Consider the following 111525-nt stretch of genomic DNA (forward strand, 5'->3'; position numbering starts at 1 on the left):
TTGATCACGCTACTGTTCGGTATGGGTACGCAGCTGGCTGCAGTGGCAGCAGTTTTTCATGTGATTAACCACGCTACTTTTAAAGCTTCCCTGTTTATGGCCGCCGGTATCATCGATCATGAAACCGGTACCCGGGACATGCGGCGCATCAACGGCCTGTGGCGCTACATGCCACACACCGCCACCCTGGCCATGGTCGCGGCGTCATCCATGGCCGGTGTTCCGCTGCTGAACGGCTTCCTGAGCAAAGAAATGTTCTTTGCCGAATCCCTGGAACTGAACCTCCCGGGACTCATAGCCTGGTTACCCCCGATTGTTGCGACCCTGGCCGGGATTTTCGCAGTGGCGTATTCGGCGCGTTTTGTCCACGATGTGTTCTTCAATGGCAAACCAGTGGATCTTCCGATCTACCCTCCTCATGAACCACCGCGCTATATGAAATTCCCGGTGGAGATCCTGGTGTTTGCGTGCATCATGGTAGGCGTGTTCCCGGCGGTGTCTGTCGGTCCGCTACTCTATATTGCCGCCTCGGCCACGCTTGGCGGTGATGTGCCGGATTACACCCTTTCTGTCTACCATGGATTCAACCTTCCGTTGCTCATGAGTTTCGTCGCCTTCTTTGGTGGCCTGCTCATGTACAGTCAGCGTCAGCGTTTCTTCGACTTCCACGCCCGATTCAAGGAAATTGACGAAAAGGCTGTTTTCGAAGCGGTTGTTCTACGGATTGTCGATCTGGCCAACAGGCTCACTGCGCGAGTCGAGAACGGCTCGCTCCAGCGATACGCCATGTTGCTTCTGCTGAGTGCCATAGTGGTCGCAGCCATGCCGATTCTTGAACTTGGGATTTTTGTTGGCGAGAGCGGTTTGAGCCCGATCGATTTCCCAACCGCAATCGCGGCCGGCCTGCTCATCCTCTTCGCCCTGGCAACAGCCGTCCTTCATCGCCAGAGATTCTATGCGCTGGTACTGCTGAGCGTAGTTGGCCTGTTTGTGGCATTGGCCTTCGCACGATTCTCGGCACCAGACCTGGCCATGACACAGCTGTCTGTCGAAGTTGTGACCATTGTTCTTCTCATGCTGGCCATCTTCTATATGCCTTCCTGGACGCCCATCGAAACGCCGTTAAAGCGGAGAGTAAGGGACATCGCCATTGCGGCAGTAGCCGGCATTGGTATGACACTGGTGACGCTGGCCATGCTGACCCAACCGTTCAGCTCAATCTCTGATTTCTTCCTGGAGAACAGCAAAACCGGCGGTGGGGGCACCAATGTGGTGAACGTGATTCTGGTGGACTTCCGGGGCTTCGATACCCTCGGCGAAATCACCGTCCTCGCGATTGCGGCCCTGGGCATTTACGCGATGCTCAAAAACACCGCTCTGACGCCTCCGCCCAGCGATGGAGAGGGCCATGCCTGGACCCGGGATGCCCACCCGCTGATGCTGCAGTTGATCGCACGGCCCATGTTGCCGTTGGCACTGATGGTATCGGCATTTATTTTCCTGCGAGGCCATAACCTGCCAGGCGGCGGTTTCATAGCCGGTCTGGTCACCTCTGTGGCACTGATCCTTCAATACATCGCCGCTGGCATGAACTGGACTCAGGATCGAATCTCCTTCCGCTATCACAATGTCATCGGATTGGGGCTGCTGTTTGCAACCGTGGCCGGCGCAGGTAGCTTTGCCTTCGGGTATCCATTCCTGACCTCCACGTTCGACTACATAACCTGGCCCGTGGTCGGCAAGTTTGAGGTCGCGTCAGCCCTGGTATTCGATCTGGGAGTCTACCTCACGGTTATCGGCGCTACTCTGCTTGCACTGGTCAGTATCGGCCGGCTGTCTCCCCACTCCGCCATCAAGAGTAAAGAGGAGGGTGCGTAATGGAGCTTGTTTTCGCACTGGTGATCGGCGCCCTGACAGCGTCCGGCGTTTATCTGATTCTCCGGGCTCGCACTTTTCCCGTAGTGGTCGGCCTGACAATGCTGTCCTACGGCGTGAATCTTTTTCTCTTCTCCAGCGGACGCCTTACAACGGGGCAGCAGCCGGTCCTCGGTACCGCTGCGAGTTACTCCGATCCGTTGCCGCAGGCACTGGTACTGACGGCTATCGTGATTGGCTTTGCCATGACTGCGTTCGTGGTCGTGCTGTCTCTGCGTAACCTGGCAGACAACGAGGACGACCATGTGGACGGCAAACAACCTTACAAATCGCCTGCACCGGAAGAAGAGGAGGTAACCGGTAAATGAACCACTGGCTTACCGCTCCTGTTCTAATTCCTCTTTTAGGCGGCATTCTTCAGGCTTTCATGGGCTATGCGCCCATTAGTCTTCGCCGTACGCTGGCATTGGCGACTACCGTTCTGATGCTGGTGTCGGCCATTGTGCTCCTGGTACTGGCAGACGATGGCAGTTACCGCATCTATGCCTTTGGCAATTGGCAGCCACCGTTCGGGATCGTTCTGGTACTCGACCGCCTGGCCGCGTTGATGTTGATCATGACAGCCGTGCTGGCTCTGTTCTGTCACATCTACTCGATCGGGGGTGCCGACGAGGGCAATCGCCAGTTCCACGCTCTCTTCCTGTTCCAACTGATGGGACTGAACATCGCCTTCCTGACCGGCGACCTTTTCAATCTGTTCGTTGCTTTCGAGGTTCTCCTGATCGCTTCCTACGGCTTGCTGATGCATGGCGGCGGCACGGTAAGGACCGTTCCGGGCCTGCACTACGTCGTTCTTAACCTGATTGGCTCCGCTGTGTTCCTGATTAGTGTCGGAATGATTTATAGCATCACCGGCACCCTCAACATGGCAGATCTTGCGGTCAAGATTCCACAGGTCACCGGCGAGGGTCAGAGCATCATCAAAGCTGGCGGCATGATGTTACTGGTGGTTTTCGGGCTCAAGGCCGCAATCCTCCCCCTGTGTTTCTGGTTACCCCGCGCCTATTCCAAAGCGACTGCGCCGGTTGCCGCCCTGTTCGCGGTAATGACAAAGGTTGGCATTTACGCCATTTTGCGGGTGTACCTGCTGATCTTTGGCGAAGACGCAGGCGAGTTCGCCAATCTGGGCATGGACTGGCTGTTCCCGATCGCCCTGGTCACCCTAGCCATGGGGGTTATCGGCGCGCTGGGGTCCGGAAGCCTGAAAACATTGGTTGCCTGGCAGGTCATTATTTCGGTGGGTACGTTACTGGCGCCGATTTCGCTCGGCTCAGAAGCTGGCCTGTCGGCTGCCCTGTTCTATTTGTTGAGTACCACCTGGACGGTCGGTGGTCTGTTTCTGGTATCGGAGCTGGTGGCAAGCCAAAGGGGCAGCGCTCAGGATCGCATAGTTACCGCCCCCAAAATGCGGAACCGCACTTTCCTGAGCGTGCTGTTTCTGGTCGGGGCCGTTGCCGCCGCCGGTCTGCCACCACTGAGCGGATTTTTTGGCAAGGTACTCATCCTGCAATCCGTTCAGTCGGGAACTGAAATGGCATGGCTCTGGTCAGTACTGCTGATCGGCAGCTTCCTGACCGTTATTGCCTACAGCCGTGCTGGAAGCATTGTTTTCTGGCGTACAGTGGAGGGGCACCTGGAAAAACCTGATCCACTCAACGGCAGAATATCGGTTGCAGCTGGCGCTCTGACAGCCCTGGCGGTCGTCATCGTTGTGCTTGCCGGGCCGATTACTCGTTACACTGATGCCACGGCAGAGCAACTGCACAACAAAGATGCCTATATCGAGATTCTGCAAACCAAAATGGTCAGGGAGGACAGCTAATGCTTGATCGCCTCAGTTTTCCCCAGCCCTGGCTGAGCCTGACCCTTTTCATTACCTGGCAGTTTCTGAGTGACGGAGTAAGCGGTGGTAGTGTGGTACTGGGCCTGATCCTGGCGTGGGCGATACCCCAGATGACCCAGGGCTTTTGGCCGGACCCGCCCGCTTTCATAAAGGCCTGGAAAGTGCCTGCCTATCTGATGCGGGTCGTCTGGGACATTCTTGTTGCCAGTGTCGAGGTGGCGAGGCTCATTCTGAGCCCCCGACCGGCACGCCCCGCATTCGTCTGTTACCCCCTGGAGTTGGAGCACCCTTTGGCCATCACTATTCTGGCCAGCACCATCTCGTTGACGCCCGGCACGGTGAGCGCAGATGTCAGCGATGACAGGAAGCTGCTGTTGATTCATGCCCTGGACGCGGAAGACGATCAGGAGGTCATCGACACAATCCGGGCCCGTTATGAAAAGCCTCTTCTGGAGATGTTCCAATGATGGTTACCGCTCTCTACATTACCATCGCCATGGTCACGCTGGCGGTACTGTTAAACGTTTACCGTCTAATTAAAGGCCCGGATGCTCCAGACAGAGTTCTGGCGCTGGATACCCTTTATATCAACGCCATTGCCCTGATTATTCTGCTGGGCATCGCACTGGGAACGCGCATGTACCTTGAGTCAGCCCTTCTTATTGCCGTTATGGGATTTGTCGGGACGGTCGCGATGGCCAAATACCTGAAACGGGGCAGCGTCATTGAATAAATTCGCTCCAGATACAACCATGCTTTTGGAGAACCAATCAGATGAATCCGTTCGCTGAATATGCCATCGGCCTGCTGCTTTTGATCGGTGGGGCATTTACCCTGATAGGCGCCATTGGCCTCGCACGCCTCCCGGACTTTTTTACCCGCCTGCATGGGCCCACCAAGGCCACTACTGTGGGGGTGGGCGCTATCGTGATCAGTTCGGTGATCTACTTCAGTACCATAGGACAGGGCATTGGCATTGAAGAAATCCTGATTACAGCCTTCCTTTTCATGACTGCCCCCATAAGTGCCAACTTCCTGGCCAAATCAGCCATGCATCTGAAGGTTAAAACCACCGAAAACTCTCGGGGCCAAACCTGGGACCAATGAGTATTTCGATATTTTAAGAACCTTTTCTATCAACGAGTCGTATTAAATACTGGTTTTAAAAAAATCCGCCGTTAACCGCAGGACGTTTTAACTTGGGTCTTAAAGGAGCACCCTTGAATGATGTTACTGGCTGTGCTTTCGGGTTTTTTGCTGGCGGTCGCGGTACCAGCGCTCTATCGACTAACAGGCAGTTACATCGGTTGGGTTCTGTCGCTGCTGCCGGCCTTGCTCACGGCCTATTTTGCCAGTCTTGTCCCGGCGATCAGCGGTGGTGATAGCCTCCTGATACAAAACCAGTGGATGCCCGGCCTCGGCGTATCCCTGGATTTCATGGTTGATGGCCTGTCACTGGTCTTTGCTCTTCTAATCAGCGTTATCGGCACGTTCATCCTCATCTTTGCCGGATCCTACCTGAAAGGTCATCAGGACCTCGTTCGCTTCTACGTCGTCATGCTGTCTTTCATGGCTTCGATGCTGGGGCTGGTGTTGTCCGATAACCTCATTACGTTCTTCGTGTTCTGGGAACTGACCAGTATCACCTCCTACATGCTGATCGGTTTCAACCACGAAGACGCGGAAGCGCGGAAATGTGCGTTGCAAGGGCTCTTCGTTACAGCGGGGGGTGGCCTGGTATTAATGGCCGGATTGATTCTCCTGATCTTTATCACCGGCAGCTATTCGTTTTCGGAGATCCTGGCGTCCGATCTGGCTATTCACGAACACGGTTACTACACCGCAGCGGCGATTTGCATCCTTATCGGCGCCTTCACCAAGTCTGCGCAGGTTCCTTTCCATTTCTGGCTGCCCAACGCAATGGCCGCGCCCACGCCGGTTTCCGCCTATTTGCACTCGGCGACCATGGTCAAGGCAGGTGTCTACATGCTGGCGCGCCTCAATTCCTCAATGGATGGTGGTGCGCTCTGGAGTTACTCCCTGATGTTTTTCGGGGCCGCAACCATGCTGACTGGGGCTTACCTGGCATTCAGTAGCACTGGCATCAAGAAGGTGTTGGCGTACTCCACGGTTATGGCTCTGGGTACTCTCACCATGCTCATCGGAATAGGAACGGAAAAGGCTATCATCGCGTTCGTCTGCGTTCTGGTCGCGCACTCGCTTTATAAAGGTGCACTGTTTATGCTCGCGGGCGCACTGGACCACGAAACCGGGACCAAAGACATCACGAAAATGGGAGGGCTCTGGCGTAGCATGCCCCGGACCGCGGTGATTGCAGGGCTGGCGGCAATGTCGCTGGCAGGGCTTCCGCCCCTCTTCGGTTTTGTGGCCAAAGAACTGATGTTTGAATCGGTTCTCAGTTCCCCCGTGTGGTCCTGGGGGTTGCTGGCAGCGGCCGTCGCCTCGTCGATTCTGGTTGTGGCAGTGGCCGGGCTGGTTTTTGTGAAGCCGTTTTTCGGGCCCGTTCAAACTACCCCGAAGCAGCCTCATGACGCGCCCCTCGCCATGCTGTTGGGCCCCGCAGTACTGACACTGCTGGCCCTGATTTTTGGCGTGGCGCCGTTTCTACCCGCACCGTTCGTGCTCGATGCAGCGGTCTCCTCGGTCTATGGCAGCGGCGTGCAGACCGCTCTCGCCCTGTGGCACGGAGTGAATGTCCCGTTGATGCTCTCTGGCGTCAGCCTGCTGGCAGGCTCACTGCTATTCATAGCCTGGCAGCGGCTGCACCCCGCACTTTACGCCATCAACGCGGCGGGCAGCCGCGTTGGCCCCGAGGCGGGGTATTTCCGGTTCATGCTCGGGATCACCCAGGTTGCAAGCTGGCAGACCCGCGTTTTACAGAACGGCGTTCTCGGTATCTACCTCCTTATCCTCGTTCTTGTGACCTTCGGCCTGACTGGCTACACGCTCTTTACCCGTCACGGCTTTCATCTGGATTTCGATTTCAGCAATGGCTACTTCTACGAGTTTGGGATCGCTCTTCTCATCGTCGCGGCCACAGTTTTTGCCAGCGTTACCCGGTCCCGCCTTGGCTCCGTGGCCTCGGTGGGCGTGCTCGGCTTCGGAGTGGCCCTGATATTCATCCACTTCAGCGCCCCGGACCTCGGCATCACCCAGCTGCTGGTTGAGACGCTCACTGTCATATTGCTGGTGCTGGTGCTCTTCAAACTGCCCGCCTTCGTCAACCTGTCGTCGCCGTGGGAACGTTACCGGGACCTGACGGTTGCCGTCTTTGCGGGCGCAATCATGACGCTGCTGATGCTTGCTGCGCTGGACATCCAGTACTTCGACAGCATCTCCAGTTATTACATTGAAAACAGTTACGGGCTGGCCTTCGGCAAGAATATCGTCAACGTAATCCTGGTGGACTTCCGGCAACTGGACACATTGGGAGAGATCTTTGTTCTGGGCCTCGCGGCTATGGGTGTCTACTCGATGGTCAAACTGAGGGCGGAGGATCAGCACAAGCCATGAAGACCAACACACTCATACTCCACACCGCAGCCCTGGCCATCATGCCACTGCAATTGATGTTTTCGGTTTTCCTGCTTTTGCGCGGGCACGATGAACCCGGCGGAGGGTTCATTGGCGGGCTCGTGGCGGCAAGCGCTTTCGTGCTCTACGCCTTTGCCTTTGGAGCGGAATCCACCCGCAAGCTACTGCGTATCAGTCCACGGGATATCCTGGCAGCCGGATTGCTCTTCGGCCTCGCATCAACCATCCCAGCACTCTGGTCCGGCCAGGCCATGCTTACTGCCCACTGGTGGGAAGTGCCCTTGCCCGGCGAGGGCTATCTGAAACTGTCAACCGTTCTAATTTTCGACATTGGCGTTTACCTGGCTGTTCTGGGAACGCTAATGACCTTTGTGATCAGCCTGATGGAGGCTGAGGAATGACAACAGCATTCATTGACACGGTGGGGGCGCAACAATGGAAACCTTGATGGCCTATGTCGTTGGGCTGCTCTTCACGGCCAGCATCTACATGATGCTCAGGCGCTCGATCGTTAAACTGGTCATCGGCCTGATCATCCTGAGCAACGCAGCTAACCTTCTGATTTTCGTCGTCGCCGGATTGACTCGAGGCGCACCGCCACTGATTCCCGATGGCGCAAATGAAGTCATGGGCGCTGTGGCTGATCCTCTGCCCCAGGCGCTCATTCTCACCGCCATTGTGATTGCTTTCAGCGTTCTGGCGTTTGCGGTGGTTCTGATCCGGCGTGCCTATGAGGTGGTTGGAACCGATGACCTGGACAAGATGAAGGATACGGATACTTGAACCTGGAACTCGTTCTTCCGATTCTTATCCCCCTGACCGCCGGAGCTCTGTCCCTGGCGCTTTGGCGATCAATCCGGCTTCAGCGGGCCCTTGCCGTCGTTTCCACCGGACTTTTACTGGCGGCGGGTATCTGGCTGATGCGTTCAACCATTGAGCAGGGCTTTTTGGTGGTGGAAATGGGCAGTTGGCCTGCCCCGTTCAGCATCGTATTGGTATCGGATGTACTCGGCGCCATCATGATTGTGCTCACGGGCATCATCGGTCTGGCCATCGCGATCTACTCGCTGGCCTCGACCCCCAAGGGCCATGAAAAATTCGGCTATTACCCGCTGATGCATCTTCTGCTTGCCGGTGTGGCAGGTGCTTTCCTCACTGGCGATATATTCAATCTCTTTGTCTGGTTCGAGGTGATGCTGCTCGCGTCATTTGCCTTGCTGACCCTTGGCGGGGAACGCGCCCAGATGGAGGGTGCCATCAAGTACGTGACCCTGAACCTGTTTTCGTCGGCCATCTTCCTCTCCGCCGTGGGCCTGCTGTATGGCATGGTAGGAACTCTGAACATGGCGGACATCGCTCAGAAGGTGAACAGCGTTGACGATCCCGGCATGGTGACCGTCGTTTCCCTGCTATTCATGATCTCCTTCGGCATCAAGGCGGCTGCGTTCCCGCTGTTTTTTTGGCTCCCCGCTTCCTATCACACCCCGCAAGTGGCCGTTTCCGCGCTGTTCGCGGGGCTCCTGACCAAGGTCGGGGTGTACGCTCTGTACCGGGTTTTTACACTGATTTTTACGCAGGATGTCGCCTACACCCATACCATTCTGCTCTGGGCCGCCGCCTTCACGATGCTAACGGGCGTGCTAGGGGCCGCAGCGCAGTTCGAGTTCCGGCGCATCCTGTCTTTCCATATTGTCAGTCAGATTGGCTATATGCTTCTTGGACTGGCGCTCTTCACACCGCTGGCCCTGATAGGCGGAGTGTTCTACATCATGCACCACATCATCGTGAAGACGAATCTGTTCCTGGTGAGCGGTATCACCTTCCGCCTGCTAGGAAGCTATGAACTGAAAGACCTTGGCGGCGTCTATCGCCAGCGCCCTTACCTTGCGCTTCTGTTTTTGGTTCCAGCGTTGTCGCTCGCGGGCATTCCCCCTTTATCCGGCTTTTTCGCCAAATTCATTGTGGTGCGTGCAAGCCTGGAAGCCAGTGAATACCTGATCTCGGCGATCGCACTACTGGTTGGCCTGTTGACCCTGTATTCGATGATCAAGATCTGGGCGGAAGTATTCTGGAAAAAGCTTCCAGACCATGTACCGGATGTGAGCAGACTCAATGGTGAGGTAAAAGACCGGAACAATTGGGCCTTTTATCTGCCCGTGTTCGGGCTTGCAGCGTGCACGCTGATGATTGGTCTCTACGGTCAGCCTATTTACGTGCTGGCGGAAACCGCTGCAGATCAGTTGAGGAATCCGCAGCTCTATATCGAAGCGGTTCTTGGAGGACAGTCGAAATGATCGGCCTGTTCTGGAATGTGCTGCTGGCAATCGCCTGGGTGGTTCTCAGTGGCAGTGTCACTGCCATGAACCTCCTGGCCGGCTTTTGCTTCGGCTATATCGCGCTTATGGTACTGCAAAACCAGGTGCCTGCACTGAAGGGCTACTCCCGGAGGATTCCGCGATTGGTGGCTTTCCTGGCCTTTTTCCTGAAGGAACTGGTGAAATCCAACCTACGGGTTGCTTACGATGTCGCCACGCCGGTCTGGCACATGAAACCCGGTGTCATCGCCTTTCCTCTGCAGGCGAGAACCGACATGGAAATCATGTTTGTCAGTAGCGTCATCTCCCTGACGCCGGGAACGCTAAGCCTGGATGTGTCAGATGATCGACGGGTGTTATTCATCCATGCAATGTTTCTTCAGGACGAGGAGCAACTCAGAAATGACCTGAGGGAACTTGAGCGCCGAATCCTCAAGGTTATGCGCTAGGGGGCTACCATGCTTGGAATTGCAATCAACATCGTTTATCTCATGCTTTCTCTGGCGTTGCTGTTTGCTTTCATAAGGCTGACCAGGGGGCCCTCACTGGCGGATCGAGTGGTTGCACTGGAACTGATTGCTTCCGTGGTAGTTGGCTACGTGGGAGTCCACGCCATCGATACCGGGGTCGCAAGTTTTCTCGATGTAGCGATCGTGATATCCCTAACGGCGTTCCTGGCCGCGATAGGATTCGCCAGATTCCTGGAGCGGGGAGGCGTCAAGGATGAGTGAAATCCTGGTCTCCATTCTTTTGCTGGCAGGGGCTTCATTTATGGTGCTGGCCGCCATCGGCATCGTGCGACTGCCTGATCTGCCAACCCGCATGCATGCGTCCACCAAGGCAGGCGCAATGGGGGCCATACTGACGATGGCCGGGGTGGCTCTGCATTTTGCCGACAGCGCCGTGGCGGCACGGGCAATTGCCTTCATCGTGTTTATTCTTTTAACAGCACCGATAGCAGCTCATGTCATCGGCAGAGCAGGCTATTTCACCGGCATTACACTCTGGAGCGGCACCACCAAAGACGAACTGCGTGAGCGATACGATCCTGAAAGCCACAAACTATACAGCGGTTTTGAGACCAGACCAGGGCAAGCGGTCTCCGACATGGACAAGGACAGCTCAGACTGATGATTTGTCATTGGACTTCAAGAAAATTGCCGTATAGTAGGCTCCCAAACTTATTCGAGGAGCCCAGCACATGCTGAAAGTAAATGAATATTTCGATGGCAAGGCAAAATCCATCGCCTTCCAGACATCCACCCTGCCTGCCACGGTCGGCGTCATCAGCCCGGGCGAGTACGAGTTCGGCACCAGCAAGAAGGAAACCATGACCGTCATCAGTGGCGCTCTGACCGTCCTGCTGCCGGGCATGGACGAGTGGATGACCTATGGTGCGGGCGAAAGCTTCGATGTCGCGGGCCAGGCCAGTTTCAAGGCCAAGACCGATATCGATACCGCCTATCTTTGCACCTACGAGTAAGTGCGCACCTGCGCGTGATTCGACACCTCTGATTATCACGCCAACGCTGACAGACGTGTCCGCAGAGCGAAACGGGATTTGCATCTAAGCCACCGTTCGCTCTGCATTTTTTCACTGTTACCGGTTCCTGTTTCAGCCAAACTGTGTCAGATTTATTCCTGTTTCTCGCGATAACACCAACAACTGGGAAAGAGGAAACAGGTAATGGCACAGACCCGCATTCTGCCCCCGGCTGAAAACGCCTACGAGTACCCGCTGCTGATCAAACGACTCCTGCTGTCCGGCCCCAGGTATAACCCGGACCAGGAAATTGTCTACTCCAACCGCAGCAAGTACACCTACACAGATCTGGTTGAGCGCATCCACCGCCTGGCCAACGCACTGACCGATGCCGGCGTGAAGCCGGGTGATACCGTTGCAGTGATGGACTGGGATACGCCCCGGTACCTCGAGTGTTTCTTTGCCATTCCAATGATTGGGGCGATTCTGCACACGGTCAACATCCGGCTGTCTCCGGATCAGATTGTCTACACCATGAACCACGCCGAAGACGATGTGGTACTGGTACACGACGACTTCCTCCCGATCATTGACGCGGTCAAGGGCGAGATCAAAACGGTCAAGACCTGGATTCAGCTCACCGACGACGATGCCGCGAAACAGGCACCGGTTGAAACCATCGGCGAGTATGAGAGTCTGCTGGCCAAGGCGGATAACAAATTCGACTTCCCCGATTTCGACGAAAACAGTGTCGCAACCACCTTCTACACCACGGGCACTACCGGCAATCCAAAGGGTGTCTACTTCAGCCACCGACAGCTGGTACTACATACGCTCGCAATGACAGGCACCGTAGCGTCGTTCGATGAAATGCCGCTGATGCGCTCCTCGTCGGTTTACATGCCGGTCACCCCGATGTTCCACGTGCACGCCTGGGGTGTTCCCTATGCCGCCACCATGATGGGCATCAAGCAGGTTTACCCCGGTCGCTATGAGCCGGAGTTGCTGGTCGACCTAATCAAAGAGCATAAAGTCACCTTCTCCCACTGCGTGCCCACCATCATGCAGATGATGATGGCCACAGAGTCCATCAAGACCGCCGATTTGAGCAACTGGCACGTGCTGATCGGCGGCAGCGCGCTGACTAAAGGTCTGTGCGATGCCGGGGCCAAGCTTGGCATCAAGATGTTCACCGCCTACGGCATGTCCGAGACCTGCCCGCTGCTGTGCGCTTCCCACCTGAAACCGGAAGACCTGGAGTTGCCTCTTGAGGAGCAAACCGCAAAACGCGTGAAGACCGGTATTGCAACGCCAATGGTTGAATTGGAAATCGTGGATCCTGAGGGCAACCCGGTACCCCACGACGGCGAGGCGAAGGGTGAAATCGTGGCACGCGCCCCCTGGTTGACCCAGGGCTACTTCAAAGAGCCCCAGAAAGGCGAACAGCTCTGGGAAGGCGGCTGGCTACACACAGGCGACGTTGCTTCCATGGAGCCTGACAACACCATTACCATCAAGGATCGCATCAAGGATGTGATCAAGACCGGCGGTGAGTGGCTGTCGTCACTGGACCTGGAAAACCTGATCAGCCAGCATCCGGCCGTCGCCGGAGCTGCCGTGGTGGGTGTGCCCGATGAAAAATGGGGCGAGCGTCCTCACGCTCTGGTTACCCTCAAGCAAGGTGAACAGGCCAGTGTCGAGGATATCCAGAACCACCTGAAGCAGTTTGTGGAGAGTGGCGAGATCAATAAATGGGCAATCCCCGAGCATATTGATTTCGTCGAGGATATCCCGAAAACCAGTGTTGGCAAGATCAACAAGAAGCTGATTCGGGATCAGTTGCAGTAAACCGGCCGAACGCTGAAGACTGGGGCCAGATGAAGGCTTTCATCTGGCCCCTTTTCATTTCTATAGCCCGGAAAACGTAAAATCCACCTCAGGCTTACGGCCGTCAATAATGTCCGCGAGTGCCGCGGCAGAACCACAGGAATGGGTCCACCCCAGGGTGCCGTGCCCGGTGTTCAGGTAGAGGTTGGCAAAGTGGCTCTTTCCGATGTAGGGCACATTGGAGGGAGTTGCAGGCCGCAGACCGGTCCAGAATTCGGCCTGGTCCCAGTAGCCCGCCTCTGGCATAACTTCCGCAGTGCGCCGGACGATGGCGCGACAACGGGTGTAATTCAGTTTCCGGCTGTAGCCACTGAGTTCTGCCGTACCTGCCACACGCATGCGATCGCCCAGGCGTGAGAATACCAGCTTGTACTCGTCGTCGGTCAGGCTGACCTGGAACGCTGCCTCTTCGTTTTTCACCGGCACGGTAATCGAATAACCCTTGGCCGGATAGATGTTCAGGAAAATGCCCAGCTGCCGGGCCAGGGCCGCACTGAAACTCCCCATGCTCAGCACGTAGGCGTCTGCACGGAGCGTCTCATGGTGGCCGTCGTGAAGGGTCTGGACGCCAAGCACTCGTTCGCCAGCACGCTCGAACGCCAGAATTTCAGTGCCGTACCGGAACTCTACTCCGGCCTCGGCGCAGCGTTTTGCCAGGTTCTGGGTAAACATCCGGGCATCACCGGACTCATCTTCTGAGGTGTAGGTTGCACCCGCGATCCGGTTCTGGATCGGTTTGAGTGCCGGTTCCAGTTCAACTGCGCGGTCAGCGTCGATGATCTGCCGGTCACAGCCAAGATCCTGCATGATTCGGGTAGGCTCGATGGCGCCGTCAAATTCGGCCGGATTGGTGTAGAAATGCAGGATACCCTTCTCGAGGTGGTTGTACTCTATACCGGCCTCCTTGCGAAGAGCCTGCAACTGGCTACGGCTGTAGGTGCCAAGGTTCACCATCTGGCGGATATTGTGAGCAGCCCTGGCCGACGTGCATTGCCCCAGGAAGGAAAGCGCCCAGCGCCACTGATTGGGATCCAGCGTTGGCCGGAACAGCAGAGGCGCATCCGGCTTGGTGAGCCATTTCAACACCTTCAGGGGCGCTGATGGATTGGCCCAGGGTTCGGCATGGGAGACCGAGATCTGCCCCCCGTTGGCATAACTGGTCTCCACGCCGGCCTGGTTCTGGCGATCAACCACGGATACCTGGTGCCCCTGCTTCTGCAGATACCAGGCTGTGGTAATGCCCACAACGCCTGCGCCCAAAACCAGTATATGCATGCTCGCCTCCGGTCGAACGGAAACCGCCATCCCACAGGATATTCCCGGGGATTTTCGGCCAGATTCCAGTTGATGTGAAACTCGGGATTCGTTCTTCGCAGGGTCTATTGTAACGTGAGCATAAGGGAATTGCGTGTTATACCATCAGCCACCGGCGCGCTTGACGGTCCACCCTTTCTGTTCGAGAAGTGGAACCAGGAGGTCCCGCTGGTCGCCCTGAATCTCGACTACGCCGTCTTTTACCGTACCACCGGTGCCGCATTTGGCTTTCAACACCTTGGCGTAAGCCTTCAGTTCCTTGTCATCCAGTGGAATGCCGGTAATCAGGGTGACACCCTTGCCTTTGCGGCCCTTGGTTTCCCGGCTCACCCGGACAATGCCGTCGCCGGCGGGCCGCGACGCTGTCGCGCAGGTGCACTCGTTCACCGGGTTTCGGCAATCGGGGCACATGCGCCCCTGTTCTGTCGAGAAAACCAGGCCGCCCTCAGATCGCTTCTTCATTCCATCTCCGTGCCATTCCGGTCTTGCCCGGTCTTTCAATCAAGACCGGGAGGATACTTGGTAAACATTTCAGCCACGACCTCGTCGATCAGTTCCCTGCGGGTCTCGGGTGACTGGTTTTCATTGAGGTAACGGCGACTGGCTGCACGCCAGACAACTTCCTTCGACTTGCTGTCCGCCAGTTCGACCACCAGCTTGCCCTCTTCAATTTCACGCACCGGTGGCGGCGCGGACAGGGCCCAGCCGAAATTTCCGCTACCAAAGCCAAACCCGAGGCCCAGGCCAGTCTGTTCGAGCCTCTCTTCCGGCACAATCTGCCAGCTCACAAGCAAATCCGCTTCCGCCTCAGGCACCTGTCGCAACGCTTTGCGATTCAGCTCCCTCTCAACGGCACTGCGTACCCGTGTGCCGTCGAGTGAGGTGAATGACGACTCGTTCGTACCACTGGCAAACGCCCAGGATGAATAATTCCCAAAAACCACAGACGAGTTGTAGTCGGTCACCACATTACTGGCGCAACCGGTCATGGCCAGTGTGACAACCGCCAACATCAGAAAACGCATCATGATTTCTGCCCTCGATTGAGAATTCGCTTTTTCAACAGTATACGCTTAGCGGACGCGGTACGATGCCCCCGGGATCCATCACCTTTCAAAACTGTAATCCAGCTTCTGGGCATCGCAGAAAGCCCCGAACGCTGCCAGTTGGTCCTCCGGAACCAGCACCCGGGCGCGAACGGACGCGCCATAATCGACAGACTCCACCGATGCACCGTTAACGTCACACCAGTGTCGCAGGGGCTGTTCATCGGCGAAGGACAGGGAAACCAGCGCGTCCGTCATGGGTTTTTGCACCACCCGGTCAACCGCTGACAGCACGCTCTCTGCCGCCCCGGCATAGGCCCGCACCAGCCCGCCGGCACCCAGCTTGATCCCGCCGAAGTACCGGATAACCATCACCAGGACATCACCCATATCCTTGTGCTGAATCACGTTGAGAATCGGCTTCCCGGCGGTTCCGGAGGGTTCGCCATCGTCGTTCATGGCGGCCTCAGCGGCAGAACCGGGGCGGCCGATCTGGTAGGCCCAGCAGATATGGCGGGCGTCCGGGTGGTCCTGGTGTGCCTGCTCCAGCCAGTCTTTCACCTCCTCCCGGGAACCCACGGGCGCTACCCGGGCAATGAACCGGCTTTTCTTCACTTCCGTTTCACGCTCAAGGTATCCTGCCGGAACGGGGTAATCTTTTTTCATGGACACCGACCTATGGCCTCTGAAGACGAATACAACAACCCGGGCACTGCCAAACCCGCAAGAATCCGCAAAGCAGCGTGCGGAATTCGCTTTGACGAGGACGAGTTGGCGGAGGGTATCGACTTTTCCGGCGCGGAGAAACTCAAGCCCTCCGATCCGGAGCCAGAATCAGCCACCGCCGAAAAACACAGGAAGGCGAAGCGTCACCCTTAAGCCTCCATGCTCGCCCGCCGCTGCCGCGATCGTTCCATCGTGGGCAGCAACAATGTCTCTGGCGATGGCCAGGCCCAGGCCCCATCCCTTACCGCCGCGGGACTTGTCCGCACGGAAGAACGGTTCAAAAAGCTGACCAATCATCTCATCCGCTACGCCTGGCCCTTCATCATCAACCGTCAGAGTCAACAAGTCATCGGCCACCGTCACCGCCAGGTGAACAGCTCTGCCCGGTGGTGTGTGATCCAGGGCGTTTTGAAGGATGTTGTCGATCGCTCGCTGCAGAAGCCCCTCATCACCCAATACCGATGCCCGCGAGCTTTCAGGCGACACCACGAGCTTGCAGTCCACCCCCTGGTGTTCGGCATAGTCGGCTGCATCCGTAAGCACCTGATTGACTACATGTACCAGCCGGAGGGGCTCGCGCTCAATATTGCCGCCGGCCTCCGTAACCCGGTACAGCGTCAGTATCTGCCCGGTCATGGTTTCAAGCCGCTCGTTCTGGCGCAGAATACTCGCCATAAGCTCTTCGTCTGCGCCGGCTTCGTTCGCCAGTTCAATGGCAATACGCTGGCGGGTGAGCGGCGTTCGCAGATCGTGGGAAATATCCCGAAGCAAGTGTTTCTGGCGATCCAGAAGACTGCAAAGCTGCTCTGTCATTGCATTGAAGGCTGTTGCCAGTTGCCCTACCTCATCCCTGCGTTGCGCAATCTTTTCGCTGACCCGGAGTGAATTGTCCCCTCCCGCAATCGCGCGGGCGGTGGTTTCCATATGCCGCAGCGGTCTTGATACCATGCGGGCAATCCACCAGCACGCCAGGGAAATCATCAATAGAGCCAGACCCAGCTCGATAGCCCGGAAGAACCTGGGATTGAGCCAGCCGGCGCCCTGCACCCGCGGCCAGGCCACCAGGCGGTAATCACCGCCCACATCCAGAACCGCCGGTTTCTGCGGGTACCAGCCGGATTTCATTCGGTCGCGAATGAACGAAGGCAGCTTGCCATCATTTTCATCCTGCTCCAGCAGCACCAGAAACAGTTCAAGACGCTCGCCCTCGTCCCTCAGAAAACGCCAGGCAGCGCTTCGATCACCAGCCTCACGGATAGCGATTGCCTCCTCGGCCAGGTCCCTGAGCCCTGCCTGCCGCTCGATCGCTTCCCGTTCGCGATCCAGGAGCATTCTGGTTGCCAGGTTACTGGCCACCACGGTGACCGCCATGGCCAGCCAGATGGAGAGGAAGATCCGCCAGAATAGCGGGAACATGGGCCGCTGCTTCATTCCGGCACCCGATAGCTGTAACCCAGCCCCCGAACGGTCTCAATCCGGGGCGGATCGTCGTTGCCCAGCTTTTTGCGAAGGTTACTGATGTGCATATCCAGGGTTCGGTCGTAGGCCTCGAGCCGGCGTCCCAGGGCCCATTGCATAAGGTCCGTTTTGCGTACGACGCTGCCGGCGTGTGCCAGCAGGACCTGGAGAACCTCGTATTCGGTGGCGGTCAGTTCCATGGCTACATCGTTCTGATAAATCCGGCGATGGCCGGGCTCGACTCTCAGATCGCCATAGGTCCGGGCCGCATTGACTTCGGTTTTCTGGTCCCAGGCAATCCGCCGCAACAGTGCCTGCAGCCGGGCCACCAGCTCGCGAGGGTTGCAGGGCTTGGGAATGTAGTCATCAGCACCGACTTCAAAACCCACGATCCGATCGGTTTCATCGCCTCGGGCGGTCAGCAGCACAACCGGCAGATGCGTCTCTGCCCTCAACTCCCGCAGCACCTCAAGGCCACTGATGTCGGGCAACATGATGTCGAGCACGACAATATCGCAGTCCTGGCCAAGCGCCAGGGCCAGTCCGTCCCGCCCGTTTGCCGCCTCGCGAACGGTGAACCCCTGATTGGTCAGGTAACGTGCGAGCAGTTGCCGTAATTCATCATCGTCTTCGACCAGTAACACCCTGTTCTGCATCTTGCCTCTCCAACTGTCGTGCCGGCCACCATAGCTGGATGAAGTCTAACACGCTCGGGGTATAGTGCCGGGCTGGCCCTGCCCGCTTTGCAGAACCTTTACACAGTCACAGACGAGGTTCAGGAGGGCCGCCGAGGGTGATCAAAAGCCATGTTCTGACGTATGGTAACGGGTACACACAGGAGTTTTCCCGCACCATGCCAGAATCCGGACAAGCAACTCTTACCCTGGAAACCTGCGCCAGCATCAATGACATTCCCGTACGAGAGTGGGAACGACTGGCGGGCTGCACCAACCCTTTTCTTCGCTACGAGTTTTTCCAGGCTCTCGAAGCCTCCGGCTGCACGTCCGAAGCCACCGGTTGGTCTCCCAGCCACCTTGTGTTCAAGTCGGACGACAAAATCGTAGGCCTGGCACCAGCTTTCCTGAAAAGCCACTCCATGGGGGAATATGTTTTCGATTGGGCCTGGGCCGATGCCTATCAGCGACATGGCCTTGCGTACTATCCGAAATTGTTGATCGCCATCCCGTTTACGCCTTCTGCCGGGCCCCGAATGTTGCTGGCCCCGGACCTGCGGGAACAACTGACACCCGAGCAGATTCATGATCTGCTGGACACGCTGACCGACAAACTGGGCGCCCACTCCTGGCACCTTCTCTTTCCGGACAGCGAGGACCAGAAACTGCTCCAGCACGACCAGGAGCTACACCGCATTGGATGCCAGTTCCACTGGCACAACCACGGTTACGGGAACTTCGAGGATTTCCTGGCAGCTCTGACGTCCCGCAAGCGAAAATCCATACGCAAGGAGCGTCGCCAGGTTGCTGAACAGGGCATTTCCTTTGCCCGTTTCCACGGCCGGGACATTCCCGAGCATGTGCTGTCTGCCTTCTATGTGTTTTACCAGGCTACCTACCTGAAACGGGGCCAGCGGCCGTACCTCAACAAGCGCTTCTTTGAGCTGCTTCGGGAACAGTTACCCGAACATGTTCACCTCGTGATCGCCCAGCGCGAAGGCGAAATCATTGCCGGAGCGCTGTTCCTGGCAGGCAAAACCACCCTGTACGGGCGTTACTGGGGGTGCCTGGACGAATACAACCACCTGCACTTCGAAACCTGCTATTACCAGGGCATCGAGCTGGCCATGGAGCTGGGTCTCAGCCACATTGACGCCGGCGCCCAGGGCGAGCATAAACTGGTGCGCGGCTTTGAACCGGTGATCACCCATTCCTGGCACGGAATCCTTCACCCCGGCTTCCGCGAGGCGATAGAAAACTTCACCCATGAAGAAGCCGAACACGTCCTCGGGTACTTCAAAGAGGCACAATCTGTCCTACCCTTTCGACAGCAGACGCAGGATTAACTTCTATACTGAAAGACCCAGACAGGATTTGTGCAGGGGTCAGATATTATGGATGCAGACCCATTTTGGAGCACGGTATCGGCAGGTGGCCTGCCGCTCCTTCTTGCCGCCGGAGCGCTGGGCCTGGCGCTCATTGCCCTGTTTTTGGGCTCAGGGGCACGACGCCGATACCAGGAGCAACTGACAGCGCTGCGTGAGCGCTCGGACACCCTATGGCGGGAAGTGGACGATATAAGAGTCGCGCAGTTCAATCGTCCCGGGGAGGCCGGCAACGGAGCGTCAGGCTCGCCGGTTGAAGAAGCCCGTTATCACACAGAAGTGGAAGCCTACAGCAAGATATGGCCCCAGGTATGGCATCTCCATGAACGCCTGGGCATGTTCCTGAGGGCGGTTGAAGCGGGCGAGGCCGCCGGCGAACTCAGACTGGAAGCCCGCAATGCTGCCCTGGAGGCACGCAACCTGTTGAACCGGAACCGTCCGTTCTGCACCGAATCCGTTGATGAACTGGTTACCCGACTGATCGATGCGGAAATAAAGGCCCACCTGGCTGCCTGCCAGTATCTGGATCTGCTCAAGGACGTCACCAGCGCCTCATCCAACCACGACCGCCGAGTATTGCAGGAAAAATGCCACAGCCTGCATGAGGGCGAGGCCCGGGAACTGATGAACCAGTTGGTTTCGTCTATCCGGCACCGGACCATTCGGGGCGCCTGAACCCCGCCTGTGCCGGATACGGACGGGTCAGACTGAGACTTTCTTGAGCGTTTCAGCCTGCAGATCCTGCAGGTAGTCTGTGAATTCCACAGGAAAGGCCTTTGCCTGCTCCAACTCCCTGAGCGGTCCAGGCAGAGCAAACACAGACTCCCCGGCTTTCAATACCAGGTCATCGAGGGGAGCCGGAAAGCCGGGTAACAGCACCCCGTCCGCCATAACGGTCTCCAGCAACGGCAAGCCATCAACCTGCTCGTCGATTCCAGCAATGACGTCCCTCCTGGCCACACCATTGCCATCAAACTGCCGGAATACCTGTTTGGCTCCCGGCCAGGACGTTTTGCCCGAAGAGTTTTTCATCTTCGGCTCACCCGCGTATTCGGTTAATTTGTAGGCCAATTCAAGGGCAGGCGCGTCATTCGCTGCGCCGATGGCAGTGCCGACACCAAAACCGTCAATGGGAGCACCCGCCTGCAGAAGCGCGGCAATACGGTATTCGTCCAGCCCTCCGCTGGCCATGATTTTTATGTCGCTGAAGCCGGCATCGTCCAGTATTTTCCGGCAATCCCTGGCCTCTTGTTCAAGGTCGCCGGAATCGAGCCGGATTCCCCCGATGCGCACATCGGGCTCCTCCTGGAGCCAGTCAACAATGCGCCTCACCGCACGCCGGGTGTCGTAGGTGTCAACCAGGAGTGTGGTGCCCGGATACAGCCGTGCATACACCTTGAACGCTTCCATTTCGTCCGGGTACGCCTGCACAAAACTGTGCGCCATGGTGCCACTGACATCCAGGCCGTAATCGCGGCCGGCAAGTACATTGCTGGTTCCGGCCAGTCCCGCCAGCCGATACGCCCTCACGCCCCGGTGCGCAGCATCCAGGCCATGCATCCTACGCATGCCAAAATCCACTACCGGCTTGCCGCCAGAGGCAAACGCCAGGCGAACCGCCTTGGACGCCAGAACCGACTCAAGATGGACATAGTTCATGATCAGGCTTTCCAGAAGCTGCGCCTCGGCTATCGGCGCGGTCACCTCCAGAATCGGTTCCTGGGGAAACAGCGGCGTTCCCTCAGTAACAGCGCGGATACTGCCGCTGAAGCGCAGATTCCTTAGCCACTCCAAAAATTCCGGCTGAAAGCGATTCAACCGCCGCAGCCGTTCGATGTGGTCACTGGTAAACCGCAACTGCCCAATCAGCTCGGCAACGTGTTGCTGACCACAGGCAAGAACAAAATTTCTGTTCTCAGGCAAGTCTCTGAAAAACAGGCTGAAAACCGAAGTGTCGGCCATGTCTTCAGCCCAGTAGGCCTGGGCCATGGCCAACTCATACAGATCCACCATCAGAGGAAGATCTTCCTGCTTAATCAAAGCCCCTCCTCGCATAATCCTGAAAGTTCAGCCTATGGTTGCACCAGCGGCCCGCAGCTCCTCAAAGACCCCGGGGGCCCCTTCCCGATCAACTGCACGGGTTCCGTCGGCTATCAGCTCGATATCGAAGCCGCATTTCAAGCCATCCAGCACGGTAGCCCGCACACAGACGTCCAGTGCCAGCCCCGCAACCCTGAGTTTGCCGACACCGTGTCGCTGGAGAAAGCTGTCGAGCTGGGTACCGTCAAAGGCCGAATAGGCATCGGTGTCGAATCCGGTCCCCTTGCTGACCCGCACCGCGTCATCCGGCAGCTGCATGCCGGCATGGAACGCTGCTCCTTCGGAATCCTGAACGCAGTGGGGTGGCCAGGGGCCTCCTCGTGCCTCAAAACTGGCGTGATCGACGGTGTGCCAGTCACGGCTGGCAATAATCATCTGACCGGCGTCCACGGCCTCCTCAATCAGGCTGTTTACCACCGGCAGGATGTCGCTGGCGCCCGGAACGGCGAGGCTTCCGCCCTCACAGAAGTCGTTCTGGATATCCACGAGCAACAAAGCACTATTGTTATCAGGCATGTCGCACCTCCTGGACAACCATCTGTACCAGGTTCAGCTGTTAGCGATACGAAACCCTACTTTCATAACCACCTGATAATGGCCGACCTTGCCGTCGACGATATGGCCGCGGGTCTCGGTTACCTCAAACCACTCCATGTTGCGGACACTCTTCCCGCACTCCTCCAGTGCGTTCTCGATGGCGTCTTCAATGCTCTTCTTGGAAGACCCGACAATTTCCACTTTTTTGTACACATGATGGTCAGACATGGAACCCTCCTTAAAATCGCAGCTTGTAGTTTTCAGCCTAGAAGACAAGCCCAATGCCAGCAAACTACAGCCCGGCACAGTCCTCATCCGCAACAAGACGAAGGACGTATTTGTTCACTACAATGAATAACGCCATCCGGAACTTTCTGAGCCCCGACGAGTCCCGGATACCCTCACGTTCTGGATTGGATTCATGAAACGATTTCTGAAATACACCAGCTGGTTTGTCGGTGCGGTGCTCCTGCTGCTTTCCGGCCCAATCCTGCTGGCCACCAGCGGCAGCTTGCAGGGAGCGGAGAGCTGGCAGACAGCCACCCGGGAAAGCGCCCGCATTGCGCCCCTGCCCGAACAGGCCGACGAGGCCATCGTCCAGGTCTACGGGGCTCGGGCCTGGAGCTGGCGAGGCTACTTTGCAGTCCATACCTGGATAGCCACAAAGGAAAAAGGCGCCAGCCACTACCGGGTTCATGAGGTTACTGGCTGGCGCAGCTACGTGGTCAATTCCCGCCCGGGCGAACCCGACAGACACTGGTATGGTGCGAAACCGGAACTCTATGCTGATATCCGCGGAGAAGAGGCAGAAAAGCTTATTCCCGACATCTACCGGGCAGTGGAATCCTACCCCTACCCGACCGAATACGAAGCCTGGCCGGGCCCCAACAGCAATACCTTCGTGGCCTGGGTGATACGGGAGGTTCCTGGACTTGATGTCGCTTTGCCCAACCACGCAATCGGCAAGGACTACTTGGGCGATCGGGTGTTCGCAGAGGTTCCGGGTGGCACTGGTTACCAGGTTTCGCTCGGCGGGTATTTTGGCGTGCTGGCAGGTGTCCGCGAAGGGCTGGAACTGAACCTTTTGGGTCTTTCTTTCGGGATTAACCCGTTGGCGCTCGGAGTCAAGCTACCCGGCATTGGGGAACTGGCACTCAGAAATACCAACCCGATGCCAGAAGTCAGTCCTTAGGCACGGGAAACAGGCGGGCAGGGGTTCCCAAAAATGTGCGGAGCCAGGGATGGCGGAGCCAAGCGTACAGGGACGTATTTACAGCGTTTTTTGGGAACCCCTGCCCGCCTGTTTCATACTCCAGATCCGGAAGTCATAGGCTGGCAAACTCCAGATACCGGCTCGCCGCCTGCTTCTTTTCGTCCTGGCTGTTCAGCATTTCCAGCCGCATTTTATCGATGAGCTTCAGGTAATCATCAAGCGGTGATTCGGGCTTGCCCGCGTCTTTGGACTCTTCGATAAACGCTTTTTGCTTTTCGCGGATTTCGTTCAGCTTCTCCAGTGCCGAGCGGATAGCCTCCACCCGAGCCTCAACCAGGCCGTTACCGCCGCGATCTGGTGAGCCGCGGTCAGAGCTCAGTACGGTCTCCGCGGCCGGCGCGTCGGCGGTATTCTGCTCTGCAAGATCGATTTCTTCCAGGGTGCGGACTTCGCCTTCGGTCGTCAGGTAAATACCGGAACCCTTGATCTGGCCCAGGGGCACGCCCTGACTGTTCGCCAGAGTGAATCGGTCGTCCACGCTATCCACGTAGAGGGCCTGAACGCCTACCTCCTCCAGGGACCTCAGAGCCTCTGAACCATCGGCGGTCTGAACCCAGACGGACAGCGATTTGAAGATCTCATCATTGGCATCAATCCAGCGGTTGCCATCGTCATCGAATCGAGCCAGCTCACTGAAGCCGGAGCCGCTCCGGGGGCCAAACAGTTCAGTGCCGTCGTCCACCTTTCCGTTGCCGTTGCGATCCAACACCAGATAGCCGCTGCCACTGCCCAGGGTGGCGAACTGGCCGGTTTCTCCGTCGCCGTTCAGATCGAATTCGAACAGCGTGTCGGTCAGGCGCGCGGTGGCATTGCCAAAGTTAATCACCAGAGGATCGGTGAGCGGCCGCTCCTGGATCTGGACCAGCTCGGAATACTCGTAAGTGCGAGACTGCGACTGCCGTAGGGAGAGCGTGAAATCAATGGTTTCGCCATTCTCCAGGCTGATGGTGCCGGTAGAGGCAAAGCTTCTGGATTCGCTCTCCGAGTAGAACATATAGCGCCCGGCGGAAACCGAAAGGCTGCCACGACCCTCGACGCCAGCATCACCGCCCAGAGCCGCACGGCTTACGCTCAGCGCCTGCTGGCCCATCAGGAACAGCTCTGAGGTTTTCTCGGCCAGCTGTGCACTGGTGAAAACGCTCTGCTGACCATCACCCGTCACGGTGCTGCTTCCACTGAACGCGAGCTGCTCCTGGCTACTGTAACGGTAGGCAGCCTGGCGCATGAGTGTCAGTTCAGAGCCCACCGCATTCCCATTGGACTGGGGCGCTGGCGCTTGCCGGTTGATGCGCAGCTGGGTGCTGTCGAACGCCGATACCTGGCGGGAACTGTCCTGGAAAAGCGAAATCTGGCTGGAGGAAATCATGGCTTCGGGTACCTGTGGTCACTACACAGGTTTATCGGCCGGGCGGCACCAGACTTGAGCAGTTTTTGATCGCCTCAGGTTCGGGCGTTCAGTTCAGATAGCGCACAATACCGGCAGCGGCGATGCCAGCCGCTATCGCCGGCAGCGGCTTGCGCAGGGCCAGCATGATCACCGCAGTGACAATCAGGGCTGCCACTGCCCCAAGGTCTCCGCTGAAAGCCATGGGCACAATGATGGCAATCAGAACCGAGCTGGCCATGGTGTTGATAAAGCTCTCAATGCGGGGATTGATCTTTACGAACGACATGACGAAAGCACCGCCGAAACGGGTCGCCAGGGTTACAACCGTCATGATCGCGATCAGCAGGAGAATGCCCGCGGTGGTGGTTTCAATCGTCATGGTCGCTGGCTTCCCCACCTCTTACATCATTTCCATCCGTAGCAGGCTTTTGTTCCAGCCAGAAAAATCCGATAGCTCCACCTGCCAGGGCGCCGACCACAACGTGCGTATTGGGCGGCAGCCATTTCCAGGCCGCCAGTGATGCTACTGCGGCCACTGTCCAGGCCACGAGCACCCTGGGTGATTTCTTGCCGCCGAGGGCCATGGCCAGCAGGAAGCAGCCCAGCACCATATCCAGCCCGAGGGCCTTGGGATTCTGTAGCAGCCCACCAAAGCAGACGCCCAGGCCAGTACCGATAATCCAGGCCAGCCACAAAGCCAGGCCGCCTCCCAGAATGACCTCCAGGTTGCGCCGGCCGCTCTGGTATTCCTGGGCAGACACCGCCCAGTTGGCGTCTGTCAGCAGCAGCAAAAGGCCGTAGCGCTTGCCAGGCGATACATCTCGGAGCATCGGGTACAGGGAAGCGCCCATCAGCAGGTGGCGGGAGTTAATGGCGAAGACCACGGCAATCATTGGGAGGACAGAGACTTCAGCGCCCCACATATCGAGGGCGGCAAACTGGGAGGCCCCGGCAAAGACCGTGGCACTCATCAGCACGGCCTGAAGTGGTTCAAGACCTTTCTGGGTAGCGGCCAACCCAAAGGCAGCGCCGAACGCCACCACAAACAAGGAGATGGGAAGTAGCCGGAAAAACTCCACCCGTACCCGGGCCGGCTGAAGCTGATAAGAATAGGAAGCGACAGACATCAGGGGAAACTAGGCCAGTTTCCCCGAAACTCGTATAGGTAGTTCCCGCAGAAACCACCAGATCTGCGACTAATGGACCAGATCCGAGCAGAAAGCGCGAATAGATAAACCCGTGATTACGCCGAAACTTTCCAGGAAAGCCTGTAAACCGAAGAACAACCACCGCACCGAATAGTTCACTTTTACATGTTGACGTTAACGTTAAATGCGGCTAGTTTGTTTTTCGTCCAGCCCCAAAAGGGCAGTTTCAATGGGTAACCCCCAAGCGAAAAGCGGACACCTGAAATCGAAACGCCGGCCACAAGCCGGTCGACAAGAACAAGATACCCGCTCATGCCGAGATCCGGCCGGTGGGAGAGGATTTCACAATGCTATTCAGCCATCCCGAGTTCGATAACCACGAACATCTGTCCTTTTTCTGCGACCCCGAAACCGGCCTGAAGGCCATCGTTGCTATCCATAACACCTCCCGCGGCCCCGCACTGGGTGGCTGCCGAATGTTTCCCTATGCCTCCGATGAAGAGGCGGTGCGCGATGTATTGCGGCTTTCACGGGGCATGACCTACAAATCGGCCCTCGCCAACCTGGATCTGGGTGGCGGCAAGTCGGTGATTATTGGCGACCCGCGCAAACAGAAAACCGAAGCGCTGATGGAGGCCATGGGTCGTCATCTGGAAAGCCTGGGCGGCCAGTACATTGCTGCAGAGGATTCCGGCACCAGCGTACCGGACCTCAAGATCATGGGCCGACACACCGGCCACGTTGCCGGCATCGCCTCGCGCACCGGTTTCGACGGCAATCCCAGTAACGGCGACCCATCACCGGCAACTGCTTACGGGACGTTTATTGGCCTGAAGGCAGCGGTGAAACACAAACTCGGACGGGATAACCTCACCGGCTTGAAGGTGGCCATTCAAGGCATCGGCAATGTTGGTTTCCGGCTGGCCAGGCACCTCAGGGACGCTGGCGCTGATCTCTGGGTGTATGACATCCACGAGGACAACATGCAGCGGGCAGTGGATCAGCTGGGAGCCAGACCGGCCGCCGCCGAGGACATTCTTTCCCTGCCGGTCGACGTGGTTGCGCCCTGTGCCATGGGCGCGGTACTGAACGATCACAGCATTCCCCAGCTGCAGGCCCGGATTGTCGCCGGCGCCGCCAATAACCTGCTGGAGCACCCGGGGCATGATGCCATGCTGCGGGACCGGGGCATCCTCTATGCGCCGGATTTTGCCATCAACGCCGGTGGCATCATCGATGTGTTCTACGAGCGCACTGGCGCCACTCCGGAAACCGTTCGGGCCCACGTCGAGACCATCGGGGACACCCTGACCGAAATCTTCAACCGTTCCGACCGCTCAGGGCGCCCCACCGGGGAGATCGCCAACGAACTGGCGGAAGAACGGTTCAAAAAGCACACCGTCGGAGCCAGCCTGGCACCCGAGCGGTTGGCTCGCACCGGCTGAGCTGACACCGGCGCACCCCTCAGGAAGCTGCAGGCAGCTGCAGCTTCCCTCTTAAACCCTGATACAAAAACAAATACTCCGGGAGATAGTTATGTCCGTCACTTCTTCAGATTCCGCCGCCTATTCAGGGGCGCTTGAAGGTTCAAACGCCCAACGCGGGCTCTGGTCATCACGTCTGGCCTTTATTCTTGCCGCTACCGGCTCCGCCGTGGGCCTGGGCAATATCTGGAAATTTCCCTACGTGACCGGCGAAAACGGGGGCGGCGCCTTCGTGCTGGTTTATCTGCTGTGCATCGCAGTTGTGGGTATTCCCATCATGATGGCGGAAGTCATGATCGGTCGTCGCGGCGGTCGAAGCCCCGTCAAGAGCCTGAGCCTGATTGCCGAACGGGACGGCCTCAACCCGGCCTGGAAGCTGGTCGGTGCCATCGGTATTCTGGCGGGTTTCCTTATTCTCTCATTCTATTCGGTGATTGGCGGCTGGGCCATTTCCTACGTGGGCACAACCGCCAGCGGCCAGCTTACCGGCCAGACTGCTGACGCCGTCGGCGCTATCTTCTCGGGTCTGCTGAGTGATCCCACCACCCTGCTCGCCTGGCATACATTGTTCATGGCGCTGGTCATGGTTGTGGTTGTGAGGGGTGTTCGCTCGGGTCTTGAGCGGGCGGTCAGCATCCTGATGCCAGCCCTGTTCGTGCTCCTGCTGATTGTAGTGGGATATGCCATGACCACAGGGCACTTTGGCCAGGCCGCGGCGTTTCTGTTTCAGCCGGATTTCTCCAAGCTCACAACGTCCGGAATCCTGGTAGCTCTGGGCCATGCGTTCTTCACCCTGAGCCTGGGTATGGCAGTAATGATGGCCTACGGCTCCTACCTGCCCAAGAATATTTCCATCGCCAAAACCTCCATGACCGTGTCGGTCATCGACACCGGTGTCGCGCTGTTGGCCGGTCTGGCCATCTTCCCGATCGTGTTTGCCAACGGCCTTGAGCCGGGTGCAGGCCCGGGCCTGATCTTCCAGACCCTGCCGCTGGCTTTCGGCCAGATGCCAATGGGCTCCCTGTTCGGCACCCTGTTCTTTGTCCTGCTGATCTTCGCCGCCTGGACATCCGGGATCTCGCTGCTGGAGCCTATCGTGGAGTGGCTGGAGGAGCGTAAAGGCATGAACCGCACCGTCAGCACGCTGGGCGCCGGTTTTGTCTGCTGGGGACTGGGCATTGCCTCGATTCTGTCCCTGAACCTCTGGTCCGACTTCGCTCCGCTTGGCTTTGTGCCCATGCTGGAAGGCAAGACCATTTTCGACCTGCTGGACTTCTTTACCGCCAACATCATGCTGCCGCTGGGTGGTTTGCTTGTGGCCCTGTTCGCAGGCTGGGTGATGTCGCGCCAGGCCATGGAGAAGGAACTGGCACTGTCTCCAGGCATGTTCAATCTCTGGCTAATCACCGTACGCTTCGTGACGCCGGTAGCGGTGGCCGTGGTCTTTATCTACAACCTGATGTAAACAGCGTGGACTTGGGGTCAGATGAACGCTTTCATCTGACCCCTTCTTCGTCAGAGTTGCGTGAGGGCCGACGCCAGGGTCTCCCCGATACGGGCATTCAATTTCAGATCCACCAGATCCTCGGCCCGTGTCCGCCCCAGATTCAGGGTGGCAATGGGCTTGTTCCACTCATTGGCGTACCGGCAGAAACGGAAGCCGGAATACACCATCAACGACGAACCGATCACCAGAAGGCCATCACTGGCTTTCAGCGTATCCAGGGCCGAATACACCCGGTCTTTCGGAACAAAGTCACCAAAGAACACCACATCCGGCTTAAGAATCCCCTCGCATTTCGGACAGTCCGCCAGCCGGAAATCCTCGAAATCCACATCCAGATCGGCATCACCATCCGGCGCTGTCTCGGCGGTGTATTTCTGGAAGCCCGGGTTCAGATCCGCGCAGCGATCGTGCACCTCATCCCGCGGGCAACGGTAGCCGCAACTCATGCACACAACTTCATCGGCCCGCCCGTGCAAATCCGTTACCGCCCGGGTACCCGCCTTCTGGTGAAGCCGGTCGACATTCTGGGTAACCACCAGGCTGCTGTGATTAAGCAACTCCAGATCGGAGATGTAATGATGGGAGGGATTGGGCCTCGCGTTGCGCATCACCGGCCAGCCAATCAGGCTTCGGCCCCAGTAGCGCTGGCGCGTGTAGAAGTCTTCCATGAACGCCTTGTGCTGAACCGGCTGCTTGCGCTTCCAGGCGCCATCGCCGTCCCTGTAATCCGGGATGCCCGAATCGGTACTGACCCCGGCACCGGTCAGAATCAGCAAGCGGGGGTAGCGATGGATAAACTCCGCTAGCAATGCCCCGGCCTCCTCCGGCTCATGCAACACCGGCGGCTGCTCCGGCTCGGGCAGACGCTGGCTGGAACTGAAAGGTCGGCTACGGTGCGTGGTCAAAGACATACAGACTCCGGTTTTCAGCCCGGCTTGCGGGCCACATACACGGTGTTAAACGATTCCCTGTTCTGAAATGGATTGAAAAAGGATACGACATGGCAGGCCACATCGGTGAACACTTCGTTGAGAACGGCCATGAACTCGTCATCCTCACCCTCGTTCGACCACATGGCAAACACGCCCCGGGGCTTCAGTTGCCGGGCCATCAGGCGCAGATTGTTGGCGGTGTAAAAGCTGGCGCTTGAATCGTGAAGCAGCGCCCGGGGTGAATGGTCGATATCCAGGAGGATGGCATCGAATTGTTTGCCGGGGTTCTCAGGATCGAAACCACCAACCTCGGGATCGGTAACCGCAAGGTCGAAGAAGCTGCCATGAACATAGCGGTTCCTCGGGTCGGCATTCAGGTTTTTACCCAGTGGGACCAGTTCCTGCTGATGCCAGCCGATGACTGGCTCCAGGTACTCAACCACGAGCAACTCGGCAACCCGCTCATGCCTGAGCGCCGCCACGGCGGTGTAACCCAGGCCCAGGCCACCGACCACCACACTCAGGTCGTCACCCTCGGTTTCGCCCAGCCCGATATCCGAGAGGGCCACTTCGGCATCCACGAACATGCTGGACATCAGGAATTCCTCGCCCAGCTTCACCTCGTAGATATCCCGGTCACCAATAGCCGGAATCCGCCGCCTGCGAAGCGTGATCTCACCGATCACCGAAGGCTGGCTGTCAATTTGCTCGAAAAGCAGTCCCATTTGCTCTGACTCTTCTGGTTGATCTGGTTTGCAACTATGCCGTTATATCCGAGTTAACCGCCCGGGCCTTAGGATCCGTGCATTCGCCGGTGGGCAGGGCTTTCCAAAACACGCTCCTTGCGGCACATCCATGTGACGCTTGGGCTCCGCCATCCATGGCTCCGCACAGTTTTGGAAAGCCCTGCCCACCGGCTCCTGATCCTACTCCCCTGTTTCCGGCGAGTTCTCCACGCAGCTAACGAGGATTTTCCGCATCCTCTCCGCTCCCAGTTTCTCCATCAACTCGATGTTTCTTTGGGGTATAGCATCCACATCAGGATAACTATTAATCGCCGCTTCCAGGCTGGCTTCCCTTAGCAGATGCAACATCGGAAACGGTGAACGATTGGTGTAGTTCTCCGCCGCATCGGGCTCTGTGCCCTCAAACTGGTAGTCTGGATGGAAACTGGCAATCTGGTACACGCCTTCCATATCCAGGTACGACAACAAACCATCGGCGGCATCGAGAAACTCATTGTAGGGCCCGAAGTCCTGCAATACACCCGGGTGAATCAACAGTGTGGTTTCAATCTCAGGCTCCTCTTCCAAGCGCTGAAGCTCCGAGTGCAGGGCCTGTAACAGCTCGTCTTCCGTTTCGGCTTCCGACACTACAAACCGAACCCGGTTCCGGACCAGTTCCCGCTTGGCGAACGGGCACAGGTTGTAGCCGACGACAACGTCTTCGACCCATTTACGGGTTGAAGCGATAATTTCGGTCTCGCCCATATTTTTTCCTTTGTTAGTGAAGGCCGCTCAGAGGCACGCGCGGGCGGGTGGGTAGGCCTTTCCAAAACTGTGCGGAGCCATGGATGGCGGAGCCCAAGCGCCCCAGGGATGGGCCGCAAGGAGCGTGTTTTGGAAAGGCCTACCCACCCGTACGCAAACTCCCAAAGCCCGAATCAATAAGCTTAGAGGTACCCCTGGCTCCGAAGATAATCATCATAAGAGCCACTGAAGTCAGTCACCCCATCAGCCTTGAGCTCAATAATCCGGGTCGCAAGGGAAGACACAAACTCCCGATCATGGCTAACGAAAATCAGTGTACCCGGATAGTTCTCCAGCGCCAGGTTCAGCGCCTCGATGGACTCCATATCCAGGTGGTTCGTGGGCTCATCCATCAGCATCACATTCGGCTTCTGCAGAATCAGCTTGCCAAACAGCATCCTGCCCTGCTCTCCGCCCGAGATCACCTTCACCGATTTCCCGATGTCGTCCCCGGAAAACAGCATGCGCCCCAGGGTGCCGCGCACCAGCTGCTCACCACCCTTGGTCCACTGGGCCATCCAGTCGGTCAGGGTTTCATCCTCGGCAAAGTCTGCTGTGTGGTCCTGGGCGAAGTAGCCCACTTCCGCGCTGTCGGTCCATTTCACCTCGCCGCTGTCCGGGGTATAGGCGCCTGCCAGACATTGCAGCAATGTGGTTTTTCCGATGCCGTTGGGACCGATGATAGCGATGCGTTCGCCGGCCTCCACCTGCAGGTTCAGGTTCTTGAACAACGGCTTGTCGTCGAAGCCTTTGGTCATGTTTTTCAAAGTCACGGCCTGGCGGTGTAGCTTCTTGCCCTGCTCGAAACGGATAAACGGGCTCACCCGGCTTGAAGGCTTCACCTCTTCCAGCTGGATCTTGTCGATCTGGCGAGCGCGGGAGGTGGCCTGTTTGGCCTTGGAGGCGTTGGCGGAGAAGCGGCTGACAAACTGCTGCAGTTCGGCAATCTGCGCCTTCTTCTTGGCATTGTCCGCCAGCATGCGTTCACGGGCCTGGGTGGCGGCGGTCATGTATTCGTCGTAGTTGCCCGGGAACAGGCGCAGTTCGCCGTAGTCCAGATCCGCCATGTGGGTGCACACGCTGTTCAGGAAATGGCGGTCGTGGGAGATGATGATCATGGTGCTGTTACGGGCCACCAGGATGTTTTCCAGCCAGCGGATGGTGTTGATGTCCAGATGGTTAGTGGGCTCGTCCAGCAGCAGCACATCAGGATCGGAGAACAGGGCCTGGGCCAGCAGCACTCTCAGTTTCCAGCCCGGGGCGAGCGCACTCATGGGGCCGTTGTGCTGTTCCAGCGGGATATCCAGGCCCAGCAGTAGTTCACCGGCACGGGATTCAGCCGTATAGCCGTCCATTTCAGCGAACTGCACTTCCAGGTCCGCCACCGCCATGCCATCTTCTTCGCTCATTTCCGGCAGGGAATAGATCCGGTCACGCTCTTTTTTGACGTTCCAGAGTTCCTCGTGCCCCATGATCACAGTGTCGATCACCGAGCAATCCTCGTAGGCAAACTGGTCCTGTCGCAGTTTACCAAGACGGGTATTGGGCTCCAGCATGACCTGCCCGGCGGAAGGCTCCAAGTCGCCGCCGAGGATTTTCATCAGCGTGGATTTGCCACAACCGTTGGCCCCGATCAGGCCATAGCGGTTGCCGTTACCGAATTTGGCGGAGACGTTTTCAAACAGGGGTTTAGCCCCGAACTGCATGGTGATATTGGCGGTGGAGATCAAGAAACAAACCTGTCGATGTGGGGCCGGGCGAACGCCGGCGAAAAGAAAGCCGGCATTGTACAGGTTTGCCCGTTGGACTGTGAGGCCGCAGAAACACGGATAAAAAGGCTTGCCTCCGGCGAGCTGTGCGGGCAGCATTCCCGTTCTGATGTACCCATTCATCCGACACAAGGACATTGATCATGGCACAGGCAACAGCGCGCCACATTCTGGTAGACAGCGAAGCAAAATGTGAAGAACTGAAGAAGGCGATTGAAGGCGGTCAGGACTTTGCCGAAGTGGCAAAGCAGCACTCCTCATGCCCCTCCGGCCGCAATGGCGGCGACCTGGGTTCCTTCGGCCCGGGCCAGATGGTGCCGGAGTTCGACAAGGCGGTGTTCAACAGCGAACTGAACACGGTCATCGGTCCGGTCAAGACCCAATTCGGCTATCACCTGCTGGAAGTGACCAGCCGTAGCTGATGATTCCTGGTTTCATACCGGGAATACCAACCATCGGCCGGCAACTGCCGTTGCTGGCCGGTGCTGCTTCGCTACTCATTGCGCCCTTCCTGTTTATTGGCGGGCCGGATTAACCAAGCGTCCAGGGGTTATCCGTGATCGGTTCTGCACCATCTTCGGTAACCAGAATGGTTTCACTACACCCAATGCCCCACTGCCCCGGAATGCGCAAGCAGATGGGAAGATGGAAGACCATGCCGGGTCGGAACTCCATATTGCCGCCCCTGGCGATAAAGCCGGAGCCCTCTACCCAGGAGGGTGGAAATTGTGCGCCCACCGTGTAGCCGAAGACGCCGGAGAAGAACACCTTGCCCGCCAATGGCTGGAGTGCTCTCTCTGCGTCCTGGGCGGCCTGATCGAAGGTTACCCCCGGGCGGACCGATGCCAGCAGAGTGTCGACAACCCTCCGGCAGCCGTCATGCACATTTCTCATTTCAGAAGAGGGCTCTGCCCCGGCCACGACAGTCTGCATCATCGGGGCGGTATAGCGGTGCCAGGCTGATCCGAATTCCAGAAACACCGGATCGCCTTCCTGCACCACCGTACGCTTGTGATTGCAGTGGATTACGCTGCTTCGACGCCCGGTCACGACAATCGGCTGCATACTCATAAACTCACTGCCAGCCTCCAACAATGCCCGGGCACCTTCGGCGGCGATGTCATTGTCAGTGACACCCGGCTGGACCGCGGCCACGGCCGCCCTGAGACCTTCGGCGGTGATCCGCGCGCTTTCTCGCAAAAAACCGATTTCGGCATCCGACTTCACGATCCGGATCTGTTTCAACAGACCGCCGTTGTTCAGAAACCGAACGCTTGCCATTCGTGCCTTCAGGCTTTCCAGCACGCCATGGCGCAGGGACCCGTGCCAGGCATCAATGCCCACCGTTTCCACGCCGTCGTTAAGAGCCTGGACCAGTGGTTCGAGCACTTCACCGATGCCTTCCCAGCGGTAGCCGCTGACCCGGGCAACCCGGGTGGTCACCATGGCTGGCCCCATTTCAATGGAAGGCACCTGCAACAGGAGGTCCTCCTGGGTAACCACCAGGGCCACATGCACAGACACCTCAAAGGTGCTGTAACCGGTCAGGTAAAAAATGTCGGAAGGATCAGTCAGCAGCAGCGCACCAAAATCCTCCCGGGCCATCCTGTCCCGGACACGGGCCAGACGCTCTGCAAGTTCCTGCTCTGGAAACGGACATTCCACCCCCCTCAATTGTGAGGACAAGGCTTTCTGATAGGCGTTGAAATCCATAACGGCACTCCTCACTGGCATATACTAGGGAGATTGGACCCTATTCCAGCTTTGCACAAATCCCACTCACCGAATAATTCATCAATCGGGAGACCCCATGGGCCGCAAGCAACAGAGCGATGGCGCTGTCCAGGTCAGCGTCGAGTTGGGCGCCCTGACCAGCGTTACCAGCGATCCGCAAGTGGCAGTGCGTGCAGGGCCCGTGGTCGCGTCCCTCGTGAACGGTGTATGCGGTGACCCTTTGTTGCAGCTCAGGCTTCTGCATCAAGCCCGCAGTCTTCTGTTTGATCTGGGCGATACCGGGCGCATGCCACTCCGGTCTGCGCACCAGGTAACTGACGTTTTCATCAGTCATTGCCACGCCGACCATATCGGAGGATTCATGTGGTTTCTTCGCAGCCGGATCGGTCACTTCCAGCCCTGCCGGCTGTTCGGACCACCGGGGTTGGTGCGGCACATCACCGGAATGATCAACGGTATTCTGTGGGATCGCGTGGAGGATCGGGGCCCGAGATTCGTGGTTCACGAATGGCACGGCGACCACCTGAAGCGCTGGAGAATAACCGCCGGCGACAGCACGCCCACGGTGCTGGAAGACCAGCCCACCCCCGGCGATGTGCTGCTCCGGGAACCGGAATTCCAGGTTCGTGCTGCCATGCTGGACCACGGCACGCCTGTTCTGGCTTTCGCCCTGGAACCTTTTGGCAAGCTGCAGGTGCGCAATGACCGGTTGCGGGCTGAAGGCCTGACACCCGGCCCCTGGCTACATAACCTGAAAATGGCTGTTCTGCGCCAGCAGCCGGATGAACTGATCTCACCAGACGCCAGACGCACCTATCGCGCCGAGGATCTGGCCCGCAAGCTCCTGATTCAGGCGCCGGGGGAAAAAAACGCCTAGGGCACGGATTTCGCCGACACCCCCGATAACATCGGGAAAATGACGAATCTGGCCCAGGGGGCCCACACGCTGTTCTGTGAAGCCTCCTTCATGGCGGTGGACGAGGATCAGGCCCGGCGAACGCATCACCTTACCACCAGGGCGTGTGCCGACATCGCCAACGCGGCGAACGTTCGGCAACTGATTGCATTCCACTTTTCCCATCGCTATGAGCGCAAACGGGACGACGTCTACAGGGAGCTTGCAGGATTCACTGACCGCCTGGCGATTCCCGACTGAGAAACCGCGACATCTGCTTGCCGATGCTCTCCACCGGCTCGGTGATTGCCTGCTGAATGCTGTTGGTCACAACCTTCGAAAAGGCTGAACCGGCCGGGCTCTCCAGAAACTCCAGGTACAGACCCATCTCCTGTGCACCGATGTTCTGGTAGGTGTACAGATAGCTGTCGTAAACCTGCTGACCAACAACGCCCCTGAGCATGCTGCGCTGGCTTTCAATGCGCTGGCGTAGCTGTTCATAATTGGCCGAGTCACTGCTGAACGCCGCCATCGCAGTTGCCAGACCGAGCTGGACTGCGATAGTGGTATCTACCGCGCTTTCTGTCGCCCGGGCCGCCCGATCAAACCGATCGAACATGTCCGCTCTGCGGGTGCCTTTGTACTGGCTGTTCAGTTCCGCTGCGCTGGCCTGGATTTCCTGCCAGGCAGAGGGCTCGGAAGCCGCAATCTCGGCGGCGGAGATTTTTTTGGCCACGGGGGTTTCATACCAGTCATGAACGGCCTGAAGCTGCGAGTCGGTGAGGCTGGCTTGCAGATCGTTAACGATCTGCTTCTCGATGTCCACCGAGTTGAAGCCGCTGCTGACAATGTTGCCGATGGTATTGGCCATCATCGGAGGGAGCTGACCATTCTGCTTCAGCCCCTCACGGATGCCCTGGCTCATCATCGCCGGGTAGCGGGCCACAATGTCGTCAACAGGCGATACTGCCAGCACCTCCCGGGCATCCGGCGCCGCCTGGGCAGTGCCGGTCATCAGCAGGGCTGTGACTAAAAGAGGTTTAATTAGGGGAAATCGCATCATTTACCTATCATCCAGAACGTGTCGTTGATTCCCTTATGCCATGGGTGTGATGCGTGCGGCAAGCAATCCCGGGGGGCCGGAGATGACGGTTTGGTAGGAATACGGAAAACACCTCGCCGGCGAAACAGAGGCCGGCGCACAACTCTGGAGATCTGGAAAAGCCGGGCCAGATGGTATGGGCTCCCGATACTCGGTCTGTTGATGGGCACCTGGGCAACCCTTCGCTTCAGCCTGCTGGCACCGGATCCCCCGGCAAATCCCGAAGATGTCTGCGAAATTTTCCGGGAGCACCCCGTGTGGTACGACTACGCCAGCGAATCCGAGCAACGCTGGGGCACGCCCATCGCCACCCAGATGGCGTTCGTCTACTACGAATCCTCGTTCCGCAGTCATGCCCGGCCGCCACGAACCCTGCTGTGGGGATTTATCCCCTGGACCAGGCCGACAACAGCCTACGGATATGCCCAGGCCCTGGACCCTGCCTGGCAGGAATATCTCGTGGCCAACGGCGAAGGCTGGTTTACCGTGCGCACCGACATGGAATATGCGCTGGATTTCGTCGGCTGGTACAACCAGCTGAGCCACCAACAGCTGGGTATTCCCTATTCAGCCCCCAGGAAGCTGTATCTTGCCTACCATGAGGGCCGTGGAGGGTACGCTCGCCGGAGTTTCGAGCAAAAGCCGGCCGTCATGAACCTGGCGGGACGGGTGCAGAACCGGGCCTTCCGATATGACAATCAGCTCAAAACCTGCGAACAGGAGTTCCAGTGCTGGCGCTGGTACCAGTTCTGGCCATTTTGCGGCTGATGCGCGCTAGAAACTCGAAGAAATCTCCAGTTGGGACTCCAGAGCCTGAAGTCGTTCAACCAGGTATTCCATGACGATGCGAACCCGGGCCATTTGCTGGGTGTCCTGATTGACATGCAGCCACAGATCAACACTTTCACCTTCCAGCGGGTCCGACAAGCGGCGCAGTTCGCGGGTGCTCTCCCCCAGATAGCAGGGCAGAACCGCCAGCCCGGCACCAGCTTTCGCCAGAGCATGCATGGATTGCAAGCTGTTGCAGCGAATGAAAGAAGTGACATTCTTCAGGTGCTTCCTGTACCACCGGCCAGTGGCCAGATGGCTGAAGGTTTCATCCGGCAGGATCCAGAGGCAACCTTCCGGGTGATTCTCGATGTCCATGTTGCGGTGACGCCGGCAATAACGCGCAGACCCGTAAACGGCAGACTCGATGGCCGCAATCCGCTCGCCTTCGAGCGTTGCCTGGGGCTTGTTTTCCGATCGCAGTGTGAGGTCGGCTTCGCGATGACTCAGATTGGCCACATCGTTGTCGGTCAGTGTTTCCAGTTCTATGTCCGGAAACTCGCGCACCAGCTCGGCGAGGATCGGGCTGAGCAATGCATTCATCATTGCGTCTTCGGCCGCCAGCCTCACTTTGCCGACCGGCGCTGAATCCTGACCAACCAGTTTACGCTCGAGATTTTCCATCTCGATGGCCAGCCGCTCGGCCTCCCTAAACGCGGTTTCGCCCACCGGCGTCAGATGCAATCCATCCCGGCTACGTTCAAAAAACTGCACCCCCATCGACTCTTCCATCTGATCGAGTCGACGCAAAACTGTGGTTTGGTGCACACCCAGTAGTTCTCCGGCTTTGGCAAGTGTTCCACCTATTGCCAGAGCCCTTATATATCGAAGATAATCCCAGTCCATAGCTACTGCATATTTGCAACGTGAGTAGGGATTTTAACGTATTTGAGCTGCAAATAAGAACCCTTAAAATCGTCTGTAAATTAAAGGTAGATCGCTAATCAATTCACCAGAAATAAGGAGGAAGGCGCTATGACTCAGAACCATATCGCAACCGTAAACCCGCTGCCGTCCAGTATCCTCCACAACAGTGCTGAGGTCAGGCGCCAGTATACCCGTGCTGCAGCAAAGCAGGCGGTACAGTTTGTCAGTCGTAAGATGCGGAACTTTAACCGGAAAGCAGCGAACGTTGCTCCGGACATGAGCCAGATGCAGGGCGGCCACTAAACGGCAGCTGAGTCTGGCATGAGCGGGGAGATCGCTCAGGCTGAGAACAGATAGAACATAAGGATTTGAAAACGCCGGTGGTACCCTTGGGGCCACCGGCGTTTTGCGTTAGCGGATCAGAATTCCCAGACGACTTTACTCTTCTGGCTGAACCAGTCGTCCATCTTCTGGTTGTAGAAGTCCTCAATCACGTTCCGCTTGATCTTCATGGTCGGCGTTAGCATGCCATTTTCCATGGTCCAGGGCTCCCGGACCACAACCACAAAGGCGACCTTCTCGTGGGACTCGCACTCCGCGTTCACCGCGTCCAGCTCGGCCGCCAGTTCCTGCTCCAGCTCACCGCGATCAGCGCCGGTTTCCAGTTCATCCCGGGCTTCCTCGGAAAGCAGGACCATCAGGCAAGGCTGAGGCTGGTTCGCGCCAGCGACACAGACCACCTCGGCCTTGGGATGATTGAAGCGGTTCTCGATGGGCACCGGAACCACGTACTTGCCCTTGGACGTTTTGAACAGATCCTTTACCCGGCCAGTGATCCGGAGGGTACCGTCCCGGTCAATTTCGCCCATATCGCCGGTTTTCAGGAAGCCGTCGTCAGTAAGGTCCTCTTTGGTTTTCTCTTCATTCTTGTAATAACCCAGCATCTGCCCCGGGCTTTTCACCTGCACCTCGCCACCCTCGCCGATACGGTGTTCCACTCCAGGGTTAGCCATCCCCACAGAGCCAGCACGGGCCTGCCCGGGCCGGTTGGCATGGGAATACCCGAAGTTTTCCGACATTCCGTACACTTCCAACAGCTCCAGCCCGAGATTGCGATACCAGTTGACGATATCCGCTGACAGCGGCGCCGCGCCGGTAAGGGCTGCCCGGCAATAGTCCAGTCCCAGCTGTTTCAGAACCTTCTTTTTGACCAGACCGCTGATAATGGGCAGGTTGAAGAGCAGCTTCTGCTTCTTCGGTGGCAATTTGGCGTTAACACCCAGATAGAACTTCATCCACAGGCGAGGTACCGAGAAAAACAGCGTCGGCCTTGCCCGCTGCAGGTCTTCCTGGAAGGTATCCAGGGAATTCGCAAAGTAGAGATGGAATCCGTAATAGAGGGACTGCGTTTCAACCGCTGCGCGCTCCGCCACATGAGCCAGGGGCAGATAGGACAGCATGCGTTCTTCAGAGGAAACCGGGAACAACTGCTGCAGGCCATCGGCCACTGAAATCATGGTGCGGAAACTGTGCATGACGCCTTTCGGACGGCCGGTGCTGCCCGAGGTATACACAATGGTGGCCAGGTTGTCCGGATCCGGCAATTTGGGCTCTGCCGGTTGCTGGTCGGTGATGATATCCAGCCATTTCGGGGTGTCGTCCCGTGGCGACATGGGCAGCGAAATGATCGGTAGGTCGTCCGGAATGTGGTTCTTGATATCGTTCCAGCCGTCCGCAGTGCCATCCAGTTTGCCGAGGAACAATAACTTTGCCTCACTGTGCTCAAGCACGTAAGCGGCCGTGTCACCGTTGAGCGTGGGATAGAGCGGCACGGAAACGTGGCCCGCCGCCCAGATCGCCAGGTCGGCCAGGATCCAGTGCGCACTGTTCTTGCCGAGGATACTGATATTGCTGGGCTCGGGCAGTTCCAGGCTGTTCAGGTAAGCGGCCATCCTGGACACCTGGTCGGCAGCCTGTTTCCAGGTAATATCCTCGACACGGCCATCCGGGTACGGCTGGGTAAGATAAACGTTATCGGGGGTTTCCTCTGCCCAGTAGTACAGGCAATGGAGTGAGGTCTGCTTCCGGGGATCTACCGCCATAAACGGCTCCTTTTTGTTATTTTACTTTATGTTTTGGTTTGCAATTCCTGTTCATACTAGCGTCATTTCAGACCCGCTCAATAGCATTTAGTGCCCGCACGATTGGCAAATTAATCCTCGTCTGAGAGCTGTTCCTCAAAATTTTTCGTAACATTTGTCAAGTTTGAGCTACTGTGAATAGTGTGACTCCACTTTCCGAGCAAATTGGATATGGCCATGAGCAAAGCAAAACGTTCGTTTTTGATCTTTCCCGCCTGGGGCATCATTCTTCTGGGTTCGGGTGCCTTCTTCTACAGTGCCTACGCCGGAATGCTGGGGTCCTGATCGTAGCAGGCTTTTCTAGCGTCGGAACCGGGTTTCGAGGACCACGGCAGAGTTGGTCCTCTCAACTCCTTCCAGATTGCCGATGTCATCCAGCACAGCGCTCAGCTCCTCCAGGGACTGGGCCTGCACGATGGCAATCAGGTCGTACTCTCCGCTCACCGAGAACAGCTGCGAAACCTGGCTGATCCCCTCCAGTGCGGCATTGGTCCGGCTGGTCAGTTTCTGGAAAACCTTGATCGATACATGCGCCTCCACCTGGCTGGCAGAAAACTCCCCACCCAACTGCACCGAGTAGCCGCGGATCACCCCGCTGGCCTCCAACCGGGCGATGCGATTCTGTACCGTTGACCGTGACACATGCATGGCCTTCGCCAGCTCGGTAATACTGGCCCGGGCATTCTGCCTCAGCAGCATCAATAGCTTCTGATCCTGAGAACTGATCATTCTGCCAAAACTCCTTATCAATTTGCCGTTATTGTAGACCATTTCGAGCGTTATGCAGCTGCAATCTGGCAGCCTCGGCTTTCATACTGAGCCTAAACAATGCTCAGGATCCTCGCCATGATAATTCGACCAATCGCCCCCAGGGATCTCGATGCCCTGGAACAGATCGCCACTGAATCCGGCCCTGGCTTCACCTCGCTGATGCCGGATCGCGATGCCCTGAGTCGAAAGATCGATCACTCGGTGGAAAGCTTCGCCCGAACGGTAACGAAGCCAGGCGATGAACATTATCTTTTCGTGCTGGAGGACAGCACGACCGGCGATATTATGGGCACCACCGGAATTGAAGCCGCCGCTGGCGTCAACCGCCCTCTCGTCCATTTCCGTCGCAATGCCGTTATTCATCACGCAGAAGATCGACAGAAACGTCAGATTGAGGAAAGCCTGACCCGTTGCCAGCACTACACCGGTTGCACCGAGGTCTGTTCGCTGTACCTTCGGCCTGAATTTCGACGGGCCAATGCCGGCAAACTGCTCTCCAGGGTGCGTTTTCTCTTCATGGCCCTGCACCCGGAGCGGTTCGCAGACACCGTGATCGCAGAAATGCGAGGTGTTTCAGATGCTTCTGGCCAATCTCCGTTCTGGGACTGGCTCAGGCACCAGGTGGCGGATCTGGATTTCATGTCTGCAACACAGCTGGCCTGCTGCGGCCAGAGCGGCTTCATTGACCGCTTCATCCCCTCCACACCCTTGTATCTAAGGCAGATGACCAGTGAAGCCATCGCGGCTATCGGCCAGGTGCACGAGGATACCCGTGCGGCACGGCATATGCTGGAACGCGAAGGCTTTCGCCACCGGGGGTTCGTGGATCTTCTGGACGGCGGACCGACCCTGGAGTGCCGCAGGTCAGACATTGCCAGCGTGCGGGAAACCTTCCTGGCAAACACCGTGACCGGGCAACAGGATCCGGCGGACAATTCGGGAGGAACCGGTAAATCCGCTATAGTTGCCAACGCCAGTTGTTCAGAATTCAGGGCTACGGTGACCGATCAGGTCTGGCCTGCCACATACAGCAATGACCTTGTGGTGGAACCGCAAATCGCAAATCAACTGGACCTTGGCGACGGCAGTCTGGTGTGCTGCCTGCCCCTGGGCCAGACCAGCAAGCAGTCACAGAAGCGCCAACCGCCCCGTCACAAACAGGCTAATGAGGAGATTCGCTATGCATACTGATCCGGACACCCTGTTCGAGAGGCTATGGGAGTCCTATCGGCAGGTGACCCCCTCTGCCGAACGTATACATAAAACCCTGGGCGCCGAAGAGGGGCAGGCCATCGTCAACGATCATATTGCGCTTCGCACCTTCAATCTGGATCCGGTGCGCCTGGACGCCCTGGCCGAGCACTTTCTCAGCCTCGGCTACCGTCAGGGCGGTGAATACCATTTCGAGGCGAAGAAACTCTATGCCAGGCATTATGAGCACCCCTCCCTGGAGCTTCCCAAGGTGTTCATCTCCGAGCTGCTGGTGGAGCAATGTTCGCCGGAATTACAGTCTGTGGTGAAGCGGCTTGTTGAACAGGTAAGGCCGGAAGCGGTTGCCGCCGATGATTTCCTGTATTCGGGGCGCCACTGGCAAGTCGATTACAACACGTACCGCGAGTTGATGAAGGAAAGCGAATACGCCGCCTGGATGGCCGCCTGGGGCTATCGCGCCAACCATTTCACGGTCAGCATCAACCATCTGGACCAGTTCCGCTCGGTGCCGGAAATCAACCAGTTGCTGAAAGCTCACGGCTACAAGGTAAATGCATCTGGCGGGGAGGTGAAGGGCTCGCCGGAAGACCTGCTCGAGCAATCATCAACCATGGCTGACCGTGTACCAGTGGCGTTTGCCGACCAGACAGTGACCATACCCAGCTGTTTCTACGAGTTTGCCCTGCGTTATCCGAAACCGGACGGCCAGCTCTACTCGGGTTTCGTGGCAGCATCCGCCGACAAGATCTTCGAAAGCACAAACGCCGGCAGCTGATTCAGCACGTCAGATCTGAAAGTCAAGACCACCCCTGCTCGCCGAGCAGGGGGACAAACCGCACCGCGCCCAGGTTATCGGTCCGGAATTCATCCTCTGCCAGGCGGGTAACGCGCATTAGTGTCTGCACGGAATGCTCCGAGCCCACCGGAATGACCAGGTGCCCGCCAACTGCAAGCTGATGCTTTAACGAATCGGGCACAGCTGGCGCGCCCGCAGCCACGACGATACCGTCGTAAGGCTGGTGCTCCGGCCAACCCATGGTGCCGTCGCCACAGCAAACCTCGACATTGTCAAACCCCTCGGCCGCAAGCGCACGGGCAGCGCGATCGGCCAGTTCCTCTACCCGTTCAATACTGAACACTTCACCGGCAATGCACCCTAGAACCGCGGCGGCATACCCGGAGCCGGTACCTATGTCGAGAACCCTTTCCCCGCCCTCCAGGTCCAGGGCTTCTGTCATTAACGCCACGATATAAGGCTGAGAAATTGTCTGCCCGGCCCCGATAGGCAGGGGGCTGTCATCGTAGGCGCAGTCCCGCATGCGCTCGGGAACGAAGCGTTCACGCGCAACCCGGCCCATGGCCTCGAGCACCAGCGGCGATTCGATTCCCCGGGCACGAAGCTGATAATCCACCATGGAAGCTCTGCGCGATTCGAAGCCATTATCCCGATTCATTGTCTTGATCCCTTCCCGTGGTCTGGCTGATTACCGGAAGTTACAAAGCAGTAACTTTTTTACAACGGCGCACCCAACATTATCTGACTACTTTTTAGTCACCGGCAATGACAGATACAACTACCGAACGCCAAAAACAACAAACGTGCAACGGGAAGGAACACCGGGAACCCCGTTGTCGAGGAGGAGAAATGTCAACATCCGTGAACCATCTTGACGAGCGCACGCGGGATTCCTCCGATTTGCTCGAAGAGATCATGCCCTCAGCCATCACCCTTGCCATGATGCTTCGCCACCGGAAAATGGCGGCCTGGCTGCGTACCGAATTTGACGGCTACCAGGATGTTGCAGCCGCACCGCCCTACCGGCGTGGTTTGCACGGACACATTGTTGCCAAATCTCCCCAATACGGCTGGATTCCTGCACCGGTAGATGATCAGCAAAAAGAGGAATTCGGTTACATGGACCTGCCCGAGGGGGTAAAAGCCCTCGAGAAAATCTGCGTGAACTGCAAAAAGGGCAACGGCAACCGGGTGCTGCTGGAAAAAGACGAGATGGCGGTGCTGCAGAAGCAGATCAATCTGACGGCCGAACTGGCCATCAATCTGAGCCGCGACGCCTATTGCCGGCTGCTGAGAACCGTTCGCGCCGCGATCTACCTCTGGACCCAGGACCTCATGGCCGAGGGTATTGCCGGAGAACACAATCACTACAGCCCGGATGAGCGGGCTAAAGTGGCCCACCTGGATGAACCCGAGAAATTCTGGCGACGGGCCATGGAGGAAGTCGACAACCTCCCGATTCCGGACGTACGAGAGGTTGGGTTCTTCGAGAGAGTGTTCGGACGCGCGGGCTGAAGCCCGCCACTCCGCTTACCACAAGACGCTGACAATCCCGATGCTGCTCACCAGCAGCAGCACCGTACCCAACAACCGGAAGAAGACCGGAGTCTCGGCCCGGAGAATCCGGTCGTGAGCATAAAGCCCTATGACATGGCCCACCGCGGCACAGGGCAGCAGCCAGAGGTGGTGGATAAGCTGAAGATCGACGCCGGCCCACACGAAAGCGGCCATTTTGATCAGCACCAGAATAAACCACAGGGCAAACAAGGTATCCCTGAGTTTCTCTTTGGGCAAATGCTGGGCTGCCACGGCTATGATCAGGGGGGCGCCGATCAGGGATGTGCCGCTGATGTAGCCCCCCACCATCAGGAATATCGCATCCACCGTTTTGCTGCCACTGCGGAAGGGCCGGTTAACGATGTAGGAGACCGAATAAAGCGCCACGATCACGAATATGATGGCGCTGAGAATGTCGGACGGCATAGTAATCAGGCCAAACACGCCAATCAGCTTGGGCACGATCATGATGCCGAGAATTCGCCAGAGGTATTGCCAGTCGACGGTTCCCGTTCCCGCCTGACGTTGCTCACCCGACCCTCTGCGGTTGTTCATCCAGATGGTCAGGGAAGAAAACACAAGAAGATGAACCGCAATGATCGGCAAGAAGACCAACGGTTGATCCAGAACCAGCAGCAGGAATGGCAGGGACAGAACGGCACCACCAAATCCCAGCCCGGAACGGACAAAACCACTCCAGACGAAAATCAGTGCAATCAGGAGATATTGGTAAATTGCGAGATCAGACATGGATTCCCGGTTGTCGTCAAAAGGGCCGTCATTTGTCCGGAACTGGTCTAAACTCAGCTATTTGCGAAGAAAAATAACATTGTCCGGAGGATGAGAATGGCCCTGTCATGGAAGCAGAAGTTCCTGTTGTTGATTGTTGCCACACTGATTGGCCTGGCCATTGCCACACTGGCATCACTGAGCGGTCTTGGCAGAGTATCGGACGCATACGAGGCCCAAAGCGAAGCGAGAGCCTACGAATCAGCATCCCTCACCCTGCTGAACGACTGGCTGGGTCTCGAGAGAATGAGCGAAAGCCTGGAGCCAAACCAGGTTGAAACCTATCAGCAGCGGCTGGCGTCACTGGCCACCCAGTCATCGGCACTCAATGAATCAGCGCAAACCCTCCCGGGCGACGCTGTAAAGACCACGGCACAACAAATCCACAAACAGGTTGCGGAGTATACCCGACTTCGCACGCAATGGCTGGCCCTGAGCCAACAACTCGGGCTCACGCCGTCGGATGGGCTGAGAGCAACGATGTCCAATGCGATTGATGAGAGGCTCCGGCAAATCAGCATCTCGATCTTCAACGACGAAATCAACACCATCGCCTCTACCTACCGCGATTACCTGGCAACCTTCGACGGGACCTACGCCCAGACCACACGGGAAGCATTGGAGCGGATGCAGGCCACGGTCACAGAAATGGATTGGCAGGAAATCGACATTGGCAAGGCGGTACAGGCCTTCGACGATGCCTTTTCCGACGCCGAGACGCTGATCGCGAATCTATCCGCCATCGAGAACCAGCTCGCGGGCGCCGGCACTCAAATCAGGGACCTGATCTCGGAACAGAACACCCTGCTCCGCCGGGAGATCATTGTCGCAACGAGCGAACAGGCTGACGCAGCCAGGACAGCCTCAACATGGCTCATCGTTGCAACCGCCGCAGCGGTCGTCATCATCCTCGTACTCACACTCACGACGGCCTCCAGCACCCTGGTCAGGCGGCTCAATGAAACCGTAAACCTGCTGACCCGGGTTGCTGGCGGGGACCTCAGCCAACGCCTCGAGCCGGGCCGCAATCCGAATGATGAATTCAACCGCCTTGGCCAGGCGGCCAACAAAATGCTGGACGATGTCTCGGATGTTATCGGCCAGGTCGTCGAGGGTAATCGGACGCTGTCAGTGCTTCAGACCGAACTGAACGCACTGATCGATCAGATGGGAAAAAACGGCGAACAGGTCGAAGATGAGACCGAGCAAACGGCGACGGCGGTTCAGGAGATCTCCCACACCGCAGTGGATATTGCCCAGTACACCCAATCGGTCAATGACGCCGTTCAGAGTGCCAATGGGGCCGCCCATTCCGGTGCCGAGGTGGTCAGGCGCAGCGCCAAAACCATGACCGAACTTGCCGAGCGGATTCAGAAAACCCACGATCAGGTAAGCCAGCTGAGCAAAACCGGAGAGAAGGTCAATTCCATCGTCGGCGTCATTAACGGTCTCGCTGAGCAAACCAACCTGCTGGCTCTCAATGCCGCTATCGAGGCCGCAAGAGCCGGCGAGGCCGGACGAGGCTTTTCTGTTGTGGCAGACGAAGTTCGATCCCTGGCAGAAAAAACCGTGTCTGCCACTAATGGCATCGCCGACATCGTGGAGTCACTGAACCGTGAAACCCAGGCGATTTCCGGACTAATGAAAGAGGGCCTCAAGTCCGCCGGCGAGGGTGAGGAAAGTTCAAAAGAGGCGGCTCATTCGATCGAACAGATCACCAGCTCCATCCAACAACTGGCGGGGGATATGAACCAGGTGGTGTCGTCGGTTGAGGGGATATCAACCACCACCGAGGAAATCGCCCAGAAAGTTGAGCAGATTCACGGCCACACCCGAGAAACCGCGGATATCCGCCAAAAGCTCAACGCCCACATCGAGCGACTGTCGTCCCAGGTAACGGCCTTGACCCAGGCCTCCCAGGGCTTTCGGCTCTGACTCGCTGAAACAGCGGTTGCGCGGGCGGTTTACAGAGGTTAGCATACCCGATACTGTACATTTAAACAGTATCGGGTATGCCCATGAAAACTCGCGCCACCGCCCTGAATCCCCACAACCGTTTCCAGCCCATTGTTACTGACCGAGAGGTCGACCCCGACTGGTATAACGATCCCGAGGACGACCTCAATCCCGATACCCTGGCCACTGAAGTCATTCAGGAAACCGCAAGATCCATCATCAGCCGCAATTCCTCCCCGGATGTGCCTTTTGATCAGTCCATAAACCCCTATCGCGGCTGCGAGCACGCGTGTATTTACTGCTTTGCCCGCCCTACCCATGCGTACTGGGACATGTCACCAGGGCTGGATTTCGAGACCCGGCTGATCGCCAAGCCGAACGCTGCCGCGCAGCTGCGAGAAGAATTGGACAGGCCCGGCTACCGGGTTTCGCCGATTGCCCTGGGCGTCAATACCGATGCCTACCAGCCCCTTGAACGGGATCAGAAAATCACCCGCCAGGTGCTGGAAGTTCTTGCCGAGTACCGCCACCCGGTATCGATCATTACCAAGGGTGCTCTCATTCTCAGGGACCTTGATCTTCTCGCCAATATGGCCTCCGAGGGGCTCTGTTCTGTGCGTATCAGCCTCACCAGTCTCAGCAACGATCTGAAACGACGCATGGAGCCAAGGACAGCCGCTCCGGCCACTCGCCTGAAGATGATCAGGCAGCTCTCGGCGGCCGGCATTCCAACCGGGATTATCCTTGGACCGGTGATCCCCTTCATCAACGATCACGAAATCGAGTCCATTCTCGAAGCCGCTGCGGACGCGGGCGCTACCCGCGCCAGCTGGATTATGCTCCGATTGCCCCACGAACTGGACGAACTGTTCCAGGACTGGCTGCACCGGCATTTTCCGCAAAGGGCAGAGCATGTGATGAACCGGATGCGCGACCTGCGAGGCGGCAAGAGTTACGACGCCACCTTCGGCCGCAGGATGACCGGCACGGGCCCCTACCCGGATCTGATTCGCCAACGCTTCACCAAAAAGGCACGACGGCTTGGGCTCAACCTCCATGAAGAGGAACCGCTGCGGAAGGATCTTTTCCGGCGACCAGGTGGGGAACAAATGCCACTGTGGTAGCATCAAAGTATCGTCCCTCCGACCACCGCAATTTAATGCCTCTCAAGGATGAGGTGGAGAACATCCATGCATGGAATCAGACGTTGTTACCTCGCCCCGACCTTGTTTGCCCTGTTTGCCACCCTCTGGCAACCCAGCTGCCTGGCCGCAGACGAAGCCATTGTCTCCAGGATTGAAGCCATGGAGGCCGGTTTCCCGGTGCAGGTGCTCGGAAACAGGTTAATGGCCCATCAGGCACTGTCTGCCTTTTATGGCGCCAACGGATACCAGCGAGTATGGCAATCAGCCGAGCTTCGCCGGCAATTGATTGATTCGGTTGAACAAGCCAGCGATGACGGCCTGAACCCGGCTGACTATCACGCGGATATTCTTTCGGGGCTGACGCTCAGACCCATGAGCGATTTCTCTGAGGACCTGAGGGCCGATCTGGATCTGCTTTTCTCCGACGCCTTTCTGATGTTCAGCTCACACATGCTGGTCGGCAAGGTCAACCCACAAACGGTCCACGCAGAGTGGACGGCCAATCGGCGCCAACGCCAGATGGAATCCGTTCTGCGGGATGCGTTGGAGCGCTCGGACATCACCGGCACACTGGATTCGTTGCGGCCATCCGATCCCGCCTACCGAAAGTTGATGACTGCACGACAGGACCTGACCAGATTACTGGGCCAGCCCTGGCTGCCTCTGGCCTCTCGCCCGACCATTCGCCCCGGCGACAGCGATGAGCGGCTGAGTGAAATTCGCCGCAGACTCTCTCTGTTGGGAGAGCTTGCGCAGGAAACTGAAACCGGTACGGATCCTCTTGTCTACGATGCGGAACTTGAAGCCGCGGTGATGGGTTTCCAGGCCCGACATGGTCTTGAATCCGATGGTCTTATCGGGCGGGACACCGTAACGGCCCTTAACCTGATGCCGGTGGAACGACTGCGCCAGATTGACGCCACGCTCGAACGTTGGCGCTGGCTGCCGGAAACCCTGGGCGACACTTATGTACTGGTCAATATCGCCGGATTTGAGATGAAGATGGTCGAAAACGGGGAAGAAGTGCTGCGCAAACGGGTGATCGTGGGCCAGCCCTTCCGTCAAACCCCGGTGTTCAGCGACCGCATCCGGTATCTGGTATTCAATCCCACCTGGACCGTACCGCGCACAGTGATGATTCAGGATCAGTTGCCACAGATAGTCCGGGATCCGGACTATCTCTCCCGACTCAATATCAGCGTTTACCGGGGCTGGGGCGCTGACCGGGAAAAGCTGGATCCTCTGGACATTGACTGGTCATCACTGAGCCGGAATAACTTCCCGTACCAATTGGTGCAGGAACCCGGCCCCCAGAATGCCCTGGGGCAGGTTAAGTTCATGTTTCCGAATCAGTACGATGTTTACCTGCACGATACGCCGGGTCGCGGGCTGTTTTCCCGGGCCGAGCGATCGTTCAGTTCTGGCTGTATCCGGGTGGAGCAACCGTTCGATCTCGCAGAGCGGCTTCTGGCATCGGCGCCCGGCTGGTCCAGGGAAAAGATTGACCGGGTGGTTTCCGGGGCAGAACCGGAGACGGTCGTGCTCCCGAAACCCGTGCCTGTGCATATCCAGTACTGGACGTCGTGGGTGGATAACGAGGGACAACTGCAGTTCCGCAATGATTTGTACAACCGCGACGCCCGCCTGATCGACCAGCTCCGGAAAACCGCCGAGGGGGATACGCGCTACACTACACCGGTATCCGTCTCGAATCCGGAACGGGCGAAGCTCTGAAACAGGATACACCCATCAGTTGAGGAGAAATCATGAAACAGATTCTGCTCGTGGTTTTCGGGATACTGATACTCCAGGGCTGTCAGTCGCTGCCCGCCGGCCAGGACGGGATTGAGGCCGACACTGTCTTCGTCAGCGCCAGTCATTGTCTCAACGAATACCTGGATGATCTCGAGAAGGTGCATTACGGCCCCTGTCTCAAGATCATTGCTATCAATGGCGAAGAGCCGGATGTAAGAGAGGATGGCTTTGTTGAGCTACCGGTAGCCACAGCGCTGACCATCGGCGTGAGCTGTGTATATCGCCACGCCGACGGCTCGCCAATTCCGGCAACCATGGAAAATTCGGACTTCTCCGTGAGCGAAACCACATTCGCAGAACCCGGCCAGCGTTGGTATCTTCACGCCCACAAACAGGCCCGAGGCGTCGTCGGCTGCGCCCCTACCCTGTCCCGCTCGGTCTATCCAACACATGAAACGGACTAACGCCGCTGGCCAGTGGGATCGGGTTCTGACGCTCAGAGATGGCAGGATTTTGGCCTACACAGACCTTGGCGACCCTCTTGGCTACCCGATTGTCTTTGGTCACGGCATGCCGGGCAGCCGTCTCGAGGGCCGCTTCTTTCACGACAAAGCCCGGGAGCACGGATTTCGCATCCTGAGCCCGGACCGTCCCGGTATCGGCAACTCAGATTTCCAACCCGGGCGCAAACTTCTCGATTACCCGGACGATATCGAACAGCTTGCCGATTCACTGGAGCTTGCCCACTTCTGTCATATCGGCTGGTCCAGCGGCGGTTCGCGGACCCTGGCTTGCTGTTACAGACTGCCGGGTAGGGTTGATCTCGGTGTCTGCCTTTCCGGTCTCACACATTTTGCTGAATATCCGGGCTCCGGCGGACTGCTTCAGGCCACACGATGGCCAGGCCCGCAGCTGGTCCGGCTCAGCCCCCGACTGACCCGACTGGCTGTCACCTTGATGGTCTGGCTGTCCAGGCGTCACCCGGGGCTGTATCTCAAAGGTGCCGAGGAAATGACCAGCAGACGTGATCGCAAGCTCTTGCAGGCGTTAATTAACGAGGGAGAATTCCGGAGAGATCAGCTCATGTGTCTTAACAGTGGTGGACGAGCCATTACCACCGATTTGCTGACAGAGCTTGGAAACTGGGGATTCAGCCTTCGTGATGTCCGGACCCCGGTACTCATCTACCAGGGCGAAGAGGATCCTTTCGTACCCATGGACTATGCTCTCCATCTCACCAAAAACCTACCTGCCGGGGAACTGAGCACAATGCCCGGGCTCGGGCATCTTTACCCCCTATCCCGGGAATTTCAGGATCAGCTTTTTCAACGTCTCAAGCTGCAACTGGGCAGCGAGAAGAGAAAGGAGTTACACGCATCATCATGACCAACAAAATTGATATCCATTACTGCACGGGTTGCCGCTGGCTTTTGCGCTCGGCCTGGATGGCACAGGAGCTGCTGACAACCTTCGAAAGTGAAATCAATGAGCTCAGCCTGCATCCCGGCACTGGCGGGGTTTTCGAGGTATGGATCAATGACAAGCGCATCTGGTCTCGCAAGGAGGACGGTGGCTTCCCGGAAATTACCAGACTCAAACAGCTGGTTCGGGATCAGATTGCGCCGGACCGCTCGCTTGGGCATTCGGACAAAAAATCCGCTCCCTCAGAATAATCGTTCAAAAATATTGACAGGCTGTGTCGATATTCTTCGCTTTAAGAGTCCGTGGCGCGGCCCGATAGTAGGTGCCCATCAATTCACTGATATGTGAGGGTATCTATGAGCGACGTGATGCAATCCATAAAGTTCAACACCATTGAGGTACCTAACCGATTCGCCCTGGCACCGATGACGCGGACCAGCGCAGAGCCAGACGGCACTCCTAATGCCCTGATGGCCGATCACTACGAAGGCTATGCAAAAGGCGGCTTCGGACTGGTGATCACTGAAGGCACCTACACCGACGATAAGGCAAGTCAGGGCTATGCCAACCAACCCGGCATCATAAACCAGGAACAGATCGATGGCTGGAAAGCCATTGTCGATCGGGTTCACGCCGCAGGCAGCAAAATCATTGTTCAGCTCATGCACGCCGGCGCGCAGTTCCAGGCAAACCGTTTCACCGAACAGCCCCAGGGCCCCAGTGAAGTCACACCCAAAGGCGCACCGCTTGGGTTTTACGGTGACCAGACGGAATGGCAAACCCCTGCGGCCATGACCAAGGCCGACATTCAGGCGGCTGTTGATGGTTTCGCACAATCCGCCGCCAATGCGAAGGCCGCCGGGTTTGACGGTATTGAGATTCACGGTGCCAATGGCTACCTGTTGAATCAGTTCCTGAGCACGTATTTCAATCGCCGCGAGGATGAGTACGGCGGAGATCTGGAAAACCGGCTTCGCCTGGTGGTGGAAGTCGTCCGCGCAGTAAGGGAGGCTGTTGGCGAGAACTTTACCGTCGGCATTCGACTGTCCCAGGGCACCGTAACCGACCCCGACTACCAGTTGCCCGAGGGTGCAGCAGGGTTCCGCCAAATTGTGGAGGCCGTGCGTGATGCCGGTGCCGACTTCGTTCACACCACCGACGGTGACGTGAACCGGAAGCACTTTGTGGAAGGAAACGAAAGTCTGGCTAGCGTGGCGGCCAGCGTTGAAGGCATCAACCTGATCCTCAACGGCAGCATTGATGAAACCAATTGCCAGGACGTTGCCAACCAGTTCCCCCATACCCTGCTTGCGGTCGGCAAGAAAGCGCTCGCAAACCCCGACTTCGTGCAGCGACTCAAAGACGGCAAAGAGATAGCAGACATCGATTTCGCGATGCTGCAACCGAAGGCCACGATTACCAACGAACTGGCCTGGCGCAAGCAAAACGCCGCCTGATCGTCTCTCCCTCGCTATCGATGTTGCAGGAGGAACCCAGCTGGGTTCCTCCTGCGTAGCTACTTTGAACTGCTATGCTGACATCACAAGCGAAAGGGAGACTGAATGACCTCTGACATCAGTATTGTCTGGCTGGGAACCATGGCCAGTCTGTTGGCTGGCCTCGCCAGCGGCGTCGGCGCTCTGGGCGTGTTCCTTGTTCGCACCCTGACCCATAAACTGCAGGACGGAATGCTCGCGTCGGCCGCGGGTGTCATGCTCGCGGCTTCATTTTTTTCATTGTTGTTGCCGGGACTGGAGTATGGGGAGCAGATTACCGGCGAAACCTGGACTTCCGCCCTGATCGTCATTTTCGGTCTGCTATCTGGAGCTGCCGCGCTCTATTTCGTTCACCAGAGACTGCCACACCAGCACTTCGAGCTTGGCCGGGAAGGACCGGACGCCTCTTATATTCGCGGCATCTGGCTCTTCATCGTTGCCATCACCCTTCACAACTTCCCGGAAGGCATGGCCGTTGGCGTCGGTTTTGCCGGCGGTGATGTGAACAATGGCTATGTGCTGGCCACCGGCATCGGCCTTCAGAACATCCCGGAGGGACTGGCCGTGGCGTTTTCACTGCTTGCCATTGACTATTCCCGCACCAAAGCCTTCGGCATTGCCCTGATGACCGGCCTCGCCGAACCCTTGGGCGGCCTCTTCGGTGCCACCCTGGTATGGCTGGCCGAACCGCTGATGCCCTGGACTCTGGGCTTCGCAGCGGGCGCCATGCTGTTCATCATCAGTAACGAAATCATCCCGGAAACTCACCACCGGCAATGGAAGATCATGTCGACCTTCTGCCTGATGGGCGGGTTCGCTGTGATGATGTTCCTGGATGCTACGCTGGGCTAACAGCCCAGACGCCCGCAAGGGCTTCCAGCGCCTCGGCTATCAGCGGCTCGTCCTGCCGGTCCCGGTGCCATATAAAACTGAGTGCGCAAGGCAACTGTACCCCATCGACAATTTCCAGACCGGTTTCCTGGCGCTCAGCCATGGCCAGCGCATCCCTCGCGAGGCTGAGGCCCACTCCGGCCCGAACCAGGTCCAGCATGCAGGCCTCCTGATCGACCTGAGCCACGCCACGGGGCATTAAGCCCATGGGATCCAGAGTGCCTTTGAGTAGCCGGTGATGAACGGAGTCCTCGGGCGTCACAATCCAGGGCATGGTGGCCAGATCAGACCATTGCACAGACCGAATTCTCGGCCCCCAGCCCGCGGGGGCAACAACATAATAGTTGAACCGGGTCAGCTCACGATGAGTCACATCGGGTGCCAGTGACCCCGGCCCAACACCCGGCGGAGCCAGAAAAAAGCCGACGTCGAGCCGGCCATCCCGTACCTGCTCCAATACGCTGCCGCTCATGCCCTGCCTTAGTTCGGTCTCCAGTTGAGGCGCCCGTTCGACCAACCGGCGCAGAAACGCACCGAGACGGATGAATTCTGGATCCACAATGGTACCGATGCGCAATCGCCCTCGCAGCGTGCTGTGCATTGCCCGGGCGCTCTGCTCAAAGGCGGCCACGGCTGCCAGCGCTTTCTCTGCCGGCGGGAGCAGAGCCTGGCCATCCGGTGTCAGGACCAGCCCCTGGGGTTTGCGTAGAAACAGTTTCAGCCCTAACTCATCCTGTAATTGCTTAAGCTTCAGGCTAACGGCGGGCTGGGTCAGGTGAAGGCGAATTGCTGCACGGGAAACGCTACCCTCCCGCGCCACGGTAACGAATGCCCGAAGGCTCTGAAGGGGATGCATAGAAGACCTCGCTTACAGGACACGATATAAGATTAACTTATATTGTGCTTTTAAAAATCTCAATTGCTTTACCCAATAGCCACCCCTAACCTATATGGTCAGATATTAATCAACGCTCATTTTAGCCCGCAGAATCAAACATTCTGTCCCATTTTAGAGGCTGGGCACGAACAGACAGAGGCATCCATGACCGAAGCAACCATCCAGCATTATATTAATGGCCAAATATCTCCCGGCACATCCAGCCACTCCCAGGAGGTATTCAACCCGGCTACCGGCCGGGTAACCGGACGGGTGGCCCTGGCCAACCGCGAGGATGTGAACGCTGCTGTCGCTGCTGCCGATGCAGCCTTCCCCGCCTGGGCCGACACCCCGCCCATCCGCCGGGCACGGGTCATGTTCAAGTTTCTGGAGCTGTTGAACACGCACAAGGATGATCTGGCCCGCGCCATCACCGCGGAACACGGCAAGGTGTTCACAGACGCCCAGGGCGAAGTGGCCCGGGGCATCGACATTGTCGAGTTTGCCTGTGGTATTCCCCAGCTTCTGAAGGGCGATTACACCGAGCAGGTCAGCACCGGAATCGACAACTGGACCACCCGCCAGCCCCTGGGCGTGGTCGCCGGCGTAACCCCCTTCAACTTCCCGGCCATGGTGCCCATGTGGATGTTTCCGGTAGCGATCGCCGCAGGGAACACCTTCGTTTTGAAACCCAGCCCGCTGGACCCTAGCGCGTCCCTGATGATTGCCGACCTGCTGAAACAGGCTGGCCTGCCCGATGGCGTATTCAATGTGGTCCAGGGTGACAAAGAGGCTGTGAACGCCCTGATCGAGCACCCGGATGTTCAGGCCCTGAGTTTTGTCGGCTCTACACCCATTGCTAACCTGCTCTACGAGAAAGGCGCAAAACACGGCAAGCGCATTCAGGCCCTTGGCGGCGCCAAGAACCATATGGTCGTCATGCCGGATGCCGATCTGGACAAAGCCGTTGATGCCCTGATTGGTGCCGCGTACGGCAGTGCCGGCGAACGCTGCATGGCCATCAGTGTGGCCGTGCTTGTTGGCGATGTTGCCGACAAGATTATGCCCCGGCTTGCCGAAAGAGCCCGCGCCCTGAAAGTGAAAAACGGCGAACAGCTTGATGCCGAGATGGGCCCGATTGTGACTGCCGCCGCACACCAGCGCATTACCGGCTACATTGACAAGGGAGTGGCCGAAGGCGCTGAACTGGTGGTTGATGGCCGTGAGTTCGATGCGTCGAACACGGGCGAGGGCTGTGCCGATGGCTTCTGGATGGGCGGTTCACTGTTTGATCATGTCACGCCCGACATGACGATTTACAAGGAAGAAATTTTTGGCCCGGTTCTGGCCTGTGTCCGGGTACCGGATATCGCCACCGCCATCCGCCTGATCAATGATCATGAATTTGGTAACGGCGTAAGCTGCTTTACCGAGAGCGGCAGCGTGGCTCGGGAATTTGGCCGCAGGATCCAGGTCGGCATGGTCGGAATCAACGTACCCATCCCGGTACCCATGGCATGGCATGGCTTTGGTGGCTGGAAGCGCTCCATGTTCGGCGATACCCACGCCTACGGCGAAGAGGGCGTAAAGTTCTACACGCGCCAGAAATCCATCATGCAGCGCTGGTCTGATTCCATTGATGCCGGCGCCGAATTTGTGATGCCAACAGCCAAATAACGACAGACGCAGCTGCGGAGAGAGCGCCATGCCCGACAACAATAACGCGACGGGACAGCAGGAATTCGACTATATCGTGGTAGGCGCCGGTTCAGCCGGCTGCCTGCTCGCCAATCGCCTGAGCGCGAATCCCGATAATCGGGTATTGCTCATTGAGGCAGGCGGGCGGGATAACTACCACTGGATTCACATCCCGGTCGGCTATCTGTACTGCATCGACAACCCACGCACAGATTGGCGCTTCCGCACCGAGCCGGACCCCGGCCTGAATGGCCGTTCCCTGATTTACCCGCGGGGCAAGACGCTCGGGGGGTGTTCCAGCATAAACGGGATGCTTTACATTCGCGGCCAGGCCCGGGATTACAACCAATGGGCCGAGATAACCGGCGAGGACGCCTGGAACTGGGACAACTGCCTTCCCGATTTCATGCGCCACGAGGACCATTATCGCCTTGATGATGGCGGCGATGCCGACCCGGAGCATCACAAGTACCACGGCCACGGAGGCGAATGGCGTGTGGAGCACCAGCGCCTGAAGTGGAAAGTGCTGGAGGACTTCGCTACCGCCTGCGTTGAGGCTGGCATACCCCGTACGCGGGATTTCAACCGCGGCGACAACGAGGGCGTGGACTACTTTGAAGTAAACCAGCGCTCCGGCTGGCGCTGGAACACATCCAAAGCATTCCTCAGGGACGCCGAAAAGCGACCCAACCTGACCCTGTGGCACTCAACCCAGGTGCTGGGCCTGGAAACAGAGAACTCCGGCTCAGGGCCCCGCTGTGTCGGCGTCCGGGTCGAGCGCTCTGGCGGCGATGACGTCATCGCCCGGGCAAAACGAGAGGTCATCCTGTCCGCGGGCGCCATTGGCTCACCTCAGCTGCTCCAGCTTTCCGGCATTGGCCCTGCCGACCTTCTGAACGAGCACGGAATTGATGTGGTTGCCGACCTTCCTGGCGTTGGGGAGAACCTCCAGGATCACTTGCAGATCCGGTCCGTGTACAAGGTAAAAGGCGCCACAACCCTGAACACCATGGCCAACTCCCTGATCGGAAAGGCCCGTATCGGTCTGGAGTATCTCCTCACCCGTTCCGGCCCCATGAGCATGGCGCCGTCACAGCTGTGCCTGTTCACCCGCAGCTCCGAGGAGTACAAACACGCCAACATCGAATACCACGTTCAGCCCCTGAGCCTGGACGCATTCGGCCAACCACTTCACAATTTCCCGGCCATCACCGCCAGCGTTTGCAACCTGAACCCCACCAGCCGGGGCACCGTGCGCATCCGCAGTAACGATCCAAAGCAGGCGCCGGCCATTTCGCCGAATTACCTGAGTACGCCGGAAGACCGAAAAGTGGCTGCCGACTCTCTGAGGGTGACGCGCCGTATTGCCGAACAACCGGCTTTCCAGCAGTACCAGCCCGAGGAATTCAAACCAGGCCTTGAGTACCAGACCGACGAGGAACTGGCCAAGCTTGCCGGAGATATTGGCACTACGATCTTTCACCCGGTGGGAACAACCCGCATGGGGCGGGCCGATGATGACCAGGCAGTAGTCGACCCGCACCTTCGGGTCCGGGGCGTGGCCGGACTGCGCGTGGTGGATGCCGGGGTCATGCCCACCATCACCAGCGGCAACACTAACTCCCCAACCCTGATGATTGCGGAAAAGGCCGCCCGCTGGATTCTGGCCGGTGAGTGAGTATTGAACTGGTTGCAGTTTCCAGGTTTTTGACGGTGATCAGGCTGCTAGACTTGGCAGCCTGTTTCATTTGCAAAGGATTGACTCATCATGACGCTTGCCACCTGGTTGGCCGTTGTCACCATCTGCGTTCTGGGCGCCATGTCACCGGGCCCGTCATTGGCCCTGGTCCTCAAACAGACGCTTACCGGCGGTCGACGCAACGGCGTCATTACCGCCCTTTCCCACGGCATCGGTGTCGGCATCTATGCCTTCCTTAGCATTCTCGGGCTGGCCGCCATCATCACCGCCTCGCCAACGGCGTTTTCAATCCTGCAGTGGGGCGGCGCCCTGTATCTCGCCTGGCTGGGAATGAAAGGGCTGATGGCAAAACGGCAGCCGGATGACGAACTGCCCGAGCCGCCTACCACCAAGAGTGCCGCCCGCGACGGCTTTCTGATTGCCTTCTTCAACCCGAAAATCGCCGTCTTCTTTCTGGCGCTTTTCAGCCAGGTCGTGGGCACCGACACCAGCCTGATGGCCAAGTTCGGCTACGCCGCAACCGCCCTTGTCATTGATACCAGCTGGTACCTGATTGTTGCCTGGCTGTTCTCCAACCCGAAATGGCTTACCCTGCTCAGGCAGAAGGCCGTGTGGTTCGAGCGTATCTTTGGCGCCATTCTGCTTGGCCTGGCCGGCCGCCTGGTACTCGGCATTCTGAACGGCAAATAACCGGCTCAACCCGCCAACTGGACAATCTCATCGTACTCGCGAGTCTGAACCACCTGCTCGGCAGCCGGTTCTGAGGCCAGGCTGCAGGCCTCATTGACCATGGCATCGGCTACCGTCTGCGCCTCGATACCGCGGTACTTGTCCAGGGGACCAATCAGCAGTCGGTTGACCATAGGCATCGCTTTTATGCCCAGGGCCTCGGCGGTGCGCTGTTCTTTTCGGTCGCCCAACAACAGGCTCGGGTGATAGATGGAGAGATAGGGATAGCTGAGACCTCTCAGAGCGTCCTCGAGCTCGCCCTTTACCCGGTTATAGAAAATGGTCGACGAGGATGAGGCACCAATGGCGGACATCAGGATAAACGCCCGCACACCCTGGGAGCGACCGAGTTCTCCCGCTTTCAGAGGGTACCCCAGATCCACCTTCCGGAACTGGTCTTGTGAGCCCGCTTTTTTGATGGTGCTGCCCAGGCAGCAGATAATCACATCCACATCGAACAGCTCTGCGTGATTCTCCAGTTTGTCGAAATCGACCTCATGCTGGTCCAGCTTGTCATGCAGAGTTGGCAATTTGTGCCGCACCAGCGCCACCACCTGCGAAACTTCATCCCTGCCCAGCAAACCCTGCAGCACCTTGCCACCGGTCAAACCGGTGGCACCCAGCAACATTACCCTCATAAAAAAACCTTCCCCGAATTTCTCTGTTGTCATCCTACCAAAGACAGTTGGAGGAGGTCTGTCACCCTGGGGGATGATTCACGACTTTTTCGATGGCCTATAAAAAGGCACCGGGCCTGGCCCGGTGCAAAGACTGACAACAGATCGTCAGGTTGACTCAGTCGCGGCAAACCTAATCGCTGACCGGGTTTTCTTTCATGGCAGCGTTCATTCGCCGACGCAGCAGGGGACCTACCAGGTAGGGAAGAATCAGCCCCAGGCCTGCAACGATCCAGAGTCCCATTGCGAGCGGGCTGGCCCAGAGCACGCTCCAGTCCCCATCCGAGAGCACCAGGGCATGGCCAAGGTTCTTTTCCATCTCCGGCCCCAAGAGCAGGCCAAGGATGATCGGCACCAACGGTATTTCCAGCTTGCGCAGGAAGTAGCCGGCGACGCCGAAAGCCACCATGAAGTACAGATCGAAAGTGCTGTGGCTGATCGAATAGATGCCAACGAACGCCACCATGGTAACGATCGGCAGCAGATACATCGGCGGCACCGACAGCAGCTTCACGAAAAAGCCCACCAGCGGAATGTTCAGCACCAGAAGCAGGACGTTACCGATCAACAGGGCGGCGATCACGCCCCAGACGATGTCCGCGTTCTGGGTGAACATCAGCGGTCCCGGCGTGATATTCAGGGAAATCAGCATGGCCAGGAGAACCGCCGTGGTACCGCTTCCGGGAACCCCCAGGGTCAGCATCGGAACGAGGGCACCAGAAGATGCGCCGTTGTTACCGGCTTCCGGCGCAACAACACCCCGGATGTCGCCCTCTCCGAATTTGCCTTTCCTGCCAACTACCTGTTTCTCCAGGGTGTAGCTGATAAAGCTCCCCAACGAGGCCCCGGCTCCAGGCAGAACGCCAGAGATAAAACCAAGCACACCCCCACGCAGTTGGGTCGGAATGGTCATCACCAACTCTTTCATGGTCAGAGTCAGTTTGCCCACGTTCATCTTGTCGCGGCCGCGGCCCATACGGGATTCCACAAAAAACAGCAGCTCGGAGATGGCGAACAGCCCAACAATGGCCAGGATGAAGTCGATACCCTCATACAACTCCAGAACACCGAAGGTATAACGCTGGGTTCCGGTCGAGATGTCGATGCCCACGGTGGAGATCATGATCCCCAGAGTGGCGGCGACCACGGTTTTCACCGGGTTCTTGCCGGTGATTCCACCCAGCGTGGCAAAGGCCAGCAGGAACAGGGCGAAGTACTCGGCGGGTCCAAAGGTAAGGGCAAACCTGGCCAGCACCGGAGCCAGCATGATCAAACCGATAGTGCCAATCAGACCGCCAGCGAAGGAGGCAATTGCGGAAACTGCCAGGGCGTCGGCTGCCCGGCCCTTCTGAGCCATGGGATAGCCGTCCAGACAGGTCATCATCGCCGGTTCATCACCCGGAATGTTCAGCAGGATCGAGGAAATCCGACCACCATACATGGCACCAGCGTACACTGCTGTCAGCAGGATCATCGCGGTTTCCGGCGGCAGGCCAAGGGTGAAAGCCAGGGGAATAAGAATGGCGACACCATTCGCAGGCCCCAGACCGGGCAGACACCCGATCAAGGTGCCTACGAACGCACCGAATAGCGCAAACATCAGGTTGTAAGGGGTCAACGCAACGGCAAACCCCTCCATCAAGAAGCCAAGCGTTTCCATCAGTGCACCTCCAGCAAGCCGGCCGGGAGACTCAGGGACAATCCGTAATTGAACAGCACGAAGACCACCACAGCGCTCAGCAGACCGGTAAGGAACGCCGGTTTTGGCGCCGCGCCCATGCGCCAACTGAGGGTGCCCACAGCTAGGGTGGTGGCAATGACAAAGCCGAGAGGCTCCAGCAGCAGCGTGTAGACCACAAGAACCACCAGCGAAACCATAAGTTCGAAGGCGGATTTGCCCATCGGCCACTGGGCATCCGGATCTGGCTTGATCATGAGGTAGAGGCTACCTGCCACCAGAACAACCGCGAGCATGGTGGGAAAGGTTTCCGGGCCCACGGTCTCGGCACCACCGAATGGCTCGGGCCACTGCTGGGCGGCCCAGCCATAGGCAACGGCGAGAACGAGCAGACCCAGACCGAGAATACGATCACCGAGACTGGTCATTTGAGGAGCCCTATTTCACGTGAGAGGTTCTCAATGTCCTGCACCTGGTTGCGAACAAACTCGTCGAACTTGCTAGCCGGCGGGTGGAACGGAATCAGGCCATTGCTCTTCATAACCTTTTTCCACTCCTCACTGGCGTAGAGAGTATCGACAGCCTCAACCCAGTAGGACTTGGCTTCCTCGCTGGCGCCTTTTGGCATATAGAAGCCACGCCAGTTAGGACCAACCGCATCTATGCCCTGCTCCTTAGCTGTTGGAAGGTCGCTGAATTTTCCGGGCAGACGTTCCTCGGAGAGCACTGCTACCACCCTCAGGTCACCAGACTCAAGAAAGCCGGTGGCTTCCGAAATATCTCCGGTGAACGCGTCCACCTGTCCACCAACAACCTGACTCATAGCCTCGCCGCCGTTGTTGTAGGAGAGGTAGGGTATCGAGGGGAGCTTGTCGGCACCCGCTGCCTTGGCAGCAATCAGCACCTTGAGATGGTCCCAGCCGCCACGTGCGCTGCCACCGGCGAACTTCACAGACTTCGGGTTGGCCTTTACGGCATCCATCAGGGCATTGAGGGACTGGTACTCGGAGTCCTTGCCAACGGCAATGATGCCGTAATCGGCACCGAGCGCACCGACCCAGGTCACCATATCGGCGTTCATACCGGGGAACTGCCCCTGGGCGAGGCGGGTGGTGGTGGCAGTAGACGCGGCAACGAGCAGCTTATTATCGTCGGCCCGCTTGCTCACCGTGTGCGCATAGGCGACGCCGCCACCGGCGCCCGCCATGTTGACGGTCTGCACACTGCCATCCACAAGGGCAAGATCCTGCAACACGTTACCGACACTGCGGCAGGTGAAATCCCAACCGCCGCCGGGATCGGCAGGGGCAAGACATTCCACTTTCCCGGAGGGCTGCCAGGCCATGGCAGACATGGAGACGGCCGCAGCCGCCACGAAAGACAGGGTTCGTTTGATAAACATGATTGTCACCTCATCAACTTGTTTTTGTGATCACTCCTGAGGCAGGACCGCGTTGGCCGGGTCCCTGGCTGTGGCAGGCCAGAGGAGCAATTGCGGGCAGGTTAATAGGTGAAAGCCGAGATCCGGAAGCTTCTGCAAGTAACGCCTTTAAAGGGCTTAACGGGCATTTTGTTCATATTGATCACGGGCAACCCGGGCGATCATGCAGTACCCTGAGAACCAAACGACAACAAGCCATGAACGATCCGTGCTACGAAAAACCAAACTCAAAACCCGAATGATCCTCACGCTGGGTCTGCTGGGCGCGCTTCAGACCATGCTCATCGGTGGCTTTGCCGGCTATTACCTGAGCGATTCCCTGTACGACGAGATCGGCCAGCGGGCGCTGATGGTGGCAAAAACCGTAGCCGCCACTCCCGCCGTGATTGATGGCGTTCGCGCCCGTGACGTAGAGGGCCTGAACCGACTTGCCACACGATTGACCGATACCAACGAGGCTTTGTTCATCGTGATTGGCGATCACAACGCTGTACGTCTGGCCCACCCCGACCCCACCCGCATTGGCCACTCAATGGGTGATGATGATGGCGATTTTGGCCGCAAGGCCCTTGTGGAAGGCAATGCCTATGTCGCCCTTGCCAGGGGCAGCCTCGGCGAATCCATGCGAGGCAAAGCCCCCATCACCGTTCCGGAAACCGGTGAGATCGTAGGTATCGTCTCGGTCGGATACAGCCTTGAGCAGGTCGAAACCACGATTCAGCGATACAACTTTGTCCTCTATGGCGTGGTAGGGCTGATGCTGTTGGTCACTATCCTGTCAGCCATTGTCATCGCCGGCCGATTCAAGGAAGCCATCTTCGGGCTGGAGCCGGAGGAAATCGCCCGGCTGTTCCGGGAACGGGAGGCAACCCTCCAGTCCGTGCGGGAGGGAATCATTGCCGTTAACCGGGACGGCATCATCACCACAGCAAACCGTGCAGCCTATGAAACACTGGATTTGCCAACCAACAATCCTCTTGCCGGCCGCCCGATTCTGGAGGTTCTGCCGGAAAGCAGCCTGATGTCGGTACTGGAATCCGGCCACCCCGATTTCGACCGGGAGATCTGGCTGCGTGGACGCCAGATGGTAGTTAACCGATTGCCCGTGCGGCAGGGCGACGAAATCATTGGCGTCGTTGCCAGCTTCCGGCTGCGCAATGAACTGGATCAGGTAAGCCGACAACTGACGCGGATTCAGCAATATGCGGATACCCTGCGCAGCCAGACCCACGAATATTCGAACAAACTCCACACCATTGCCGGGCTTATCCAGATCGGGGCTACCGAAGAAGCCTTGAACCTGATTGGCAGTGAAGTGAGTGACCATCAGGCGCTTATTCACCTGCTGCTGGAGGCCGTGCCTGACCCGGTCATCGCCGGTTGCCTGCTCGGAAAATACAATCGCGCCCGGGAAATGGGATTAAGACTGGATATCGATCCCGACAGTCAGATGGCAGATTTGCCTGCCGCCCTGCCCCGGGATCAGCTCGTCAGCGTACTTGGTAACCTCATCGATAATGCCCTGGACGCTACACGCCTGGAGGCAGGTGCAAGTGGGCGAGTACAACTCTCGATGACCGATCTCGGCCAGGAGCTGATTTTCGAAGTCCAGGATCAGGGACCCGGTATCCCGGAGTCTGAACGACAGCGGATTTTCGAGAAAGGGGTCAGCAGCAAGGAAGGGGAAGCCCGCGGCTATGGCCTGCATCTGGTGCAACAGTTTCTTGTTTATTGGGGCGGCTCGGTAACCGTCGATAACATCCCGGAAGGCGGCAGTCGCTTTACCCTATACTTACCGAAGAGGCCCGAGCGGAGGTTCGAACATTGACCACCATTCGTCTGCTGATTGTTGAGGATGACCGGAAAATAGCCGAAATACAGCGACGCTTTGTTGAGCGGCTGGAAGACGTTGAGCTCTGCGGCATCGCCCATACGCTTGCCGATGCCCGGGACCAGATTGAAATACTGGCACCCGACCTGATTTTGCTTGACGTTTACTTTCCCGATGGCAATGGTCTTGAACTGCTTCGGGAACTGAGGGCTGAAGACAGCGGTAGCGATGTCATCCTGATTACCGCCGCCAAGGAGGTCGAAACCCTGCGCAGCGCTTTGCGAGGTGGCGTTTTCGACTATATCCTGAAGCCGCTGGTATTCGAGCGCTTGCAGGAGGCCGTGAACCGCTACCGTGAGCACATGGCGCGCTTGTCTTCACTGCATCATGTCGCGCAGAAGGAGGTAGACGCCCTGCTGCCAAGAACGTCCAACGAAACTGTCCAGAGTATGGATCAGCGATTGCCCAAGGGGATTGATGGACTGACCCTGGACAAGATCCGGGCGGTGATGGCGAGCGGTCACCACCTGAGTGCCGAGGAAGTCGGAGCAGCCATCGGCGCCTCCCGAACAACTGCGCGTCGTTACCTGGAATATCTGGTGGGTACCGAAGAGCTGTCCGCCGAAGTGACCTATGGTACTGTCGGCCGCCCGGAGCGGCGATACTGTGCCCCGCCCCCTTCTTCACGAGTAACAACGGAGTTCTGATTGAAGGCGCTGATTCTCAGTCTTGCAGCACTCATATTCCTGACCGGCTGTCAGGAATCCCCCACCGGTCGGAACCGGCTGGCCCTGGTTCCCGACGCTGTTCTGGCGGACATGGGGCAGCAGAATTTCGAGCAGATGAAACAGCAGAACGCCTTGATCACACGGCCTGATGTCAACCGGCTCGTCCAATGCATCACGGAAGCCCTGGTGGTCGCCGCCCAGACGGAGTATCCGGAAGCTCCTATGCCCCAATCCTGGGAGGTAGCCGTCTTCGAAAACCCCACGCCCAATGCTTTCGCCCTGCCCGGAGGGAAAATCGGCGTGCATTCAGGCCTTCTGGAGATCGCGGAGAATCAGGCGCAACTGGCCACGGTCGTTGGCCACGAAATTGCTCACGTTCTTGCCGATCATGGCAATGAACGGCTGACCCAGGAACTGGGTCTGCAAGCCGGCATGCTGCTGATCGGCCTGTTCACCGAGAGCGAAATTGCAGAGGACCAGATTCAGCAGGCCCTCGGCATCGGTGCCCAACTGGGCATCACCCTGCCGTTCAGCCGTGCCCATGAGGAGGAGGCGGATCTGATGGGTCTGGAAATCATGGCCCGAGCCGGCTTCGAACCGGACCAGAGTGTTCGCCTCTGGCAGAATATGGCGCGGGCTTCAGGCGCACAACCGCTGGAATTTCTTTCCACCCACCCGAATCACGATACCCGCATTGCCTCGCTGCAGAATCAATTGGCGGCTGCCCGCTCTGTTTTCGAAACCGTTCCGCCGGCCAACTGCCAGATCTGATCAGGTCGCGCTCACCGTATAATTGACTATCATCAAGTCAAGCGGCGCGTTAATACTGAGGCAGATTCCATGGTGGAACGCTTGCCACATCCGGACGGCTTCCGGCTAATTCTCACCCCCAACCGCTCCCTGAGCTGGCATGGCAATGTCAGAATCTGGGCCGCCCTGTTCGTGCTTTCAGCCCTCATAGCCACGGGATTCACGCTCATAGGCGCCTGGGTAATCATCCCGTTTGCCGGGCTGGAACTTGTCGCGCTTGCCTGCGGCATCTACCTCACATCCCGGGCATGCCAGCGGCAGGAGGTTCTCTCCATTAGCCGTGACGACATTCATCTGGAGAAGGGCAGAAAACGCAAGCAGGCAGAATGGACGCTCCCCACCCGCTATGCACGGCTTCGGATCCAATCACCGCCGCATCCGTTCACGCCGGCCAAACTGTCACTGACCCATCGGGATACAGAAGTATCAATTGGCGGCTTCCTGAACATTGAAGACACCGAGAAGCTCATCGGCCTGCTCGAACAGAAAGGCCTGATGATCGAACGTAAAGAGCCCGATCCGCAGATCGGGCTCTGGTTCTGAGAATTGAGGGCTATTTGAGCGGGGGAGTCTGTTTGCGGGCCAGAAAGTAATAGACAAGACTGGCCACACCACACACGATCATTACCCAGCCTGCTCCCTCGGCCATCTGGGTGTCTCCGCTGCCCAGCCCGATCAGCACCACAGTTCCGATGATGATGCTGTACAGAGCTGACAAAAAGAGAATGATCAGACTCTTGCGCGGCTCATACTTAATAACCGTCTTCGGATCTTCCATAGTCCATCCTCCCGTTCGGTCGATGAGCGGGCAGGCGATAGTCATACCTGCCATTTGCAACGCTCTATCCGGGAGTGTAGATCATTTTTTGCTCACCCACGGCTTTCAATCATAGCGAATACCACTTATCCGAGCTCTGATAGCGGAAGCCTTACTCGTAGCTGGACGCAATGCGGGCGATCTCTCCGGCTTCACGGGCCTGATCCAGAGCCCGTTGAAGATCTTCGATCACCGCCGGATCGGTATTGTTGCTGAATGCCAGATACATGGGCGTTTCCCGGAACACCAGCACGGGCTTCAGCCCGGTAATCCCGTGCTCCTCTTCCGCCACCAGAGGACCAACCAGACCATCGGTTACCCAGAGATCCGCCTGGCCCAGGGTGAGACGACGGGTATTCACGTCCCCGGAAATACCCATGATTACGTTGAAACCCTGATCGACCAGGTACTCGGACATCACATCGCCCTTGTAGCCAGCGATTCTCAGGTCTTTGGCATCTTCCAGGGAATCCAGTGTGATGTCGGAATCCGGTGCAGCAAAGAGTGTCCACTTGATGGATGCCAGGGGTCCCACCCATTGAAACTGGTCTTCCCGCTCGTCGGTTCGTGCGGTGCAGAAAAGTCCATGATTTTCCCTGTCCTGAACCCAGTTATAGGCGTAGCTCCAGTCCCGCATCTTCATGACATAGTCGTAGTCGACCCGGGAAAGCATGGCTTTCACCATATCCGTGCAAATGCCGGTAATGTCCTCTTCGTTATGGGCAAAGCCTTTTCCGGTTTCAGAGGCGTTATAGGGAGGGTAGTTTTCGGTAAAGATATACAGACGCTCGGCTGCAAGGAGCGGTTGACCGACGGCAGACAGCGTTAGCGCGATGATGCCGGTTTTTATGCCTTTGATTACCTTCGAGGAGAGCGATGCAGTTTCTGTGGGCATTCTCTAGTCCTTTTCGACGATTCAGCTGGAACGGGAGTCAGGCGGCCGCAACGGGTGGCCAGAAATCAGAAATATGATTGCAAAAGCGACACTCTGGCATTTAATGTCAGCCATTGTGGTTGATTATGCCAGCAAAGCCCATGATTGCGTTTCCTGCGGGAAAAGTCAGTGACAAAACGTATCTGAAAGCCCGCCACCTTTTATCAACCCTTCATGCAGTGCCGGGCATACCTAATCGGTCTTCAGTGTTGGCAGCGGTGCTGACGACCTTCGACCCGATCACACGCAGGCTGCTCTGCTTACACACTACGTTGAGAGGGGTCCGGGAGACCACATCACCATCGGCCGTCACCGTTTTCGGTTTGCCGGTATGCACCAGACAGCGCTGGCTTTTGATATGGACCAGGGTGCTGGTGCGTTGCGGAGCCTGCCTGTTGAGGCGGACCATCAGAAACGTGAACAGAAGCTGAAGAATTGGTCGTGGCCGGATGGCGATGATATCCAGCTGACCATCGCTGGCCGACGCGTCGGGAATTTCGTTGCCGCCCCCGAAAAAAGCGCCGCTGGCCACGGCAATGGAAAGCCACCGTCCCTTGACCACACCCCGGTCGCATCGGATGTTTGCCCGGAAACCTCGTTTTGCGTTTAACCGACGCAGCAATTCCACACCGTAACTGAAACGCCCGAGGATTTTTTTCTCAGCACCACGGGACTCCCTCGCAGGCAAGGTCCCCATGCCGATATGGGCTACATTCAGGAAGATGCCATCGCCATAGTCTGCAACGTCGACCGTTTGCGTGATGCCGCTGGCAATCAGCTCGCACAGGGCTTGCGGCTGGTCAGGAAGGCCGAGATTCCGCGCAAAGTCGTTGGCGGTTCCAGAGGGCAGAATGGCCAGCGTGGCACCTGTCGCCCGGCAGACGGCAGCCGCACGGTTCACTGAGCCATCACCCCCTGCAACGATAACGGTATCCCGGTCACCCAGATTCTCGGACCAGTCAGCCTCTTCAAAGTCATGGCAGTGAAGATCCCGGATACCCGCGGATGCCAGGTGTTCCAGCCAGAAGTCCCGGCCTCGCTCACCATCACCCGCTCTGGAATTGCAAATCAGCGAATAAGCCATGGCGCTTGTCTCTGCTCCCCTGCTCCAGCACAATCCTTTCGACCATTCCCTCACAATAATGAACAACAAGGCAAGCGCGATGGATTTTGTCAGAACCCCGGAGAAACGCTTTGAAAGACTGCTGGACTATCCCTTTGAGCCCCACTACCTGGAGGTGGGCGGTCTGCGAATGCACTACCTGGATGAAGGTCCCTCAGACGCAAGCCCGATTCTGATGATGCATGGGGAACCTTCCTGGTCCTACCTCTACCGTCACATGATTCCGATCTGCGCGGCGGCCGGACACCGGGTTATCGCACCGGACCTGATCGGTTTCGGCAAATCCGACAAACCGACGGCGATCGACGACTATTCCTACCAGCAACACATGGACTGGATGCAGTCGTTCCTGGACCAACTGAACCTGAACAACATCACCCTGGTCTGCCAGGACTGGGGGTCTCTGTTAGGGCTGCGGCTGGCCGCAGAGAATCCCGACCGGTTCCGGGCCATCGTGGTCGGCAACGGCATGCTGCCTACCGGCGACCAGAAAGCGCCGCCAGCGTTCAAAATATGGAAGAACTTCGCCCTGCACAGCCCGTGGTTCCCCATCGCACGGATCATAAACACCGGCTCCTTCCGCAAGCTGGGCCCCGATGAAATGCGCGCCTATGATGCCCCCTTCCCGGGCAAGAAATACAAAGCCGGCGCCCGGGCCTTTCCCCGACTGGTACCGATGCACCCCAACGACCCCGCCAGCGAGGCCAACCGCAACGCCTGGAAGGTGCTTGAGCGCTGGGAAAAGCCCTTCCTGACCACCTTCAGCAACGGCGATCCGATAACCCGGGGCGGCGATGCGTATATGCAGAAGCGGATCCCGGGCGCCAAGGACCAACCCCACGTGACCCTCAAAGGCGGCCATTTTCTCCAGGAGGATTCACCCGTGGCCTTCGCCCAGGCGATCAACGGTCTGCTCGCTACCCTGTCCTGACAAATGCAGGCCTGACGGTGGCGATGTCAGTCCTGGCCAACCGGCACCCGCGGCCGGTAATGCCAGGACGACCAGCTGTACAGGCCCAGTGCGATCCAGATCACCACGAAACTGATCAACTGAACGTCACTCAGTGGCTCGCCGAAAACCAGCAGGGCAATGAAGAACTGCAGGGTCGGGTTTATGTACATCAGAAAACCGACGGTCGCCAGCCGCAGACGTCGGGCAGCACCGGCAAACAGCAACAACGGGATGGCAGTCACAATACCGCTGGCCATCAACAGCGCGCCTATATAAGCGCTATCTCCGAAGTGGGACATGCCCTCCCTGGCAAGCCAGCCAAAGGTCAGCAGGCCAACCGGCAGCAGCAACATGGTTTCGACAAACAATCCGGATAATCCATCCAGCATCACCTGCTTTCGAACCAGGCCATAGGTGCCAAAACTGATCGCCAGAGCCAGAGAAATCCAGGGCAGCTCACCGAGTATCACCAACTGGATCAGAATTCCGACGCCGGCAAGCACAACGGCCGCCATCTGCCATGGCCCCATACGCTCACGAAGCACCAGCATACCGAGCGCCACATTCACCAGCGGCGTCAGGAAATAACCCAGACTGGCCTGGAGAACATGGCGGGTTTCCACGGAATAAATGTAGATGCCCCAGTTGGCGGCAATGAGCACGGCACAGGCCAGCACCCGCCATAGCTGGGTGGGATTCGCCAATGCGGCTTTAACCGCCGGCCAGCGACGCAGGCCACTGATAACCACGGCCAGAAAAACGCAGGACCAGATGATCCGGTGAATCAGAATCTCGAAGGCAGGCACGCCCTCGAACAGGGCAAAGAACAGAGGAAAACAGCCCCAGATGGTGTAGGCGCCCAATCCATACCAGACGCCTTTGGTCACTTCCGTCATGTGTCGATCACCCCTGGGAACATTGGCTAAGCCGGTTTTTTCTGGGTGACTACCAATGCCACGCCGACGATGGCGATCAGGCCGCCCGTCATGGCGAGCCCGCCCAGACGCTCATCGAACAGCAGATAGGCCTCAAGCGCGGTAACCGGTGGCACTAGATAGAAAAGGCTGGCGACCTGGGAAGCTGCGCCCTGGCGGATCAGCCACATCAACAGAAGAACGGCACCGGTGGACAAACCGATGACAAGCCAGGCCATGGAAAGCTGCAGCTGCAGGCTCCACTCGACTTCCCGGGTTTCGAGGGCAAAGGCTCCAATGGCAAACAGGACGGCCGCTGCCGCAAACTGGATCAGGGTGCCCGCCACCAGATCCGCATTGGTGCCATACCGCTTCTGATAGACGGTCCCCATGGATATACCGGCAAGCGCAAAAACGGCCCAAAGCAGACTCCAGGGGGAATACAACGAGTCTGAACCGTTGACGCCAAATTTTTCCAACAGCACAAGGGCAACGCCGACCAGCCCCAGGGTCAGGCCGACCCACTGCCGGACACTCACGGACTCCTTGAGAATCACGACGGCAGCCGCCGCCGTCACCAGCGGTTGCAAACCAACGATCAACGATACAATCCCGGACGCCATACCGTCCTGGATCGCGTAGTAGACCCCGCCGAGGTAGCAGCCATGCACCAGCATCCCGGTGACCGCAAGATGCCCGGCTCCCCGCCAGCCCGGCCAACGGGTTTTCATAACCCACGCCAGCGCCCCGAGTACCACCAGCGTCAGCAACATGCGGATCAGCAGAAGCGTAAACGGCTCCGCAAACGGCAGGCCGTACTTGGCGCCGATAAAACCGGTACTCCACAACCAGACAAACAGTGCGGGCACGAAAAACGAGAAGAACAGTGAGCGCATGAACCTCAACCGGATTCGATGTATTTATAGGCCTTCTACTTTATAAGTTAGCAGGCAAACAAAACAGATACAGAAATCCGGTTTCGCGACCAGTACAGTTCGTCAGTCTTTCGCGTCCGGCAGCCTTACCTCGATCTCAGGTTCCGAGTCATGCCAGCGGCCCTCCCAGGACACATCGGGCGAGGCACCGGGCCTTGACGTAATGGTGATGGATATGGTGCCGAAACTGGTTGGTGCGGGGCCAAACCGGATTGGCTTTTCCTGAGCCAGCCAGCGCGGAGGAATACCGGCCCCGAGAATGAGGCGGTCACCTTCCTCCCGGACAAAGCAGTTACGCACCATCAACACCCACTCTGCGGACGCCCAGACGTGATGGCCGTCGCCCATGCAGCCGCCGCCGGTCGCAGGATGGATCGCTTCCGGCCACTGTCCCGTTGGTGAGGCCAGCCCGGCCACCGCATCCACCAACTCCAGGAACCGCGGATCACCCGCGCGCAGCAGCACCTGCGCCACATGCAGGGTCAGGTAGGCGTTCAGGCCCGAATGAATCATGTCCTGATAGAAGGCGCCTTTCACAAAGCATTTTTCGAGCAGAAACTCGACGCAGTCGAGCAATCTGGGATCATCCGGTTCACACAATTGCGTGGGATATCCCATCGCCAGAGAGCCGATGGCGCCGGCATCCAGGCGACGATAGGGCGAGGCTGGCATTCCCGGTCGCTTGAGTCGCCGCTCGCAGGTTGCCAGGCTGCGGTCCACGGTCTGGCTGAACTCACGGGCACCGGCACCAAAATGCTCGCTGGTTTCCCGGTCAATCGGGGCAAGCATTGCTTCGGCCGCCTTGAGGCCGGCAATGCCCCAGAAATCGTCCCAGTAGTAATAATCATTGGGCCCCAGGTGCTCGGCACTGAATCCGGCGGGCAGCAGACCGGCATGGGGCTCATCAATCGTGTCGCTGAGACGTTTGTTCTCGATCCAGCGAGCGCCCTTGCGCACGGGCTCCTGCCATTCATGGTGCAGCGGCCGACCGGTCAGTTCATGGAACCGTCTGAGAATCCAGAGCACCTCACCGTTGGCGTCCCACTCCCCTTCCTGAGAGCGGAAATAGCCGCTTTTGAGTTGTCGTGCCGGAAACTGGTAAAGCGCTCGCTCGGCCCGGTCGGTCAGACCTGCGCATAGCAAGGCGTGGATGATGAAGGCGGCATCGCGAAACCAGAACCGTTTGTAGGTGTAGGGCCCGGGGTAAACATCTTCGGGAGAATGAAGCACCAGTGAGTGAAGAGCCGCCTGGTAGAGAAACTGCCAGTTCTCGTCCGGACACTCCAGCCGGGCATACTCCCCAATCGCGCTGTCCCAGCCATCCGAGCGGATGGTCGGCGCCGACTCATCCTTCAGCGGAATCCTTACCGTCAGTTCCGACTCTTCCCCGGCCTGAAGTCCGAACAGAGCCGCCGCTGTCACCATTCCGACATCGCATTCGCCCCGGCTCTGGTCTTCCTTATCCTGCAGGTGAATCCGAACATCGCCCTGGCGATAGTCTGACACGTGATGGCTTTCCGCGGGTCGACTGAAAAACACCGCCTGCCGGCCATCCACGCTCCATGCATCACGTTGCTCTGACAGGCCAATCCGATTGATGAAACTGATCCCCTCGGGGTTGGCCGGACGCAGCGAAAGCACCAGTGACCCGGATGTCTCTGACCGCGCCTTCAGGACCATCTCACACACCGGCCGGCCCTTTTCCACCACCACCCGGGAACGACTGGTCAGGCTCAGACCGTTCAATTCGGATTCGGTCACGACACAGGGGCCATCCTCGAATTCCTGGCGCTGCCGGGCCGCCTTGCTTCGAGAAGGTAAAAGACATCGGCCGTCGTCCGCCAGGACCCAGGCATCCAGTGACCAGCCGTCGTGGAACGGCGTCAGCAATCCACGGGGATCCACAACCGGCAATTCATCGACATCCGGCTGGCCGATCGCCGTCCAGTTGCGGTTACTGAGATTGATATGGGTGATCGAAAATGCGCGGGGAATGAAGGACGGATCCATAGGGTCAAACTGGCGCTCTACCCAGTAGGGCCAGACCCAGTCCAGGTTGTGCTGGATAACACGGCTGTTGATCAGCCCCCGAGCGTGGAACACCACGCCGGCTCGAAGCAGCTCGATGGGCTCACCGACTTCCGATGGCTGGGCAAAACTGTGCAGCTTACCAAGCAGCGCGATCGGATCCAGAAAACCATGACGATGGGCCACACGCTTAACCACATAACGCCAGGGCAGCCAGTTCATCCAGCTCATTCGTTTGCCTCCTGTTCCTTTGGTTCGGTTTCAACTTTGTAACGGGCCAGGGCCCGGCGCGCGAGACGATTGAGAAACACCACAGCCAATACCGTGCCTACGAAACCGGCACCGTAAATGGCCCACTCCAGGGGCGTACGGCCGGTTTCCCGCACCCCCAGCGTAGATAGGTCGGCGGCAAGCGAACCCAGGTACACGTTGTGCAAGGAAAAGGGAATCACGCCCAGAAAGGTGCCGGCAACAAACCCGCCGAAGGAGAAGTTGGTAAGACCGAACAGAAAATTGGACAGCTTGCCCGGAAAGAAGGGAATCAGACGGGTGAGCAGCACTATTTTCCACCCATGGGGCGCCATTTCATTGCTCACCACAGACAACCGGGCGCGACTGTGAATATAGACCCGGGCATGCTCGCCCAGAAAATGCCGGGCACTCAGGAAGGCGATGGCCGAGCCCAGGGTGGTGCCCACCACCACATACGCGGTGCCTTCCAGCACACCGAACACGAAACCTGCACCGGTGGTCAGCAGCACACCCGGCAATAGCAGCACCATGGCAAGCACCATGATGCCAATAAACAGGAAAGCTGCCCACGCGCCCTGGGTATCGAACCAGCGCAACAGGTCAACCACCTGCTGATGAACCCCGAACGCATAGAGCAGACCGACGATCAGTCCGACACCGGCTATGCTGCCGCCCATCCACAGGAAGGGCGATTTCTTCCAGTTCCTCATGCCCACACCCTACCCTGTGAAGACGCCCGGGCTCAAAGTGCGGGCAGGCTCATCTCCGGTTCAGCCGCTGCTGAGAATCGACTGAAGCTTCTGAGTCAGGTCTACTGCCTCTGCGCCCAGTGGGGTGAGATAACCGCCGTCTTTCTGGCTGATCAGCCCCTTGGCGTGCAGGCTTTCGGCCGCCCTCACCGTCTCCGGGGCTGCCGAATGAGCATGTACCTTGAGGCCTTCCTGGGTGGAAGTAGAGGGAAACTGGCCCAGCAGATTGAGTTCGGCAAGATGATCAACAGAGAATGGCATGGCATTTCCTCGTATTATTGTCGGGGTTACCTTCAGCATAGCCGATTCACACCATGAAGCTTTCGAGAATTCTCAGCAACCAGAATGGCGTCAGTCGTCGTCAGGCCAGGCTCCTGATCGCCTCGGGTCGGGTTGCCGTGAATGACGTTGCCTGCGGGGATCCTGCTGCCGAAGTGGACCGCTTTTCCAGTGTGAAGGTCGACGGCGAAATCGTTCAGAAGGCGGAACCCGGCCATTACCTCATGCTGCACAAGCCGGCGGGCTTCCTGAGCGCCACCCTCGATCACACGCACACAACCGTGATGGAACTGATAGCGCCGGAACTGCGCGAAGATTTACACATTGCCGGACGGCTAGACCGGGCCAGCACCGGGCTGTTGATTCTCACCAATGATGGCCGCTGGTCTCGCCAACTTACCGAACCGCGCATCAAGATCCCGAAAGTCTATCGGGTCTGCACCGCGTATCCGATTTCTCCGGACACGCCTCAACGATTCGCGGAAGGGATCTGGTTCGAGTATGAGCAACTCACCACCTCACCCGCTCAACTCGACCTGTTGAGCCCCTGCGAAGCCAGGGTGACCATCTACGAAGGCCGTTACCACCAGGTAAAGCGGATGTTTCATGCCGCCGGTAACCGCGTAACTGCGCTGCATCGGGAGCGAATGGGGAAGATCCGGTTGGACGATTCCCTGGCACCCGGCAAATACCGCCCTCTTACTCCTGAAGAAATCGACTTGATGCAGGCTTGATCTGTCTCACGAGACTTTCGCACGCATCGACTATCCTTGTATGGCGTTCCAGAGAAACAGGGATGGTTCAGAGTAATGCCAAGCCAGACGAACGATTTTTATCCGCGGCCACTTCGTCACCTCAGCAGCTACCTCTCGGGGCTGGTGCAGGGAAAGCTATGGCTGAAGGTTTTGATCGGCATGTTCCTGGGTTTGATCACGGGCATGCTCCTCGGCCCCTCCGTGGGACTGGTGGAACCGGACACCGGCACCTTGATTGGCAACTGGCTGGCTTTCCCCGGGCAATTGTTCCTCGCCACGATCCAGATGATTGTGATCCCCCTGGTGATTGCCTCGGTAGTTCGCGGGCTCGCCGCCAGCGAGGACCTGGAACAGCTGCGCAAGCTCGGCCTGAGGGTGACCGGTTTCTTCGTAGTCACCACGGCCATGGCGGCATCGATAGGGCTCTGGATCGGTGACCTGATCAACCCGGGCAGGATGATGACGGGCCTAGGCACCCCGGCGGCAACACCTCAGGACAGTGCGCCGGTTGCCAGCATGCCCGGTGTCGACGAGCTGCCCAAGACACTGATCGGCCTGTTACCGGGCAACCCCCTGGACGCGATGGTTGAGGGCCAGATGCTCCAGGTGGTGATCTTCTCGATCATTGTCGGCATCGCCCTGGTAAGCATGGCCCCGGAAAAATCCAGGCCCATGCTGGACCTGCTCGACTCCCTCCAGCAAATCTGCATGACCGTTGTCCGCTGGGCAATGCGCCTGGCGCCGGTTGCTGTGTTCGGCCTCATGGCCCAACTGACAACCACGCTAGGATTTCGGGCAATGCTGGGCATGGCTTCCTATGTCGCAACCGTTATTGTGGGTTTGCTGGTGTTGCTAGGCGTTTACATGCTGATCCTGAAGCTTCTCGCCGGCCAATCCCCCGTTCGCTTTCTGAAAGACACCCGGGATGTGCTTTTGCTGGCCTTCTCCACATCCAGCTCGGCGGCCGTCATGCCCCTGTCCATCAGAACGGCCGAAGACAAGCTGGGGGTGCGGCCCTCAGTTTCCCAGTTCGTGATTCCACTGGGTGCCACCATCAACATGAATGGCACGGCACTCTATCAGGCCGTGGCTACCATTTTTCTGGCACAGGTCTATGGTATTGATCTGAGTATGGGAAGCATGGCGCTTGTGGTTGCCATGGCCGTGGGCGCCTCCATTGGCTCGCCCGCCACGCCCGGGGTAGGCATTGTGATCCTTGCAATGGTACTCCAGACCGTAGGCATTCCGCCCAGCGGCATTGCGCTGATCATGGGTGTGGATCGAATTCTGGATATGTGCCGTACCGCGATCAACGTGACGGGAGATCTGGTGACCTGCCGGCTAATGGAGAATCTGGCGGGAAAGAGACTTCCGCCCGAGCCAGTTCCTGAGGAAACTGAATGAGCGGACGGAAGTGAAATGCTCGACGTATTTCTGGATCAGATACTTTCAGAGCGCTTTCCGGTGTCCTCATCCAGCTCCTTTTCGGTGCTGTTCCATTGCTCTGAAAGCGCTTCATAGGCCTCGGAGAAACCCTTGCGAGCGCGCTCCCAGGCAGATGCAGAACTCTCTTTCAGTTCCTGGTACCAGTTTTGCACACGCGCTCTCTGTTCGCGCAGAGACTCCAGACTCTTCTGGGACCGTTCCCGAGCGGTGTCGCTCATATCGTCCCAGTTTTCGGAAAGCTGTTGTTCCAGTTCCTGGATACGTTTGTCCAGGGCAGACAGTGTTCTATTGATCGAGTCCTCGGCCTGCTCCTTCTGGTCAGAACCATACTCCTGGAGCGCCTCGCCCAACTCCCGGGTTTCCTGTTCAAGCGATTCCACGGAAGAATCCCCCGATGAGGTTTCGGCGAGAGTCGCCGCCGAAAACATGCCGGCAAAAGCAATCGCAAGCGCGTAAATCCAGTTTTTCATCTTTCAGTCCTCCAAATTCATCTCCGGACTGTAGCAGCGAGGTAAAGCCCATTGCACCTTAACTAAACCTAATACTGAGGCTCACCGCTTGCCTGAAAGCAGGCCCTCGACGACCGCATCGCACACCTGATCCTGGTTCAGGCCTTCGCCTTGCACGGTAAGATCCGCATATCGGGAATACAATTCAAACCGCTCTTCGAACAAGGCATCCAGCGATTGATCCGGCCTACGGGAAATACCCCGCATGCTGTGATCCCCTATTCGCTCAACAACCAGCTCGAGCGGGATATCAAGAAACACAATGGTGCCGTTGGCCTTGAGATGTTCCATGGCTCGGGCACTGTAGACCGCACTGCCTCCGGTGCTGATAACCTTGTGCTCCACATCCAGCTTCAGAAGCACCTGCTCTTCAATCCGCCGGAGGGCTTCGTAGCCATCCTGGTCTACAATAGCCTGGAGGGTACGGCCGGCTTCTTCCTGGATCAGCAGATCGGTATCGACAAACCCGAGACCCAGACGCTTGGCCAGCAGAACACCCACTGTGCTCTTGCCGCTACCGGGCATACCGATGAGAACGAGGTTTCCTGTATCGGTCGGGTTAGCCATGATGCTTGTGTGTGACCTCTGCGGAGAATGAGAACTGGCTGGCAATAAAGGCAGAACGTAACATTTTTACGACAGAGCACGCGCTTTATTCCGGCCCGCAAGCCCGTATAATTCAGGCAACGGCGGTTTTCAGAGAATACCTGAAGCCGGCCACCGACGGCATCTTTCGCGAGTGAGTAATGACCACCGGCAGATCACTTCTGATCCCATCAATAGCAGCTTTGGTGCTTGCTCTGTCAGCATCCGCTCTGGCAGATGGCATCAAACGTATTGTGCATCCCGATGGCACCGTCGAATTCACCAACGTAAAAAATGCCGGCCAGCCCAGAGCCTCCAGCGGTAACGATACCGTCTACCGCTACACCGATGACAATGGCGTGATTGCTTACAGCAGCGTCCAGCCAACCGCGGCTGAGTTCGACGTTATCCGTTTTCACTGTTACGCCTGCGACCCGGAGTCCAGCGTCGACTGGCGCAAAACGCCACTGTTCACCAAACCGTACCGCTCAGAAATTCAGACCGCAGCCCAGGAATACGGAGTTGATCCGGCTCTTGTCCGCGCTGTGATCCATGCCGAATCTGCATTCAATGAAAAAGCCCTGTCCCCGGTCGGTGCCCAGGGCCTGATGCAGTTGATGCCGGGCACGGCCGAAGAGCTGGGTGTTCGGAACGCGTTGGCGGCTGCCGAGAATATCCGTGGCGGCGTCCATTACCTGGCCAAGATGCTCGACCGATTCAATGGCGACATCCGGCTGGCCACCGCCGCCTACAACGCGGGGCCCGGCGCTGTGAGCCGATACAAAGGCGTACCGCCCTATGCCGAAACAAAGGCCTACGTAGAAAGGGTTGGCATCCTTCACGAGCGCTATGCCGCGCTGTAGGCCCCTCAGAGGTCCGTTAATCAATGAACTTCAAGCGTCTGGAGACCTTCATCTGGGTTGCGACGCTGGGCAGCTTTCGCAAGGCGGCCGAGCACCAGCACACCACCCAGCCGGCCATTTCCAACCGTATTGCCGCGCTTGAGGACGAGCTTGGCGTACGGCTGTTCGAACGCGAATCCGGGCACAGCAAACTTACGAGCAAGGGGCAGGAACTCCTGCCCTATGCCGAGAAGATTGTTTTTATGGCCCAGCAGCTGCGCAAGCGCGCAGACCGTGGAGCCTCTTTATCGGGTATTCTCAGGCTCGGGGTTTCGGAAACCATTGTGCACTCCTGGCTACCGCGTTTTTTCCGGGAACTGCACGAAACGGCACCCAACCTGGATGTGGAAATCACCGTGGATGTCTCCGGCAACCTCCGGTCCGGTTTGCTGGACCGGAGCCTTGACCTTGCTTTTCTGATGGGCCCTGTATCAGAGCCAAAAGTCGAAAACCGGGCACTCTGTAGCTTCCCGCTGATCTGGGTGGCAAGCCCGGAGTTGAATCTGCCGAACAGGCTCCTGGACCTCAAAGAGCTGGCAGAGTGGCCTATCATTACCTACGCCCGAAACACCAAACCCTTCGCGGAAATCAGCCAGAAATTCAGCGAGCTGGATGAACTGCCCGCACGTTTCTACTCGTCAAGCTCGCTCGCAGCCTGTCGGCAGCTGACTCTGGACGGCATTGGCATCTCCACGCTGCCACTGAGCGTAATCAAACATGAACTGGAAAGCGGCCGCCTGATCCAGCTCAATACCTCGTGGACGCCCTCAGAACTTGCCTTCACTGCATCTTATTCCGGCACTCCTTTTAACCCGATTGCGGAGCTTGCAGCCAACCTTGGCGTGATGGTGTCCGATGAGTATGACCGGACCACACATCACAAAAAGTTATCGGAAGATGTAAAAAACGATAATTAGACTTTTTCACCAACCGGTATACCCTGAAATTTAGTTGTAATAATCAATGTCAATCAGGGGTAACCGACATGCACACCGGTGCGTATTCCGAATTCAAAAACAGCGTGCTTGATCAGGCGTCCGAGTTGCGCGCCCGTATCCGGTCCGGAGCCCATACCGGCACCACAAGCGGCACGGCCAGCAGCCTGCTCCAGGGTAATGTCGTTATCCTGCCGTCCGAATGGGCCGGCGATTTTCTCCTATACTGTCAGAATAACCCGGTTGCCTGCCCCCTGATCGGCATGTCTCAACCCGGTGATCCCAGCCTCCCCGATCTGGGGCATGATCTGGATATCAGAACCGATGTGCCCGAATACCAGGTATTCCGGAATGGCGAGCGAGCAGAGACGGCCACAGACCTCAAAAGCCTTTGGAGGGACGACCTGGTGACCTTTGTTTTGGGTTGCTCGTTCTCATTTGAAGATGCCCTGATCAGAGCCGGTCTCTCGGTGCGGAACGTGGACGAGGCACGGAACGTTTCCATGTTCCGTTCGAATATCGCTACCCGGCCTGCAGGCCCGTTCAGTGGCAACATGGTGGTCTCCATGCGTCCGTTCAACGGTACGGATGCGATTCGCGCGATACAGATTACCACACGCCTGCCCAAGGCCCACGGCGCACCGGTTCATATCGGTGATCCGGCGCTCATTGGCATCCAGGACGTAAACACACCTGATTTTGGAGATCCGGTAACGATCAGGCCGGGCGAGCTTCCGCTGTTCTGGGCCTGCGGGGTAACTCCGCAACTGGCTCTGGAGAATGCACGCCTGCCGTTCGCCATAACCCATGTACCGGGAAAGATGCTGCTTACCGAGCGGCTGAATGAAGAACTGGCGGTACTCTGAAGCCGCTGTTCAATTGAAACGATAAAAAAGCAGAAACACGGGAGATTCGTTATGTTCAAAAAACTCGCTACAGCCACCCTGGTTACCGGGGCGCTGCTGACCTCATCCGTTCAGGCCCAGCAATGGCACATGCCAACGCCCTATGGCGATGCCAACCTGCCTACCCAGATCGCCTACGGTTTTGCCGAGGACATCAAAAATGGCACCGATGGCGACATCACCATCACCGTTCATTCCGGTGCTTCCCTGGTAAAGCACCCGGAAATTCCACGTGCCGTGAGAACCGGCCAGGTGCAGTTGGGTGAAATCTTCATCGGCATCATGGGCAACACCCACCCGGTGTTCAAACACGACAACATTCCGTTCCTGGCAACCAGCTTCGAAGACGCCAAGACACTCTGGGAGGCCGCCAAGCCGCAGATCGAAAAGCAGCTGGACAAGGAAGGTATGACCCTTCTGTATACCGTGCCCTGGCCGGCCCAGAGCCTGTACACCAAAAAGCCGGTTAATACACTTGCAGACCTCGAAGGGCTGAAGATGCGGGCTTACAGCCCCTCGACCTCGCGCCTCGCCGACCTGATGAACACCACTCCGACAACGGTACAGGTTCCAGAGATTCCGCAAGCCTTCAGCACCGGCATCATCGACGCCATGATCACCTCACCGTCAACCGGTGCCAACGGCCAGGCCTGGGATTACCTCTCCCATTACACCGACATAAAGGCGTGGATTCCCAAAAACGTCGTCGTTGTTAACAAGCGCGCTTTCCGTCGCCTGAGCGATGAACAGCGCCAGGTCATCCTGGATGCAGCCGCCGCTGCCGAGGCGAAAGGCTGGGAAGGCGTTCGCAAGACCGCCGCGGAAGACACGGCCACGCTGGCTGAAAATGGCATCACCGTTTCAGAGCCCTCTGCTGAACTGATGGCCGAACTGGAGAAAATCGGCGACATCATGGTGAAAGAGTGGGAACAGGAAGCACCGGAGGAAGTCGGCGCTATTCTGTCCAACTACCGCTAAAAAGTTCACTCAACGGAAGCCTCCCGAGTACTCGGGAGGCTGTTCCGGGAGGCATCCGTTATGAACTCTCTTCGAAAGAAATTTTATCTGGCATCCGGCTACGCCGCTGGCTTCTGCATAGCTCTGATCATGGTCATTATTCTGGCCCAGATCGTCGGTCGGCTGTTCGGTTTTATCATCCCCTCAGCGGAAGACGTGTCCGGCTGGGCGCTCGCCGCATCCACTTTTTTCGGTCTGGCCTACACCTTTCATAACGGCGGCCATATTCGGGTAACCCTGGTGATCCAGAAATGGTCCGGGCGGCCACGCTTCTTTCAAGAGCTGATCGTACTGATTTTCGGTTTCGGGCTCGCCTGCTACATGACCTTCTACTGCTGGCACATGGTCTGGGAATCCTACGTTTTTGAAGAGGTCTCCCACGGCTATATCCCCATCCCCATCTGGATACCGCAGGTTCCGGTGGCACTCGGAATGACGGCACTCAACATTGCCGTCCTGGATGATCTGGTGGGTATCCTTCGCAAGCGAACGCCCTCTTACCAGCAGCATGAAGACGAACTCAATCTGGAGGAAGTGTAATGGATATTGCGTTTCTCTCCATTGTCCTGGCGGTTTCGATGATTCTGATGCTCGCTGTCGGTGTCTGGGTGTCCCTGACACTCGTTGGCATCGGCGTTCTGGGCCTGTTGCTGTCTGGCAACGATCAGATCGGGCTGCTGTTCGCAACGTCGAGCTGGGGCGCCAGTACCAGTTGGTCCCTGACGGCTCTGCCCATGTTTATCTGGATGGGCGAAGTCCTGTTCCGTACCCGACTGTCCGAGGATCTGTTCAAGGGGCTGGCCCCCTGGATGGGCGGGCTTCCGGGCAAACTTCTTCATGTGAACATTCTGAGTTGTGGCATCTTCGCGGCGGTTTCCGGTTCATCCGCGGCCACTGCCGCAACCATAGGACGAATGACCCTGCCGGAACTGAAAGCACAGGGTTACAGTGACAAGATGGCGGTGGGCACCCTGGCCGGTTCCGGTACCCTTGGCCTGTTGATTCCGCCCTCCATCATCCTGATCGTTTACGGCGTGGCCGCAGAGGTGTCTATTGGCCGCCTGTTTATCGCCGGCGCCCTGCCCGGCCTGATGCTGGTTGCCATGTTCATGGGTTACACCATGATCTGGGCCAAGCTCAACAAGGATCAACTGCCGACCACCAAGAAAGAAAACCTGGCGTTCTCGGTCAAGATCAAAGCGCTTAAGATGCTGCTTCCGATCGTTGGCCTGATCATTTTCGTGCTGGGTTCCATCTATACCGGCTTCGCCACCCCGACCGAGGCAGCCGCCCTGGGCGTTTTTGGCGCCCTTATCATCGCGGCAGCAACCGGCTCTCTGAGCGTTCAGAGTTTCCGCGACAGCCTGCTGGGCGCGGTGAAAAGCTCCTGCATGATCGGCCTGATTCTCGTCGGTGCACACTTCCTGACCCTGGCCATGGGCTTCCTGGGCATTCCACGGGAGCTGGCCTCCTGGATCGGCAGCATGTCCCTTTCACCGTTTGAACTTCTGATAGGGCTGACTGTGCTGTTCGTTCTCCTCGGCTGCTTCCTTGATGGGATCTCAGTCGTGGTCCTGACTGTCGCGGTTGTTATGCCTATGGTTCAGCAGGCCGGCATTGATTTGCTCTGGTTCGGGATCTTTATTGTACTGGTGGTAGAGATGGCACAGATCACGCCGCCAGTGGGCTTCAACCTGTTCGTCATCCAGGCCCTGACCGGAAAGGACATTCTCTATGTGGCCCGGGCAGCCCTGCCGTTCTTCCTGCTGATCATGGCCGCGCTGTTTTTGATCGGCTGGTTCCCGGAGATTGTCACTTACCTGCCCCAGACCATGAGCCAGGGATGACGCGGGCAACAACGTTTTTTGGAGGTACACAATGAAACTCAACTGCGATATGGGCGAGAGCTTTGGCACCTGGACCAAGGGTATGGATGCCGAAGTCATGCCCTACATTGACATGGCCAGTATTGCCTGCGGGTTTCATGCATCCGACCCGCTGACCATGGACCACACGGTCAAGCTGGCGCTGGCCCAGAATGTGACCATTGGCGCTCACCCGGGCTACCCGGATCTGCTCGGGTTCGGTCGCCGGGACATGGATTGCCGGCCGGACGAGCTCAAGGCCATCCTGGTTTACCAGATGGCGGCGCTGAACGGGATCTGCCAGGTGCACGGCACCTCCATCTCCTATGTGAAACCCCATGGCGCGCTGTATAACCGGATGATGGTCGATAACACCACCTTGTCCGTGGTGATGTCGGCGGTTCGTTCCTATGCCCCACAATGCCCTCTGGTGGTCATGGCGACGCCGGACTGGCAGCAGGTCAAGGACCGGGCAGACGAGTACGGTATCGAGGTCTGGTTCGAGGCTTTCTCTGATCGCGCCTACAGCGACGAGGGAAGACTGGTAAAACGGTCAGTGCGCGGTGCCGTTCACGAAACCACGGAAGCCATCGAGGCGCAGGTTACCCAGATTATCCAGGACGGAACGGTCACCTCGATTTCGGGCAAACGCATTCCGATCAAAGCGGATACCATCTGCATTCACGGCGACAGCTACCATGCCGTCGACGCTGCACGGCACATGCGACAGGTTGTGGAAGCGCTATGAGGATCGAGTCGGTCAACGAAAACACCTGCATGGTGTATTTTGGCGACCAGATTGGTGCGGAGTCTGCCGGCCTGGTGAAACAGGCCACCGATCGGCTCCGGCGCGATATGTCCGACCTTATCGTCGACCTGGTGCCATCTTACACGTCGATCCTGCTGACCTGGGATCTGGAGCAGGCCGACCGGTTTGCCATTGCCCGCAGGGTGCGCTCAGCGATCGACTCCGACGACCATGGCTCCACCGGGGAGGGTGCTGCCCGTATTGTCGAGCTTCCCGTCTACTATGATCCGGAAGTGGGTCTGGATCTGGAGGATGTCTGCGAGCATGCCGGCCTGTCACGAGACGAAGTCGTTCGCATTCACAGTGAACAGCTCTACCAGGTTTACGCCATCGGCTTCGCTCCGGGCTTTGCCTATCTGGGAAGCACCGACGAACGGATTGCCATTCCCCGGAAATCCACGCCCCGGTTGAAAGTCCCTACCGGCAGCGTTGGCATCGCGGGCACTCAAACCGCAATCTACCCGAGCTGCACGCCCGGTGGCTGGCAGATTATTGGCCGCACACCGCAGAAAATGGTTGATTGGGACAGCGACTCCCTGGCGCTGGTACAGGTCGGCGATCAGGTGCGCTTTCGCGCCATCAACCGGGACGAATTTCTCGAGCTGGGAGGGAAGGTCGATGAGCTTTGACGTCCTCGAACCCGGAATGCTGGCCCTCGTCCAGGACGCCGGCCGGTACGGCTACCAGCATATGGGCGTGACCACCGGTGGCCCCATGGACGAGTACGCGTTTTCCTGGGCAAACCGCCTGCTGAACAACGATCTCAATGCCCCCCAGATCGAAATCACTTTTGGCCGGTTCAGCCTGAAGGCAAACCATGATGCCTGCATTGCCATTACCGGCGGCGACCTGGGCGCCAGGATCAATGATCGGGCCATCGCGCCCTGGCGCACCCATCACATCAGCAAAGGCGACCGGTTGGATTTTAGCGCGCCGGTTAGCGGTCTGCGGGCCTACCTGGCGGTCAGTGGTGGGTTCAGGCCCGCGATAAAACTGGGCAGTTGCGCCACCGTGGCCCGGGAGGGCCTGGGCGGTCTCGATGGCAAAGGCGCGAAGCTGGCCAAGGGCGATAAGCTGGAGTTCGACCAGAATGCCCCCTTTGTTGAGGCGTTTCTTCCCGAGCCGGAAATTCCCGATTATCACCAGCACCTGCGCCTGGGTCTGATTCCCGGCTATCAATATCAGAGCTTTCCCGCCGTTCAACGGATGAAGTTTTTCTCGTGTGACTACGAAATCAGCCAGAACATCGACCGCATGGGCTATCGTCTGAAAGGCGATGCCATCCATTCGGATCTGGACGGGATTGTGTCGGAGGGAATTGCCTATGGCGCCATCCAAGTGCCGAAAGATGGCCAGCCAATTGTTCTGATGAAAGATCGGCAAACCATCGGCGGCTATCCGAAAATCGGCTGCCTGAGCGCACTGGATGCGGGGCATCTGTCCCAGAGGGGCCCGGGATCATCGGTCAGCTTTTATCTCTCGGACGTTGCCGAGGCCGAAGGCCGCCGAATGCTGTTTAACCAGCGGCTCAAAACAGGCGCGCCCGGCGTCAGCACTACCTGACGCCGGGCGCGTTTGGCACCGATTGTCGCCGCTTATTCGGAGGCGGCAATCAGGCTGGCGTTACCGCCCGCTGCGGTTGTGTCGACACACAGGTGACGTTCGATCACGAAACGCTGATCCAGGGTGTGCTCTGTGATCAGCGGCAGCAAGGCGCCATCGCGCTTGGCCAGTGCCTCGCGATAGGCTTTCAGCAGGGGCTGATCGCCGCAGCTGACCACCGCCTCGAAGCCATCGACGGATGCCAATGCGTCCGGCTCCAACAGCCCCTCGGCGCCCACAATCGGCAACCCGGCCTTGTTCGCCTGGTCGACCAGATCCTGAGTGCCCGGTGCGATCACCACCACCTTGTTGCCCTGTGACAACGCGGTGCCGGCTTGTTCCAGCGCGGTTTCCTTGTCCGGTCCCAGACACAGCACGACACCACGCGCATGGTTGGACAGGCGGTTGGTCTCACCCGTTGGCCCGGGCAAGGCCTCAACATGAGCGTCCAGCGGCTCTGGAACATTGCCGAAGATGGGCCGGATAGCGTCCATGCGGGCCTCAGGCCTGGACGCCTTCAGTTTGTCCAACTGGCCAATCAACTTCTGCAACTGCTTGGCGTCCACCTTCTTCGCGCTGGAATCCGCCTCGCGCTCGACCGTTTCGCCTTTCAGGAAACGACGGACGTACTGCGGTCCACCGGCCTTGGGACCCGTACCTGAAAGACCCTCACCACCGAATGGCTGGGAGCCTACGATGGCACCGATCTGGTTGCGGTTTACGTAGGTGTTGCCCACCCTGATCCGGCTGGTAATACGCTCTACGCGGCGATCAACACGGCTGTGGATGCCAAACGTCAGGCCGTAGCCCTTGGCGTTGATATCGTCCACCACCTTGTCGATGTTCTTCGCATCGAACGTGGCCACATGCAGTACCGGGCCGAAGATTTCCTCTTCCAGCTCTTCAATCCCGCTTACGCTGAGAACCGCCGGCGAAACAAACAGCCCTTTCTCGGGTACCTTCATCTTTTTCAACAGCTTGCCGTTGCGCTCGAACTTCTCGCAATGGTCGACGATCTTCTTGCGGGCGTTCTCGTCGATCACCGGGCCCACGTCCGTGGACAGCAACCAGGGGTCGCCGATGCCAAGCTCTTCCATGGCACCGTAGAGCATTTCCAGAAGACCATCGGCAATGTCTTTCTGCACGTAGAGCATGCGCAGGGCCGAACACCGCTGACCGGCACTCTGGAACGAAGACGCCAGCACGTCACGGACAACCTGCTCAGGTAATGCGGTGGAATCCACGATCATCGCGTTCAGGCCACCGGTCTCTGCCACCAGCGGCGCGTCCGGTGCCATGTTCTCGGTCATCACCTTGTTGATGCGCTGGGCGGTAGCCGTAGAACCGGTGAAGCACACGCCGCTCACCCGCGAATCGGAGGTCAGGGCCGCACCCACGGTTGCGCCAGTACCCGGCACCAGCTGAATAGCATCCTTCGGAATACCCGCCTGATGCATCAGCTCCACAGCGCGAATGGCCAGCAAGGAAGTCTGCTCAGCCGGCTTCGCCACCACGGTGTTACCCGCCGCGAGGTTGGCCAGGATCTGCCCGGTGAAGATCGCCAGCGGGAAGTTCCAGGGCGAGATACAACACATCACGCCGCGGGCGTCGCCACTGTCTTTATAGCGAATAGCTTCGTTGGCGTAGTACTGGGAGAAATCGACCGCCTCTCGGATCTCAGCAACCGCATCCAGCAGGGATTTGCCCGCTTCACGGGTAGTGAGGGCGAACAGCTCGGCGTAATTCTCTTCATAAAGGTCGCCCACCTTACGGACGCAGGCCGCACGCTCTTCAGCCGATTTGGCGGACCAGCTCTCGAACGCAGCCGCCGCTGAGGTAATCGCGGTATCCACATCGGCATCGGAAGCCTGGGTGACGTGGCCCACCAGATCGTCCGGATCGGCCGGGTTGCGCACCACCTGCACCTCGGTGCCGGCTACTTCACCGGCAATTACCGGTCCGCCCTTCCAGCGATAGTCCTTGTAGGCACCACGGCCCTTCTCGATCTCGTTGACCGTAACCGGATCGGTGATGTCCCAGCCCTTGGAGTTGCGACGCTGATCACCAAACAACTTGAACGGATGCACGATCGCCTTGCTGGAAATGTTGTTGCCCATTTCCTCAACACTGACGATCGGATCCTTGGCAATCTCTTCCGGAGTGATGCGCTTGTCGACAATCTGGTTGACGAAGGAACTGTTGGCACCATTTTCCAGCAGACGGCGCACCAGGTACGCCAGCAGATCCTTGTGGGGACCAACCGGCGCGTAAATCCGACAGGGCACACCACTGACCCTCAGAACCTCGTTGTGCAGGGACTCACCCATACCGTGGAGGCGCTGGAACTCGTAGTTGTCGACTCCCTTGGTCTTGGCCATTTCCAGAATGGCCGATACCGAATGGGCGTTGTGGGTCGCGAACTGCGGGTAGATGCGGTTCGTCATATTCAGCAGTTTGGTGGCACAGGACAGGAACGACACGTCGCTGCAGGCCTTGCGGGTAAACACAGGGAACCCGTTCAGCCCCATCACCTGGGCACGCTTGATCTCGGCATCCCAGTACGCCCCTTTCACCAGACGCACCATGAACTTCCGGTCGTACTTTTCCGCCAGGCCATACAGCCAGTCGAGCACGAACGAGGAACGTTTGCCGTAAGCCTGGACAACCACGCCAAAGCCATCCCAGCCGGCAAGCTCGGGATCGGCTACCAGCTCCTCGATCACGTCCAGGGACAGATCCAGCCGCTCCTGCTCCTCGGCGTCGATGTTAAAGCCCATGTTCGCGGCCGCCGCCTTCTTGACCAGTTCACGGGCCCGGGGCAGCAACTCGTTCATAACCCGCTCTTTGTTGCCGTACTCGTAACGGGCCAGCAGAGCGGAGAGCTTGACCGAAATGCCCGGGTTCTTGCGGACATCGCCCTTGCTTGCCTTGGCAATGCTGTCAATGGCCGTGGAATAGGCGTCGTAGTAACGCTTGGCGTCATCATCGGTGCGGGCGGCTTCACCCAGCATGTCGTAGGAGTAGGTGTAACCCTTCTCCATGTATTCCTTCGCCTCATCCTGAGCTTCATCGATATCGCGACCCAGAACGAACTGGCGGCCCATTTCCTTCATCGCCTGATTGGCCACAGTACGGATGACGGGCTCACCGAAGCGCTTTAGCAGTTTGCGCAGGGTTTCACCAACGGTGTTGCGCTCGGAATCTTTCAAGAGGTTGCTGGTCATCAACAAGGCAACGGTGGCGGTGTTGATCAGCCCAGAGGACGCCTTGCCCACGTGGGTGCCCCAGGCACCGGAGGTGATCTTGTCTTCGATCAGTTCGTGGATGGTGGTGTTGTCAGGCACGCGCAGCAGCGCCTCGGCCAGACACATCAGGGCAACGCCTTCCTTGGTGGTCAGGCCGTACTCTGCCAGAAACTTTTCCATGATGGTGGACTTGGCATTCTTGCGAACGCTGCGTACCAGTTCAGCGGCACGGGCGGAAATAGCATCGCGCTCGGCCTGGGACAACTGGGCACCGGCAATCATCTCGTGGATAACCTTGTGCTCGTCAGCGAGATAATAATCACGAATCGCCTGCCGGCTATCGACAAGCTCGGGCGTCTGTGATTGCTGCGGTCTCATAGTTGTACCCTCTTAGTTGTTTGTCTCTCCCGCATTCTACCGAGATCAACAAAGACAATTTCTCTATAAAATTCGGACAAGCACCCCATTACGGCTTTTTTAGATAATAAAAATTTAATAATTTTCTTCCAAAACCTCAAAATTAGGGCATTTTGCCTCTCTTGGCTCCCTAAGCTGCTTTCATCGCCAGCTCTCTGAGGACACCATGCGCCACCGAGAAAACGGCGCAATCCACGTCATTAGCGGCCTGCATGTCGTTCAGCATCCGCTCCCACCGGCCAAGTAACATCTGCTTGTCCCTGCGCCAGGCCTCGAGGCGTTGTTCCGGCGTTCCTTCGCCTTCGACAGGCTCGGAGAACACGCTGAACGTCAGGTTCCGCAGCTGGTGGTCCAGCTCATCCCGGAAATGGATGGTTGCCAGAACCTGCCAGTGGCCATTCGCCCGGAAGGCCCGCATCTGCCGGTCAAGCCAGGTCAGATTCAGACTCTCGCCGAGCGTGAAGTAGACCCAGGCCACTGACTCCAGATCCTCCCCCAGCTGACGGGCAATCTCGATCATATCCATCAACCAGTAGCGGCTTTCTGCGGAAGCGCACCACGCCGCCAGGTCCTCGGGAACCTTCCGCTCACAGTATTCAGCATAGCGGTCAAACCACCGACTTGCAGGGATCACCGATTCAAGACGGCTTCTGGAAGCCAAAACGTCAGCCATCGGCGCACGGTAATGATCAATGCAGGACACCGGGTCCAACGCCTGCCGACGGTTCTGCAACAGCCAGCTGGTACTGCGGGTGACCAGGCGAACCGCGTCGGCGAAAAGATCTGCCTGAACGGCTGCACTGACATTTCCATCCAGTGATTCCATGGCCTCCCAATGGGCGTCTACGTCATGGATTCGCAGGGAGATCAGGTAGGCCGCGGCGATCCGGCCGGCATCTGCCCCCGTGGCACTGCGAATACGGTCGAACCAGGTAATGCCCATCCGGTTCACCATATCGTTGGCAATCTGCGTGGCCGAGATCTCGGCCCGCAGAGGATGAGACTCGACCGCTTCCGGGAAGGCGGCCAGCAGGGAGGCGGGGAAGGCGGAATGCAGCGCCGAATTAAAACGCTTGTCTTGCACGATAGGCGACGCGACCAGCGCCTGCTTCAATTCAATCTTCGCGTAGGAAACCAGCACCGCCAGCTCCGGCCGGGTCAGGCCACCACCCTGATCGCGGCGGGCCTGAAGTTCCTCGTCAGAGGGCAGAAACTCAAGATCACGGTCCAGCTTGCCCTCGGCTTCAAGCCTGCGCATCAGGCGATCATACTGGTCAGCGGTGGCAACCGCCGGATTCTGCGCCAGGCTGAGCGCCATGGCCTGCCGGTAATTGTTACGCAGAACAAGCTCGGCCACTTCCGGCGTCATCGACCTGAGCATCCGGTTCCGCTCTGGAAGCGACATCAACTGCCGATGCACCAGATCGTTGAGCAGGATCTTGATATTTACCTCGTGGTCCGAGCAGTCAACACCACCGGCATTATCGATAAAATCGCTGTTGACCGAGCCACCGCGGCGGGCAAAGTCAATCCTGGCCTTCTGGGTAACACCCAGGTTGCCGCCCTCCCCGAGGGCTTTGCAGCGCAGTTCGGTACTGTCGATGCGCAAAGCATCATTGGTCTTGTCACCCACATCCTCATGGGACTCCGAGGGCGATTTCACGTAGGTGCCAATGCCACCATTCCAGAGCATGTCCACGGGCGCTTTCAGAAGAGCGCTGATCAGGTCCGCTGGCGACAGCGTCCGGGCCTTGATCCCCAGTACCTTGCGCATTTGCGCAGACACCGGAATGGATTTCATGGAGCGCGAAAAAACACCACCGCCGTCACTGATCAACCCGGTGTCATAATCGGCCCAGGAGGACCCTGGCAGGCCGAAAAGCCGCTGTCGCTCACGAAACGATGCCGCGGCATCCGGATTCGGATCAATAAATATGTGCTGGTGGTTGAACGCACCGACCAGGCGAATCCGGTCCGATAGCAGCATGCCATTGCCAAACACGTCGCCACCCATGTCACCGATCCCGACCACGGTGAACTCATCCGCCTGGGTGTCCGTGCCTTTTTCCAGGAAATGCCGTTTCACCGACTCCCAGGCGCCCCGGGCGGTAATACCCATTTTCTTGTGGTCATAGCCCTCACTGCCGCCGGAGGCGAAGGCATCGCCCAGCCAGAAGCGGTACTCGGCTGCCAATGTGTTAGCTATATCGGAAAAGGTGGCCGTACCTTTGTCGGCGGCGACCACCAGATAGGTATCATCGCCGTCGTATCGAACCACATTTTTCGGCGGCACCACCTGGCCGTTGTCGAGGTTGTCCGTGATGTCGAGCAGCCCCCTGATGAAAGTCTGATAGCAGGCAACGCCTTCCTCCCGCAGAGCCTCCCGTGAGCCGTCCCGTGGCGGCTGCTTCACCACAAAGCCACCTTTGGCACCGGCGGGCACAATCACCGAGTTCTTCACCTGCTGGGCTTTCACCAGACCAAGGATCTCCGTGCGGTAATCCTCTATGCGATCAGACCACCGGAGCCCGCCTCTTGCCACCGGCCCGGAGCGCAGGTGCACGCCTTCAATACGGGGCGAATAGACAAAAATCTCGAATTTCGGGGTGGGGCGCGGGATATCCGGGATGGAGGACGGATCCAGCTTGAGTGACAGGTAGGACGGAAACCCACCGTCCTCCCGGGCCTGAAAATAGTTGGTCCGGAGCGTTGCCCGGATCAGGGTAAAAAAGCGACGTAGAATTCGGTCGTCGTCCAGGCTTGCCACCGCCTCGAGGGCGTCGCGAAGCTCAGTTTCGATTCGCTCCACCTTCCCCTTGCGTCCTTTTATATCCGGCTCGAAACGGCTGAAGAAGAATGCAACAAGCCGCGAGGTGATCTCCGGATTGCGGGCCAGTGTCTCTGCAATAAAGGGCTGACTGAAACCGAATCGAATCTGCTTGATATAGCGAGCATAAGCCCTGATCAACGCGACTTCACGCCAGCTGAGACCGCACAGCATGATCAACTGGTTGAAATCATCGTTTTCAGCAAAGCCGTTCCATATCTCCCGGAATGCCGACTGGATCAATGGCCTGGCGGTGTCGAGATCGGCGGCACGGCACCGATCATGGAGCTCGACGGTAAAATCACTGACACCAAAGGTTTCGCCATCCCGTCGACGGACCCGATAGGGGTGCTCACCCAGAACACGCATTCCCAAGTTTTCCAGAATAGGGATCACGTCTGAAAGAACAACGGGCTGGCCTTCGCTGTAGAGTTTGAAGTGGAATCCGGTTTCGGCCGGGTCCCGCGGCTGGTAGAAGCGCATGGGGACATCGGTGCTCACGGCGATGGACTGGATCTGCTCGATATCAGCGAGTGCTTCCGATACCGGAAATCTTGCCCGGTAAGCCGAAGGGAAACCGCCGCTGAAAACCTGGGCATAGCGCCCGCCAATCGAGTCGCCGAAACTCCGAACCAGTTCAACATGCAAGTCATCGTCCCAGGATCGGGACTCTTCGACCATTCTGGCCACAAGCTCCCGGAGTTCGAGGGAGTCGTCGTTGTCGGCGGCCTGATTCTGGAGGACATCGGCAAGCTGTTCCAGCAGGGTTTGTTTTTGTAATGCGCGGGAATCGGTCATCGAAACTCTCCGGACTTGGTCAACGTTCTTACTGGACTGATGGAACTACCAGTATACGCAAGCCCAGAAAGTCACTTGGACCATATAGTTTCGGAATAGAGGAGTTTCGATTATATTTGCCACATGATTTAGCCGTTAATTCAACCTGGGACAGACAACATGGCCGATTTGGATCGAATAGACCAATCCATTATTCGAGAGCTGCAGAAGAACTCCCGAATTACGGTAACCGAGCTTGCCTCTCGGGTGGGTCTCTCCAAAACGCCGTGCCAGGTGCGGATGCGCCGGCTTGAAGAACACGGATACATCACCGGTTACACAGCCCTGGTGAATCAGACCAAACTCGGCCTCAGCCACATCGCCTTTGCCCAGGTAACCCTGAACGACACCAGCAGCGGTGCTCTTACCGCGTTCAACAAGGCCGTTCAAAACGTCTCGGCGGTCGAGCAATGCCACATGATTGCCGGCAACTTCGACTACCTGTTGAAAGTCAGGACCCGCAACATGCAGGAGTACCGGCAGGTTCTGGGGGAGGAAATTTCTGCCCTGCCCCATGTGCTGCAGACCAGTACCTTTGTGGTAATGGAGAACGTGAAAGACGCCGGCCTGTAGAGGATTCCTCAGACGCCGGCGCTGGCAGTCACTCAGACTGCTCGTATTTGGGTTTGTACCCGCTGGCGTCCACACGGGCCCTATCGGGCTCGGCTTCCTCCAGTGGCTGGACTTCCTGCAGACTGGCGAGGGAACGAAGCGTCAGTCGCTGGTATTCTTCGGTGCCCTTCTTCTTCCAGGCAATTTCCTTGTCGCTGAGCATCCGCATCACTTTGGCTGGAGAGCCAACGATCAGTGAGCCTGGCTCGCAGGTAAACTTTGCCTTTACGAAAGCGCAGGCGCCTACGATAGAGCGCGGCGCAATATGGGCCTCGTCCATTACCACCGCATTCATTCCCACCATGGCATCCTCGCCGACAATGCAGCCGTGGAGAATCGCCCCGTGCCCGACATGGCCATTCTTCTCGACCACCGTGTCCATGCCCGGGAAGGCATGCATCACGCAGGTATCCTGGACATTGGATCCCTGCTTCAGAACGATCCGACCGAAATCCGCGCGCAGTGATGCCGCCGGGCCCACGTAACAATCCGGGCCAATCCACACATCGCCAATCAGAACGGCTGTGGGATGCACATAGGCAGACGGGTGAACGACGGGAACAACGCCTTCTATACTGTAGCTGGGCATAGCGATCTCCTGGTTGGCAGGGCCCTGCAGCGTTCCGGGATACATCGGAGCAAAACGTGGGACCCGAAAAGTCATTGTGATTCATTTTCTGTATCACATTATCCTTTTCCTGGAGTTTTTTCATAGCCTGCAAGCTGTTTCCGGGGCACGATCCAACCATAATCTCCGGCCAACACAAAAGATCGCGAGAATTTTCACCGACTTTTCAGCAACATAGAAATCCCAGGCTGCCACACTGGACTAAAGTGATACAAAACATGGCCAGCACAATCCTTGACGAGTATCAATTCTAAGATATACTCATTTTCCACGATCGATAGCACCGTGCCGATCAAGGACACCTTTCACGCTATCCCCCTACAACAAACAACAGGACAACACCGCCATGACTCAGCCGAGCATTCTTCTTGAAATCGATCAGGGCGTGGCTCTGCTTACCCTGAACCGTCCGGACAACCTGAACAGTTTCAATGTCGAAATGCACGAACGCATGCGCGATGCCATCAGCACCGTGCGCAAGGATGAGTCTGTTCGGGTACTGGTCATCACCGGCTCCGGCCGGGGCTTTTGCGCGGGTCAGGATCTCTCCGACCGCAGCGTCTCTCCGGATCAGGAAATGCCGGACCTTGGCGCTTCCCTTGAGAACTACTACAACCCGCTGATGCGCAGCCTGCGGGATCTGCCAATGCCCGTTCTGTGTGCCGTTAACGGTGTGGCGGCTGGCGCAGGTGCCAACATTGCCCTGGCCTGCGACATCACCCTCGCCGCCCGCTCAGCCAATTTCGTTCAGGCCTTCTGCAAACTGGGGCTGGTACCTGATTCCGGCGGCACCTGGACGCTGCCCCGCGTGGCGGGCATGGCCCGTGCCAAAGGCATGGCGCTTCTGGGCGACAAGATCAGTGCAGAACAGGCCGAAAACTGGGGCATGATCTGGCGCTGTGTCGACAACGAGCAGCTCATGGACGAAACCATGAAACTGGCCCGTCATTTTGCGACCCAACCGACCAAGGGCCTCGCACTTATAAAGCGGGCACTGCATGCCAGCGCCAGCAACACGTTCGAAGAGCAGATCAACCTGGAGCGCGATCTGCAGCGCATGGCTGGACAGACCGAAGACTACCGTGAAGGCGTTGCCGCCTTCATGGAAAAACGCACTCCGAACTTCAAGGGGAAATAAGCCATGCCGGCACTGGACACCCAAACCAAAGTTGCCGTCGTCGGCGCCGGAGCCATGGGCTCTGGCATTGCCCAGGTGGCCGCACAGGCTGGCCATCAGGTTTACCTGCACGATCAGAGAGAGGGCGCAGCCGAAGCCGGACGTGACAGTATCGCCAAACAGCTCCAGCGCCGCGTCGACAAGGGCAAGATGCAGCAGCAGGAGCTGGATGATGTGATCGGCCGTATTCAACCAGTCGCGAAGCTGGATCAAGTAGCCGATGCCGGACTGGTGATCGAGGCCATCATCGAAGACCTTCAGATCAAACGCCAGTTGCTGGCCAATCTTGAAGATCTGTGTACCGGCGATGCGATCCTGGCCACCAACACCTCCTCCATTTCAGTGACCGCCCTCGGCGCTGAAATGAACAAACCCGAGCGCCTGGTGGGCATGCACTTCTTTAATCCGGCGCCACTTATGGCATTGGTTGAGGTCGTGATGGGTCTGGCCACCAGCAAAGCCGTTGCCGACACCATCCATGCCACGGCAACTGCATGGGGCAAGAAGCCGGTTTATGCGACGTCCACTCCCGGCTTTATCGTCAACCGCGTAGCCCGTCCGTTTTACGCAGAGAGCCTTCGCCTGCTTCAGGAGCAGGCCACCGATGCCGCCACGCTGGATGCCATCATCCGCGAAGCGGGCCAGTTCCGCATGGGTGCGTTTGAGCTGACCGACCTGATCGGACACGACGTCAATTACGCGGTTACCAACTCTGTGTTCAATTCCTATTACCAGGACCCGCGCTTTCTGCCTTCACTGATCCAGAAAGAACTGGTGGAAGCCGGTCGCCTGGGACGAAAGAGCGGCCATGGTTTCTATCCCTATGGCGAGAATGCGGAAAAGCCGCAGCCAAAGACCGAGCCGGCACATCAATCCGATGAATCCGTAGTCATCGCCGAAGGCAATCCCGGTGTCGCTGCACCGCTGCTTGAGCGACTGAAGGCTGCCGGCCTGACCATCATCGAGCGCGACGGCCCGGGCCAGATTCGATTCGGCGATGCCGTACTGGCGCTCACCGACGGCAGAATGGCAACCGAGCGCGCGGCCACCGATGGTATCGCCAATCTGGTGCTGTTCGACCTGGCTTTTGATTACAGCAAAGCAACCAGGCTTGCCCTGGCGCCCGCCGACCAGACGTCCGAGGCAGCGGTTTCCTGTGCCTGTGCTTTACTGCAGAAAGCGGGTATCGACGTCAGCCTGATAGCTGATCGTCCCGGTCTGGTGATCATGCGTACCGTGGCCATGCTGGCCAACGAAGCCGCCGATGCCGCCCTGCACGGTGTCGCAACGGTCGCCGATATCGACCTGGCCATGAAAGCGGGCCTGAACTATCCCGAAGGCCCCCTGAGCTGGAGTGACCGCCTCGGCGCCGGGCACGTGTTCAAGGTGCTCAACAACATCCAGAACAGCTACGCAGAGGACCGCTATCGCCCTGCCCTGCTGCTCCGTAAGAACGCATTTGCACAAAAGGGGTTTTATTCATGAGCGAGATGGACCCGCAAGTACTCGCCGAAGAATGCGCGAAAGCCATGTTCGCGCGGGACCGCGCCAGCCAGAAGCTGGGCATGAACATTGAATCTATCGGCCCCGGCAAAGCGGTTCTCACCATGACCGTGACCGGTGACATGATCCAGGGCCACGGCTCCTGCCACGGCGGCTATCTGTTTACCCTGGCTGATTCAGCATTTGCCTTTGCCTGTAACAGTTACGACCGGGCCACCGTGGCTTCCGGTTGCAGCATTGATTACATGTACGGCGCCAAAGAGGGCGACCAGCTGACCGCCACCGCCGAAGAACAGGCCCGCGGCGGCCGCACCGGCGTTTACGACATCACACTCACTAACCAGGACGGCCGCAAGGTTGCCCTGTTCCGGGGCCGCTCCTACGAGGTTCGTGGCACCGTTCGCAACTCGGAGGAAACTGCATGAGCACCGACAACACCCTGAAAGACGCTTACATCGTCGATGCCATCCGCACCCCCATCGGTCGTTATGGCGGCGCTCTCTCCGCAGTGCGCGCAGACGACCTGGGCGCCATCCCCATCAAGGCGCTGACCGAGCGTCATCCCGACCTGGACTGGTCGAAAGTTGACGACGTTCTCTACGGCTGTGCCAACCAGGCCGGCGAAGACAACCGCGACGTTGCCCGCATGTCCCTGCTGCTGGCAGGCCTGCCGGTAGACGTGCCGGGCAGCACCATCAACCGCCTCTGCGGTTCCGGCATGGATGCAGTGGGCAGCGCCGCCAGAGCCATCCGTACTGGCGAAACCCAGCTGATGATTGCCGGCGGCGTTGAATCCATGTCTCGGGCCCCCTTCGTTATGGGCAAGGCCGAGTCCGCGTTCAGCCGCAAGGCGGAGATTTTTGACACCACCATCGGCTGGCGTTTTGTAAACCCGGTCCTGAAAAAGCAATACGGCATCGATTCCATGCCCGAAACCGCCGAGAACGTGGCGGCCGATTTCGGCATTTCCCGGGAAGACCAGGACGCCTTTGCTCTGCGCAGCCAGCAGCGCACAGCGGCCGCCCAAAAGGAAGGCCGATTCGCTGCGGAGATCACACCGGTCACGATTCCCCGTCGCAAGCAGGACCCACTGGTGGTGGATACTGATGAGCACCCCCGGGAAACCAGCCTTGAAAAGCTGGCCTCGCTGCCGACCCCGTTCCGTGAAAACGGCACAGTCACCGCCGGTAACGCGTCCGGCGTGAACGACGGCGCCTGCGCACTGCTGCTGGCCGGAGCCGATGCTCTCAAGCAATACAACCTCAAACCGCGCGCACGAATCGTTGCCATGTCAACGGCCGGCGTGGAGCCCCGGATCATGGGCTTTGGCCCGGCACCCGCCACCCGCAAGGTTCTGGCCACAGCCGGCCTGGAACTGGCCGATATGGATGTGATCGAGCTGAACGAGGCGTTTGCCGCCCAGGCCCTGGCCGTTACCCGGGACCTCGGCCTGCCGGATGATGCCGAGCACGTGAACCCGAACGGTGGCGCCATTGCCCTGGGCCACCCCCTCGGCATGAGCGGAGCCCGGCTGGTAACCACCGCCCTGAACGAACTGGAACGCCGGCACGCTGCAGGCCAGAGAGCACGCTATGCCCTCTGCACCATGTGCATCGGCGTTGGTCAGGGTATCGCCCTGATCATTGAGCGCACGGATGCGGTGGCCTGAGGCCACCGCGGAGAACAGAACAAAGACCCTTGGCAGACAAGAACAACGCAGGACAGAACCATGACCTTACCACTCCAAAAACTTGGCAAACTTGACCGCATGGAAACCGCCAGCATTGATGAGCTGCGCCATGAACAGCTGCAGCGGCTGCGCTGGAGCGTTGTCCATGCCTACACCAACGTGCCCTTTTACCGTAAAGCGTTTGATGACCTTGGCTTGAAACCCATGGACATCAACTCGCTGGAAGACCTGGCCAAGGTGCCATTTACCACCAAGGCAGATCTGCGCGACAACTACCCGTTTGGTATGTTTGCCACCCCCATGTCGGATGTGGTTCGGGTTCACGCCTCCAGCGGTACCACTGGAAAACCTACGGTGGTTGGTTACACCCAGAGTGACATCAACACCTGGGCCGACATTGTGGCGCGCTCCATCCGGGCCGGTGGCGGCTCCCGGGGCGACAAAGTACATGTGGCTTATGGCTATGGCCTGTTCACCGGTGGCCTTGGTGCCCACTATGGCGCGGAGCGTCTGGGCTGCACCGTTATTCCGATGTCTGGCGGACAGACCGAGAAGCAGGTCCAGCTGATCAAGGATTTCGAACCGGACATTATCATGGTCACACCGTCCTACATGCTGAACATCGCCGACGAGATGGAACGGCAGGGCATCGATCCCCACAAGCTACCGCTGCGCCTGGGCATCTTCGGCGCGGAGCCCTGGACCAACGCCATGCGTTCCGAGATCGAAGAGCGCCTTGGCATCGAGGCACTGGATATCTACGGCCTGTCGGAAGTCATGGGCCCGGGCGTGGGCATGGAATGCATTGAAACGAAAGACGGCCCGACCATCTGGGAGGACCACTTCTATCCGGAAATCATCAACCCGGAAACCGGCGAAGTGCTTCCTGACGGTGAATACGGTGAACTGGTCTTTACATCCCTGACCAAGGTGGCACTGCCGATTCTGCGCTATCGCACCAGGGATCTCACCCGCCTGCTGCCAGGCACTGCACGTCCGATGCGCCGGATCGACAAGATCACCGGTCGCAGCGACGACATGCTGATTATTCGTGGCGTCAACGTGTTCCCGAGCCAGATCGAAGAGCAGGTTCTGAAGTGCGATGCGCTGGCACCGCACTACGAGATCGAAGTTTATAAGGATGGCAACCTGGACTGCGTGGACATCCGTGCAGAGCTGAAACCCGGCGAAACCGACACCCCCGAAAGTCGTGCCGCGGCCGCCAAGGAACTGTCACACCACATCAAGTCCTACATCGGCATCAGCACCCGTGTTGAAGTGGTGGAAACCAATCGTCTGGCCCGCTCAGAAGGCAAGGCCAAGCGGGTCTTCGACCGCCGGAACAAGTAAGTCCCCAGCCAGACAGAGAGCCAGACCGCAGCCATTGCGGCTGGCTCTCTCGCCCTTTCCTGCCTTCTCCTGCACATAATCGCCGATTTAATTTCACTTTCCGTTCGCTGATCTCAATAGCATTTTCACACGTATCATATTTTTTATTATGCAAATCAGCATTATAGGATTCTTTAAGGAAGCTTTTAGATATAACATGACACACAAAGGCAGTTCTTGATATTTATTCAGTATCATATAATATGGACACATTGACCCTCAGCCGTCACTGAGGTCTCTCTTGTTCACGGACAACAGAACAACAAGCCCGATCCGGAGGTATTTGTTTATGTACGCCCAGCTCGTTGAAACCGGCGCCAAGCGCCTGAAGACCAAAGAAGAGATGTCGCCTGAAGAGCGCGAGTTTCAGGAAAAGGTCGACGCCGAAACCAAAATCGAACCGAAGAACTGGATGCCGGAAGGCTACCGGAAGACCCTCATTCGCCAGATTTCCCAGCACGCCCACTCGGAAGTGGTTGGCATGCTGCCGGAAGGCAACTGGGTAACCCGTGCGCCGACCCTCAAGCGCAAGCTCCAGCTGATGGCCAAGATCCAGGACGAAGCGGGCCACGGCCTGTACCTGTACAGCGCCATGGAAACCCTGGGTGCTGACCGTGACGAAGAGATCGAGAAGCTGCATCAGGGCAAAGCCAAGTACTCCAGCATCTTTAACTACCCGACCCTGAACTGGGCGGATATGGGTGCCGTTGGCTGGCTGGTGGATGGCGCTGCCATCGTTAACCAGGTGGTTCTGCAGCGTACGTCCTATGGCCCGTACTCCCGCGCCATGATCCGTATCTGTAAGGAAGAGAGCTTCCACCAGCGCCAGGGTTACCAGATCCTGCTGGACATGATGCGCGAAGGCACCGAAGAGCAGAAAGCCATGGTTCAGGACGCCATCAACCGTCTGTGGTGGCCGGCCCTGATGATGTTCGGACCACACGATGACGAATCCCCGAACTCGCAGCAGTCCATGGCCTGGAAGATCAAGCGCAAGAGCAACGACGAACTGCGTCAGATGTTCATCGACCAGACCGTACCACAGCTCGAGTTCCTTGGTTGCACCGCACCGGATCCAGATCTGAAGTGGAACGAAGAAACCGGCCACTACGATTTCGGTGAAATCAACTGGCAGGAATTCTACGACGTTCTCAAGGGCAATGGTCCCTGCAACCGCGAGCGCATCAAGACTCGCAAGAACGCGATTGATGGCGGCGCATGGGTCCGCGAAGCGGCCGTCGCCTACGCCGAAAAACAAAAACAGCGCGCGCAAGCCGCTTGATACCGGAGGAATAGAACATGGCTGAATGGCGCCTTTACGAAGTTTTCGTGAGATCCAAGCACGGTCTGAACCACAAACACGTTGGCAGCGTTCACGCTGCTGACGCCGAGATGGCCATGGAGAACGCCCGTGACCTGTACACACGCCGCAACGAAGGCGTGAGCATCTGGGTTGTGCCCTCCGACACCATCACGGCGTCCGCGTCCGACGAGAAGGAAGTACTTTTCGATCCGTCGGAAGACAAGGTTTACCGGCACGCTTCCTTCTACAAGCTGCCCGATGAAGTCGGACACATGTAAGGAGCGGTACCCATGACACAAGCAGAAGCATTACAGGAATACCTGCTGCGCCTGGCAGACTCCGACATGATCCTGGGCCAGCGCCTGTGCGAACTTTGCGGGAAGGCCCCGGCACTTGAGGAAGAGATGGCTCTGATGAACGTTGCCCTCGACCTCGTCGGCCAGGCCCGCAACTGGTACGAGTACGCCGCTGAGCTGATCAATGATGGCCGCGATGCCGACAAGCTGTGCTTCCGTCGCGATGCCCACGACTACCGTAACCTGCTGCTCACCGAGCAGCCCAACGAGGATTACGCTGTCACCATGGGCCGTCAGTTCTTCTTCGACGTGTACCACTACTTCACGCTCAAGAGCCTGACCGAGTCGAGTGATGAGCGCATTGCCGGCATCGCTGCCAAGTCGCTCAAAGAGGTGACCTATCACCTGCGTCGCTCCTCGGAGTGGGTGAAGCGTCTGGGCGATGGCACCGAAGAAAGCCACCGCCGCATGCAGGATGCCGTTGATATCCTCTGGCGTTTCACCGGTGAGCTGATCACTCCGGATGACACTGATCGTTTGATGGCCGAGGCGGGCATTGGCCCGGATCCTGACCAACTGGCCAAAGACTGGCGCGGTATGGTCAATGAGGTGCTTACCCAGGCAACCCTGACACCGGGCGCAGAAGACGCCTGGATGTACATGGGCGGCAAGCACGGCGAGCACACCGAGCACCTTGGCTTCATCCTGGCAGAAATGCAGTTCCTGCAGAGGGCCTATCCCGATGCCACAACATGGTGATTCAGACAGCCGGTCAGCTGTCGACATTCTGATTGCCAGTGATCGGGTGCCGGCCAACGCCCGCCCCGATCTGCTGACAGAAGACGACATCTGGGCACTTCTTGAGGAGGTCAAAGACCCCGAAGTGCCGGCAGTCAGTGTCGTGGAGCTCGGCATTGTCCGGGCGGTTCACTGGGACGGCAAAGAGCTGTCCATCGACGTGACCCCGACCTATTCCGGGTGCCCGGCCACTGAACTGATTGAAGAACTGATCGCTGAAGCCCTGCGCGCTGCGGGCTTCCGGGATCCGAAAATCAATCAGGTGCTGACCCCTGCCTGGACCACCGACTGGATCACAGACGAAGGCAAAGAGAAGCTTCGGGCCTTTGGCATCGCACCACCCGAGGGCAGTTCCAGCAAGATGAGCCTGCTCGGGGAACCGGAGGTGATTGCCTGCCCACACTGCGGCAGCAAGGACACCGAACGGGTCAGCGAGTTCGGATCCACCGCCTGTAAAGCCCTTTACCGTTGCAAGGAATGCCTCGAGCCCTTCGACTATTTCAAATGCATCTAGAGCCGATACGATCATGAACAAATTTTACTCACTGACCCTCAAAGAGGTCAGACCTGAAACAAGAAACGCCGTATCACTAGCTTTTGACGTGCCGGAAGATCTGGCAGACAAATTTCATTACCAGCAGGGCCAGCACCTGATTGTGCGCACCAAGCTGGATGGCGAGGAAGTGCGCCGCTCCTACTCGATCTGCCGTAGCGTCAACGACCAGGAACTGCGCATTGCGGTCAAACAGGTTCCCGGCGGTCGCTTCTCCACCTTCGCCAACGAGCAGCTCAAGCCCGGCCAGACTCTCGAAGTCATGCCTCCCCAGGGCCACTTCTCCATCGATCTGGACCCGGAACGCGAAGGTAATTACCTGGCCGTTGCTGCTGGAAGTGGCATTACCCCGATCCTGTCGATCGTGAAGACCACCCTGGAGACCGAGCCCAAGAGCGAGGTCACCCTGTTCTACGGCAACAAGGCCACCAGCAGCACCATGTTCCGTGACGAACTCCAGGACCTGAAGAACGAGTACATGTCCCGCCTGAACCTGGTGTACATCTTCACCCGTGAAGAGCAGGACATTGACCTTTACAACGGCCGCATTGATCACGAGAAATGCGACAAGCTGTTCGACCACTGGATTGACGCCAAGGAACTGACCGCAGCGTTTATCTGTGGCCCGCAGATGATGACCGAAACCGTGCGTGACTCACTGCTCAAGCACGGCATGGAAAAGAGCAAGATCCACTTTGAACTGTTCACCCCCGCCGGCGGTGTACCACAGTCCCGGAAAGACCGGGATCCGGCCCACGTCGATCCCCAGTCAATCAGCGAAGTGACTGTAATTGCCGATGGCCGCTCACTGACGTTCCCGCTGGTGCGCGATACCAAGAGTATTCTTGATGCCGGAAACGAAGAAGGCGCGGATCTGCCGTACTCGTGCAAGGCCGGCGTCTGCTCCACATGCCGCGCCAAGGTCGTGGAAGGCGAGGTGGAGATGGACCAGAACTTTGCTCTGGAAGACTACGAGGTTGAAGCCGGTTACGTGCTTTCCTGCCAGTGCTACCCGATCAGCGACAAGGTGGTTCTGGACTACGACGAGATGTAGTTTCCGCCCTCAAAACAAGACACGAGCAAGGCAAGTTCCGCAGCAGCGGAGCTTGCCTTCGCGTTTCAGAAACGAATGGAGTTTCCCATGTCAGTCCTGAAAAGTTTCATTGCCGGCCAGTGGGTCGGTGAAAAGCCTGCCAAGGCTTTGCCCAGCGCGGTGAATGGCGAGATCGTCGCTCACACCCACGACGACACCCTCGATTTCAAAAACGCCGTTGAGTATGGCCGCAAAGTTGGCGGTAAAAACCTGATGGCGATGGATTTCCAGGAGCGCGCCCTGGCCCTGAAGGCCATGGCCCTGTACCTCCAGGAGCACAAGAAAGAACTCTACGCCTTGTCGATGCATACCGGTTCCACCAAGGGTGATAACGGTATCGATATTGATGGCGGTTTCGGCACCCTGTTCTCCTACGCCAGCATGGGTCGGCGCGAACTGCCGTCAGGCAACGTGGTTCACGAGGGGCCAGTAACTCCGCTGGGCAAGAACAACCACTTTGCCGGTACCCACATTCTGGTTCCCCGTGGTGGCGTGGCGGTTCACATTGACGCCTACAACTTCCCGGTGTGGGGCATGCTGGAGAAGTTCGCGCCCACCTTCCTGGCGGGCATGCCATCCATCGTGAAGCCGGCTACCTCTACCTCCTACGTGACCGAACTGGCCGTGCGCCTGATGCACGAATCCGGCGCACTTCCGGAAGGAAGCCTGCAGTTGATCATCGGCAGCACCGGCGACCTGTTTGACCACCTGGAAGAGCAGGACGTGGTGACCTTCACCGGCTCCGCCGCCACCGCGCGCAAGCTTCGTAACCACCCGAACATCATCAACCGTTCGATTCCGTTCAACGCCGAGGCGGATTCCCTGAATAGTGCAATCCTCGCCCCGGACGTGACCCCCGAGCACGAAGAGTTCGATGTCTTCGTAAAGGAAATCCGCCGCGAGATGACTGCCAAGGCCGGTCAGAAATGTACCGCCATTCGTCGTATCTTCGTACCGAAAGACCAGGTAAACGCGGTCTGCGACAAGCTGAAAGAGCAGCTCTCCAAGATCACCGTGGGTGATCCCTCTGTCGAAGGCGTCCGCATGGGCGCGCTGGCCTCCATCGACCAGCTGGAAGATGTCAAAGCCAATATCCAGGAACTGCTCAAGACCAGCGAGCTGGTTATCGGTGGTGACGGAAGCTTCAAGGCCACCGGCGAGGGCACCGAGAAGGGCGCTTTCATCGAGCCGCACCTGCTGCTGTGCCGTAACCCGGAAAACGGCTGTGGTGCTCACGACATTGAAGCCTTCGGCCCCGTGGCTACAGTGATTCCCTACGACACCATCGAAGATGCCGTTGAGCTGTGCTCCAAGGGTCGCGGCTCACTGGTTACTACGCTCACCACCCGCGATCCCGCCATTGCCGGCAAGGTTGCGCCTCTACTGGCTGCGTTCCACGGCCGTCTGCACCTGCTGGATGCCGAAGCGGCGAAAGAGTCCACTGGCCACGGCTCCCCCCTGCCGATGCTCAAGCATGGTGGCCCCGGTCGTGCCGGCGGCGGTGAGGAACTGGGCGGTATCCGTGCGGTACACCATTACCTGCAGCGCACCGCGATCCAGGGCTCCCCGACCATGCTCGCAGCGGTTACCCGTGAGTATGTGCGTGGCGCAGACGTTATCGAAACCGAAGTACACCCGTTCCGTCGCCATTTCGAGGACTTGCAGATCAACGAGTCTCTGCTTACCCATCGTCGTACGGTGACCGAAGCAGACATCGTGAACTTCGGCTGCCTCTCCGGTGACCATTTCTACATGCATTTCGATGAACTTGCCGCCCGGGAATCCCAGTTCGGCAAACGCATCGCCCACGGTTACTTCGTACTGTCGGCCGCGGCCGGCCTGTTCGTTTCCCCGGGCGAAGGCCCGGTCCTGGCGAACTACGGCCTGGATACACTGCGGTTCATTGAGCCGGTTGCGCCGGGAGATACCATCCGGGCGAGGCTGACCTGCAAGCGCAAGATCGATCAGGGTCGGACATCCCCCGACGGCCACCCCCAGGGTGTGGTGGTATGGGACGTCCAGGTGACCAACCAGAACGACGAGCTGGTTGCGAGCTATGACATCCTGACACTGGTTGCCAAGAAGCCCGAGTAACACCGGGCTTCCCTGCTTTCTCCCTGTCCTGGACCCCAGGGAGAAAGCCTCAGGCAAATAAAAGGGGGACAGGTCGCAAGACCTGTCCCCCTTTTATTGGTGCAAGGAAAATCCCTGGCGATTACATGCCCAGGTAAGCCTCCCGCACTTTCTCATTGCTGAGCAGCTCACGGCCGGTGCCTTCAATCACCACCTTACCGGTCTCAAGCACATAGCCGCGATCCGCCAGCGCCAGGGCCTGGGAGGCATTCTGCTCCACCAGGAAGATGGTAATGCCCTCTTCCTTGAGCTCCTTGACGATGTTGAAGATTTCTTCAACGATCAGCGGCGCCAGGCCCATGCTTGGTTCATCCAGAAGCAGAAGTCTTGGCTTGGCCATCAGGGCCCGGCCCATCGCCAGCATCTGCTGTTGACCACCGGACAGCTCACCCGCCAGGTTATGACGTTTCTGACGCAGAATCGGGAACTTGGTGTACATCCGCTCCAGATCGTCCATCACTTCGGGCGTTTTGCCTCGAGTGTAGGCCCCCAACAGCAGGTTGTCGTGGACGCTCAGGTCCTTGAACACCTGCCGGCCTTCGGGCACCTGAACGATACCGTTAGCCACCCGCTGATCGGCACTGATCTTCGCCAGATCCTTGCCTTCAAAGGTAATGGCACCGCGATCCGTAGGCTGCAGGCCGGAGATGGTCATCAAGAGCGTGGATTTACCCGCGCCGTTGGCACCCACCAGTGACACGATCTCGCCGCTGTTGATGTGGATGTCCACATCGTGCAGAACTTCAATCTGGCCGTAGGAGGTAACCAGTCCCTTGATCGACAGCATTTCCTGTTTGGCATGGGGCGCAGTAACCCGATCCGCATGTTTCAGGCCCAGCCCACCGAATTTCTCCGGGGTATAGCTGACAATCTGGTGCCGCAACTCGCGGAACTCTTCCCGGACGCGCTCACCGAACAGGGGATCATTTTCCACGTCCCGGGCTTCGATGATCTGCTGCCAGTCTTCCTCGGTCAGCAGTTTACGGGCCCGCGGGATAACCACGCCCTCTTCCTTGCGGATGTGCTTGCGCAGGGCTTCCGTGAAACGGGCCAGGGCATGACTGAATTCTTCGCGACCTTCCGGCCAGCCTTCTTCGCACTCGGCCAGCAACCGGCGCAGCTCCAAAAGCTTCTCATGGCCGATGACATAGCCCTTGGCCAGCTTTTCCAGAAGGGGCGCCGTCTCCGGAGACTTCTCGCTGAGCCGCTTGTAGAGCTCGATATCCGTCGGCGTACTATGGACACGCTGGGAGAAGTGCTGGATGTAATCGAAAATGGTCGTCAGCAGCCGTTCATCGGGCCGCTGATCGTTGACGTTCATGTCACTCAGCAACTGATCCAGCAGATCCAGAATCCGCCACAGCGCCTGGTGCTCATGAACAATAATCCGTACGGCCTGCTCACTGCGTGACTGGGCAGGCGCCATTTCAGTAGTTTGCTCGCTCATGTGAAATGTCTCCTTGCTCAGCCACCCAGATAGGCGGCAATAACATCCGGGTTCTGTCGGATTTCCTCGGGGGTTCCTTCAGCCAGAACACGGCCATAGTTAAGCACCAGCAACCGGTCCGAAATACCCATCACCAGCTTCATGTCGTGCTCAACCAGCATTACCGTGGTGCCCTGATCCGCAATCTTCCGGATCAGCTCCTCCAGGGCAGCGGTTTCAACCGCGTTCAAACCGGCCGCCGGCTCGTCCAGGAGTATCACCTTCGGTTCAGCCGCCAGTGCCCGGGCGATTTCAAGGCGCTTGAGGGCGCCATAGGACATGGCGGAGGCTTCCGTATCAAGGTATTCACCGCAGCCAACATATTCCATCAGCTCAGCGGCACGCTTACGGGCTGCAGCTTCATCACGGCGCAAGGACGGCAACCGGAACAGAGTCGTCAGCAGCGTGCTTTTCAGCTTGAGATGACGCCCCAACATAACGTTCTCTATGGCCGTCATGTTCATACAGATCTGCATTTGCTGGAAGGTACGGCACATGCCCCGTTCAGCGAGGTCATTCGGCTCCAGCTTGGCGGTACTCTCACCGTTCAGCAGGATCTCGCCCTTGGTTGGTGTGTAAAGCCCCGTGATCAGGTTGAACAGCGTGGTCTTGCCGGCACCATTGGGACCAATAACCGAATAGACCTGCCCTGCCTCTACGGCGAAGCTCACACCTTCCACCGCATGGACGCCACCGAAGGCTTTATCCAGCCCTTTGACTTCTACCAGCGCTGTCATGCCTCACCTCCCGCTTTCTTGCGCATTCTCTTGGAAACAAACGCGGAGAGAGTGGGCAACAGCCCCTTGGGCATAAAAATCATGGTAAGCATCAGTATCAGGCCGAACATGACGTGCTCCAGCTCCTGGAAATCCGCCAGGACCTGGGGCAACAGCTTCAACACCACGGCACCAAGAATTACACCGAAGGTGGATCCCATGCCACCCAGCACAACCATGGTGATGAACAGGATGGAAAATTCGAAACTTGCGACTGCGGGCGTAATAAAGCCCTGGAAATGGGCATAAAGACTGCCCATGAGGCTGGCGTAGATGGCAGAAATCACGAACACCAGGCTTTTGTACTTCGCGGTATTTACACCAACAACACTGGCAGCCACTTCCGAGCCGTGAACCGAACGCAGTGCCCGGCCAATAGGCGATTCAATAAGGTTCAGGGCAAACCAGACCGCCACCAGAAGTACGACACTGGCAAAGATATACCAGGCCTGGAAGCCTTCAATCTCGATGCCAAACAGTGAATAACTTCCAAACGCACTCAGCTCCCAGCCAAACACTTCGAACGCCGGCACCGGCATGCCATCCGGCCCGCCCGTCAGCGCCCGCTCGTTGTTCAGGATAATAGCGATAATGAAGCCCACGGCGAGGGTTGCCATGGAGAGATAATGGCCTTTCAGGCGCAAGATCGGACGACCAACAATCCAGGCAATGAAGCCGACAACGATTGCGCCCACCACCAGAGCCGGCACAGAAGACCAGCCATAGGTGCCGGTTGCGATACCGGTGAAATAGGCACCAAGACCAAAGAATCCGGCGTGCCCCAGGCTGATCTGCCCGGCGTAACCAACCAGAAGATTCAGGCCAACCACCGTTGCGGCAATGATCGCTATCTGGGTGACCAGCTCATAATGGAACGGGTTGCCCAGAAAAGCAGGGAGAATGATGAGAATCAGGGCTAGAATAATCAGCCCTCGGAGACGCGACTGCATAAAGGTATTCAACATCAGACGCGCTCCACTACCTTGGCACCAAACAAGCCGCGGGGCAAGAAGAACAGCACCAGCAGGATCATGGAGAAGGCCACGGCGTCTTTGTAGTCAGACGAGATATAGCCCGCCGCCATGGCTTCAACGATACCTAGCGACAGTCCGCCGACAACCGCGCCAACACCGCTACCCAGGCCGCCAATCGCAGCCGCCACAAAGCCTTTCAGCCCGAGAATGATACCGATGTCGTAGGACGTGAAGGTAATGGGAGCCACCACAATACCGGCTACCGAGCCCAGCAGTGCTGACACCATGAACGCCAGCATCAGAACCATCTGGGTCCGGATACCGACAAGGCGTGCCGCCTCCTTGTTCATTGACGTCGCCAGAATCGCTTTACCTATCAGTGTCTTGGTAAAGAAGAGCACCAGACCTACCACCAGAATGGCACCGATGCCCAGAACCCAAAGGCTCTGGCTGTTCAGCACCGCACCGAACACCTCGATGGGCTGGTCTGTGCTGAAATTCTGCATCACGTGGTATTCCTTTCCCCAGACAACCTGGGCAATACCGCGAATAAAGATCGACGCACCGATGGTGATGATAATAAGAGTCACGACATCCGCCTGCTTGGCCGGCGCAATGGCAAACCGCTGCAGGGCGATACCGAGAATACCGGCCAGAATAACGG

At 58.1% G+C, this 111525-nt stretch carries 113 protein-coding genes and 1 pseudogene (2 of these 114 only partly in view); 68 read left to right on the plus strand and 46 right to left on the minus strand.

Annotation, left to right across the window (positions count from 1 at the left end):
• From NUW46_RS14290 to NUW46_RS14360, 15 genes are all read left to right on the plus strand, one after another.
• Positions 1–1878, plus strand: the 3' portion of a protein-coding gene (locus NUW46_RS14290; RefSeq protein ID WP_418140433.1) for a monovalent cation/H+ antiporter subunit A. The gene continues 924 nt to the left of window position 1, outside the view; 1878 of the gene's 2802 nt are visible here — the last part of the coding sequence; its start codon lies beyond the left edge, outside the window; the stop codon is at positions 1876–1878.
• Positions 1878–2243 carry a Na+/H+ antiporter subunit C gene (locus NUW46_RS14295; RefSeq protein ID WP_209400752.1) on the plus strand — a complete coding sequence of 122 codons (366 nt, stop codon included), beginning with the start codon at positions 1878–1880 and terminating at the stop codon, positions 2241–2243. Before NUW46_RS14290 ends, NUW46_RS14295 begins: the two co-directional genes overlap by 1 nt.
• Positions 2240–3757 (plus strand): monovalent cation/H+ antiporter subunit D, encoded by a 1518-nt coding sequence (locus NUW46_RS14300; protein WP_418140434.1) that lies wholly within the window; start codon positions 2240–2242, stop codon positions 3755–3757. Before NUW46_RS14295 ends, NUW46_RS14300 begins: the two co-directional genes overlap by 4 nt.
• Entirely contained in the window at positions 3757–4245 is a 489-nt protein-coding gene (locus NUW46_RS14305; protein WP_418140435.1) for a Na+/H+ antiporter subunit E, read from the plus strand. Before NUW46_RS14300 ends, NUW46_RS14305 begins: the two co-directional genes overlap by 1 nt.
• Positions 4242–4511 carry a K+/H+ antiporter subunit F gene (locus NUW46_RS14310; RefSeq protein WP_209400747.1) on the plus strand — a complete coding sequence of 90 codons (270 nt, stop codon included), beginning with the start codon at positions 4242–4244 and terminating at the stop codon, positions 4509–4511. The genes NUW46_RS14305 and NUW46_RS14310 overlap by 4 nt, the downstream gene beginning before the upstream one ends.
• A gap of 41 nt (positions 4512–4552) precedes the next feature.
• Positions 4553–4885, plus strand: a complete 333-nt coding sequence (locus NUW46_RS14315; RefSeq protein WP_209400745.1) for a Na+/H+ antiporter subunit G — start codon at positions 4553–4555, stop codon at positions 4883–4885.
• A 117-nt stretch (positions 4886–5002) separates the two neighbouring features.
• Positions 5003–7312 (plus strand): putative monovalent cation/H+ antiporter subunit A, encoded by a 2310-nt coding sequence (locus tag NUW46_RS14320; RefSeq protein ID WP_418140436.1) that lies wholly within the window; start codon positions 5003–5005, stop codon positions 7310–7312.
• The gene (locus NUW46_RS14325) at positions 7309–7734 is read left to right on the plus strand and encodes a Na+/H+ antiporter subunit B (protein WP_209400741.1); all 426 of its coding nucleotides are present in this window, start codon (positions 7309–7311) and stop codon (positions 7732–7734) included. Before NUW46_RS14320 ends, NUW46_RS14325 begins: the two co-directional genes overlap by 4 nt.
• Before the next feature lie 34 nt (positions 7735–7768).
• On the plus strand, positions 7769–8116 hold the full coding sequence (locus NUW46_RS14330) for a Na+/H+ antiporter subunit C (RefSeq protein ID WP_209400739.1): 348 nt from the start codon (positions 7769–7771) through the stop codon (positions 8114–8116).
• Positions 8113–9627, plus strand: coding sequence for a Na+/H+ antiporter subunit D (locus NUW46_RS14335; protein ID WP_418140437.1), 1515 nt, complete (start codon positions 8113–8115; stop codon positions 9625–9627). Before NUW46_RS14330 ends, NUW46_RS14335 begins: the two co-directional genes overlap by 4 nt.
• The gene (locus tag NUW46_RS14340; protein WP_418140438.1) at positions 9624–10097 is read left to right on the plus strand and encodes a Na+/H+ antiporter subunit E; all 474 of its coding nucleotides are present in this window, start codon (positions 9624–9626) and stop codon (positions 10095–10097) included. Before NUW46_RS14335 ends, NUW46_RS14340 begins: the two co-directional genes overlap by 4 nt.
• Positions 10098–10106: 9 nt before the next feature.
• Entirely contained in the window at positions 10107–10379 is a 273-nt protein-coding gene (locus NUW46_RS14345; RefSeq protein ID WP_418140439.1) for a monovalent cation/H+ antiporter complex subunit F, read from the plus strand.
• Positions 10372–10779: a monovalent cation/H(+) antiporter subunit G gene (gene mnhG / locus NUW46_RS14350; protein ID WP_418140440.1), complete on the plus strand. Its 408-nt coding sequence runs from the start codon at positions 10372–10374 to the stop codon at positions 10777–10779. Before NUW46_RS14345 ends, mnhG begins: the two co-directional genes overlap by 8 nt.
• A gap of 70 nt (positions 10780–10849) precedes the next feature.
• Positions 10850–11131 (plus strand): pyrimidine/purine nucleoside phosphorylase, encoded by a 282-nt coding sequence (locus tag NUW46_RS14355; RefSeq protein ID WP_069182951.1) that lies wholly within the window; start codon positions 10850–10852, stop codon positions 11129–11131.
• Positions 11132–11335: 204 nt separating this feature from the next.
• A complete protein-coding gene (locus NUW46_RS14360) occupies positions 11336–12979 on the plus strand; it encodes a fatty acid--CoA ligase (RefSeq protein WP_418140441.1) in 1644 nt (547 codons plus the stop codon).
• Between the two features lie 60 nt (positions 12980–13039).
• Here NUW46_RS14360 and NUW46_RS14365 read toward each other — a convergent pair whose 3' ends face one another.
• The 4 genes from NUW46_RS14365 to NUW46_RS14380 all read right to left on the minus strand — a co-directional run bounded on the left by NUW46_RS14365 (position 13040) and on the right by NUW46_RS14380 (position 16044).
• Positions 13040–14293: a D-amino acid dehydrogenase gene (locus NUW46_RS14365; protein WP_418140442.1), complete on the minus strand. Its 1254-nt coding sequence runs from the start codon at positions 14291–14293 to the stop codon at positions 13040–13042.
• Between the two features lie 144 nt (positions 14294–14437).
• The gene (locus NUW46_RS14370; RefSeq protein WP_209400728.1) at positions 14438–14794 is read right to left on the minus strand and encodes a translation initiation factor Sui1; all 357 of its coding nucleotides are present in this window, start codon (positions 14792–14794) and stop codon (positions 14438–14440) included.
• A gap of 35 nt (positions 14795–14829) precedes the next feature.
• Positions 14830–15357 carry a DUF4136 domain-containing protein gene (locus NUW46_RS14375; protein ID WP_418142046.1) on the minus strand — a complete coding sequence of 176 codons (528 nt, stop codon included), beginning with the start codon at positions 15355–15357 and terminating at the stop codon, positions 14830–14832.
• Between the two features lie 81 nt (positions 15358–15438).
• The gene (locus tag NUW46_RS14380) at positions 15439–16044 is read right to left on the minus strand and encodes a YigZ family protein (RefSeq protein ID WP_418140443.1); all 606 of its coding nucleotides are present in this window, start codon (positions 16042–16044) and stop codon (positions 15439–15441) included.
• Positions 16045–16056: 12 nt separating this feature from the next.
• On the opposite strand from NUW46_RS14380, the gene NUW46_RS14385 reads away from it, so the two are divergent.
• A complete protein-coding gene (locus NUW46_RS14385; RefSeq protein WP_418140444.1) occupies positions 16057–16257 on the plus strand; it encodes a hypothetical protein in 201 nt (66 codons plus the stop codon).
• Here NUW46_RS14385 and NUW46_RS14390 read toward each other — a convergent pair.
• Both NUW46_RS14390 and NUW46_RS14395 read right to left on the minus strand, forming a co-directional pair.
• Positions 16213–17535 carry a sensor histidine kinase gene (locus tag NUW46_RS14390; RefSeq protein ID WP_418140445.1) on the minus strand — a complete coding sequence of 441 codons (1323 nt, stop codon included), beginning with the start codon at positions 17533–17535 and terminating at the stop codon, positions 16213–16215. The genes NUW46_RS14385 and NUW46_RS14390 overlap by 45 nt on opposite strands.
• On the minus strand, positions 17532–18218 hold the full coding sequence (locus tag NUW46_RS14395) for a response regulator transcription factor (RefSeq protein ID WP_069182944.1): 687 nt from the start codon (positions 18216–18218) through the stop codon (positions 17532–17534). The genes NUW46_RS14390 and NUW46_RS14395 overlap by 4 nt, the downstream gene beginning before the upstream one ends.
• Before the next feature lie 197 nt (positions 18219–18415).
• Between NUW46_RS14395 and NUW46_RS14400 the strand changes: the two genes are divergently transcribed.
• Together NUW46_RS14400 and NUW46_RS14405 are read left to right on the plus strand one after the other, a co-directional pair.
• Entirely contained in the window at positions 18416–19582 is a 1167-nt protein-coding gene (locus NUW46_RS14400) for a GNAT family N-acetyltransferase (protein WP_418140446.1), read from the plus strand.
• Positions 19583–19630: 48 nt separating this feature from the next.
• On the plus strand, positions 19631–20296 hold the full coding sequence (locus tag NUW46_RS14405; protein WP_418140447.1) for a hypothetical protein: 666 nt from the start codon (positions 19631–19633) through the stop codon (positions 20294–20296).
• 27 nt (positions 20297–20323) lie between these two features.
• Here NUW46_RS14405 and NUW46_RS14410 read toward each other — a convergent pair whose 3' ends face one another.
• The 3 genes from NUW46_RS14410 to NUW46_RS14420 are packed head-to-tail and all read right to left on the minus strand — an operon-like array spanning position 20324 to position 22486.
• Positions 20324–21661: a nicotinate phosphoribosyltransferase gene (locus tag NUW46_RS14410; RefSeq protein ID WP_418140448.1), complete on the minus strand. Its 1338-nt coding sequence runs from the start codon at positions 21659–21661 to the stop codon at positions 20324–20326.
• Between the two features lie 27 nt (positions 21662–21688).
• Complete coding sequence (locus tag NUW46_RS14415) at positions 21689–22237, minus strand: isochorismatase family protein (protein ID WP_418140449.1); 549 nt, start codon at positions 22235–22237, stop codon at positions 21689–21691.
• Between the two features lie 33 nt (positions 22238–22270).
• The gene (locus tag NUW46_RS14420) at positions 22271–22486 is read right to left on the minus strand and encodes a dodecin (protein ID WP_008173934.1); all 216 of its coding nucleotides are present in this window, start codon (positions 22484–22486) and stop codon (positions 22271–22273) included.
• 193 nt (positions 22487–22679) lie between these two features.
• On the opposite strand from NUW46_RS14420, the gene NUW46_RS14425 reads away from it, so the two are divergent.
• The gene (locus NUW46_RS14425; RefSeq protein WP_418140450.1) at positions 22680–23450 is read left to right on the plus strand and encodes a DUF3750 domain-containing protein; all 771 of its coding nucleotides are present in this window, start codon (positions 22680–22682) and stop codon (positions 23448–23450) included.
• 133 nt (positions 23451–23583) lie between these two features.
• Here NUW46_RS14425 and NUW46_RS14430 read toward each other — a convergent pair whose 3' ends face one another.
• From NUW46_RS14430 to NUW46_RS14440, 3 genes are all read right to left on the minus strand, one after another.
• Positions 23584–24897 carry a hypothetical protein gene (locus NUW46_RS14430; RefSeq protein ID WP_418140451.1) on the minus strand — a complete coding sequence of 438 codons (1314 nt, stop codon included), beginning with the start codon at positions 24895–24897 and terminating at the stop codon, positions 23584–23586.
• Positions 24898–24985: 88 nt separating this feature from the next.
• Positions 24986–25297: an AzlD family protein gene (locus tag NUW46_RS14435; protein WP_418140452.1), complete on the minus strand. Its 312-nt coding sequence runs from the start codon at positions 25295–25297 to the stop codon at positions 24986–24988.
• Positions 25287–26045, minus strand: coding sequence for an AzlC family ABC transporter permease (locus NUW46_RS14440; protein ID WP_418140453.1), 759 nt, complete (start codon positions 26043–26045; stop codon positions 25287–25289). Before NUW46_RS14440 ends, NUW46_RS14435 begins: the two co-directional genes overlap by 11 nt.
• 368 nt (positions 26046–26413) lie before the next feature.
• Here NUW46_RS14440 and NUW46_RS14445 point away from each other — a divergent pair, with 368 nt between their 5' ends.
• Together NUW46_RS14445 and NUW46_RS14450 are read left to right on the plus strand one after the other, a co-directional pair.
• Positions 26414–27511, plus strand: coding sequence for a Leu/Phe/Val dehydrogenase (locus NUW46_RS14445; protein WP_418140454.1), 1098 nt, complete (start codon positions 26414–26416; stop codon positions 27509–27511).
• Positions 27512–27602: 91 nt separating this feature from the next.
• A complete protein-coding gene (locus NUW46_RS14450) occupies positions 27603–29015 on the plus strand; it encodes a sodium-dependent transporter (RefSeq protein ID WP_069182935.1) in 1413 nt (470 codons plus the stop codon).
• Between the two features lie 50 nt (positions 29016–29065).
• Here the strand turns inward: NUW46_RS14450 and NUW46_RS14455 are convergent, their stop codons facing one another.
• The 4 genes from NUW46_RS14455 to NUW46_RS14470 all read right to left on the minus strand — a co-directional run bounded on the left by NUW46_RS14455 (position 29066) and on the right by NUW46_RS14470 (position 33248).
• Positions 29066–29968 (minus strand): NAD-dependent protein deacetylase, encoded by a 903-nt coding sequence (locus NUW46_RS14455; protein WP_069182934.1) that lies wholly within the window; start codon positions 29966–29968, stop codon positions 29066–29068.
• Positions 29969–29982: 14 nt separating this feature from the next.
• The gene (locus NUW46_RS14460; protein WP_209400719.1) at positions 29983–30714 is read right to left on the minus strand and encodes a spermidine synthase; all 732 of its coding nucleotides are present in this window, start codon (positions 30712–30714) and stop codon (positions 29983–29985) included.
• Between the two features lie 201 nt (positions 30715–30915).
• A complete protein-coding gene (locus tag NUW46_RS14465; RefSeq protein ID WP_136631061.1) occupies positions 30916–31479 on the minus strand; it encodes a DUF1415 domain-containing protein in 564 nt (187 codons plus the stop codon).
• 182 nt (positions 31480–31661) lie between these two features.
• On the minus strand, positions 31662–33248 hold the full coding sequence (locus tag NUW46_RS14470; protein ID WP_418140455.1) for an ABC-F family ATPase: 1587 nt from the start codon (positions 33246–33248) through the stop codon (positions 31662–31664).
• 182 nt (positions 33249–33430) lie between these two features.
• Here NUW46_RS14470 and NUW46_RS14475 point away from each other — a divergent pair, with 182 nt between their 5' ends.
• Positions 33431–33709, plus strand: coding sequence for a peptidylprolyl isomerase (locus tag NUW46_RS14475; RefSeq protein WP_048495872.1), 279 nt, complete (start codon positions 33431–33433; stop codon positions 33707–33709).
• Between the two features lie 109 nt (positions 33710–33818).
• Here the strand turns inward: NUW46_RS14475 and NUW46_RS14480 are convergent, their stop codons facing one another.
• Positions 33819–35000, minus strand: a complete 1182-nt coding sequence (locus tag NUW46_RS14480) for a M24 family metallopeptidase (protein ID WP_418140456.1) — start codon at positions 34998–35000, stop codon at positions 33819–33821.
• 97 nt (positions 35001–35097) lie between these two features.
• Here NUW46_RS14480 and NUW46_RS14485 point away from each other — a divergent pair, with 97 nt between their 5' ends.
• Both NUW46_RS14485 and NUW46_RS14490 read left to right on the plus strand, forming a co-directional pair.
• A complete protein-coding gene (locus tag NUW46_RS14485; RefSeq protein WP_418140457.1) occupies positions 35098–35898 on the plus strand; it encodes an MBL fold metallo-hydrolase in 801 nt (266 codons plus the stop codon).
• Positions 35899–35937: 39 nt separating this feature from the next.
• Positions 35938–36177: a hypothetical protein gene (locus NUW46_RS14490; RefSeq protein ID WP_418140458.1), complete on the plus strand. Its 240-nt coding sequence runs from the start codon at positions 35938–35940 to the stop codon at positions 36175–36177.
• Here NUW46_RS14490 and NUW46_RS14495 read toward each other — a convergent pair.
• Positions 36149–36979, minus strand: a complete 831-nt coding sequence (locus NUW46_RS14495) for a DUF2059 domain-containing protein (protein WP_418140459.1) — start codon at positions 36977–36979, stop codon at positions 36149–36151. The two genes, NUW46_RS14490 and NUW46_RS14495, sit on opposite strands and share 29 nt — an antisense overlap.
• Before the next feature lie 201 nt (positions 36980–37180).
• Here NUW46_RS14495 and NUW46_RS14500 point away from each other — a divergent pair, with 201 nt between their 5' ends.
• Positions 37181–37786 carry a hypothetical protein gene (locus NUW46_RS14500; RefSeq protein ID WP_227549345.1) on the plus strand — a complete coding sequence of 202 codons (606 nt, stop codon included), beginning with the start codon at positions 37181–37183 and terminating at the stop codon, positions 37784–37786.
• A gap of 6 nt (positions 37787–37792) precedes the next feature.
• Here NUW46_RS14500 and NUW46_RS14505 read toward each other — a convergent pair whose 3' ends face one another.
• A complete protein-coding gene (locus tag NUW46_RS14505; protein ID WP_418140460.1) occupies positions 37793–38692 on the minus strand; it encodes a LysR substrate-binding domain-containing protein in 900 nt (299 codons plus the stop codon).
• Between the two features lie 129 nt (positions 38693–38821).
• Here NUW46_RS14505 and NUW46_RS14510 point away from each other — a divergent pair, with 129 nt between their 5' ends.
• Positions 38822–39016 carry a hypothetical protein gene (locus NUW46_RS14510; protein ID WP_069182926.1) on the plus strand — a complete coding sequence of 65 codons (195 nt, stop codon included), beginning with the start codon at positions 38822–38824 and terminating at the stop codon, positions 39014–39016.
• A gap of 116 nt (positions 39017–39132) precedes the next feature.
• Here NUW46_RS14510 and NUW46_RS14515 read toward each other — a convergent pair whose 3' ends face one another.
• Both NUW46_RS14515 and NUW46_RS14520 read right to left on the minus strand, forming a co-directional pair.
• The gene (locus NUW46_RS14515) at positions 39133–40815 is read right to left on the minus strand and encodes an AMP-binding protein (RefSeq protein WP_418140461.1); all 1683 of its coding nucleotides are present in this window, start codon (positions 40813–40815) and stop codon (positions 39133–39135) included.
• A gap of 339 nt (positions 40816–41154) precedes the next feature.
• Positions 41155–41583 carry an Lrp/AsnC family transcriptional regulator gene (locus NUW46_RS14520; protein ID WP_069182924.1) on the minus strand — a complete coding sequence of 143 codons (429 nt, stop codon included), beginning with the start codon at positions 41581–41583 and terminating at the stop codon, positions 41155–41157.
• Between the two features lie 117 nt (positions 41584–41700).
• Here NUW46_RS14520 and NUW46_RS14525 point away from each other — a divergent pair, with 117 nt between their 5' ends.
• The gene (locus tag NUW46_RS14525; protein WP_418140462.1) at positions 41701–42816 is read left to right on the plus strand and encodes an arginine N-succinyltransferase; all 1116 of its coding nucleotides are present in this window, start codon (positions 41701–41703) and stop codon (positions 42814–42816) included.
• Positions 42806–43612: a DUF1338 domain-containing protein gene (locus NUW46_RS14530; protein WP_418140463.1), complete on the plus strand. Its 807-nt coding sequence runs from the start codon at positions 42806–42808 to the stop codon at positions 43610–43612. The genes NUW46_RS14525 and NUW46_RS14530 overlap by 11 nt, the downstream gene beginning before the upstream one ends.
• Before the next feature lie 22 nt (positions 43613–43634).
• Here the strand turns inward: NUW46_RS14530 and NUW46_RS14535 are convergent, their stop codons facing one another.
• Positions 43635–44291 carry a protein-L-isoaspartate(D-aspartate) O-methyltransferase gene (locus tag NUW46_RS14535; RefSeq protein WP_418140464.1) on the minus strand — a complete coding sequence of 219 codons (657 nt, stop codon included), beginning with the start codon at positions 44289–44291 and terminating at the stop codon, positions 43635–43637.
• Between the two features lie 191 nt (positions 44292–44482).
• Here NUW46_RS14535 and NUW46_RS14540 point away from each other — a divergent pair, with 191 nt between their 5' ends.
• A complete protein-coding gene (locus tag NUW46_RS14540) occupies positions 44483–45148 on the plus strand; it encodes a hypothetical protein (RefSeq protein ID WP_069182920.1) in 666 nt (221 codons plus the stop codon).
• Positions 45149–45163: 15 nt separating this feature from the next.
• On the opposite strand, the gene NUW46_RS14545 is transcribed toward NUW46_RS14540, so the two are convergent.
• Positions 45164–45940 (minus strand): TSUP family transporter, encoded by a 777-nt coding sequence (locus NUW46_RS14545; protein ID WP_136629403.1) that lies wholly within the window; start codon positions 45938–45940, stop codon positions 45164–45166.
• Between the two features lie 96 nt (positions 45941–46036).
• Here NUW46_RS14545 and NUW46_RS14550 point away from each other — a divergent pair, with 96 nt between their 5' ends.
• From NUW46_RS14550 to NUW46_RS14585, 8 genes are all read left to right on the plus strand, one after another.
• Positions 46037–47914, plus strand: a complete 1878-nt coding sequence (locus NUW46_RS14550; RefSeq protein ID WP_418140465.1) for a methyl-accepting chemotaxis protein — start codon at positions 46037–46039, stop codon at positions 47912–47914.
• An 83-nt stretch (positions 47915–47997) separates the two neighbouring features.
• Positions 47998–49059 (plus strand): PA0069 family radical SAM protein, encoded by a 1062-nt coding sequence (locus tag NUW46_RS14555; protein WP_418140466.1) that lies wholly within the window; start codon positions 47998–48000, stop codon positions 49057–49059.
• Between the two features lie 66 nt (positions 49060–49125).
• Positions 49126–50814, plus strand: a complete 1689-nt coding sequence (locus NUW46_RS14560) for a L,D-transpeptidase family protein (RefSeq protein WP_418140467.1) — start codon at positions 49126–49128, stop codon at positions 50812–50814.
• Between the two features lie 32 nt (positions 50815–50846).
• On the plus strand, positions 50847–51299 hold the full coding sequence (locus NUW46_RS14565; protein ID WP_418140468.1) for a hypothetical protein: 453 nt from the start codon (positions 50847–50849) through the stop codon (positions 51297–51299).
• Complete coding sequence (locus tag NUW46_RS14570; protein ID WP_418140469.1) at positions 51286–52221, plus strand: alpha/beta fold hydrolase; 936 nt, start codon at positions 51286–51288, stop codon at positions 52219–52221. Before NUW46_RS14565 ends, NUW46_RS14570 begins: the two co-directional genes overlap by 14 nt.
• Positions 52218–52508, plus strand: a complete 291-nt coding sequence (locus NUW46_RS14575; RefSeq protein ID WP_418140470.1) for a SelT/SelW/SelH family protein — start codon at positions 52218–52220, stop codon at positions 52506–52508. Before NUW46_RS14570 ends, NUW46_RS14575 begins: the two co-directional genes overlap by 4 nt.
• 105 nt (positions 52509–52613) lie before the next feature.
• The gene (locus tag NUW46_RS14580) at positions 52614–53714 is read left to right on the plus strand and encodes an NADH:flavin oxidoreductase (protein WP_418140471.1); all 1101 of its coding nucleotides are present in this window, start codon (positions 52614–52616) and stop codon (positions 53712–53714) included.
• Between the two features lie 105 nt (positions 53715–53819).
• The gene (locus NUW46_RS14585) at positions 53820–54605 is read left to right on the plus strand and encodes a ZIP family metal transporter (RefSeq protein WP_418140472.1); all 786 of its coding nucleotides are present in this window, start codon (positions 53820–53822) and stop codon (positions 54603–54605) included.
• Here the strand turns inward: NUW46_RS14585 and NUW46_RS14590 are convergent.
• Positions 54592–55500, minus strand: a complete 909-nt coding sequence (locus tag NUW46_RS14590) for a LysR family transcriptional regulator (RefSeq protein WP_153633801.1) — start codon at positions 55498–55500, stop codon at positions 54592–54594. The two genes, NUW46_RS14585 and NUW46_RS14590, sit on opposite strands and share 14 nt — an antisense overlap.
• A gap of 186 nt (positions 55501–55686) precedes the next feature.
• Here NUW46_RS14590 and NUW46_RS14595 point away from each other — a divergent pair, with 186 nt between their 5' ends.
• From NUW46_RS14595 to NUW46_RS14605, 3 genes are all read left to right on the plus strand, one after another.
• Positions 55687–57198, plus strand: coding sequence for a CoA-acylating methylmalonate-semialdehyde dehydrogenase (locus NUW46_RS14595; RefSeq protein WP_418140473.1), 1512 nt, complete (start codon positions 55687–55689; stop codon positions 57196–57198).
• Between the two features lie 28 nt (positions 57199–57226).
• Positions 57227–58897: a GMC family oxidoreductase gene (locus NUW46_RS14600; protein WP_418140474.1), complete on the plus strand. Its 1671-nt coding sequence runs from the start codon at positions 57227–57229 to the stop codon at positions 58895–58897.
• Between the two features lie 90 nt (positions 58898–58987).
• A complete protein-coding gene (locus NUW46_RS14605) occupies positions 58988–59608 on the plus strand; it encodes a LysE family translocator (protein ID WP_069182908.1) in 621 nt (206 codons plus the stop codon).
• Between the two features lie 5 nt (positions 59609–59613).
• Here the strand turns inward: NUW46_RS14605 and NUW46_RS14610 are convergent, their stop codons facing one another.
• The 4 genes from NUW46_RS14610 to NUW46_RS14625 form a co-directional block, all read right to left on the minus strand.
• Positions 59614–60285, minus strand: coding sequence for an NAD(P)H-binding protein (locus NUW46_RS14610; protein WP_418140475.1), 672 nt, complete (start codon positions 60283–60285; stop codon positions 59614–59616).
• 172 nt (positions 60286–60457) lie between these two features.
• Positions 60458–61984, minus strand: a complete 1527-nt coding sequence (locus NUW46_RS14615; protein WP_418140476.1) for a tripartite tricarboxylate transporter permease — start codon at positions 61982–61984, stop codon at positions 60458–60460.
• On the minus strand, positions 61984–62430 hold the full coding sequence (locus NUW46_RS14620; protein WP_418140477.1) for a tripartite tricarboxylate transporter TctB family protein: 447 nt from the start codon (positions 62428–62430) through the stop codon (positions 61984–61986). Before NUW46_RS14620 ends, NUW46_RS14615 begins: the two co-directional genes overlap by 1 nt.
• The gene (locus NUW46_RS14625) at positions 62427–63404 is read right to left on the minus strand and encodes a Bug family tripartite tricarboxylate transporter substrate binding protein (RefSeq protein ID WP_153633807.1); all 978 of its coding nucleotides are present in this window, start codon (positions 63402–63404) and stop codon (positions 62427–62429) included. Before NUW46_RS14625 ends, NUW46_RS14620 begins: the two co-directional genes overlap by 4 nt.
• 202 nt (positions 63405–63606) lie before the next feature.
• Between NUW46_RS14625 and NUW46_RS14630 the strand changes: the two genes are divergently transcribed.
• From NUW46_RS14630 to NUW46_RS14645, 4 genes are all read left to right on the plus strand, one after another.
• Positions 63607–65271, plus strand: coding sequence for an ATP-binding protein (locus NUW46_RS14630; RefSeq protein ID WP_418140478.1), 1665 nt, complete (start codon positions 63607–63609; stop codon positions 65269–65271).
• A complete protein-coding gene (locus tag NUW46_RS14635; protein ID WP_069182904.1) occupies positions 65268–65981 on the plus strand; it encodes a response regulator in 714 nt (237 codons plus the stop codon). Before NUW46_RS14630 ends, NUW46_RS14635 begins: the two co-directional genes overlap by 4 nt.
• Positions 65982–66773 carry a M48 family metallopeptidase gene (locus NUW46_RS14640; RefSeq protein WP_209400665.1) on the plus strand — a complete coding sequence of 264 codons (792 nt, stop codon included), beginning with the start codon at positions 65982–65984 and terminating at the stop codon, positions 66771–66773.
• Positions 66774–66842: 69 nt separating this feature from the next.
• The gene (locus NUW46_RS14645) at positions 66843–67355 is read left to right on the plus strand and encodes a DUF2244 domain-containing protein (protein WP_222465083.1); all 513 of its coding nucleotides are present in this window, start codon (positions 66843–66845) and stop codon (positions 67353–67355) included.
• Between the two features lie 10 nt (positions 67356–67365).
• Here the strand turns inward: NUW46_RS14645 and NUW46_RS14650 are convergent, their stop codons facing one another.
• The 3 genes from NUW46_RS14650 to NUW46_RS14660 all read right to left on the minus strand — a co-directional run bounded on the left by NUW46_RS14650 (position 67366) and on the right by NUW46_RS14660 (position 69647).
• Positions 67366–67590, minus strand: coding sequence for a hypothetical protein (locus tag NUW46_RS14650; RefSeq protein ID WP_305965980.1), 225 nt, complete (start codon positions 67588–67590; stop codon positions 67366–67368).
• Between the two features lie 151 nt (positions 67591–67741).
• On the minus strand, positions 67742–68524 hold the full coding sequence (locus NUW46_RS14655) for a substrate-binding periplasmic protein (protein ID WP_136631422.1): 783 nt from the start codon (positions 68522–68524) through the stop codon (positions 67742–67744).
• 211 nt (positions 68525–68735) lie between these two features.
• Positions 68736–69647 (minus strand): diacylglycerol/lipid kinase family protein, encoded by a 912-nt coding sequence (locus NUW46_RS14660; protein WP_418140479.1) that lies wholly within the window; start codon positions 69645–69647, stop codon positions 68736–68738.
• A gap of 79 nt (positions 69648–69726) precedes the next feature.
• Between NUW46_RS14660 and NUW46_RS14665 the strand changes: the two genes are divergently transcribed.
• Positions 69727–70617 (plus strand): haloalkane dehalogenase, encoded by an 891-nt coding sequence (locus NUW46_RS14665; RefSeq protein ID WP_418140480.1) that lies wholly within the window; start codon positions 69727–69729, stop codon positions 70615–70617.
• A 26-nt stretch (positions 70618–70643) separates the two neighbouring features.
• On the opposite strand, the gene rarD is transcribed toward NUW46_RS14665, so the two are convergent.
• The 5 genes from rarD to NUW46_RS14690 form a co-directional block, all read right to left on the minus strand.
• Positions 70644–71534 carry an EamA family transporter RarD gene (gene rarD / locus NUW46_RS14670; protein WP_222465088.1) on the minus strand — a complete coding sequence of 297 codons (891 nt, stop codon included), beginning with the start codon at positions 71532–71534 and terminating at the stop codon, positions 70644–70646.
• 26 nt (positions 71535–71560) lie between these two features.
• On the minus strand, positions 71561–72448 hold the full coding sequence (locus NUW46_RS14675) for a DMT family transporter (protein ID WP_136631426.1): 888 nt from the start codon (positions 72446–72448) through the stop codon (positions 71561–71563).
• Positions 72449–72550: 102 nt separating this feature from the next.
• Positions 72551–74746, minus strand: a complete 2196-nt coding sequence (locus NUW46_RS14680; protein ID WP_418140481.1) for a hypothetical protein — start codon at positions 74744–74746, stop codon at positions 72551–72553.
• On the minus strand, positions 74743–75477 hold the full coding sequence (locus NUW46_RS14685; RefSeq protein ID WP_418140482.1) for a TVP38/TMEM64 family protein: 735 nt from the start codon (positions 75475–75477) through the stop codon (positions 74743–74745). Before NUW46_RS14685 ends, NUW46_RS14680 begins: the two co-directional genes overlap by 4 nt.
• A gap of 60 nt (positions 75478–75537) precedes the next feature.
• Positions 75538–75777, minus strand: coding sequence for a TIGR02647 family protein (locus tag NUW46_RS14690; protein ID WP_222465091.1), 240 nt, complete (start codon positions 75775–75777; stop codon positions 75538–75540).
• 53 nt (positions 75778–75830) lie between these two features.
• On the opposite strand from NUW46_RS14690, the gene NUW46_RS14695 reads away from it, so the two are divergent.
• Together NUW46_RS14695 and NUW46_RS14700 are read left to right on the plus strand one after the other, a co-directional pair.
• Positions 75831–76529 (plus strand): pseudouridine synthase, encoded by a 699-nt coding sequence (locus tag NUW46_RS14695; protein ID WP_418140483.1) that lies wholly within the window; start codon positions 75831–75833, stop codon positions 76527–76529.
• Positions 76530–76604: 75 nt separating this feature from the next.
• The gene (locus NUW46_RS14700; RefSeq protein ID WP_418140484.1) at positions 76605–77954 is read left to right on the plus strand and encodes a dicarboxylate/amino acid:cation symporter; all 1350 of its coding nucleotides are present in this window, start codon (positions 76605–76607) and stop codon (positions 77952–77954) included.
• 35 nt (positions 77955–77989) lie between these two features.
• On the opposite strand, the gene NUW46_RS14705 is transcribed toward NUW46_RS14700, so the two are convergent.
• The gene (locus NUW46_RS14705) at positions 77990–78466 is read right to left on the minus strand and encodes a hypothetical protein (RefSeq protein ID WP_136631430.1); all 477 of its coding nucleotides are present in this window, start codon (positions 78464–78466) and stop codon (positions 77990–77992) included.
• A gap of 81 nt (positions 78467–78547) precedes the next feature.
• Positions 78548–79072: a shikimate kinase gene (locus tag NUW46_RS14710; RefSeq protein ID WP_291906186.1), complete on the minus strand. Its 525-nt coding sequence runs from the start codon at positions 79070–79072 to the stop codon at positions 78548–78550.
• Positions 79073–79251: 179 nt separating this feature from the next.
• Here NUW46_RS14710 and NUW46_RS14715 point away from each other — a divergent pair, with 179 nt between their 5' ends.
• The 9 genes from NUW46_RS14715 (at position 79252) to NUW46_RS14755 (ending at position 87085) form a co-directional block, all read left to right on the plus strand.
• Positions 79252–79953, plus strand: coding sequence for a lytic transglycosylase domain-containing protein (locus tag NUW46_RS14715; RefSeq protein WP_069182890.1), 702 nt, complete (start codon positions 79252–79254; stop codon positions 79951–79953).
• A 23-nt stretch (positions 79954–79976) separates the two neighbouring features.
• Entirely contained in the window at positions 79977–80909 is a 933-nt protein-coding gene (locus tag NUW46_RS14720; RefSeq protein ID WP_136631432.1) for a LysR family transcriptional regulator, read from the plus strand.
• 68 nt (positions 80910–80977) lie between these two features.
• On the plus strand, positions 80978–81793 hold the full coding sequence (locus NUW46_RS14725; RefSeq protein ID WP_305965971.1) for a putative hydro-lyase: 816 nt from the start codon (positions 80978–80980) through the stop codon (positions 81791–81793).
• A 51-nt stretch (positions 81794–81844) separates the two neighbouring features.
• Positions 81845–82810 (plus strand): TRAP transporter substrate-binding protein, encoded by a 966-nt coding sequence (locus tag NUW46_RS14730; protein ID WP_136631434.1) that lies wholly within the window; start codon positions 81845–81847, stop codon positions 82808–82810.
• Positions 82811–82870: 60 nt separating this feature from the next.
• A complete protein-coding gene (locus NUW46_RS14735) occupies positions 82871–83389 on the plus strand; it encodes a TRAP transporter small permease (protein WP_136631435.1) in 519 nt (172 codons plus the stop codon).
• The gene (locus tag NUW46_RS14740; RefSeq protein WP_153633824.1) at positions 83389–84696 is read left to right on the plus strand and encodes a TRAP transporter large permease; all 1308 of its coding nucleotides are present in this window, start codon (positions 83389–83391) and stop codon (positions 84694–84696) included. The genes NUW46_RS14735 and NUW46_RS14740 overlap by 1 nt, the downstream gene beginning before the upstream one ends.
• Positions 84697–84727: 31 nt before the next feature.
• Positions 84728–85462: a 5-oxoprolinase subunit PxpA gene (locus NUW46_RS14745; protein ID WP_069182884.1), complete on the plus strand. Its 735-nt coding sequence runs from the start codon at positions 84728–84730 to the stop codon at positions 85460–85462.
• Positions 85459–86151, plus strand: a complete 693-nt coding sequence (gene pxpB / locus NUW46_RS14750; RefSeq protein WP_418140485.1) for a 5-oxoprolinase subunit PxpB — start codon at positions 85459–85461, stop codon at positions 86149–86151. Before NUW46_RS14745 ends, pxpB begins: the two co-directional genes overlap by 4 nt.
• Positions 86141–87085: a biotin-dependent carboxyltransferase family protein gene (locus tag NUW46_RS14755; protein WP_418140486.1), complete on the plus strand. Its 945-nt coding sequence runs from the start codon at positions 86141–86143 to the stop codon at positions 87083–87085. The genes pxpB and NUW46_RS14755 overlap by 11 nt, the downstream gene beginning before the upstream one ends.
• Positions 87086–87117: 32 nt before the next feature.
• Here the strand turns inward: NUW46_RS14755 and putA are convergent, their stop codons facing one another.
• Together putA and NUW46_RS14765 are read right to left on the minus strand one after the other, a co-directional pair.
• Positions 87118–90747, minus strand: a complete 3630-nt coding sequence (gene putA / locus NUW46_RS14760) for a bifunctional proline dehydrogenase/L-glutamate gamma-semialdehyde dehydrogenase PutA (protein ID WP_418140487.1) — start codon at positions 90745–90747, stop codon at positions 87118–87120.
• 169 nt (positions 90748–90916) lie between these two features.
• Positions 90917–94411, minus strand: a complete 3495-nt coding sequence (locus NUW46_RS14765) for an NAD-glutamate dehydrogenase (RefSeq protein WP_418140488.1) — start codon at positions 94409–94411, stop codon at positions 90917–90919.
• A 159-nt stretch (positions 94412–94570) separates the two neighbouring features.
• Between NUW46_RS14765 and NUW46_RS14770 the strand changes: the two genes are divergently transcribed.
• Positions 94571–95023: an Lrp/AsnC ligand binding domain-containing protein gene (locus NUW46_RS14770; protein ID WP_069182879.1), complete on the plus strand. Its 453-nt coding sequence runs from the start codon at positions 94571–94573 to the stop codon at positions 95021–95023.
• A gap of 28 nt (positions 95024–95051) precedes the next feature.
• Here the strand turns inward: NUW46_RS14770 and paaY are convergent, their stop codons facing one another.
• Entirely contained in the window at positions 95052–95651 is a 600-nt protein-coding gene (gene paaY, locus NUW46_RS14775) for a phenylacetic acid degradation protein PaaY (protein ID WP_209400624.1), read from the minus strand.
• A gap of 385 nt (positions 95652–96036) precedes the next feature.
• On the opposite strand from paaY, the gene paaG reads away from it, so the two are divergent.
• From paaG to paaZ, 11 genes are all read left to right on the plus strand, one after another.
• On the plus strand, positions 96037–96828 hold the full coding sequence (gene paaG, locus NUW46_RS14780; protein WP_136632088.1) for a 2-(1,2-epoxy-1,2-dihydrophenyl)acetyl-CoA isomerase PaaG: 792 nt from the start codon (positions 96037–96039) through the stop codon (positions 96826–96828).
• 3 nt (positions 96829–96831) lie between these two features.
• A complete protein-coding gene (paaH, locus tag NUW46_RS14785; protein WP_418140489.1) occupies positions 96832–98352 on the plus strand; it encodes a 3-hydroxyacyl-CoA dehydrogenase PaaH in 1521 nt (506 codons plus the stop codon).
• Positions 98349–98795, plus strand: coding sequence for a hydroxyphenylacetyl-CoA thioesterase PaaI (gene paaI, locus NUW46_RS14790; protein WP_222465100.1), 447 nt, complete (start codon positions 98349–98351; stop codon positions 98793–98795). Before paaH ends, paaI begins: the two co-directional genes overlap by 4 nt.
• Positions 98792–100039: a 3-oxoadipyl-CoA thiolase gene (gene pcaF / locus NUW46_RS14795; RefSeq protein WP_418140490.1), complete on the plus strand. Its 1248-nt coding sequence runs from the start codon at positions 98792–98794 to the stop codon at positions 100037–100039. The genes paaI and pcaF overlap by 4 nt, the downstream gene beginning before the upstream one ends.
• A gap of 60 nt (positions 100040–100099) precedes the next feature.
• Complete coding sequence (gene paaK / locus NUW46_RS14800) at positions 100100–101410, plus strand: phenylacetate--CoA ligase PaaK (RefSeq protein WP_069182874.1); 1311 nt, start codon at positions 100100–100102, stop codon at positions 101408–101410.
• Between the two features lie 328 nt (positions 101411–101738).
• Positions 101739–102731, plus strand: coding sequence for a 1,2-phenylacetyl-CoA epoxidase subunit PaaA (paaA, locus tag NUW46_RS14805; protein ID WP_069182873.1), 993 nt, complete (start codon positions 101739–101741; stop codon positions 102729–102731).
• A 17-nt stretch (positions 102732–102748) separates the two neighbouring features.
• Positions 102749–103030, plus strand: coding sequence for a 1,2-phenylacetyl-CoA epoxidase subunit PaaB (gene paaB, locus NUW46_RS14810; protein ID WP_069182872.1), 282 nt, complete (start codon positions 102749–102751; stop codon positions 103028–103030).
• 12 nt (positions 103031–103042) lie between these two features.
• The gene (gene paaC / locus NUW46_RS14815) at positions 103043–103807 is read left to right on the plus strand and encodes a 1,2-phenylacetyl-CoA epoxidase subunit PaaC (protein ID WP_136632167.1); all 765 of its coding nucleotides are present in this window, start codon (positions 103043–103045) and stop codon (positions 103805–103807) included.
• Positions 103791–104360: a 1,2-phenylacetyl-CoA epoxidase subunit PaaD gene (paaD, locus tag NUW46_RS14820; protein ID WP_069182870.1), complete on the plus strand. Its 570-nt coding sequence runs from the start codon at positions 103791–103793 to the stop codon at positions 104358–104360. The genes paaC and paaD overlap by 17 nt, the downstream gene beginning before the upstream one ends.
• A gap of 13 nt (positions 104361–104373) precedes the next feature.
• On the plus strand, positions 104374–105453 hold the full coding sequence (gene paaE / locus NUW46_RS14825) for a 1,2-phenylacetyl-CoA epoxidase subunit PaaE (RefSeq protein WP_153633831.1): 1080 nt from the start codon (positions 104374–104376) through the stop codon (positions 105451–105453).
• A gap of 87 nt (positions 105454–105540) precedes the next feature.
• Positions 105541–107586: a phenylacetic acid degradation bifunctional protein PaaZ gene (paaZ, locus tag NUW46_RS14830; protein WP_305965962.1), complete on the plus strand. Its 2046-nt coding sequence runs from the start codon at positions 105541–105543 to the stop codon at positions 107584–107586.
• A gap of 121 nt (positions 107587–107707) precedes the next feature.
• Here paaZ and NUW46_RS14835 read toward each other — a convergent pair whose 3' ends face one another.
• The 5 genes and pseudogenes from NUW46_RS14835 to NUW46_RS14855 all read right to left on the minus strand — a co-directional run.
• The gene (locus tag NUW46_RS14835) at positions 107708–108412 is read right to left on the minus strand and encodes an ABC transporter ATP-binding protein (protein ID WP_069183653.1); all 705 of its coding nucleotides are present in this window, start codon (positions 108410–108412) and stop codon (positions 107708–107710) included.
• Positions 108413–108670: 258 nt separating this feature from the next.
• Positions 108671–109072 (minus strand): annotated as a pseudogene (locus tag NUW46_RS14840) (ABC transporter); the annotation flags it as partial.
• A gap of 17 nt (positions 109073–109089) precedes the next feature.
• Positions 109090–109848: an ABC transporter ATP-binding protein gene (locus NUW46_RS14845; protein ID WP_069182867.1), complete on the minus strand. Its 759-nt coding sequence runs from the start codon at positions 109846–109848 to the stop codon at positions 109090–109092.
• A complete protein-coding gene (locus NUW46_RS14850; protein ID WP_305965961.1) occupies positions 109845–110852 on the minus strand; it encodes a branched-chain amino acid ABC transporter permease in 1008 nt (335 codons plus the stop codon). Before NUW46_RS14850 ends, NUW46_RS14845 begins: the two co-directional genes overlap by 4 nt.
• Positions 110852–111525: the 3' portion of a branched-chain amino acid ABC transporter permease gene (locus NUW46_RS14855; RefSeq protein WP_209400614.1), read on the minus strand. The gene runs 202 nt beyond the window's last position; 674 of the gene's 876 nt are visible here — the last part of the coding sequence; the start codon falls outside the window, past its right edge; the stop codon is at positions 110852–110854. Before NUW46_RS14855 ends, NUW46_RS14850 begins: the two co-directional genes overlap by 1 nt.

The organism is Marinobacter sp. MA, assembly GCF_048298425.1.
Lineage (GTDB): Bacteria > Pseudomonadota > Gammaproteobacteria > Pseudomonadales > Oleiphilaceae > Marinobacter > Marinobacter salsuginis.

Excerpts from the sequence above, each read along its gene's own strand:
- NUW46_RS14295 (WP_209400752.1), top strand. The coding sequence starts at position 1,878 with ATGGAGCTTGTTTTCGCACTGGTGATCGGCGCCCTGACAGCGTCCGGC.
- NUW46_RS14300 (WP_418140434.1), top strand. The coding sequence starts at position 2,240 with ATGAACCACTGGCTTACCGCTCCTGTTCTAATTCCTCTTTTAGGCGGC.
- NUW46_RS14305 (WP_418140435.1), top strand. The coding sequence starts at position 3,757 with ATGCTTGATCGCCTCAGTTTTCCCCAGCCCTGGCTGAGCCTGACCCTT.
- NUW46_RS14310 (WP_209400747.1), top strand. The coding sequence starts at position 4,242 with ATGATGGTTACCGCTCTCTACATTACCATCGCCATGGTCACGCTGGCG.
- NUW46_RS14315 (WP_209400745.1), top strand. The coding sequence starts at position 4,553 with ATGAATCCGTTCGCTGAATATGCCATCGGCCTGCTGCTTTTGATCGGT.
- NUW46_RS14320 (WP_418140436.1), top strand. The coding sequence starts at position 5,003 with ATGATGTTACTGGCTGTGCTTTCGGGTTTTTTGCTGGCGGTCGCGGTA.
- NUW46_RS14325 (WP_209400741.1), top strand. The coding sequence starts at position 7,309 with ATGAAGACCAACACACTCATACTCCACACCGCAGCCCTGGCCATCATG.
- NUW46_RS14330 (WP_209400739.1), top strand. The coding sequence starts at position 7,769 with ATGGAAACCTTGATGGCCTATGTCGTTGGGCTGCTCTTCACGGCCAGC.
- NUW46_RS14340 (WP_418140438.1), top strand. The coding sequence starts at position 9,624 with ATGATCGGCCTGTTCTGGAATGTGCTGCTGGCAATCGCCTGGGTGGTT.
- NUW46_RS14345 (WP_418140439.1), top strand. The coding sequence starts at position 10,107 with ATGCTTGGAATTGCAATCAACATCGTTTATCTCATGCTTTCTCTGGCG.
- mnhG (WP_418140440.1), top strand. The coding sequence starts at position 10,372 with ATGAGTGAAATCCTGGTCTCCATTCTTTTGCTGGCAGGGGCTTCATTT.
- NUW46_RS14355 (WP_069182951.1), top strand. The coding sequence starts at position 10,850 with ATGCTGAAAGTAAATGAATATTTCGATGGCAAGGCAAAATCCATCGCC.
- NUW46_RS14360 (WP_418140441.1), top strand. The coding sequence starts at position 11,336 with ATGGCACAGACCCGCATTCTGCCCCCGGCTGAAAACGCCTACGAGTAC.
- NUW46_RS14365 (WP_418140442.1), bottom strand. The coding sequence starts at position 14,293 with ATGCATATACTGGTTTTGGGCGCAGGCGTTGTGGGCATTACCACAGCC.
- NUW46_RS14370 (WP_209400728.1), bottom strand. The coding sequence starts at position 14,794 with ATGAAGAAGCGATCTGAGGGCGGCCTGGTTTTCTCGACAGAACAGGGG.
- NUW46_RS14375 (WP_418142046.1), bottom strand. The coding sequence starts at position 15,357 with ATGCGTTTTCTGATGTTGGCGGTTGTCACACTGGCCATGACCGGTTGC.
- NUW46_RS14380 (WP_418140443.1), bottom strand. The coding sequence starts at position 16,044 with ATGAAAAAAGATTACCCCGTTCCGGCAGGATACCTTGAGCGTGAAACG.
- NUW46_RS14385 (WP_418140444.1), top strand. The coding sequence starts at position 16,057 with ATGGCCTCTGAAGACGAATACAACAACCCGGGCACTGCCAAACCCGCA.
- NUW46_RS14390 (WP_418140445.1), bottom strand. The coding sequence starts at position 17,535 with ATGAAGCAGCGGCCCATGTTCCCGCTATTCTGGCGGATCTTCCTCTCC.
- NUW46_RS14395 (WP_069182944.1), bottom strand. The coding sequence starts at position 18,218 with ATGCAGAACAGGGTGTTACTGGTCGAAGACGATGATGAATTACGGCAA.
- NUW46_RS14400 (WP_418140446.1), top strand. The coding sequence starts at position 18,416 with ATGCCAGAATCCGGACAAGCAACTCTTACCCTGGAAACCTGCGCCAGC.
- NUW46_RS14405 (WP_418140447.1), top strand. The coding sequence starts at position 19,631 with ATGGATGCAGACCCATTTTGGAGCACGGTATCGGCAGGTGGCCTGCCG.
- NUW46_RS14415 (WP_418140449.1), bottom strand. The coding sequence starts at position 22,237 with ATGCCTGATAACAATAGTGCTTTGTTGCTCGTGGATATCCAGAACGAC.
- NUW46_RS14420 (WP_008173934.1), bottom strand. The coding sequence starts at position 22,486 with ATGTCTGACCATCATGTGTACAAAAAAGTGGAAATTGTCGGGTCTTCC.
- NUW46_RS14425 (WP_418140450.1), top strand. The coding sequence starts at position 22,680 with ATGAAACGATTTCTGAAATACACCAGCTGGTTTGTCGGTGCGGTGCTC.
- NUW46_RS14430 (WP_418140451.1), bottom strand. The coding sequence starts at position 24,897 with ATGATTTCCTCCAGCCAGATTTCGCTTTTCCAGGACAGTTCCCGCCAG.
- NUW46_RS14435 (WP_418140452.1), bottom strand. The coding sequence starts at position 25,297 with ATGACGATTGAAACCACCACCGCGGGCATTCTCCTGCTGATCGCGATC.
- NUW46_RS14440 (WP_418140453.1), bottom strand. The coding sequence starts at position 26,045 with ATGTCTGTCGCTTCCTATTCTTATCAGCTTCAGCCGGCCCGGGTACGG.
- NUW46_RS14445 (WP_418140454.1), top strand. The coding sequence starts at position 26,414 with ATGCTATTCAGCCATCCCGAGTTCGATAACCACGAACATCTGTCCTTT.
- NUW46_RS14450 (WP_069182935.1), top strand. The coding sequence starts at position 27,603 with ATGTCCGTCACTTCTTCAGATTCCGCCGCCTATTCAGGGGCGCTTGAA.
- NUW46_RS14455 (WP_069182934.1), bottom strand. The coding sequence starts at position 29,968 with ATGTCTTTGACCACGCACCGTAGCCGACCTTTCAGTTCCAGCCAGCGT.
- NUW46_RS14460 (WP_209400719.1), bottom strand. The coding sequence starts at position 30,714 with ATGGGACTGCTTTTCGAGCAAATTGACAGCCAGCCTTCGGTGATCGGT.
- NUW46_RS14465 (WP_136631061.1), bottom strand. The coding sequence starts at position 31,479 with ATGGGCGAGACCGAAATTATCGCTTCAACCCGTAAATGGGTCGAAGAC.
- NUW46_RS14475 (WP_048495872.1), top strand. The coding sequence starts at position 33,431 with ATGGCACAGGCAACAGCGCGCCACATTCTGGTAGACAGCGAAGCAAAA.
- NUW46_RS14480 (WP_418140456.1), bottom strand. The coding sequence starts at position 35,000 with ATGGATTTCAACGCCTATCAGAAAGCCTTGTCCTCACAATTGAGGGGG.
- NUW46_RS14485 (WP_418140457.1), top strand. The coding sequence starts at position 35,098 with ATGGGCCGCAAGCAACAGAGCGATGGCGCTGTCCAGGTCAGCGTCGAG.
- NUW46_RS14490 (WP_418140458.1), top strand. The coding sequence starts at position 35,938 with ATGACGAATCTGGCCCAGGGGGCCCACACGCTGTTCTGTGAAGCCTCC.
- NUW46_RS14495 (WP_418140459.1), bottom strand. The coding sequence starts at position 36,979 with ATGATGCGATTTCCCCTAATTAAACCTCTTTTAGTCACAGCCCTGCTG.
- NUW46_RS14500 (WP_227549345.1), top strand. The coding sequence starts at position 37,181 with ATGGGCACCTGGGCAACCCTTCGCTTCAGCCTGCTGGCACCGGATCCC.
- NUW46_RS14505 (WP_418140460.1), bottom strand. The coding sequence starts at position 38,692 with ATGGACTGGGATTATCTTCGATATATAAGGGCTCTGGCAATAGGTGGA.
- NUW46_RS14510 (WP_069182926.1), top strand. The coding sequence starts at position 38,822 with ATGACTCAGAACCATATCGCAACCGTAAACCCGCTGCCGTCCAGTATC.
- NUW46_RS14515 (WP_418140461.1), bottom strand. The coding sequence starts at position 40,815 with ATGGCGGTAGATCCCCGGAAGCAGACCTCACTCCATTGCCTGTACTAC.
- NUW46_RS14520 (WP_069182924.1), bottom strand. The coding sequence starts at position 41,583 with ATGATCAGTTCTCAGGATCAGAAGCTATTGATGCTGCTGAGGCAGAAT.
- NUW46_RS14525 (WP_418140462.1), top strand. The coding sequence starts at position 41,701 with ATGATAATTCGACCAATCGCCCCCAGGGATCTCGATGCCCTGGAACAG.
- NUW46_RS14530 (WP_418140463.1), top strand. The coding sequence starts at position 42,806 with ATGCATACTGATCCGGACACCCTGTTCGAGAGGCTATGGGAGTCCTAT.
- NUW46_RS14535 (WP_418140464.1), bottom strand. The coding sequence starts at position 44,291 with ATGAATCGGGATAATGGCTTCGAATCGCGCAGAGCTTCCATGGTGGAT.
- NUW46_RS14540 (WP_069182920.1), top strand. The coding sequence starts at position 44,483 with ATGTCAACATCCGTGAACCATCTTGACGAGCGCACGCGGGATTCCTCC.
- NUW46_RS14545 (WP_136629403.1), bottom strand. The coding sequence starts at position 45,940 with ATGTCTGATCTCGCAATTTACCAATATCTCCTGATTGCACTGATTTTC.
- NUW46_RS14550 (WP_418140465.1), top strand. The coding sequence starts at position 46,037 with ATGGCCCTGTCATGGAAGCAGAAGTTCCTGTTGTTGATTGTTGCCACA.
- NUW46_RS14555 (WP_418140466.1), top strand. The coding sequence starts at position 47,998 with ATGAAAACTCGCGCCACCGCCCTGAATCCCCACAACCGTTTCCAGCCC.
- NUW46_RS14560 (WP_418140467.1), top strand. The coding sequence starts at position 49,126 with ATGCATGGAATCAGACGTTGTTACCTCGCCCCGACCTTGTTTGCCCTG.
- NUW46_RS14565 (WP_418140468.1), top strand. The coding sequence starts at position 50,847 with ATGAAACAGATTCTGCTCGTGGTTTTCGGGATACTGATACTCCAGGGC.
- NUW46_RS14570 (WP_418140469.1), top strand. The coding sequence starts at position 51,286 with ATGAAACGGACTAACGCCGCTGGCCAGTGGGATCGGGTTCTGACGCTC.
- NUW46_RS14575 (WP_418140470.1), top strand. The coding sequence starts at position 52,218 with ATGACCAACAAAATTGATATCCATTACTGCACGGGTTGCCGCTGGCTT.
- NUW46_RS14580 (WP_418140471.1), top strand. The coding sequence starts at position 52,614 with ATGAGCGACGTGATGCAATCCATAAAGTTCAACACCATTGAGGTACCT.
- NUW46_RS14585 (WP_418140472.1), top strand. The coding sequence starts at position 53,820 with ATGACCTCTGACATCAGTATTGTCTGGCTGGGAACCATGGCCAGTCTG.
- NUW46_RS14590 (WP_153633801.1), bottom strand. The coding sequence starts at position 55,500 with ATGCATCCCCTTCAGAGCCTTCGGGCATTCGTTACCGTGGCGCGGGAG.
- NUW46_RS14595 (WP_418140473.1), top strand. The coding sequence starts at position 55,687 with ATGACCGAAGCAACCATCCAGCATTATATTAATGGCCAAATATCTCCC.
- NUW46_RS14600 (WP_418140474.1), top strand. The coding sequence starts at position 57,227 with ATGCCCGACAACAATAACGCGACGGGACAGCAGGAATTCGACTATATC.
- NUW46_RS14605 (WP_069182908.1), top strand. The coding sequence starts at position 58,988 with ATGACGCTTGCCACCTGGTTGGCCGTTGTCACCATCTGCGTTCTGGGC.
- NUW46_RS14610 (WP_418140475.1), bottom strand. The coding sequence starts at position 60,285 with ATGAGGGTAATGTTGCTGGGTGCCACCGGTTTGACCGGTGGCAAGGTG.
- NUW46_RS14615 (WP_418140476.1), bottom strand. The coding sequence starts at position 61,984 with ATGGAAACGCTTGGCTTCTTGATGGAGGGGTTTGCCGTTGCGTTGACC.
- NUW46_RS14620 (WP_418140477.1), bottom strand. The coding sequence starts at position 62,430 with ATGACCAGTCTCGGTGATCGTATTCTCGGTCTGGGTCTGCTCGTTCTC.
- NUW46_RS14625 (WP_153633807.1), bottom strand. The coding sequence starts at position 63,404 with ATGTTTATCAAACGAACCCTGTCTTTCGTGGCGGCTGCGGCCGTCTCC.
- NUW46_RS14630 (WP_418140478.1), top strand. The coding sequence starts at position 63,607 with ATGCAGTACCCTGAGAACCAAACGACAACAAGCCATGAACGATCCGTG.
- NUW46_RS14645 (WP_222465083.1), top strand. The coding sequence starts at position 66,843 with ATGGTGGAACGCTTGCCACATCCGGACGGCTTCCGGCTAATTCTCACC.
- NUW46_RS14650 (WP_305965980.1), bottom strand. The coding sequence starts at position 67,590 with ATGGAAGATCCGAAGACGGTTATTAAGTATGAGCCGCGCAAGAGTCTG.
- NUW46_RS14655 (WP_136631422.1), bottom strand. The coding sequence starts at position 68,524 with ATGCCCACAGAAACTGCATCGCTCTCCTCGAAGGTAATCAAAGGCATA.
- NUW46_RS14660 (WP_418140479.1), bottom strand. The coding sequence starts at position 69,647 with ATGGCTTATTCGCTGATTTGCAATTCCAGAGCGGGTGATGGTGAGCGA.
- NUW46_RS14665 (WP_418140480.1), top strand. The coding sequence starts at position 69,727 with ATGGATTTTGTCAGAACCCCGGAGAAACGCTTTGAAAGACTGCTGGAC.
- rarD (WP_222465088.1), bottom strand. The coding sequence starts at position 71,534 with ATGACGGAAGTGACCAAAGGCGTCTGGTATGGATTGGGCGCCTACACC.
- NUW46_RS14675 (WP_136631426.1), bottom strand. The coding sequence starts at position 72,448 with ATGCGCTCACTGTTCTTCTCGTTTTTCGTGCCCGCACTGTTTGTCTGG.
- NUW46_RS14680 (WP_418140481.1), bottom strand. The coding sequence starts at position 74,746 with ATGAGCTGGATGAACTGGCTGCCCTGGCGTTATGTGGTTAAGCGTGTG.
- NUW46_RS14685 (WP_418140482.1), bottom strand. The coding sequence starts at position 75,477 with ATGAGGAACTGGAAGAAATCGCCCTTCCTGTGGATGGGCGGCAGCATA.
- NUW46_RS14690 (WP_222465091.1), bottom strand. The coding sequence starts at position 75,777 with ATGCCATTCTCTGTTGATCATCTTGCCGAACTCAATCTGCTGGGCCAG.
- NUW46_RS14695 (WP_418140483.1), top strand. The coding sequence starts at position 75,831 with ATGAAGCTTTCGAGAATTCTCAGCAACCAGAATGGCGTCAGTCGTCGT.
- NUW46_RS14700 (WP_418140484.1), top strand. The coding sequence starts at position 76,605 with ATGCCAAGCCAGACGAACGATTTTTATCCGCGGCCACTTCGTCACCTC.
- NUW46_RS14705 (WP_136631430.1), bottom strand. The coding sequence starts at position 78,466 with ATGAAAAACTGGATTTACGCGCTTGCGATTGCTTTTGCCGGCATGTTT.
- NUW46_RS14710 (WP_291906186.1), bottom strand. The coding sequence starts at position 79,072 with ATGGCTAACCCGACCGATACAGGAAACCTCGTTCTCATCGGTATGCCC.
- NUW46_RS14715 (WP_069182890.1), top strand. The coding sequence starts at position 79,252 with ATGACCACCGGCAGATCACTTCTGATCCCATCAATAGCAGCTTTGGTG.
- NUW46_RS14720 (WP_136631432.1), top strand. The coding sequence starts at position 79,977 with ATGAACTTCAAGCGTCTGGAGACCTTCATCTGGGTTGCGACGCTGGGC.
- NUW46_RS14725 (WP_305965971.1), top strand. The coding sequence starts at position 80,978 with ATGCACACCGGTGCGTATTCCGAATTCAAAAACAGCGTGCTTGATCAG.
- NUW46_RS14730 (WP_136631434.1), top strand. The coding sequence starts at position 81,845 with ATGTTCAAAAAACTCGCTACAGCCACCCTGGTTACCGGGGCGCTGCTG.
- NUW46_RS14735 (WP_136631435.1), top strand. The coding sequence starts at position 82,871 with ATGAACTCTCTTCGAAAGAAATTTTATCTGGCATCCGGCTACGCCGCT.
- NUW46_RS14740 (WP_153633824.1), top strand. The coding sequence starts at position 83,389 with ATGGATATTGCGTTTCTCTCCATTGTCCTGGCGGTTTCGATGATTCTG.
- NUW46_RS14745 (WP_069182884.1), top strand. The coding sequence starts at position 84,728 with ATGAAACTCAACTGCGATATGGGCGAGAGCTTTGGCACCTGGACCAAG.
- pxpB (WP_418140485.1), top strand. The coding sequence starts at position 85,459 with ATGAGGATCGAGTCGGTCAACGAAAACACCTGCATGGTGTATTTTGGC.
- NUW46_RS14755 (WP_418140486.1), top strand. The coding sequence starts at position 86,141 with ATGAGCTTTGACGTCCTCGAACCCGGAATGCTGGCCCTCGTCCAGGAC.
- putA (WP_418140487.1), bottom strand. The coding sequence starts at position 90,747 with ATGAGACCGCAGCAATCACAGACGCCCGAGCTTGTCGATAGCCGGCAG.
- NUW46_RS14765 (WP_418140488.1), bottom strand. The coding sequence starts at position 94,411 with ATGACCGATTCCCGCGCATTACAAAAACAAACCCTGCTGGAACAGCTT.
- NUW46_RS14770 (WP_069182879.1), top strand. The coding sequence starts at position 94,571 with ATGGCCGATTTGGATCGAATAGACCAATCCATTATTCGAGAGCTGCAG.
- paaY (WP_209400624.1), bottom strand. The coding sequence starts at position 95,651 with ATGCCCAGCTACAGTATAGAAGGCGTTGTTCCCGTCGTTCACCCGTCT.
- paaG (WP_136632088.1), top strand. The coding sequence starts at position 96,037 with ATGACTCAGCCGAGCATTCTTCTTGAAATCGATCAGGGCGTGGCTCTG.
- paaH (WP_418140489.1), top strand. The coding sequence starts at position 96,832 with ATGCCGGCACTGGACACCCAAACCAAAGTTGCCGTCGTCGGCGCCGGA.
- paaI (WP_222465100.1), top strand. The coding sequence starts at position 98,349 with ATGAGCGAGATGGACCCGCAAGTACTCGCCGAAGAATGCGCGAAAGCC.
- pcaF (WP_418140490.1), top strand. The coding sequence starts at position 98,792 with ATGAGCACCGACAACACCCTGAAAGACGCTTACATCGTCGATGCCATC.
- paaK (WP_069182874.1), top strand. The coding sequence starts at position 100,100 with ATGACCTTACCACTCCAAAAACTTGGCAAACTTGACCGCATGGAAACC.
- paaA (WP_069182873.1), top strand. The coding sequence starts at position 101,739 with ATGTACGCCCAGCTCGTTGAAACCGGCGCCAAGCGCCTGAAGACCAAA.
- paaB (WP_069182872.1), top strand. The coding sequence starts at position 102,749 with ATGGCTGAATGGCGCCTTTACGAAGTTTTCGTGAGATCCAAGCACGGT.
- paaC (WP_136632167.1), top strand. The coding sequence starts at position 103,043 with ATGACACAAGCAGAAGCATTACAGGAATACCTGCTGCGCCTGGCAGAC.
- paaD (WP_069182870.1), top strand. The coding sequence starts at position 103,791 with ATGCCACAACATGGTGATTCAGACAGCCGGTCAGCTGTCGACATTCTG.
- paaE (WP_153633831.1), top strand. The coding sequence starts at position 104,374 with ATGAACAAATTTTACTCACTGACCCTCAAAGAGGTCAGACCTGAAACA.
- paaZ (WP_305965962.1), top strand. The coding sequence starts at position 105,541 with ATGTCAGTCCTGAAAAGTTTCATTGCCGGCCAGTGGGTCGGTGAAAAG.
- NUW46_RS14835 (WP_069183653.1), bottom strand. The coding sequence starts at position 108,412 with ATGCTGTCGATCAAGGGACTGGTTACCTCCTACGGCCAGATTGAAGTT.
- NUW46_RS14845 (WP_069182867.1), bottom strand. The coding sequence starts at position 109,848 with ATGACAGCGCTGGTAGAAGTCAAAGGGCTGGATAAAGCCTTCGGTGGC.
- NUW46_RS14850 (WP_305965961.1), bottom strand. The coding sequence starts at position 110,852 with ATGTTGAATACCTTTATGCAGTCGCGTCTCCGAGGGCTGATTATTCTA.